At 51.2% G+C, this 115,343-nt stretch carries 105 protein-coding genes, 1 other RNA gene, 2 pseudogenes and 1 other annotated feature (1 of these 109 running past the window's edge); of the genes and pseudogenes, 62 read left to right on the forward strand and 46 right to left on the reverse strand.

Annotated elements, in window-relative coordinates; all coding sequences use genetic code 11:
* Nucleotides 1-314: 314 nt before the first annotated feature.
* On the forward strand, nucleotides 315-530 hold the full coding sequence (locus tag ACLD11_RS01345; RefSeq protein WP_411014434.1) for a hypothetical protein: 216 nt from the start codon (nucleotides 315-317) through the stop codon (nucleotides 528-530).
* Nucleotides 531-681: 151 nt separating this feature from the next.
* Here the strand turns inward: ACLD11_RS01345 and ACLD11_RS01350 are convergent, their stop codons facing one another.
* Both ACLD11_RS01350 and yeaG read right to left on the reverse strand, forming a co-directional pair.
* Nucleotides 682-1,968, reverse strand: coding sequence for a YeaH/YhbH family protein (locus ACLD11_RS01350; RefSeq protein WP_061372505.1), 1,287 nt, complete (start codon nucleotides 1,966-1,968; stop codon nucleotides 682-684).
* A gap of 122 nt (nucleotides 1,969-2,090) precedes the next feature.
* Nucleotides 2,091-4,025, reverse strand: a complete 1,935-nt coding sequence (yeaG, locus tag ACLD11_RS01355; protein ID WP_080160059.1) for a protein kinase YeaG — start codon at nucleotides 4,023-4,025, stop codon at nucleotides 2,091-2,093.
* Nucleotides 4,026-4,451: 426 nt separating this feature from the next.
* Between yeaG and ACLD11_RS01360 the strand changes: the two genes are divergently transcribed.
* The 3 genes from ACLD11_RS01360 to ACLD11_RS01370 all read left to right on the forward strand — a co-directional run bounded on the left by ACLD11_RS01360 (nucleotide 4,452) and on the right by ACLD11_RS01370 (nucleotide 7,638).
* Nucleotides 4,452-5,198 carry a MipA/OmpV family protein gene (locus ACLD11_RS01360; protein ID WP_411014435.1) on the forward strand — a complete coding sequence of 249 codons (747 nt, stop codon included), beginning with the start codon at nucleotides 4,452-4,454 and terminating at the stop codon, nucleotides 5,196-5,198.
* A 289-nt stretch (nucleotides 5,199-5,487) separates the two neighbouring features.
* Nucleotides 5,488-6,684, forward strand: coding sequence for an anaerobic sulfatase maturase (locus ACLD11_RS01365; protein WP_411014436.1), 1,197 nt, complete (start codon nucleotides 5,488-5,490; stop codon nucleotides 6,682-6,684).
* A gap of 96 nt (nucleotides 6,685-6,780) precedes the next feature.
* Entirely contained in the window at nucleotides 6,781-7,638 is an 858-nt protein-coding gene (locus ACLD11_RS01370; RefSeq protein ID WP_000843751.1) for an aldo/keto reductase, read from the forward strand.
* A 98-nt stretch (nucleotides 7,639-7,736) separates the two neighbouring features.
* Here the strand turns inward: ACLD11_RS01370 and ACLD11_RS01375 are convergent, their stop codons facing one another.
* Together ACLD11_RS01375 and gapA are read right to left on the reverse strand one after the other, a co-directional pair.
* Nucleotides 7,737-8,621 (reverse strand): D-hexose-6-phosphate mutarotase, encoded by an 885-nt coding sequence (locus ACLD11_RS01375; RefSeq protein WP_411014437.1) that lies wholly within the window; start codon nucleotides 8,619-8,621, stop codon nucleotides 7,737-7,739.
* Nucleotides 8,622-8,954: 333 nt separating this feature from the next.
* Nucleotides 8,955-9,950 carry a glyceraldehyde-3-phosphate dehydrogenase gene (gene gapA, locus ACLD11_RS01380; RefSeq protein WP_000153505.1) on the reverse strand — a complete coding sequence of 332 codons (996 nt, stop codon included), beginning with the start codon at nucleotides 9,948-9,950 and terminating at the stop codon, nucleotides 8,955-8,957.
* 341 nt (nucleotides 9,951-10,291) lie between these two features.
* On the opposite strand from gapA, the gene msrB reads away from it, so the two are divergent.
* A complete protein-coding gene (gene msrB, locus ACLD11_RS01385) occupies nucleotides 10,292-10,705 on the forward strand; it encodes a peptide-methionine (R)-S-oxide reductase MsrB (protein ID WP_411014438.1) in 414 nt (137 codons plus the stop codon).
* A 41-nt stretch (nucleotides 10,706-10,746) separates the two neighbouring features.
* Nucleotides 10,747-11,025, forward strand: coding sequence for a YeaC family protein (locus ACLD11_RS01390; protein ID WP_001046864.1), 279 nt, complete (start codon nucleotides 10,747-10,749; stop codon nucleotides 11,023-11,025).
* A gap of 248 nt (nucleotides 11,026-11,273) precedes the next feature.
* On the opposite strand, the pseudogene ACLD11_RS01395 reads toward ACLD11_RS01390, so the two are convergent.
* A pseudogene (locus tag ACLD11_RS01395) lies at nucleotides 11,274-11,777 on the reverse strand (glycosyl hydrolase family 18 protein); the annotation flags it as partial.
* 292 nt (nucleotides 11,778-12,069) lie between these two features.
* On the opposite strand from ACLD11_RS01395, the gene ACLD11_RS01400 reads away from it, so the two are divergent.
* The 8 genes from ACLD11_RS01400 to ACLD11_RS01435 all read left to right on the forward strand — a co-directional run bounded on the left by ACLD11_RS01400 (nucleotide 12,070) and on the right by ACLD11_RS01435 (nucleotide 20,790).
* Nucleotides 12,070-13,146, forward strand: coding sequence for a zinc-binding dehydrogenase (locus ACLD11_RS01400; protein WP_183059125.1), 1,077 nt, complete (start codon nucleotides 12,070-12,072; stop codon nucleotides 13,144-13,146).
* Between the two features lie 26 nt (nucleotides 13,147-13,172).
* Entirely contained in the window at nucleotides 13,173-14,552 is a 1,380-nt protein-coding gene (locus ACLD11_RS01405) for an MFS transporter (protein WP_411014439.1), read from the forward strand.
* A gap of 10 nt (nucleotides 14,553-14,562) precedes the next feature.
* Complete coding sequence (locus ACLD11_RS01410; RefSeq protein ID WP_411014440.1) at nucleotides 14,563-15,606, forward strand: NAD(P)-dependent alcohol dehydrogenase; 1,044 nt, start codon at nucleotides 14,563-14,565, stop codon at nucleotides 15,604-15,606.
* 21 nt (nucleotides 15,607-15,627) lie between these two features.
* Nucleotides 15,628-16,464: a ketose-bisphosphate aldolase gene (locus ACLD11_RS01415; protein WP_000878867.1), complete on the forward strand. Its 837-nt coding sequence runs from the start codon at nucleotides 15,628-15,630 to the stop codon at nucleotides 16,462-16,464.
* A 4-nt stretch (nucleotides 16,465-16,468) separates the two neighbouring features.
* Nucleotides 16,469-17,416 (forward strand): sugar kinase, encoded by a 948-nt coding sequence (locus tag ACLD11_RS01420; RefSeq protein ID WP_411014441.1) that lies wholly within the window; start codon nucleotides 16,469-16,471, stop codon nucleotides 17,414-17,416.
* Nucleotides 17,417-17,425: 9 nt separating this feature from the next.
* Nucleotides 17,426-18,409, forward strand: a complete 984-nt coding sequence (locus ACLD11_RS01425) for an aldo/keto reductase (RefSeq protein ID WP_411014442.1) — start codon at nucleotides 17,426-17,428, stop codon at nucleotides 18,407-18,409.
* Between the two features lie 129 nt (nucleotides 18,410-18,538).
* A complete protein-coding gene (locus ACLD11_RS01430; RefSeq protein ID WP_076726440.1) occupies nucleotides 18,539-19,297 on the forward strand; it encodes a DeoR/GlpR family DNA-binding transcription regulator in 759 nt (252 codons plus the stop codon).
* 134 nt (nucleotides 19,298-19,431) lie between these two features.
* A complete protein-coding gene (locus ACLD11_RS01435; protein WP_411014506.1) occupies nucleotides 19,432-20,790 on the forward strand; it encodes an MFS transporter in 1,359 nt (452 codons plus the stop codon).
* A gap of 103 nt (nucleotides 20,791-20,893) precedes the next feature.
* Here the strand turns inward: ACLD11_RS01435 and pncA are convergent, their stop codons facing one another.
* From pncA to sppA, 3 genes are all read right to left on the reverse strand, one after another.
* Nucleotides 20,894-21,550 carry a bifunctional nicotinamidase/pyrazinamidase gene (pncA, locus tag ACLD11_RS01440; RefSeq protein ID WP_076726441.1) on the reverse strand — a complete coding sequence of 219 codons (657 nt, stop codon included), beginning with the start codon at nucleotides 21,548-21,550 and terminating at the stop codon, nucleotides 20,894-20,896.
* A gap of 26 nt (nucleotides 21,551-21,576) precedes the next feature.
* On the reverse strand, nucleotides 21,577-22,593 hold the full coding sequence (gene ansA / locus ACLD11_RS01445; RefSeq protein WP_001170136.1) for an asparaginase: 1,017 nt from the start codon (nucleotides 22,591-22,593) through the stop codon (nucleotides 21,577-21,579).
* A gap of 95 nt (nucleotides 22,594-22,688) precedes the next feature.
* Nucleotides 22,689-24,545, reverse strand: a complete 1,857-nt coding sequence (gene sppA / locus ACLD11_RS01450; RefSeq protein WP_001259884.1) for a signal peptide peptidase SppA — start codon at nucleotides 24,543-24,545, stop codon at nucleotides 22,689-22,691.
* A gap of 173 nt (nucleotides 24,546-24,718) precedes the next feature.
* On the opposite strand from sppA, the gene ACLD11_RS01455 reads away from it, so the two are divergent.
* From ACLD11_RS01455 to topB, 3 genes are all read left to right on the forward strand, one after another.
* Nucleotides 24,719-25,270, forward strand: coding sequence for an NAD(P)H nitroreductase (locus ACLD11_RS01455; RefSeq protein ID WP_108638181.1), 552 nt, complete (start codon nucleotides 24,719-24,721; stop codon nucleotides 25,268-25,270).
* 117 nt (nucleotides 25,271-25,387) lie between these two features.
* On the forward strand, nucleotides 25,388-26,431 hold the full coding sequence (gene selD / locus ACLD11_RS01460) for a selenide, water dikinase SelD (protein WP_001294888.1): 1,044 nt from the start codon (nucleotides 25,388-25,390) through the stop codon (nucleotides 26,429-26,431).
* 4 nt (nucleotides 26,432-26,435) lie between these two features.
* Entirely contained in the window at nucleotides 26,436-28,385 is a 1,950-nt protein-coding gene (topB, locus tag ACLD11_RS01465; RefSeq protein WP_411014443.1) for a DNA topoisomerase III, read from the forward strand.
* Between the two features lie 29 nt (nucleotides 28,386-28,414).
* Here the strand turns inward: topB and gdhA are convergent, their stop codons facing one another.
* A complete protein-coding gene (gene gdhA, locus ACLD11_RS01470; protein ID WP_006558591.1) occupies nucleotides 28,415-29,758 on the reverse strand; it encodes an NADP-specific glutamate dehydrogenase in 1,344 nt (447 codons plus the stop codon).
* Between the two features lie 238 nt (nucleotides 29,759-29,996).
* Here gdhA and ACLD11_RS01475 point away from each other — a divergent pair, with 238 nt between their 5' ends.
* The gene (locus ACLD11_RS01475; RefSeq protein WP_001254683.1) at nucleotides 29,997-30,272 is read left to right on the forward strand and encodes a YnjH family protein; all 276 of its coding nucleotides are present in this window, start codon (nucleotides 29,997-29,999) and stop codon (nucleotides 30,270-30,272) included.
* Here ACLD11_RS01475 and ACLD11_RS01480 read toward each other — a convergent pair.
* Nucleotides 30,232-30,648 carry a pyrimidine (deoxy)nucleoside triphosphate diphosphatase gene (locus tag ACLD11_RS01480; protein ID WP_115286087.1) on the reverse strand — a complete coding sequence of 139 codons (417 nt, stop codon included), beginning with the start codon at nucleotides 30,646-30,648 and terminating at the stop codon, nucleotides 30,232-30,234. The two genes, ACLD11_RS01475 and ACLD11_RS01480, sit on opposite strands and share 41 nt — an antisense overlap.
* A gap of 72 nt (nucleotides 30,649-30,720) precedes the next feature.
* A complete protein-coding gene (gene xthA / locus ACLD11_RS01485; RefSeq protein WP_000673951.1) occupies nucleotides 30,721-31,527 on the reverse strand; it encodes an exodeoxyribonuclease III in 807 nt (268 codons plus the stop codon).
* A 445-nt stretch (nucleotides 31,528-31,972) separates the two neighbouring features.
* Here xthA and ACLD11_RS01490 point away from each other — a divergent pair, with 445 nt between their 5' ends.
* The 6 genes from ACLD11_RS01490 (at nucleotide 31,973) to spy (ending at nucleotide 38,821) form a co-directional block, all read left to right on the forward strand.
* The gene (locus ACLD11_RS01490) at nucleotides 31,973-33,199 is read left to right on the forward strand and encodes an aspartate aminotransferase family protein (protein WP_411014444.1); all 1,227 of its coding nucleotides are present in this window, start codon (nucleotides 31,973-31,975) and stop codon (nucleotides 33,197-33,199) included.
* Entirely contained in the window at nucleotides 33,190-34,224 is a 1,035-nt protein-coding gene (astA, locus tag ACLD11_RS01495; protein WP_001263889.1) for an arginine N-succinyltransferase, read from the forward strand. The genes ACLD11_RS01490 and astA overlap by 10 nt, the downstream gene beginning before the upstream one ends.
* On the forward strand, nucleotides 34,221-35,699 hold the full coding sequence (astD, locus tag ACLD11_RS01500) for a succinylglutamate-semialdehyde dehydrogenase (protein WP_411014445.1): 1,479 nt from the start codon (nucleotides 34,221-34,223) through the stop codon (nucleotides 35,697-35,699). Before astA ends, astD begins: the two co-directional genes overlap by 4 nt.
* Nucleotides 35,696-37,039: an N-succinylarginine dihydrolase gene (astB, locus tag ACLD11_RS01505; RefSeq protein WP_411014446.1), complete on the forward strand. Its 1,344-nt coding sequence runs from the start codon at nucleotides 35,696-35,698 to the stop codon at nucleotides 37,037-37,039. The genes astD and astB overlap by 4 nt, the downstream gene beginning before the upstream one ends.
* Entirely contained in the window at nucleotides 37,032-38,000 is a 969-nt protein-coding gene (gene astE / locus ACLD11_RS01510) for a succinylglutamate desuccinylase (protein WP_411014447.1), read from the forward strand. The genes astB and astE overlap by 8 nt, the downstream gene beginning before the upstream one ends.
* Nucleotides 38,001-38,335: 335 nt before the next feature.
* Nucleotides 38,336-38,821, forward strand: a complete 486-nt coding sequence (spy, locus tag ACLD11_RS01515) for an ATP-independent periplasmic protein-refolding chaperone Spy (RefSeq protein ID WP_001229001.1) — start codon at nucleotides 38,336-38,338, stop codon at nucleotides 38,819-38,821.
* A gap of 74 nt (nucleotides 38,822-38,895) precedes the next feature.
* On the opposite strand, the gene cho is transcribed toward spy, so the two are convergent.
* Together cho and nadE are read right to left on the reverse strand one after the other, a co-directional pair.
* The gene (cho, locus tag ACLD11_RS01520) at nucleotides 38,896-39,777 is read right to left on the reverse strand and encodes an excinuclease Cho (protein WP_411014448.1); all 882 of its coding nucleotides are present in this window, start codon (nucleotides 39,775-39,777) and stop codon (nucleotides 38,896-38,898) included.
* 120 nt (nucleotides 39,778-39,897) lie between these two features.
* On the reverse strand, nucleotides 39,898-40,725 hold the full coding sequence (nadE, locus tag ACLD11_RS01525) for an ammonia-dependent NAD(+) synthetase (RefSeq protein WP_411014449.1): 828 nt from the start codon (nucleotides 40,723-40,725) through the stop codon (nucleotides 39,898-39,900).
* Between the two features lie 218 nt (nucleotides 40,726-40,943).
* Between nadE and osmE the strand changes: the two genes are divergently transcribed.
* The 7 genes from osmE (at nucleotide 40,944) to chbG (ending at nucleotide 46,848) form a co-directional block, all read left to right on the forward strand.
* Nucleotides 40,944-41,285 (forward strand): osmotically-inducible lipoprotein OsmE, encoded by a 342-nt coding sequence (gene osmE / locus ACLD11_RS01530; protein WP_001039301.1) that lies wholly within the window; start codon nucleotides 40,944-40,946, stop codon nucleotides 41,283-41,285.
* Between the two features lie 300 nt (nucleotides 41,286-41,585).
* Nucleotides 41,586-41,906 (forward strand): PTS N,N'-diacetylchitobiose transporter subunit IIB, encoded by a 321-nt coding sequence (gene chbB / locus ACLD11_RS01535; protein WP_000412161.1) that lies wholly within the window; start codon nucleotides 41,586-41,588, stop codon nucleotides 41,904-41,906.
* 82 nt (nucleotides 41,907-41,988) lie between these two features.
* Nucleotides 41,989-43,347, forward strand: a complete 1,359-nt coding sequence (gene chbC, locus ACLD11_RS01540; RefSeq protein WP_000073067.1) for a PTS N,N'-diacetylchitobiose transporter subunit IIC — start codon at nucleotides 41,989-41,991, stop codon at nucleotides 43,345-43,347.
* Between the two features lie 50 nt (nucleotides 43,348-43,397).
* A complete protein-coding gene (gene chbA / locus ACLD11_RS01545; protein ID WP_079944263.1) occupies nucleotides 43,398-43,745 on the forward strand; it encodes a PTS N,N'-diacetylchitobiose transporter subunit IIA in 348 nt (115 codons plus the stop codon).
* A 10-nt stretch (nucleotides 43,746-43,755) separates the two neighbouring features.
* On the forward strand, nucleotides 43,756-44,598 hold the full coding sequence (gene chbR / locus ACLD11_RS01550; protein WP_079944262.1) for a transcriptional regulator ChbR: 843 nt from the start codon (nucleotides 43,756-43,758) through the stop codon (nucleotides 44,596-44,598).
* A 123-nt stretch (nucleotides 44,599-44,721) separates the two neighbouring features.
* Nucleotides 44,722-46,077 (forward strand): 6-phospho-beta-glucosidase, encoded by a 1,356-nt coding sequence (locus tag ACLD11_RS01555; protein WP_411014450.1) that lies wholly within the window; start codon nucleotides 44,722-44,724, stop codon nucleotides 46,075-46,077.
* A 12-nt stretch (nucleotides 46,078-46,089) separates the two neighbouring features.
* Nucleotides 46,090-46,848 (forward strand): chitin disaccharide deacetylase, encoded by a 759-nt coding sequence (gene chbG, locus ACLD11_RS01560; protein ID WP_000442730.1) that lies wholly within the window; start codon nucleotides 46,090-46,092, stop codon nucleotides 46,846-46,848.
* Nucleotides 46,849-46,891: 43 nt separating this feature from the next.
* Here chbG and katE read toward each other — a convergent pair whose 3' ends face one another.
* Complete coding sequence (gene katE, locus ACLD11_RS01565) at nucleotides 46,892-49,144, reverse strand: catalase HPII (RefSeq protein ID WP_172496876.1); 2,253 nt, start codon at nucleotides 49,142-49,144, stop codon at nucleotides 46,892-46,894.
* 364 nt (nucleotides 49,145-49,508) lie between these two features.
* On the opposite strand from katE, the gene cedA reads away from it, so the two are divergent.
* Nucleotides 49,509-49,751, forward strand: a complete 243-nt coding sequence (gene cedA / locus ACLD11_RS01570; RefSeq protein WP_411014451.1) for a cell division activator CedA — start codon at nucleotides 49,509-49,511, stop codon at nucleotides 49,749-49,751.
* 102 nt (nucleotides 49,752-49,853) lie between these two features.
* Here the strand turns inward: cedA and tcyP are convergent, their stop codons facing one another.
* The 3 genes from tcyP to hxpB form a co-directional block, all read right to left on the reverse strand.
* Nucleotides 49,854-51,245 carry a cystine/sulfocysteine:cation symporter gene (tcyP, locus tag ACLD11_RS01575; RefSeq protein ID WP_001010662.1) on the reverse strand — a complete coding sequence of 464 codons (1,392 nt, stop codon included), beginning with the start codon at nucleotides 51,243-51,245 and terminating at the stop codon, nucleotides 49,854-49,856.
* Nucleotides 51,246-51,381: 136 nt separating this feature from the next.
* Nucleotides 51,382-51,981 carry a metal-dependent hydrolase gene (locus ACLD11_RS01580; RefSeq protein WP_000505804.1) on the reverse strand — a complete coding sequence of 200 codons (600 nt, stop codon included), beginning with the start codon at nucleotides 51,979-51,981 and terminating at the stop codon, nucleotides 51,382-51,384.
* Between the two features lie 137 nt (nucleotides 51,982-52,118).
* Entirely contained in the window at nucleotides 52,119-52,787 is a 669-nt protein-coding gene (gene hxpB / locus ACLD11_RS01585; RefSeq protein ID WP_000106854.1) for a hexitol phosphatase HxpB, read from the reverse strand.
* Between the two features lie 148 nt (nucleotides 52,788-52,935).
* On the opposite strand from hxpB, the gene ACLD11_RS01590 reads away from it, so the two are divergent.
* Nucleotides 52,936-53,472, forward strand: a complete 537-nt coding sequence (locus tag ACLD11_RS01590) for a YniB family protein (protein ID WP_000222158.1) — start codon at nucleotides 52,936-52,938, stop codon at nucleotides 53,470-53,472.
* A 42-nt stretch (nucleotides 53,473-53,514) separates the two neighbouring features.
* Here ACLD11_RS01590 and ACLD11_RS01595 read toward each other — a convergent pair whose 3' ends face one another.
* From ACLD11_RS01595 to pfkB, 3 genes are all read right to left on the reverse strand, one after another.
* Nucleotides 53,515-54,375 carry a fructosamine kinase family protein gene (locus ACLD11_RS01595; protein ID WP_411014452.1) on the reverse strand — a complete coding sequence of 287 codons (861 nt, stop codon included), beginning with the start codon at nucleotides 54,373-54,375 and terminating at the stop codon, nucleotides 53,515-53,517.
* Between the two features lie 106 nt (nucleotides 54,376-54,481).
* Nucleotides 54,482-54,772, reverse strand: coding sequence for a type V toxin-antitoxin system endoribonuclease antitoxin GhoS (gene ghoS, locus ACLD11_RS01600; RefSeq protein ID WP_000146133.1), 291 nt, complete (start codon nucleotides 54,770-54,772; stop codon nucleotides 54,482-54,484).
* 99 nt (nucleotides 54,773-54,871) lie between these two features.
* On the reverse strand, nucleotides 54,872-55,801 hold the full coding sequence (pfkB, locus tag ACLD11_RS01605) for a 6-phosphofructokinase II (RefSeq protein WP_411014453.1): 930 nt from the start codon (nucleotides 55,799-55,801) through the stop codon (nucleotides 54,872-54,874).
* A gap of 288 nt (nucleotides 55,802-56,089) precedes the next feature.
* On the opposite strand from pfkB, the gene ACLD11_RS01610 reads away from it, so the two are divergent.
* On the forward strand, nucleotides 56,090-56,848 hold the full coding sequence (locus ACLD11_RS01610; protein ID WP_000770981.1) for a YdiY family protein: 759 nt from the start codon (nucleotides 56,090-56,092) through the stop codon (nucleotides 56,846-56,848).
* Between the two features lie 48 nt (nucleotides 56,849-56,896).
* On the opposite strand, the gene ACLD11_RS01615 is transcribed toward ACLD11_RS01610, so the two are convergent.
* On the reverse strand, nucleotides 56,897-57,856 hold the full coding sequence (locus tag ACLD11_RS01615; protein WP_183059107.1) for a lipid A deacylase LpxR family protein: 960 nt from the start codon (nucleotides 57,854-57,856) through the stop codon (nucleotides 56,897-56,899).
* A 290-nt stretch (nucleotides 57,857-58,146) separates the two neighbouring features.
* Here ACLD11_RS01615 and ACLD11_RS01620 point away from each other — a divergent pair.
* The 16 genes and pseudogenes from ACLD11_RS01620 (at nucleotide 58,147) to selO (ending at nucleotide 72,393) form a co-directional block, all read left to right on the forward strand.
* Nucleotides 58,147-58,469: pseudogene (locus ACLD11_RS01620) on the forward strand (hypothetical protein).
* On the forward strand, nucleotides 58,466-59,320 hold the full coding sequence (locus ACLD11_RS01625) for a DNA/RNA non-specific endonuclease (RefSeq protein ID WP_183059105.1): 855 nt from the start codon (nucleotides 58,466-58,468) through the stop codon (nucleotides 59,318-59,320). The pseudogene ACLD11_RS01620 and the gene ACLD11_RS01625 overlap by 4 nt, the downstream one beginning before the upstream one ends.
* Before the next feature lie 259 nt (nucleotides 59,321-59,579).
* On the forward strand, nucleotides 59,580-61,508 hold the full coding sequence (gene thrS, locus ACLD11_RS01630) for a threonine--tRNA ligase (RefSeq protein ID WP_183059104.1): 1,929 nt from the start codon (nucleotides 59,580-59,582) through the stop codon (nucleotides 61,506-61,508).
* 3 nt (nucleotides 61,509-61,511) lie between these two features.
* Nucleotides 61,512-62,054: a translation initiation factor IF-3 gene (gene infC, locus ACLD11_RS01635; protein WP_001574431.1), complete on the forward strand. Its 543-nt coding sequence runs from the start codon at nucleotides 61,512-61,514 to the stop codon at nucleotides 62,052-62,054.
* 95 nt (nucleotides 62,055-62,149) lie between these two features.
* On the forward strand, nucleotides 62,150-62,347 hold the full coding sequence (gene rpmI / locus ACLD11_RS01640; protein ID WP_001124225.1) for a 50S ribosomal protein L35: 198 nt from the start codon (nucleotides 62,150-62,152) through the stop codon (nucleotides 62,345-62,347).
* Between the two features lie 50 nt (nucleotides 62,348-62,397).
* On the forward strand, nucleotides 62,398-62,754 hold the full coding sequence (gene rplT / locus ACLD11_RS01645; protein ID WP_000124850.1) for a 50S ribosomal protein L20: 357 nt from the start codon (nucleotides 62,398-62,400) through the stop codon (nucleotides 62,752-62,754).
* 115 nt (nucleotides 62,755-62,869) lie between these two features.
* Nucleotides 62,870-62,993: a sequence feature (Phe leader region), on the forward strand.
* Entirely contained in the window at nucleotides 62,875-62,919 is a 45-nt protein-coding gene (pheM, locus tag ACLD11_RS01650; RefSeq protein WP_001386830.1) for a pheST operon leader peptide PheM, read from the forward strand. It overlaps the preceding feature by 45 nt.
* A 62-nt stretch (nucleotides 62,994-63,055) precedes the next feature.
* Nucleotides 63,056-64,039, forward strand: a complete 984-nt coding sequence (gene pheS / locus ACLD11_RS01655; protein ID WP_000018570.1) for a phenylalanine--tRNA ligase subunit alpha — start codon at nucleotides 63,056-63,058, stop codon at nucleotides 64,037-64,039.
* 15 nt (nucleotides 64,040-64,054) lie between these two features.
* On the forward strand, nucleotides 64,055-66,442 hold the full coding sequence (gene pheT / locus ACLD11_RS01660; RefSeq protein ID WP_183059103.1) for a phenylalanine--tRNA ligase subunit beta: 2,388 nt from the start codon (nucleotides 64,055-64,057) through the stop codon (nucleotides 66,440-66,442).
* Nucleotides 66,443-66,446: 4 nt separating this feature from the next.
* Nucleotides 66,447-66,746: an integration host factor subunit alpha gene (gene ihfA / locus ACLD11_RS01665; RefSeq protein ID WP_001229266.1), complete on the forward strand. Its 300-nt coding sequence runs from the start codon at nucleotides 66,447-66,449 to the stop codon at nucleotides 66,744-66,746.
* A 202-nt stretch (nucleotides 66,747-66,948) separates the two neighbouring features.
* A complete protein-coding gene (gene btuC, locus ACLD11_RS01670) occupies nucleotides 66,949-67,929 on the forward strand; it encodes a vitamin B12 ABC transporter permease BtuC (protein ID WP_411014454.1) in 981 nt (326 codons plus the stop codon).
* A 91-nt stretch (nucleotides 67,930-68,020) separates the two neighbouring features.
* Nucleotides 68,021-68,572 (forward strand): glutathione peroxidase, encoded by a 552-nt coding sequence (locus ACLD11_RS01675; RefSeq protein WP_411014455.1) that lies wholly within the window; start codon nucleotides 68,021-68,023, stop codon nucleotides 68,570-68,572.
* Nucleotides 68,572-69,321, forward strand: coding sequence for a vitamin B12 ABC transporter ATP-binding protein BtuD (btuD, locus tag ACLD11_RS01680; RefSeq protein WP_047643372.1), 750 nt, complete (start codon nucleotides 68,572-68,574; stop codon nucleotides 69,319-69,321). Before ACLD11_RS01675 ends, btuD begins: the two co-directional genes overlap by 1 nt.
* 76 nt (nucleotides 69,322-69,397) lie before the next feature.
* Complete coding sequence (locus ACLD11_RS01685; RefSeq protein ID WP_076726460.1) at nucleotides 69,398-69,862, forward strand: C40 family peptidase; 465 nt, start codon at nucleotides 69,398-69,400, stop codon at nucleotides 69,860-69,862.
* A gap of 313 nt (nucleotides 69,863-70,175) precedes the next feature.
* Nucleotides 70,176-70,889, forward strand: coding sequence for an anti-FlhDC factor YdiV (gene ydiV / locus ACLD11_RS01690; protein ID WP_000562006.1), 714 nt, complete (start codon nucleotides 70,176-70,178; stop codon nucleotides 70,887-70,889).
* A 61-nt stretch (nucleotides 70,890-70,950) separates the two neighbouring features.
* Nucleotides 70,951-72,393: a protein adenylyltransferase SelO gene (gene selO, locus ACLD11_RS01695; RefSeq protein WP_411014456.1), complete on the forward strand. Its 1,443-nt coding sequence runs from the start codon at nucleotides 70,951-70,953 to the stop codon at nucleotides 72,391-72,393.
* Between the two features lie 35 nt (nucleotides 72,394-72,428).
* Here the strand turns inward: selO and hemP are convergent, their stop codons facing one another.
* From hemP to ppsR, 3 genes are all read right to left on the reverse strand, one after another.
* On the reverse strand, nucleotides 72,429-72,620 hold the full coding sequence (hemP, locus tag ACLD11_RS01700; RefSeq protein ID WP_076726464.1) for a hemin uptake protein HemP: 192 nt from the start codon (nucleotides 72,618-72,620) through the stop codon (nucleotides 72,429-72,431).
* Between the two features lie 156 nt (nucleotides 72,621-72,776).
* Complete coding sequence (gene aroH, locus ACLD11_RS01705; RefSeq protein WP_411014457.1) at nucleotides 72,777-73,823, reverse strand: 3-deoxy-7-phosphoheptulonate synthase AroH; 1,047 nt, start codon at nucleotides 73,821-73,823, stop codon at nucleotides 72,777-72,779.
* A gap of 155 nt (nucleotides 73,824-73,978) precedes the next feature.
* Nucleotides 73,979-74,812: a posphoenolpyruvate synthetase regulatory kinase/phosphorylase PpsR gene (ppsR, locus tag ACLD11_RS01710; protein WP_183059099.1), complete on the reverse strand. Its 834-nt coding sequence runs from the start codon at nucleotides 74,810-74,812 to the stop codon at nucleotides 73,979-73,981.
* Nucleotides 74,813-75,273: 461 nt separating this feature from the next.
* Between ppsR and ppsA the strand changes: the two genes are divergently transcribed.
* Entirely contained in the window at nucleotides 75,274-77,652 is a 2,379-nt protein-coding gene (gene ppsA / locus ACLD11_RS01715; protein ID WP_411014458.1) for a phosphoenolpyruvate synthase, read from the forward strand.
* A gap of 67 nt (nucleotides 77,653-77,719) precedes the next feature.
* On the opposite strand, the gene fadK is transcribed toward ppsA, so the two are convergent.
* The 5 genes from fadK to ACLD11_RS01740 all read right to left on the reverse strand — a co-directional run bounded on the left by fadK (nucleotide 77,720) and on the right by ACLD11_RS01740 (nucleotide 82,805).
* Nucleotides 77,720-79,360 carry a medium-chain fatty-acid--CoA ligase gene (gene fadK, locus ACLD11_RS01720; protein ID WP_411014459.1) on the reverse strand — a complete coding sequence of 547 codons (1,641 nt, stop codon included), beginning with the start codon at nucleotides 79,358-79,360 and terminating at the stop codon, nucleotides 77,720-77,722.
* Nucleotides 79,361-79,450: 90 nt separating this feature from the next.
* Entirely contained in the window at nucleotides 79,451-79,744 is a 294-nt protein-coding gene (locus ACLD11_RS01725; protein ID WP_000093362.1) for a ferredoxin family protein, read from the reverse strand.
* Nucleotides 79,741-81,027, reverse strand: coding sequence for an FAD-dependent oxidoreductase (locus ACLD11_RS01730; protein WP_411011180.1), 1,287 nt, complete (start codon nucleotides 81,025-81,027; stop codon nucleotides 79,741-79,743). Before ACLD11_RS01730 ends, ACLD11_RS01725 begins: the two co-directional genes overlap by 4 nt.
* Nucleotides 81,028-81,083: 56 nt before the next feature.
* Entirely contained in the window at nucleotides 81,084-82,019 is a 936-nt protein-coding gene (locus ACLD11_RS01735; RefSeq protein WP_079788381.1) for an electron transfer flavoprotein subunit alpha, read from the reverse strand.
* A 21-nt stretch (nucleotides 82,020-82,040) separates the two neighbouring features.
* The gene (locus ACLD11_RS01740) at nucleotides 82,041-82,805 is read right to left on the reverse strand and encodes an electron transfer flavoprotein (protein ID WP_000692095.1); all 765 of its coding nucleotides are present in this window, start codon (nucleotides 82,803-82,805) and stop codon (nucleotides 82,041-82,043) included.
* 462 nt (nucleotides 82,806-83,267) lie between these two features.
* Here ACLD11_RS01740 and ACLD11_RS01745 point away from each other — a divergent pair, with 462 nt between their 5' ends.
* Complete coding sequence (locus ACLD11_RS01745; RefSeq protein ID WP_000284832.1) at nucleotides 83,268-84,158, forward strand: AraC family transcriptional regulator; 891 nt, start codon at nucleotides 83,268-83,270, stop codon at nucleotides 84,156-84,158.
* 75 nt (nucleotides 84,159-84,233) lie between these two features.
* On the opposite strand, the gene ACLD11_RS01750 is transcribed toward ACLD11_RS01745, so the two are convergent.
* From ACLD11_RS01750 to ydiK, 9 genes are all read right to left on the reverse strand, one after another.
* Nucleotides 84,234-85,385, reverse strand: coding sequence for an acyl-CoA dehydrogenase (locus ACLD11_RS01750; protein WP_411011181.1), 1,152 nt, complete (start codon nucleotides 85,383-85,385; stop codon nucleotides 84,234-84,236).
* Between the two features lie 13 nt (nucleotides 85,386-85,398).
* Nucleotides 85,399-86,994: an acyl CoA:acetate/3-ketoacid CoA transferase gene (locus tag ACLD11_RS01755; protein WP_411014460.1), complete on the reverse strand. Its 1,596-nt coding sequence runs from the start codon at nucleotides 86,992-86,994 to the stop codon at nucleotides 85,399-85,401.
* A 153-nt stretch (nucleotides 86,995-87,147) separates the two neighbouring features.
* Nucleotides 87,148-87,906, reverse strand: coding sequence for a type I 3-dehydroquinate dehydratase (aroD, locus tag ACLD11_RS01760; protein WP_411014461.1), 759 nt, complete (start codon nucleotides 87,904-87,906; stop codon nucleotides 87,148-87,150).
* 44 nt (nucleotides 87,907-87,950) lie between these two features.
* A complete protein-coding gene (gene ydiB, locus ACLD11_RS01765) occupies nucleotides 87,951-88,817 on the reverse strand; it encodes a quinate/shikimate dehydrogenase (protein ID WP_000383488.1) in 867 nt (288 codons plus the stop codon).
* 66 nt (nucleotides 88,818-88,883) lie between these two features.
* Nucleotides 88,884-90,119: an MFS transporter gene (locus tag ACLD11_RS01770; protein WP_411014462.1), complete on the reverse strand. Its 1,236-nt coding sequence runs from the start codon at nucleotides 90,117-90,119 to the stop codon at nucleotides 88,884-88,886.
* A gap of 364 nt (nucleotides 90,120-90,483) precedes the next feature.
* On the reverse strand, nucleotides 90,484-91,695 hold the full coding sequence (locus ACLD11_RS01775; protein WP_411011183.1) for an MFS transporter: 1,212 nt from the start codon (nucleotides 91,693-91,695) through the stop codon (nucleotides 90,484-90,486).
* 140 nt (nucleotides 91,696-91,835) lie between these two features.
* Nucleotides 91,836-92,195, reverse strand: coding sequence for a YdiL family protein (locus ACLD11_RS01780; protein ID WP_000980457.1), 360 nt, complete (start codon nucleotides 92,193-92,195; stop codon nucleotides 91,836-91,838).
* A 167-nt stretch (nucleotides 92,196-92,362) separates the two neighbouring features.
* Nucleotides 92,363-92,470, reverse strand: an RNA gene (rprA, locus tag ACLD11_RS01785) — antisense sRNA RprA.
* 181 nt (nucleotides 92,471-92,651) lie between these two features.
* On the reverse strand, nucleotides 92,652-93,770 hold the full coding sequence (gene ydiK / locus ACLD11_RS01790; RefSeq protein WP_000248615.1) for an AI-2E family transporter YdiK: 1,119 nt from the start codon (nucleotides 93,768-93,770) through the stop codon (nucleotides 92,652-92,654).
* Between the two features lie 264 nt (nucleotides 93,771-94,034).
* On the opposite strand from ydiK, the gene ACLD11_RS01795 reads away from it, so the two are divergent.
* The 3 genes from ACLD11_RS01795 to ACLD11_RS01805 all read left to right on the forward strand — a co-directional run bounded on the left by ACLD11_RS01795 (nucleotide 94,035) and on the right by ACLD11_RS01805 (nucleotide 97,785).
* Nucleotides 94,035-97,091 (forward strand): FAD-binding and (Fe-S)-binding domain-containing protein, encoded by a 3,057-nt coding sequence (locus tag ACLD11_RS01795; protein ID WP_411014463.1) that lies wholly within the window; start codon nucleotides 94,035-94,037, stop codon nucleotides 97,089-97,091.
* Nucleotides 97,088-97,498: a 1,4-dihydroxy-2-naphthoyl-CoA hydrolase gene (menI, locus tag ACLD11_RS01800; RefSeq protein ID WP_000637926.1), complete on the forward strand. Its 411-nt coding sequence runs from the start codon at nucleotides 97,088-97,090 to the stop codon at nucleotides 97,496-97,498. The genes ACLD11_RS01795 and menI overlap by 4 nt, the downstream gene beginning before the upstream one ends.
* A gap of 98 nt (nucleotides 97,499-97,596) precedes the next feature.
* Nucleotides 97,597-97,785 carry a YdiH family protein gene (locus tag ACLD11_RS01805; RefSeq protein WP_001537749.1) on the forward strand — a complete coding sequence of 63 codons (189 nt, stop codon included), beginning with the start codon at nucleotides 97,597-97,599 and terminating at the stop codon, nucleotides 97,783-97,785.
* Nucleotides 97,786-98,072: 287 nt separating this feature from the next.
* Here the strand turns inward: ACLD11_RS01805 and ACLD11_RS01810 are convergent, their stop codons facing one another.
* A complete protein-coding gene (locus ACLD11_RS01810) occupies nucleotides 98,073-99,419 on the reverse strand; it encodes an L-cystine transporter (protein WP_183059092.1) in 1,347 nt (448 codons plus the stop codon).
* 426 nt (nucleotides 99,420-99,845) lie between these two features.
* Here ACLD11_RS01810 and sufA point away from each other — a divergent pair, with 426 nt between their 5' ends.
* The 7 genes from sufA (at nucleotide 99,846) to ACLD11_RS01845 (ending at nucleotide 106,521) form a co-directional block, all read left to right on the forward strand.
* On the forward strand, nucleotides 99,846-100,214 hold the full coding sequence (gene sufA, locus ACLD11_RS01815; protein ID WP_000418969.1) for a Fe-S cluster assembly scaffold SufA: 369 nt from the start codon (nucleotides 99,846-99,848) through the stop codon (nucleotides 100,212-100,214).
* Between the two features lie 8 nt (nucleotides 100,215-100,222).
* Nucleotides 100,223-101,710 carry a Fe-S cluster assembly protein SufB gene (sufB, locus tag ACLD11_RS01820; protein ID WP_000089383.1) on the forward strand — a complete coding sequence of 496 codons (1,488 nt, stop codon included), beginning with the start codon at nucleotides 100,223-100,225 and terminating at the stop codon, nucleotides 101,708-101,710.
* Between the two features lie 16 nt (nucleotides 101,711-101,726).
* Entirely contained in the window at nucleotides 101,727-102,473 is a 747-nt protein-coding gene (gene sufC, locus ACLD11_RS01825; protein ID WP_000948902.1) for a Fe-S cluster assembly ATPase SufC, read from the forward strand.
* Complete coding sequence (sufD, locus tag ACLD11_RS01830; RefSeq protein ID WP_411014464.1) at nucleotides 102,448-103,719, forward strand: Fe-S cluster assembly protein SufD; 1,272 nt, start codon at nucleotides 102,448-102,450, stop codon at nucleotides 103,717-103,719. The genes sufC and sufD overlap by 26 nt, the downstream gene beginning before the upstream one ends.
* Nucleotides 103,716-104,936 (forward strand): cysteine desulfurase SufS, encoded by a 1,221-nt coding sequence (gene sufS, locus ACLD11_RS01835; protein ID WP_411014465.1) that lies wholly within the window; start codon nucleotides 103,716-103,718, stop codon nucleotides 104,934-104,936. The genes sufD and sufS overlap by 4 nt, the downstream gene beginning before the upstream one ends.
* 12 nt (nucleotides 104,937-104,948) lie before the next feature.
* Nucleotides 104,949-105,365, forward strand: coding sequence for a cysteine desulfuration protein SufE (gene sufE, locus ACLD11_RS01840; RefSeq protein ID WP_000729468.1), 417 nt, complete (start codon nucleotides 104,949-104,951; stop codon nucleotides 105,363-105,365).
* Between the two features lie 154 nt (nucleotides 105,366-105,519).
* Nucleotides 105,520-106,521, forward strand: a complete 1,002-nt coding sequence (locus ACLD11_RS01845) for a L,D-transpeptidase family protein (RefSeq protein WP_411014466.1) — start codon at nucleotides 105,520-105,522, stop codon at nucleotides 106,519-106,521.
* A gap of 66 nt (nucleotides 106,522-106,587) precedes the next feature.
* Here the strand turns inward: ACLD11_RS01845 and lpp are convergent, their stop codons facing one another.
* The 7 genes from lpp to ttrA form a co-directional block, all read right to left on the reverse strand.
* On the reverse strand, nucleotides 106,588-106,824 hold the full coding sequence (gene lpp / locus ACLD11_RS01850; protein ID WP_001082307.1) for a murein lipoprotein Lpp: 237 nt from the start codon (nucleotides 106,822-106,824) through the stop codon (nucleotides 106,588-106,590).
* A gap of 310 nt (nucleotides 106,825-107,134) precedes the next feature.
* Nucleotides 107,135-108,547, reverse strand: a complete 1,413-nt coding sequence (pykF, locus tag ACLD11_RS01855) for a pyruvate kinase PykF (protein WP_000751447.1) — start codon at nucleotides 108,545-108,547, stop codon at nucleotides 107,135-107,137.
* Nucleotides 108,548-108,948: 401 nt separating this feature from the next.
* Nucleotides 108,949-110,292 carry an APC family permease gene (locus tag ACLD11_RS01860; RefSeq protein ID WP_000756093.1) on the reverse strand — a complete coding sequence of 448 codons (1,344 nt, stop codon included), beginning with the start codon at nucleotides 110,290-110,292 and terminating at the stop codon, nucleotides 108,949-108,951.
* 21 nt (nucleotides 110,293-110,313) lie between these two features.
* Nucleotides 110,314-111,207, reverse strand: a complete 894-nt coding sequence (locus ACLD11_RS01865) for a proline iminopeptidase-family hydrolase (RefSeq protein WP_001000508.1) — start codon at nucleotides 111,205-111,207, stop codon at nucleotides 110,314-110,316.
* Nucleotides 111,208-111,265: 58 nt separating this feature from the next.
* Nucleotides 111,266-112,003 (reverse strand): glutamine amidotransferase, encoded by a 738-nt coding sequence (locus ACLD11_RS01870; protein WP_411014467.1) that lies wholly within the window; start codon nucleotides 112,001-112,003, stop codon nucleotides 111,266-111,268.
* A gap of 11 nt (nucleotides 112,004-112,014) precedes the next feature.
* Nucleotides 112,015-113,241, reverse strand: a complete 1,227-nt coding sequence (locus tag ACLD11_RS01875; protein ID WP_411011191.1) for a PfkB family carbohydrate kinase — start codon at nucleotides 113,239-113,241, stop codon at nucleotides 112,015-112,017.
* A gap of 322 nt (nucleotides 113,242-113,563) precedes the next feature.
* Nucleotides 113,564-115,343 carry the 3' portion of a tetrathionate reductase subunit TtrA gene (gene ttrA, locus ACLD11_RS01880; RefSeq protein ID WP_411014468.1) on the reverse strand. 1,283 nt of this gene lie beyond the right edge of the window, so the window shows 1,780 of its 3,063 coding nt (coding positions 1,284-3,063); its start codon lies off the right edge, out of view — the gene reads right to left on this strand; the stop codon is at nucleotides 113,564-113,566.

A 115,343-nucleotide genomic window follows, 5' to 3' on the forward strand; every position in this document is an offset into this window, starting at 1 on the left:
GCCCGTCAGGGCGAGGCCCATGGATGGGCCGAGTAATCCGTAGCCAACACATAAGCAACTTGATGTATGAAGAGTATAGACTGTTTAAAAATAAAACGTGTTGATGTTATGGAATAAAAATCATTCTCGGTTTAATTGCGGCAATAATTCGATGTGTTGATATTTTCAATGGTTATTAATGGTAGCGAAAGTAAATTTTCAGGTAACGAAGTTACGTTATTCCTTTTAAAAAGAGAAAAACCATTATTATTACCGTGAAAGGAGGAGCGAGTGGGAAGGATATTAGTTATTCTTTTATTCCTGTAGGAGGAATGATGAAAAAGTTGAAAGAAATGGCGGCTATTTTGCTTTTTACATTATTGGCGGCGGGGTTTTCCGCATCGGCTATGGCAGACGGCCAGGCGCCTGGAGGATTTCCAGCAGCTAAAATTAAGCCCGTTGGTGATCATGTACACTGGTGTACTATCGTTTCGCAAGGTGTTATGTATCTGCCGCCGTTTCCAGGCATGGGATGGCCGTGGTGTTCTTAATATTAACGCAAAGGCATAGCGCTAACGAATCAAGTTGTAACACAGGTCAGAGCAGCTTCATTCACGCTATACGCGAATAATGATGTCAGCCGCGAAGGGTGAACGTTAAGTTGCTAATAAACCCGCCCGACATATGAACGGGCGGGTTTATTTATACGTTTTGATTGGCGCTCTGTTTCTGAAACAATTCGCGGAATACCGGGTAAATATCCTCCTGATCGCGAATATGCTGCATGGCGAAGTTATCGAACGTTGCCTGCAGATGTTCATACTCGCGCCATAAGGTCTGGTGGGCGCGGCGGGTAATCTCGATATAGCTGTAATAGCGCACTACCGGCAGTAGCTTTTTCGCCAGAATCTCATAACACAGCGGTGAGTCGTCGGCCCAGTTATCACCGTCTGACGCTTGCGCCGCATAGATGTTCCACTGTCCCGGATCGTAGCGCTCTTTAACCACTTCATCCATGAGTTTAAGCGCGCTGGAAACAATCGTCCCCCCGGTCTCTTGTGAATAAAAGAACTCATGTTCATCCACTTCCTTCGCCTGGGTATGGTGGCGGATATAAACCACTTCGACGTTCTTATACGTTCGGCTTAAAAACAGATAGAGCAGAATGTAAAAACGCTTGGCCATATCTTTGGTTGCCTGGTCCATCGAACCCGAGACGTCCATCAGACAGAACATCACCGCCTGGCTGGAGGGCTCAGGCCGTTTTTCATAATTTTTATAGCGTAAATCAAAAGTGTCGATAAACGGCACCCGCTCGATTTTAGCCCGTAGTTCGGCAATCTCCCGACGTAACCGCTCCTCTTCAAGCAGTTGCGCTGGTTCGCTGTGGCTGATGGTCTCCAGTTCCGTTTCCAGCGCGTGCAGTTCGCGGCGTTTTCCTGCCGTCATTGCTGTACGGCGCGCCAGAGAGTTTTGTAGCGAACGTACCACGCTGATATTGGCCGGCACGCCGTTTGAGGTGAAACCGGCGCGGTGAGTTTTATACTCGTTAAGCTGGCGATGCTGGTTTTTTTTCAGATTAGGCAGCGCTAAATCTTCAAAGAGCAGATCCAGATACTCATCTTTTGAAATCTGAAAAACAAACTCATCCTGGCCTTCTCCGTCCTGGCTGGCCTGACCTTGACCGCTGCCGGAACCGCCGCCGCCACCGCCTTGCGGACGCTCAATGCGATCATTCTGGATAAAGTGATCGTTACCCGGATGGACGCGATGGCGCAGACCGCCGCGCCCCTGATGAAACATCGGTTCGCTAATATCATCGGTTGGAATAGAGACGGACTCTCCGCTGTCGACATCGGTCACAGAGCGTTTATTAATCGCTTCGGAAATCGACTGCTTAATTTGTGCTTTATAACGGCGCAAAAAGCGCTGGCGATTCACCGTGCTTTTATTTTTGCCGTTAAGACGTCGGTCTATGAACCAGGTCATATGCCCCCCGTACTGCCAACTGAGCGCCTGTTCTGTCAGTGCCGGATAGCGCTAACGCTTAGCCAGTCTACAGAACATTACTTTGTAGGCCCGGTAAGCGCAAGCGCCACCGGGCATTAACATCACGACGATTTACGCACGCGCAGGTACCACTCGCACAGCAAACGAACCTGCTTACGGGTATACCCTTTCTCCATCATCCGATCGACAAAGTCGTCATGCTTTTTCTGCTCGTCAGTCGATGTTTTGGCGTTAAAAGAAATGACCGGCAACAGCTCTTCAGTATTAGAGAACATTTTTTTCTCAATCACCGTGCGCAGCTTCTCGTAACTGGTCCAGTTTGGATTGCGGCCGCTATTGTTGGCTCTGGCGCGCAGGACAAAGTTGACGATCTCGTTACGGAAATCTTTCGGGTTACTGATACCCGCCGGCTTCTCAATTTTCTCCAGTTCTGAGTTCAGCGACTCGCGATCGAACAGTTGACCGGTATCCGGGTCGCGATACTCCTGATCCTGAATCCAGAAATCCGCATAAGTCACGTAACGATCAAAAATGTTTTGCCCGTACTCAGAATAAGATTCGAGATAGGCCGTCTGGATCTCCTTGCCGATAAATTCGGCGTATTTCGGGATCAGGTAGCCTTTCAGGAACTCCAGATAACGTTCAGCCTGCTCCTGCGGGAACTGCTCACGCTCGATTTGTTGTTCCAGAACGTAGAACAGATGTACCGGGTTTGCCGCCACTTCGGCATGGTCAAAGTTAAAGACGCGAGAGAGGATCTTAAAGGCGAATCGGGTGGAGAGACCATTCATCCCTTCGTCCACGCCCGCATAGTCGCGATACTCCTGGTACGATTTAGCTTTGGGGTCGGTATCTTTCAGGCTTTCACCGTCATAAACGCGCATTTTCGAGTAAATACTGGAATTTTCCGGCTCTTTCAGGCGGGAAAGAATCGAGAAGCGCGAAAGCGTTTCCAACGTGCCCGGCGCGCAGGGCGCATGAGTCAGCTCGCTATGATTAAGTAGTTTCTCGTAGATTTTGATCTCTTCGGAGATTCGCAGGCAATAAGGCACCTTCACAATATAGACACGGTCGAGGAACGCTTCGTTATTTTTATTGTTACGGAACGTCACCCATTCAGATTCGTTTGAGTGGGCAAGTATGATGCCATTAAAGGGCAGGGCGGAAATACCTTCTGTACCATTGTAGTTACCTTCCTGGGTTGCGGTCAGCAAGGGGTGCAGCACCTTAATAGGCGCTTTAAACATCTCGACGAACTCCATGATCCCCTGGTTAGCGCGGCACAGCGCGCCAGAGTAACCATACGCATCCGGATCGTTCTGGGCGTGATGTTCGAGTTTACGAATATCCACCTTGCCGACCAGCGCCGAAATATCCTGGTTGTTTTCATCGCCGGGTTCCGTTTTGGCGATGGCAATCTGCTCCAGAATGGAGGGCCAGACTTTCACCACGCGGAATTTAGTAATATCGCCGCCAAACTCATGCAGGCGTTTGGCCGCCCACGGGGACATAATCGTACCGAGATAGCGGCGCGGAATACCGTACTCTTTTTCCAGAATCTGCGCGTCTTCCTGCGGATTAAACAGGCATAACGGATGATCGTTGACCGGACTACGCTCGCCGTTGGCGCTTAAAACATAAATTGGCACGCGCTGCATTAGCGATTTCAGCCGTTCAGCGAGCGATGATTTGCCACCCCCCACAGGTCCCAGCAAATAGAGAATTTGCTTCTTCTCTTCCAGCCCTTGCGCCGCATGTTTCAGATAAGAGACAATCTGTTCAATCGCGTCTTCCATGCCGTAAAACTCTTCAAACGCAGGATAGCGAGCAATAACCCGGTTGGAGAAGAGTCGGGAAAGTCGGGGTTCCTGGGCAGTGTCGACCATATTAGGCTCGCCGATAGCCATTAATAGCCGCTCTGCCGCGTTGGCATAAGCACTGCGATCTTGCCGACAAATGGTAAGAAAATCCTGCAGTGTGAACTCTTCGTCCTTGGCAGCTTCGTAACGCTGGCGATAGTGATCGAATATATTCATGATATGCCATCCTTTCGTTTTTTCGCACATGTTAAGAGCCGTTCATATGAATAGTAGAGGCTCCCGGAAGAGGTAGACTGAACGCCGTCTCTGCTAAGGAAAAAAAAGCAACTCTCATGCCATTTTATTGGTCAGAAGATCAACGTGTCCGGTGATACACCTTCTTAACATTAAGCGTAGATGGCATTTGCAAAACTTGCCTGTACGCGTCAGTGGATTTCGATGACATATCAATAACTCATCAGGTAGAAAAGGCTGGTGGATATCAGAAAAAGCGTTCCCGGTCACATAACGATCATCAGCCGATCATCTGAAAATAATCTGTGATGGTGATATTAAACGGTTACATTGTGTAAAATAGTTGGGCTTACAGGTATTGGCGGTTACACTTTTGCCGCAGAACATTTGAATAAGGAATTATGGATTGTGACCAAACTTAAACTTCTGGCTCTTGGCGTGTTTATTGCAACGCCCGCCAGCGTCGCGCACGCTGAAAGCAACCTGACGTTGGGCGCAGGCGTTGGTGTGGTTGAACACCCTTATAAAGATTATGATAGTGATGTTTATCCGATACCGGTCATCGCTTATGAAAGCGAAAACTTCTGGTTCCGTGGTCTGGGCGGCGGGTACTACTTGTGGAATGACAATGCCGATAAGTTGTCAATCATAGCATACTGGTCCCCGATGTACTTCAAACCGGGCGACAGCGATGACCATCAGTTGCGTCGTCTGGACAGGCGTAAAAGTACTATGATGGCGGGCGTCTCTTACGCGCATCACACCCAATATGGGTTCTTGCGTACCTCACTGGCTGGGGATACGTTGGATAACAGTAACGGTATTGTCTGGGATCTGGCCTGGCTCTATCGGTATACCAATGGCGGGCTGACCGTAACGCCAGGTATCGGGGTTGAATGGAATAGCGAGAACCAGAACGATTACTATTACGGCGTATCACGTAAAGAATCTTCGCGTAGCGGCCTGCGCGGCTATAACCCGAACGATAGCTGGAACCCGTATCTTGAACTTAGCGCTAACTATAATTTCGCCGGTAACTGGAGCGTATATGGTACTGCGCGCTACACCCGCCTGTCGGATGAAATTACCGACAGCCCGATGGTGGATAAATCCTGGACCGGTATCCTTTCTACTGGCGTGACCTATAGATTCTGATTGATTGAATTTGCCGGAAAAACCACGACAAAGCCTGCGTTATGCAGGCTTTGTGCTGTCTGAAACGCGAACATGACGGCTTGCATAAATGCGCTGTTGACCGGGGATGGCGCAGCCTTACGTGATTTATACTTTGTTACATCAATTTAAAAAACTAGCCTTTTATATGAAAAATCCAGGTGATTACAACTGCGCTAACAATTAGCGTAATAATTGTTGCAATGCTGGCTGATATCGCCCTGTCACGTCCCGCTTATGCTATACCCATTCTTCACAGCGAGTAAGACGAATGAGCATAGTATTCAATACCGTAGCCAGGCCCGGCGGCAGTCTGTGTAACTTATCCTGCAAGTACTGTTTTTATCTTGATAAACCCCGGGGGCAGCGCGTCATGCCTGACGATGTGCTGGAGACGTATATCCGCCGGGTAATTGATGATACGCCATCCTCAGAGGTCTCGTTTTGCTGGCAGGGGGGAGAGCCGACGCTATGCGGTCTTTCTTTTTACCAAAAAGTGGTGCGCTTGCAGCAACGCTATGCCAACGGCAAAACTATCTACAACAGTCTGCAAACCAATGGCGTATTAATCAATGAAGAGTGGGCGGCATTCTTTGCGCAGTATCAGTTCCTGATGGGTATATCGATTGATGGGCCGCAAGTCGTTCATGATAATTACCGGAAAACGCCGTCAGGGCGGGCGTCTTTTTCCCGAGTCGTTAATGCTATCCGCCTTCTGCAGGCAAATGATGTCGAGTTCAACACGCTCACTGTCGTGAATGATGCGTCATGCCGTCATGGCAATGCTATTTATCATTTTTTGACGCAGGAACTGGAAAGTAAACACCTGCAATTTATTCCCATTGTTGAGCCGCTCGCGCAAAAAGCGCAGCGTTCTTTGACGTTATCTGACAATGAGGATTCGCCTTCGCTGATGCCCTTTTCCGTCACGCCTGAAGGGTGGGGCGCCTTTATGTGCGATGTTTTTGATCAATGGATACGTCACGATGTCGGACGCATATTCGTACAGCTTTTTGACAACTTACCTGGCGTCTGGATGGGGGAGCCCGCCACGCTTTGTACGATGCAGTCGACCTGCGGGCAAAGTTTGCTGGTGGAGCAGAATGGCGACGTGTTTAGCTGTGACCATTTTGTTTTTCCCGCCTATAAACTGGGCAATCTGCAGCAACACTCTTTAGAAGAAATGGCGGCCTCTCCTTTTCAGCAGCAGTTTGGCGCGGCTAAAGCAAACCTTTCCTCACGCTGCCAGAACTGTACGTGGCGCTTTGCCTGTCACGGCGGTTGTCCGAAACATCGAATTTGTATGGACGGCGGCGAACGGCAAAATTATCTCTGTAAAGGATATCTGGAGTTCTTTCAACATGTGACGCCCTATATGAATGTGATGCGTCAATTATTACTGAATCAGCGACCCGCCGCGCATATTACCCGCATCGTCGACATGATTGCGGATGACGTTCGTCAGTGACAAGAAAATCGCCCCCTTGCGCGGTATGATGCCGGACATTACCGTAGGGTCTAAGAGTCCTGTATTGTTTTACCGTCGAGTGACATTGAAAAGGAAATGAAATCAGTGAAAAACGTAACGTTTTGCGGGCAGGTGACGCTTCCTGCCATCGGACAGGGAACATGGTATATGGGCGAGCGCGCGGATCAACGTCAGCGCGAGGTTTCGGCGCTGCGCGCGGGGCTGGATTTGGGGTTACGCCTTATTGATACAGCGGAAATGTATGCCGACGGCGGGGCGGAAAAGGTCGTGGGCGAGGCGTTAGCAGGGCGACGCGATGAGGCATTTCTGGTGTCAAAAGTGTACCCGTGGAACGCTGGCGGCCAGAAGATAGTTGCCGCCTGTGAAGAAAGCCTGCGTCGTCTGAAAACAGATTATCTCGATCTCTATCTATTGCACTGGGCCGGAAGCTTTTCATTCGAAGAGACCGTTGAAGGTATGGAGCGGCTAATCGCGCAGGGGAAAATTCGCCGTTGGGGAGTCTCTAATCTTGATTATGACGATATGCAGGCGCTGTGGCGCATCCCTGGTGGACAGCAATGCGCGACAAATCAGGTGCTCTATCATCTGGCGTCACGCGGTATTGAGTATGATTTATTGCCGTGGTGTCAACAACAGCGAATGCCAGTGATGGCCTATAGCCCGTTGGCGCAGGCTGGCCGGTTACGTAGCGGTTTACTGAATCATCCGGTGGTGAATGAAATTGCGCAAGCGCATAACGCTACGGCGGCGCAAATCTTACTGACGTGGGTGATTGCGCATCCGGGCGTGATGGCGATCCCGAAAGCCGGAAGTACAGAACACGTGAAGCAAAATGCGGCGGCGCTTGAGATCGCCTTGTCAGCAAACGAACTTGCCTTACTGGACAACGCCTGGCCTGCGCCAAAAGGGAAAACCGCGTTGGATATGGTGTGACGCCGGATAAAATGCGTAAGCGCCGCCATCCGGCAAGTCATGCCTGATGGCGGCTGACGCCTTTCAGATCCTATAGCAACGCCGTTATCCATTCACTTTTAGCGTTTAGCGACGCAGATAGTCTGCGCCAGACGAGAGGGGTTTTCTTCTGTGGCTTGTTGCGGCGCAGTAGCGTAAACCGTTTCAACGCAGACAAACGTTTTATAGCCGTCATCCGGCATGTCGCCCATGCTGACGGACAACGCCGGGCCAGGGTTCCAGCCTACGACGTTAAGGTGATGGTGGTGGACCACATCAATCGTGCGGTTTAATGCCGCATCGTGGATCACGCTACATGCTTCAGGATTGAGGTAAACGCGATCGGTACGGTCCGGAAAGGTTTGTATACCGCCGGCCAGGACACCTTCTTTAGCGTCGTTAACTTTATCAATAAACCGATCGCCGAGTCCGCTGACCTTAACGTTGGCGATGTCGCCAACGTTAAAATAGCTGTGGAGCGCGGATGTGGTTGCAAACTCGCCATGCGCTTCCAGTTCAATTTCACAGGTTTTGCCCACTTTAAAACGTGCCAGCAGCGTGAAATCGTGCGGCCAGTATTTCCGGGTGGCTTCACTGCTTTGCAGCTCAAATGTCAGCATTACGCCATTATCATCTTCATTATGCGCTTTTAGCGCCCACGGTAGATTACGCGCAAAGCCGTGTGACGGCAGACCCTGTTGAGCCGCAGGTCCAAACCAGGGCCAGCAGATCGGTACGCCGCCGCGTAGCGCCACGCCGGTTTTGAAAGGCGTATTATTACTGAGCCACAATACCTCTTCCTCGCCAACGGGTTTCCAGGAGAGAAGGTGCGCGCCCTGTAATGCAAAAGAGGCTTTAACCTGCGGATGGTCAACGACGATCAGATCCAGGTCATCAAGCTGACGACGGGAAAGGACAGGGGTAAGCTGTTCGATAACCGGGAGGGCAAAAATTTTATTAATCATTACGCAATCCTCTTAACCCTAAATAATTCGAGTTGCATGACAAGGCGCTTGTGCCTTGACCAGTGCTTGCGCTGGCCCGTAGAGGCGAGGCCGCAGGCCGAGTAACGCGGCAAGTGACGACAAATTCATCGGGAACGAATTTGAACAACCGTAGGTAACCTTCGGCCAGGGACATGGACATCCCTGATTCATCCCGATAAGTTCGACTTCCGTCAGTGATTCGGGTGAGAAAGCATAGCCAACACACCTGCAACTTGAAGTATGACGGGTATATCTTTAAGCAAAAAAAAGAGCGACCTGAGTCGCTCTTACCAATGACTGTGTCATCTCAACTTATTTGGAGATGTGAGCAATCAGGTCCAGTACTTTGTTGGAGTAACCGGTTTCGTTATCGTACCAGGAGACCAGTTTCACGAAGTTGTCGTTCAGCGCGATGCCTGCTTTAGCATCGAACACGGAAGTGCATACTTCGCCGTTGAAATCGGTAGATACAACGTCGTCTTCGGTGTAACCCAGAACGCCTTTCATTTCGCCTTCGGCAGCAGCTTTAACAGCAGCTTTGATCTGCTCGTAGGTAGCCGCTTTTTCCAGACGAACGGTCAGGTCAACAACGGATACGTTCGGAGTAGGAACGCGGAACGCCATACCAGTCAGTTTGCCATTCAGTTCCGGCAGTACTTTACCTACCGCTTTAGCAGCGCCAGTAGAGGACGGGATGATGTTCTGAGATGCGCCGCGGCCGCCGCGCCAGTCTTTGTGAGACGGGCCGTCAACGGTTTTCTGGGTTGCGGTAGTCGCGTGAACAGTGGTCATCAGACCTTCGATGATGCCGAAGTTGTCGTTGATAACTTTAGCCAGCGGCGCCAGGCAGTTGGTGGTGCAGGAAGCGTTGGAAACGATGTCCTGGCCTTCGTATTTGTCAAAGTTAGCGCCTTTAACAAACATTGGGGTGTTGTCTTTAGACGGACCCGTCAGAACCACTTTTTTCGCGCCAGCGGTGATGTGTTTACGCGCGGTTTCGTCAGTCAGGAAGATACCGGTAGCTTCAGCCACTACGTCAACACCAACTTCGTCCCATTTCAGGTTAGCCGGATCGCGTTCAGCGGTAACACGGATTTTTTTACCGTTAACGATCAGATGACCGTCTTTCACTTCAACAGTACCGTCGAAACGGCCGTGAGTGGAGTCATATTTCAGCATGTATGCCATGTACTCTGCGTCTAACAGGTCGTTGATTGCAACGATCTCGATGTCAGAACGTTTCTGAGCAGCACGGAAAACAATGCGACCGATACGGCCAAAACCGTTGATACCTACTTTGATAGTCATATATTCCACCAGCTATTTGTTAGTGAATAAAAGGTTGCCTGTAAAATTACAAAAACCTTACGCAGCGTCAAGCGGAATCGTGTCAATCATTGCGACAAATCAATCCTCTGCACAACCTTTGCGCGGCTGATTCGCCTCACTCTTCCTTTCGGCTTGAAACCACATGGGGGCGCCGCCCCGAATTTTAAAGGGCAACCGAGATAATAATGTGACATCAGTCACGATTCGTGAGCCGCCATTTCGCAATGATCAAGTTTAGAACAAAAGTTGGTACTGAGGTGTTAATGTTTTGTTAGAATCGGTCAGGCAATGTGAGCACGTTTAAAGTGAGATGTGAGCAAATGGCTAACCAACCTTCAGCAGAAGAACTCAAGAAAAAATTGTCCGAAATGCAATTCTATGTGACGCAGGATCGTGGCACAGAACCGCCATTTACCGGACGCCTGCTACATAATAAACGCGATGGGGTTTATCACTGCCTGGTCTGTGATACGCCGCTTTTTCACTCCCACACCAAATACGATTCAGGCTGCGGCTGGCCTAGCTTTTACCAGCCTGTCAGCGAAGAGGCGATTCGTTACATAGACGATTTTTCTCATGGCATGCAGCGTGTCGAAATTCGTTGCGGTAACTGCGATGCGCATCTCGGACACGTTTTCCCGGATGGTCCGCAGCCAACCGGTGAGCGCTATTGCGTTAATTCGGCCTCGCTGGCCTTTTCTGACGAGAAAAACGGCGATCAAGTGAAAGGCTGAAAAAACGATTCAGCAAATTATTCCACAGGAGCGGACACATCATGAATCTTGATGAGATCATTAACAGCATGACGCCGGAAGTGTATCAACGTTTATCCACCGCCGTTGAGCTGGGTAAATGGCCGGATGGCGTGGCGTTGACGCCGGAACAGAAAGAAAACAGCCTGCAACTGGTGATGCTATGGCAGGCGCGGCACAATACCGAAGCGCAACATATGACGATCGATACTCACGGTCAGATGGTGATGAAAAGCAAGCAGCAGCTCAAAGCGGATTTCGGTATTACGTCAAAGCCGATTGCGACATTGAAAATGCAGTAACGGCAGCCGGATAAGAGGTAGTCGCCATCCAGCGGTTTCATTGCCAATGCGTTGTGCTTACCGGGCCTGCTCATTGCTGTCAGGCACAGGCCCGCCATATTTTTACCCATTAACGCTTAGAGCCTATCCCCCCAGGCGTTATTGGCGCAGCCAGTTTGGACACGGACAGCGCGCAAAAACCGGAGCGTACACGTAGTACGTGAGGATTTTGAGCACTGCCCAGGACCAAAATGGCAAGTAAAATAGCCCTAATGGGATAGGCTCTTAATGTCCAGCGAGTCCGCCAACTGTGTCGCTAACTGGTTATTGTCATCGGCGGCCTATTCCCAGAACATTGCGCCGGCCAGCTCGCGCTTTTTAATCTGGTCCGCTTTGATCGCCACGGGGTGCGGATTTTCATAAGAGAGGGCAAATAGTGCCTTCCCCAGGCAGACTTCACTGACAGCGGCGGCAGGCAAGGCGTTTGAGTCATACCGATTGGCGTTGAAATACTGTGTGCCATAGGGCCATGTCGTAAGTCATCAGATTGGTAAAGTCGAGCAACGGGGTTATAGCTTTCACGTCCAGCCAGCTTTCGGACTTTTCGCATTCGCGCCGACGGCGAGGGTGACCCGTTTTTGGGGCCCATTAGCTGACGAAGCGCTTTTAAATGCGACATTAACCGAATATTCCCAGTCAAGATCGATCCCATCAAAGCCATATTTGTCGACAATCTCCTGCGCCGATTTAATAAACACCGCACGGGCTTCTTTAACGATCCTCTTTGGCATTTAAAACAGAAACACGCCACAGAATGGAGTGGCGAAAAAATAACCGCAGCAGATTAGCATCTTCATCCATGGAAACCTGCGCAGGCGTTCACGCCGTCTTTCGCGATACGGCTTCCATCTTTTTGGTTTTATCGCCGTTTGTTTCGTTGAGTTTGTGATCTTGGTTGGCAAATACAGATCATTATCTGTGTTTTAAAGATTTATCGTTGACCTTAAAGATTTTATGGTTAAGTATGATGAGCATTGATGCACACCAAACACAAAGGAAGATGCAATGAAAGCACTGGCGAGATTTGGCAAGGCCTTTGGCGGCTACAAAATGATTGATGTCCCGGAGCCGGTATGCGGTCCGGAAGACGTGATTATCGAAATCAAAGCGGCGGCGATCTGCGGCGCGGATATGAAGCACTATAACGTTGACAGCGGGTCCGACGAATTTAACTCCGTTCGCGGTCATGAATTCGCCGGGCGTATCGCGCGGGTGGGCGAAAAAGTGAAAGACTGGAAAGTCGGCCAGCGCGTGGTTTCTGACAACAGCGGACACGTTTGCGGCGTTTGTCCTGCCTGTGAACAAGGTGATTTTCTGTGTTGTACAGAAAAAGTGAATCTGGGTCTGGATAACAACACCTGGGGCGGTGGATTCTCCAAATACTGCCTGGTTCCGGGAGAAATCCTGAAAATCCATCGCCATGCCCTGTGGGAGATCCCGGAAGGCGTGGATTACGAGGAAGCCGCAGTACTGGACCCTATCTGCAACGCCTATAAATCAATCGCCCAGCAATCCAAATTTTTACCCGGCCAGGACGTAGTAGTCATCGGCACCGGTCCGTTAGGCCTGTTTTCGGTCCAAATGGCCCGCATTATGGGGGCGGTAAATATCGTGGTGGTTGGCCTGGATGAGGATGTTCCTGTCCGTTTCCCTGTGGCCAAAGAACTCGGCGCGACGGCGTTTGTTAACGGCTCCACGGAAGATGTCGTCGCACGCTGCCGGGAGATTTGCGGCAAAGACAACCTCGGTCTGGTGATCGAATGCTCCGGTGCCAACATTGCGCTTAAACAGGCCATCGACATGTTGCGGCCAAATGGTGAAGTGGTTCGCGTCGGTATGGGATTTAAGCCGCTCGATTTCTCCATCAACGACATTACCGCGTGGAACAAAAGCATCATTGGGCATATGGCCTATGACTCTACATCCTGGCGCAATGCGATTCGCCTGCTTGCCAGCGGCGCTATCAAAGTAAAACCAATGATCACCCATCGTATCGGTCTTTCTCAGTGGCGCAAAGGCTTTGACGCAATGGTCGATAAGACAGCCATTAAAGTGATCATGACCTACGACTTTGATGAATAACCCTTCTGCTAAAGGAACGTTATCGCATGGAACAGATAACAAAACCGCACTGCGGCGCCCGGCTGGATCGCCTGCCGGATTGCCGCTGGCATTCATCAATGTTTGCCGTCGTCGCCTTTGGTCTGCTTGTTTGCTGGAGTAATGCCGTCGGCGGATTAATTCTTGCCCAGCTCAAGGAGTTAGGCTGGACCGATAATTCCACGACAGCCACCTTCTCCGCCATTACCACAGCGGGGATGTTTCTCGGCGCGCTGGTGGGCGGCATTATCGGCGATAAAACCGGGCGCAGGAACGCCTTTATTCTTTATGAGGCAATCCATATCGCCGCGATGGTGGTTGGCGCATTCTCACCGAATATGAGCTTTCTGATTGCCTGTCGTTTTGTGATGGGCGTGGGATTAGGGGCACTACTGGTCACGTTGTTCGCCGGATTTACCGAGTATATGCCCGGCAGAAATCGCGGCACCTGGTCGAGTCGTGTTTCGTTTATTGGCAACTGGTCATATCCATTGTGTTCCCTGATTGCAATGGGGCTGACGCCGCTAATTAGCGCGGAATGGAACTGGCGCGTGCAGTTACTGATCCCGGCTGTGCTGTCGCTGATTGCTACCGCGCTTGCCTGGCGATACTTCCCTGAATCTCCCCGCTGGCTGGAATCTCGCGGGCGTTATCAGGAAGCCGAAAAGGTTATGCAGGCCATTGAAGCAGGCATCGAACGTCAGACAGGAAAACCGCTGCCGCCGGTTGTTATTGAAAACAGCGGCAAGCCGCCGCGTTCCGTACCGTATTCAGCGTTGCTCACTGGCGTATTACTGAAACGCGTTATTTTGGGTTCCTGCGTGCTGATTGCCATGAACGTTGTGCAATACACGTTAATTAACTGGCTGCCCACCATCTTTATGACGCAGGGCATCAACCTCAAAGATTCGATCGTTTTAAATACCATGAGTATGTTCGGCGCACCGTTTGGCATATTTATCGCCATGCTGGTAATGGATAAAATTCCGCGCAAAACCATGGGTGTCGGTTTATTAATTCTGATTGCCGTGCTGGGATATATTTATTCGCTGCAAACCAGCATGTTGCTTATCACCTTAATCGGCTTTTTCCTGATTACCTTTGTCTATATGTATGTCTGTTATGCCTCGGCGGTCTATGTGCCGGAGATCTGGCCAACAGAAGCGAAACTTCGCGGTTCCGGCCTGGCGAACGCTGTCGGCAGAATCAGCGGTATCGCTGCCCCCTATGCGGTGGCGGTATTACTCAACGGTTATGGCGTGACGGGCGTTTTCGTCCTGCTGGGCGCTGTCTCGATTATCGTCGCCGTCGCAATAGCGACTATCGGAATTGAGACCAGGGGTGTTTCGGTCGAAAGTCTGGGCATTGATAAGGTCACGAGTAAATAAAGGAATAAAAATGAAAAATTCAAAAGCGATATTAAAAACGCCAGGCACCATGACAATTATGGCGGCTGATATTCCAGTACCAAAAGAAAACGAAGTATTGATCAAAGTTGAATATGTTGGTATTTGCGGTTCAGATGTTCACGGTTTTGAATCCGGGCCATTCATTCCGCCGAAGGATCCAAATCAGGAAATTGGTCTCGGTCATGAGTGTGCCGGAACGGTCATTGCGGTCGGCAATCGGGTAAGCAAATTTAAGCCAGGCGATCGGGTTAATATCGAGCCGGGCGTGCCGTGCGGCCACTGCCGCTATTGTCTGGAAGGAAAATACAATATTTGTCCGGATGTTGATTTTATGGCGACGCAGCCGAATTATCGCGGGGCCTTAACGCACTATCTGTGCCATCCGGAAAGTTTTACGTACAAGCTTCCGGACAATATGGACACTATGGAAGGTGCGCTGGTGGAACCCGCTGCTGTTGGAATGCATGCGGCAATGCTGGCGGATGTTAAACCGGGTAAGAAAATCGTCATTCTCGGCGCGGGCTGCATTGGTTTAATGACCCTGCAAGCGTGTAAGTGTCTGGGGGCGACCAATATCGCGGTAGTGGATGTACTGGAAAAACGGCTGGCAATGGCTGAACGACTGGGAGCGACAACCGTTATCAATGGGGCGAAAGACGATACTGTCACGCGCTGCCAGCAGTTCACCGACGATATGGGCGCCGATATTGTGTTTGAAACCGCCGGTTCCGCCGTCACAACTCAGCAAGCGCCGTATCTGGTCATGCGCGGCGGGAAGATCATGATTGTCGGCACTGTCGCAGGAGATTCAGCGATTAATTTCCTCAAAATTAACCGTGAAGCCTCCATCCAGACGGTATTCCGCTATGCCAACCGCTATCCGGTGACTATTGATGCCATCTCCTCCGGGCGTTTCGATGTGAAATCAATGGTGACGCATATTTACGATTACAAAGACGTACAACGTGCATTTGAAGAGTCGGTGAATAACAAACGCGACATTATTAAAGGCGTTATTAAAGTTTGCGATTAATAAAAAACGGGAGAAACAGCGATGTTGGCAGATATAAAATATTGGGAAAATGATGCACAAAATAAACATTACGCGATTGCGCACTTTAACGTGTGGAATGCGGAAATGTTGATGGGAGTGATTGATGCGGCGGAAGAGGCAAATTCGCCGGTTATTATCTCCTTTGGTACCGGATTTGTGGGCAATACTTCATTTGAAGACTTCTCTCATATGATGGTTTCCATGGCTAAAAAAGCCTCTGTGCCGGTAATTACCCACTGGGATCATGGACGTAGCATGGACATTATCCATAATGCCTGGGCGCACGGCATGAACTCGCTGATGCGTGACGCTTCATCCTTTGACTTTGAAGAAAATATTCGCCTGACCAAAGAAGCCGTTGATTTCTTTCATCCGCTGGGTATTCCGGTAGAGGCGGAGTTAGGGCACGTAGGGAACGAAACGGTGTATGAAGAGGCGTTGGCAGGGTATCACTATACCGACCCGGATCAGGCGGCGGAATTTGTAGCGCGTACCGGTTGTGACTCGCTGGCGGTCGCCATCGGCAACCAGCATGGCGTGTACACCTCTGAACCAAAACTGAATTTTGAGGTCGTGGAGCGCGTGCGCCAGGCAGTTTCCGTACCGCTAGTGTTACACGGCGCTTCCGGCATTAGCGACGCGGATATCAAAAAAGCCATTTCGCTGGGCATCTCGAAAATCAATATCCACACCGAACTGTGTCAGGCCGCGATGGTAGCGGTAAAAGAGAATCAGGATCAGCCGTTCCTGCATCTGGAACGCGAAGTACGCAAAGCGGTAAAAGCCCGCGCGCTGGAAAAAATCAAACTGTTTGGTTCAGATGGTAAAGCGGAATGATGATATGGACGAAATCGAAGTTCTTTGCATAGGGGCGGCCATTGTCGACATTCCTTTGCAACCGGTTAGTAAAAATATCTTTGATGTCGATTCGTATCCATTAGAACGAATTGCCATGACCACAGGGGGAGATGCGATTAATGAAGCCACGATTATTTCGCGTCTCGGGCATCGCACTGCGCTAATGAGTCGCGTTGGCGACGATGCGGCAGGATATTTTATTCTCGACCACTGTCGGAAGGAGAATATCGATATTCAGAGCCTGAAGCAGGATGCTGATATTGATACCTCAATTAATGTTGGGCTGGTGACTGATGATGGTGAGCGCACCTTTGTCACTAACCGTAACGGCAGCCTGTGGAAGCTAAATATTAACGATGTCGATTTTGACCGTTTTTCTCAGGTCAGGCTGTTATCACTGGCAAGTATCTTTAACAGCCCGCTGCTGGATGGCAAAGCATTAACGGCTATTTTTACGCAGGCGAAAGCGCATCAACTGGTTATCTGCGCTGACATGATCAAACCGCGGCTGAATGAAACTCTGGACGATATTCGCGAAGCGCTAAATTTTGTCGATTATCTGTTTCCTAATATTGATGAAGCCAAAAAACTGACCGGGAAAGAGACGCTGGATGATATTGCCGATTGTTTTTTGCAATGTGGCGTAAAAACGGTGGTGATTAAAACTGGCAAGAAAGGCTGCTTTATCAAACGTGCCGATATAAAAATGGAGGTGCCTGCGGTGTCAGGCATTACCGCCATCGACACTATTGGCGCTGGCGATAATTTTGCATCGGGATTTATCGCCGCGCTGCTGGAGGGAAAAACGCTGCGTGAATGCGCACGGTTCGCCAATGCGACGGCCGCGATATCGGTACTCAGCGTGGGCGCCACAACGGGCGTGAAAAACAGAATGCTAGTGGAACAACTCCTGAATGAATACGAAGGGTAATAGCGGCAGATGAAAATGATACCTTTAGGTAATACAGATATAGCGCTTTCCCGTATGGGACTCGGCACCTGGGCTATCGGCGGCGGCCCGGCATGGAATGGCAACCTCGATATGCAGGTCTGCATCGATACTATCGTTGAGGCGCACCGTTGCGGTATTAACCTGATTGATACGGCGCCGGGCTATAACTTTGGCAATAGCGAAGTGATTGTCGGCCAGGCGCTGAAGAAATTACCGCATGACGAGATGGTGGTGGAGACCAAATGCGGGATCGTCTGGGGGCGGGAAGGGAGTCTGTTCAATAAAGTCGGCGATCGCCAGCTTTATAAAAATCTTTCTCCGGACTCTATTCGTAAAGAAGTCGATGCCAGTCTCCAGCGACTAGGGATTGATTATATCGATATCTATATGACCCACTGGCAGTCGGTACCGCCGTTTTTTACGCCGATTGCAGAAACCGTTGGCGTGCTCAATGAGCTGAAAGCAGCGGGGAAAATCCGTTCTATCGGGGCGGCGAATGTAGATGTCAGCCATATCCGCGAATACCTTAAACATGGCGAGCTGGACATCATACAGGCGAAATACAGCATTCTTGACCGGGCGCTGGAAACGGAGCTGCTGCCGCTATGCCGCGAGCACGGCATCGTGGTACAGGTTTATTCGCCACTGGAGCAGGGATTGTTAACTGGCACCATTACCCGTGACTATGTTCCCGGCGGGGCGCGAGCGAATAAACTCTGGTTCCAGCGTGAGAATATGTTGCGGGTTATTGATATGCTGGAGCAGTGGCAGCCATTGTGCGACAAATACCATTGCGCCGTCCCGACGCTGGCGCTGGCGTGGATATTGCGACAAAGCGAACTGATTTCGATACTGAGCGGCGCCACGTCGCCGGAGCAGGTACGAGAGAATATCGCTGCGCTGTCCATCACCTTAACGGATGACGATGCGTTATTGATGAGACAAATGGCGGAAGCGCTGGACAATCCATAAGCAATACATTACACCTCTTTTTTGGCGAAATGCAGATAAAATCTGTTATTCAAACGGCTTATTTTGAAAGTAAACATAGTCTGTGAGATACTCAACGTTTATCATGACGTCGAAAACAGAGGTGTAATCGTGGCGGCGAAAGACAGGATTCAGGCGATCAAACAGATGGTCGCTAATGATAAAAAAGTAACAGTCTCTAACTTGAGTTCAATTTTTCAGGTAACCGAAGAGACAATTCGACGCGATCTGGAAAAACTCGAAGATGAAGGCTTTTTGACTCGAACTTATGGCGGTGCGGTATTAAATTCGGCAGTGCTGGCTGACAATATCCATTTTTATAAGCGTGCAAAATCGTTCTATGAAGAGAAGCAAATTATAGCCCGTAATACGCTTCCGTTTATTAAAAACAAAACAACGATGGCCGCCGATTCCAGCAGTACGGTAATGGAATTGCTAAAACTTCTGAAAGACCGAAATGATCTTACTTTGTTAACTAATTCAGCGGAAGCTTTCCATGAACTGGCGCAATCGGACATTAATCTTGTTTCTACGGGCGGCGAGTTAAATAAAAATACGCTATCGCTGCAGGGGCGTATCACTAAAGAAATAATCAGCCGTTATCATGTTGATATTATGGTGATGAGTTGTAAAGGGCTGGATATGGCGAGCGGGGCGCTTGATTCTAACGAGGCGGAGGCTGAAATCAAAAAAACGATGATTCGCCAGGCCACAGAGGTGGCGTTATTGGTGGACCAGTCAAAATTTGATCGTAAAGCGTTCGTGCGGTTGGTCGATTTTAGTCATATCCATTACCTGATAACGAATAAAACGCCAGGTGATGAATGGGTCGCATTTTGCGACAAAAATAATATCCAGCTTGTCTATTAATCGATAGATTACCCTTGCCTGGATTGTTTTCGCCTGGACTATGCCAAAAAAAACGGCAGATGATAGCAAGTGCGGCAAATACCCTTTGCCGCGAGACAATAATTTATTATTTTGCTGCGTTAGAGGCCATCCAGATGGAAGACAATGATCATATCGGTGCCAGACTAGACCGCTTACCTTTATCTCGGTTTCATTTTCGTATTTTTGGAATAATTAGTTTTGGCCTGCTATTAACGGGGTTTTTGAGTTACTCAGGGAATGTGGTTCTGGCCAAATTGATAAACAATGGCTGGTCGAATAATTATCTTAATGCCGCGTTCACATCGGCACTGATGCTTGGCTATTTTATTGGTTCGCTTACCGGCGGTTTTATTGGGGATTACCTGGGGCGTCGAAAAGCGTTTCGCATTAATTTGTTGCTTGTGGGTATCTCCGCAACGGCTGCCGCATTTGTTCCCGATATGTACTGGCTGATTTTCTTTCGTTGTCTGATGGGGACAGGCATGGGGGCATTGATTATGGTTGGATATGCTTCTTTTACCGAGTTTATCCCTCCCGTTGTACGAGGAAAATGGTCCGCGCGCCTCTCTTTTGTAGGGAACTGGTCACCGATGCTGTCTGCGGGAATTGGCGTAGTGGTCATTGCGTTTTTAAGCTGGCGGATGATGTTTCTTCTTGGTGGGATCGGGATGTTGCTGGCGTGGTCTCTTTCAGGAAAGTACTTTATCGAATCGCCCAGGTGGTTAGCAGGTAAAGGGCGGCAACGCGAGGCTGAACAGCAGCTTCTCATGATTGAATCGCAAATAGAAAAAGAAAAAAGTATTATTTTGCCGCCGCATCAGGAAAGCAATAAATCCATGGAGTCGCGCTTTGAAAACGGTACATTCTGGCTACTATTCAAAGGACAAATGCTGCGGCGCACGTTAGTGGCGATCACGGTATTGATTGCGATGAACATTTCGCTTTATACCATTACGGTATGGATCCCGACAATTTTTGTGAATTCAGGAATTGATGTTACAAAGTCCATTTTCATGACCGCCATCATTATGATTGGCGCGCCGGTGGGCATATTTATCGCCGCGCTCATTATTGATCATTTCCCCAGACGGTTATTTGGTTCGCTGTTGCTTATCGTTATTGCGGTAGTAGGATATTTTTACTCAATACAGACTGAGGAATGGGCCATTCTGGTTTATGGACTAGTCATGATTTCCTTTCTGTATATGTACGTCTGCTTTGCCTCAGCGGTTTACGTTCCCGAATTATGGCCTACGCACCTTAGACTACGTGGATCGGGTTTTGTGAATGCGGTAGGGCGGATTGTCGCTGTCTTTACCCCCTACGGCGTGGCGGTTTTATTGACCCGCTATGGATCTGTCACCGTTTTTGTTGTGCTGGGTATGCTGCTGGCGGCGTGCGCGCTGATATTATTTTGTTTTGGCATTGAAACGAGAAGAGTTTCGTTAGAAGCGCTCTCCAGCCTGCGTTGAGCTTTGCCAGGTAGCGATGCTGGCGTGACGTATCCGGCCTCAAAGATCTATGCAATGGTCTCATCGTTGCGTGATGTATTGACCGGATACGATACCTGCTCCGCTACCTGGCGACAGCCTGGCCCTGCGTCTCTTCCCAGTCTGCCAGCGTATACAGCGTCGCGCCTGCCTCCGCCATCTCCATAAACGCGTGTGCGCTATCCTGCGGGTGAATATTCACGCCGCGACAGCCATCGGTGATAACGTTAACGGCATAGCCCAACTCTAGCGCATCCAGCACCGTAAATTTTACGCAGTAATCGGTCGCCAACCCCATCACGATAAGCTCGGTAACGTCATGCTCGCGAAGCCAGGTATCAAGGGTAGTTTTCTGCCGATGTTCGTTGTCAAAAAACGCGCTGTAGCTATCAATCAGCGGGTTTTCACCCTTATAGATGCAGGCGTCAATCGCATGTTGGTTAAGCAGGGGATGTAACGCCGCGCCGTCGGTATGTTGAACGCAGTGATCCGGCCAGAGCGTTTGCGGCAGCCCGTCCAGCTTTCCCTGACTATAGGGTTCCGCCTGATGCTGGCTGGCGAAGCTGCCATGCTGCGCGGGATGCCAGTCCTGGCTGGCCAGCACCGGAATCTGCCGGGGCTGGCACCAGTCAATAAGAGCGTTGGCGATGTCGATGGTGCTGTCGCCTTCCGCTACAGCCAGCGCGCCGCCGGCGCAAAAGTCATTTTGCAAGTCTACCAGTAATAAGGCCCGGTTTGTCATTATCTTCTCCTTGTCGTCGGGATTTTTTAATCATCCGGCGTCAATTCACCACGCAAGTTTTGCGCCATCGCGCTACGAATCGCCTGAGTGTCCAGACCCTGGCTTAACAAATAATGCAGTTTGGTTAAGGTGGCTTCGACGGTCATATCGGCACCGCCAATCACGCCAGCGTGCGCCAGCGCATTACCGGTAGCGTACCCGCCCATATTGACTCGCCCTGACATGCATTGCGTCAGGTTAACCACCACGATGCCGCGCGAACTGGCCTCTTTCAGCTCCTGTAAAAACGCTTTATTTTGCGGCGCGTTGCCTACGCCATAAGAGCGCAGAATCAGCGCTTTTACCGGCTGACGCAGAAAGTTACGTACTACCTCGGCGGAAATCCCCGGATAAATCGTCACTACGCCTATCGGCTGCGGCGTAATAGGGTGAACGATTAATTCACCAGAACCGTAGGGCGCGGGAGGCGTATTTAAACGGCGAATGTGAATTCCTGCTTCCAGCAAGGGCGGCAGATTAGGAGAGGCAAAAGCGTCAAAACCATCCGCATGGGCTTTGGTCGTGCGATTGCCGCGGAACAGACGATTATTAAAAAACAGCGTTACTTCATTAACAGGATAGTTGGCGGCGACATAAAGCGCATTCAGCAAATTAATTTGCCCGTCGGAGCGCAGCTCAGCCAGCGGAATTTGTGACCCTGTCACAATAACCGGTTTACCCAGATTTTCCAGCATGAAAGAGAGCGCCGATGCGGTAAACGCCATCGTGTCGGTGCCGTGCAGAATAACAAAACCGTCATACTCATCGTAGTGCGCTTTGATATCTGCAGCGATATGCTGCCAGTCTTCCGGCGTCATATCTGATGAATCCATCAGCGGGGCATATTCATGGATGGTAAAATCCGGCATCTCCGGGCGGTGGAATTCTGGCATCAGCGCCAGCTGGCGCTGAAGGTGCCCGGACACCGGGATATACCCTTTATCTGAGCGCTGCATACCGATAGTACCGCCGGTATAGGCAACGTAAATTGATTTCTTTTGCATGATAATGTTCAGTCGTGTCGCGAAGGACGTATTAATGATTATCGGATGGCGGCTATGGGCAGACGCCGCCATCCGGTATGGCTATTGATGAAGCATTAGCGAACGTTCGCGCAAGTCAAACAGAACGCATAACGGTTTTGCGGATCGTTAAATGCCGCCAGTTTATCCCCCTCGGCCTTCACCGTGTTGGCGGCGGAAACGAGCGGCGCCGGGAGCATCGCCTGAATGGCCTCCGGCAGCATGGCGCGTACAGATCCGGTCATACTGTCCATGACCATATCAAGGACCGTCGGCTCGTCCTGATAGTAATCAAGATGCCACTGTTTCAGTTTCGCCAGCTCCGCCGCTTTGGCGACAGCGTCGTCAAAGTCGCCGAGACTGTCCACCAGACCATTGGCTTTCGCGTCTTCTCCGGTCCAGACATGGCCTTGTGCGATTTTATCAATTTGCTCCGGCGTACGCTTACGCGCGTCTGCCACCAGCGTGATAAAGCGTTTGTAGCCGTACTCAATACTGAGTTGCATCATCTGCTGCACTTCCGGTGACAGTGCTTTGGTCATCGAAATATCCGCCAGCGGCGAGGTGGAAACGCCGTCGCTGTGTACGCCAATCGACGACAGGCTGTTTTCTACCGTATTGATGACGCCGAAGATGCCAATTGAACCCGTCAGCGTGCTGGGGCTGGCCACGATATAGTTTGCCGGCGTAGAGATCCAGTAACCGCCGGAGGCCGCCATACCGCCCATTGAGACCACCACCGGTTTGCCAGCCGCTCTTGCCGCCGCCAGTTCGGCGCGGATAACTTCGGAGGCGTTGACGCTACCGCCTGGACTATTGACGCGCAGCACAATCGCTTTCACTTTAGGATCAAGGCGTGCGTCGCGGATCTGCGATGCCGTAGTGTCGCCGCCGACATTCCCTGGCGTTTCTTCGCCATCCATAATCGCGCCATTGGCGAAAATAACCGCAATAGTACCGCCGGTATCCGCAGGCGTTTTCAGCGAATAATCGTAATAGCTGATCGCGCGATAGTTATTTTCGGTTTTGCTCCAGCCAAACTGCTTCGTCAGCGCTTTTTCAACATCTGCGCTGGAGGCGAGGGCGTCCACCAGTTTATGGTCGAGCGCATATTTGGCGGTGTCGCCGCCCACGCTGGTTAACCCGTCGATAATAGCCTGCGCGCCGGGGAAGAGTTGTTGCGGCGAAATCTGGCGATTGGCAGAAACGGTATGCAGGTAGTTCTGCCACAGTTCGCCTATCCAGCGGCTGTCGGCCTCGCGGGCGGCGGGCGACATATCGTCGCGGATAAACGGCTCGACGGCGGATTTATAGGTGCCGACCCGGAAAACGTGGGTAGAGACTTTCAGTTTATCCAGCAGCGTTTTGTAGTACAGGCCATTCGTAGCGAAGCCGTGAAGATCTACCTGACCCTGTGGGGAAAGCCAAATTTTATTGGCGAAACTGGCGAGGTAATACTGACCCTGGCTGTAGTTTTCACCCACGGCGAAAACCGGTTTGCCGCTATCGCGGAATTCGCGCAGCGCTTTACCGATATAGCGCATTGACGGCTGATCGGCACCGGTGAAGTTTTTCAGATCCAGAACGATACCCGTGATGTTACGGTCATCTTTCGCCTGACGAATAGCGTTGACGATGTCAAACAGGGAGTTTTCCTGCAGACGGTCGGAGCTGGCGCCAAATAACTGGCGTCCCAGCGCGCCCAGACGGTGATTGGTGGAGGGTTTATCCACAATGACGCCGGAAATATCCAGCAGCAAAGCGCCGCGCGCCGTTTGCTCACTGTTGCTGCCGTTACCGATCTGCATCCAGATCCCAACGCCCACCAGAACCAAAAAAATAAAGAACAGGTTGAGTACCATTTCACGGACGAGGTTCAACACTCGCCACGTCCATTTAAAAAATCCGGCAATAAATCGCCACAGGGTTCGCATGTATTCTCCCTATCTGAGTAACAACGCTTGTACCTTGGTGAGGATAAAGCATTAAGATGTGGCTATCGTAATGACCCATCAGGCAGTTGTCAGCAGGAATCACTGCCTGCGCTGTAACAAAATCCGCTCCCGTGTTAATTTTGTGAATAAATATCATTGCTGGAGTTAATCAAATGGATGCACTAGAACTGCTGGTCAACCGTCGTAGCGCCTCTCGTCTCGCAGAACCGGCGCCTGTCGGAGAGCAATTACAGAACATTCTGCGGGCGGGAATGCGTGTTCCCGATCATAAATCTCTACAGCCGTGGCGTTTTTTTGTGATTGAAGGAGAGGGGCGCGACCGCTTCAGCGCCGTGCTTGAACAAGGCGCTGTCGCTGCCGGGGGCGATGAGAAAGCGATCGAAAAAGCGCGTAATGCACCGTTTCGCGCACCGCTGATCATTACCGTGGTGGCGAAATGCGAAGAAAACCATAAGGTTCCCGTGTGGGAACAGGAGATGTCTGCCGGATGCGCGGTGATGGCGATGCAAATGGCGGCGATTGCGCAAGGGTTTAATGGTATCTGGCGTAGCGGTGCATTAACGGAGAGCGCTATCGTGCGGGAAGCCTTTGAGTGCCGCCCGCAGGATAAAATTGTTGGTTTTCTCTATCTCGGCACGCCGCAGCTCAAAGCGTCAACGACGATCAGTACCCCCGACCCCACGCCGTTTATGCGTTATTTCTGACGCTGAGGGATAAAACTGTCTGGATTCTGAGCAAAGGCGCGGTAATTCAGACAGTGATACTTACCACATCAGGGAATGAGCGCTACCATAGCGCGAATGCAATGACAGGAGATGTCCATGAGCGAGCAAGCCATTCGTTTAACGCAATACAGCCACGGCGCTGGTTGCGGTTGTAAAATTTCCCCTAAAGTGCTGGAGACTATCCTGCATAGCGAGCAGGCGAAGTTCGTCGACCCGAATCTGCTGGTGGGTAATGAAACCCGCGATGATGCGGCGGTTTACGATCTGGGTAATGGCACCAGTATTATCAGCACCACCGACTTCTTTATGCCGATAGTCGACAACCCGTTTGATTTTGGCCGCATTGCGGCAACAAACGCCATCAGCGATATTTTTGCGATGGGCGGCAAACCGATTATGGCGATCGCGATCCTTGGCTGGCCGATTAATACCCTGTCGCCCGATATTGCGCGTGAAGTGACCGAGGGGGGGCGCTTTGCCTGCCGTCAGGCCGGTATCGCGCTGGCGGGCGGACACTCGATTGACGCCCCGGAGCCGATCTTTGGTCTCGCGGTCACAGGCGTGGTGCCGACCGAACGGGTGAAGAAAAACAGTACCGCGCAGGCGGGATGCAAACTCTTTCTGACCAAACCGTTGGGGATTGGCGTGTTGACCACCGCCGAGAAAAAATCGCTGCTTAAACCTGAACATCAGGGGCTGGCGACGGAAGTCATGTGTCGGATGAACATTGCTGGCGCGGCGTTTGCCAATATCGACGGCGTAAAAGCCATGACTGACGTTACCGGTTTTGGCCTGCTGGGGCACCTGAGCGAGATGTGCCAGGGCGCAGGCGTGCAGGCGCTGCTTTGCTATCAGGACATCCCTAAACTGCCGGGCGTGGAAGAGTATATTGCCCTGGGCGCCGTACCGGGCGGCACAGAGCGCAACTTCGCCAGCTATGGTCATCTGATGGGCGACATGTCGCGTGAAGTTCGTAGCCTGCTGTGCGATCCGCAAACGTCAGGCGGTCTGTTGTTGGCGGTAACGCCGGACGCCGAAGACGATGTTAAAGCCACTGCGGCGGAATTTGGTATCGATCTGACCGCGATTGGTGAACTGGTCGAGGCCCGCGGCGGTCGCGCTATGGTTGAGATTCGTTAACCTGATGCGGTTGTTTATTGCCGAAAAACCGAGTCTGGGGCGCGCCATTGCGGATGTGCTGCCAAAACCGCACCGTAAAGGCGATGGTTTTATTGAGTGCGGAAACGGGCAGGTCGTCACCTGGTGTATTGGTCATTTGCTGGAACAGGCGCAGCCGGATGCGTATGACAGCCGTTATGCGCGCTGGAATCTGGCTGACCTGCCTATCGTGCCGGAAAAATGGCAGCTTCAGCCTCGTCCTTCCGTCACCAAACAGCTCAATGTGATTAAGCGCTTTTTGCATCAAGCCGGTGAAATTATTCACGCCGGCGACCCGGATCGCGAAGGGCAGCTTCTGGTTGATGAAGTGCTGGATTATCTCCAGCTTCCTGCCGAAAAGCGCCAGCAGGTGCGGCGTTGTCTGATAAACGACCTTAACCCGCAGGCGGTCGAGCGTGCTATCGACAGGCTGCGAGCGAACAGCGACTTCGTGCCGCTGTGCGTCTCCGCGCTGGCGCGAGCGCGAGCGGACTGGCTGTATGGCATTAATATGACCCGCGCTTACACGATCCTGGGCCGGAATGCCGGCTATCAGGGCGTGTTATCCGTGGGACGCGTGCAGACGCCGGTACTGGGGCTGGTGGTGCGGCGAGACGAAGAGATTGAGAACTTCGTCGCCAAAGACTTCTTTGAAGTGAAGGCGCACATCGTTACGCCTGCCGACGAGCGTTTTACCGCTATCTGGCAGCCGAGCGAGGCGTGCGAACCTTATCAGGATGAAGAGGGGCGCTTGCTTCATCGTCCGCTGGCGGAGCATGTAGTGAACCGAATCAACGGTCAGCCCGCGCTGGTAACCAGTTATAATGATAAACGGGAATCAGAATCCGCGCCGCTGCCGTTTTCGCTCTCGACGCTACAGATTGAAGCCGCTAAACGCTTTGGCCTGAGCGCGCAAAACGTGCTTGATATTTGTCAGAAGCTATATGAAACCCACAAACTGATTACCTATCCGCGTTCCGACTGCCGTTATCTGCCGGAAGAACACTTTGCCGGACGGCAGGCGGTCATGAACGCGATTAGCGTCCACGTCCCGGATTTACTGCCGCAGCCTGTGGTTAATCCTGATACGCGCAATCGCTGCTGGGATGACAAAAAAGTGGATGCGCACCACGCGATTATCCCGACGGCGCGCAGTTCTTCTGTCCATCTGACGGAAAACGAAGCGAAAGTGTACACCCTGATTGCGCGTCAGTATCTGATGCAGTTCTGCCCGGACGCGGTGTTTCGTAAATGCGTTATTGAACTGGAAATCGCCAAAGGGAAATTTGTTGCCAAAGCGCGTTTTCTGGCGGAGGCCGGTTGGCGGACGTTACTGGGCAGTAAAGAGCGCGACGAGGAAAACGACGGTACGCCGCTGCCGGTTGTCGCCAAAGGTGATGAGTTGCTGTGTGAAAAGGGGGAAGTGGTCGAACGCCAAACCCAGCCGCCGCGTCATTTCACTGATGCGACATTGCTTTCCGCGATGACCGGAATTGCCCGCTTCGTGCAGGATAAAGATCTGAAAAAGATCCTGCGCGCGACCGATGGGCTGGGGACGGAAGCCACGCGCGCCGGGATTATCGAACTGCTGTTCAAACGTAGCTTTCTGACCAAAAAAGGGCGCTATATTCATTCTACCGATGCTGGCAAAGCGTTAATACATTCGCTACCGGAAATGGCGGCCCGTCCAGATATGACCGCGCACTGGGAATCTGTTTTGACGCAAATCAGCGAAAAGCAGTGCCGTTACCAGGATTTTATGCAACCGCTGGTCGGCACGTTATATCAGCTGATCGAGCAGGCTAAGCGCACGCCGGTGAAGCGCTTCAGAGGGATAGTCGCGCCAGGCGGCGGAGAAAAGAAAAAGAGCGCGCCGCGCAAGCGAGCGGGCAAGAAAAGCCCGCCTGCTGAGGAGACAGGCCGTCAGACCGAATAAGCGTAAAGCTATCTGGCCTGACGACGGGATTAAATGACGCCCTGCGCCAGCATGGCGTCGGCGACTTTCACGAAACCGGCGATGTTGGCGCCCTGAACGTAGTTGGTATGCTTATTATCGCCGCCGTACTCGACACAGGCGTGGTGGATGTCCAGCATAATGTGATGCAGACGGGCGTCCACTTTCTCGGCTTTCCAGCTCAACCGCGCGGCGTTCTGCGCCATTTCCAGCCCTGATGTCGCCACGCCGCCCGCGTTGGCGGCTTTACCCGGCGCAAACAGTACGCCCGCCTCAAGGAAGAGATCGGTCGCTTCAATCGTGGTTGGCATATTTGCCCCTTCCGCCACGGCTTTTACGCCATTGGCAATCAGTACACGCGCGGCGTCAACGTCCAGTTCGTTCTGCGTCGCGCATGGCAGGGCGATATCCACCGGTACGCTCCAGGGCTGCTGGCCTTCCAGATAGGTTAAGCCAAACTCACGGGCGTAGTCAGCGACGCGACCGTCACGGCTGGCTTTAATTTCACACAGACGCGCCAGCTTCTCTGGCGTGAAGCCACTTTCATCGACCACTGTCCCGCTCGAATCCGACGCGGTAACCACGCGCGCGCCAAAGGTCATCGCTTTCTCAATGGCGTATTGCGCGACGTTGCCGGAGCCGGACACGGCGACGCGCATCCCTTCGAAACCGAGACCATGACGTTTAAGCATCGCTTCGGTGAAGTAGACCAGGCCATAGCCCGTCGCCTCCGGGCGAATCAGGCTGCCGCCGAAGGAAAGCCCTTTGCCGGTGAAGACGCAGGCGCTGTTATTGGAAAGCTTGCGCATCATTCCCGCCATAAAGCCCACTTCGCGCCCGCCCACGCCGATATCCCCGGCAGGCACGTCGGTATCCGGCCCTAAATGGCGATACAGTTCAGTCATCAGCGCCTGGCAGAAACGCATCACTTCGCCTTCGCTTTTCCCTTTCGGATCGAAATCGCTGCCGCCTTTACCGCCGCCCATCGGCAACGTGGTGAGGGCATTTTTAAAGGTTTGCTCAAAGCCGAGGAACTTAAGGATGGAAAGGTTTACCGAAGGATGGAAGCGCATACCGCCTTTATAGGGGCCGATAGCAGAGTTGAACTGCACGCGCCAGGCGCGATTTACCTGCACCTGGTTTTTGTCGTCCAGCCACACTACGCGAAACTGGATTACGCGCTCTGGTTCAACCAAACGTTCCAGTAAAGACATGTGGCGGTAACGGGGGTTTTGTTCAAGAAACGGCCACAGGGTGGTCATGACTTCACGGACGGCTTGCGCGAACTCGGTTTGATGCGGGTCGCGCTTTTGTACATGGTTGAGGAATGATTCCAGAGAACATGTCTGATCCATAGATATAAAAACCTCTTATATATTAATGTGGTTGTATTTGCGTTTTATCAGAATATATATTTGCAGTTTTCGACTATACCATCAGCAATGTGACGGTAAGCAAGAAAAAAATGACGCTGCTAAGTAAATTCATAACGGGGCGAGGGTCATAACTAAAAGCGATGACAAAAGAGGATTAAAGTTTTCACGGCGGCTTACCGTTATACTGAGAATATACTTTGAAAAATAAGGAAATCCTATGCGCCGAAGCCTCGTGGTCGCCGTGATGGCGATAATGCCAATGGTCGGGCTGGCAAACCAGAACAGTCGTCCTGATATTCAGGTGAATGTCCCGCCGGAAGTTTTCAGCACGCGCGGTCAGTCGTCCCAGCCCTGCATTCAGTGCTGCGTTTACCAGGATCAGAATTACTCTGAAGGCGCGGTAATAAAAGTGGAAGGCGTCGTGCTCCAGTGCCAGCGTGACGAAAAAACCATCAGCACGAATCCGTTAGTCTGGCGTCGCGTAAAGCCATAAACGCCTGCAATAGCGGAATATCCGCCGGGGCGAGGGGGTACTCCAGCGCCTCTTCCGGCGTACACCAGGCTAATGCCTGATGTTCCAGCGCACGTATCAGACCGTTAAACGCAGGCACATGCCAGGCGTGCAAATGAATTCGTCGGCCAGACACGTCGCGTTGATGGCTGGCGATATAGACGCCGGGCGTGGCGTCAATCCCTAACTCTTCGCGTAGCTCGCGGACAAGCGCCTGCGGCTGGGTTTCGCCGGGTTCGACTTTACCGCCGGCAAACTCCCAAAAACCGGCTTGATCCGCATGACCTGGGCGCTGGGCCAGCAGAATTTTGCCGTCGCGTTCAATGATGGCGGCAACAACATCGAGTTTTTTTATCATTGTCGTTAAGATCGTTATTCCTGCCGGGAAGCGTCGCGCTATCCCGGCCTTACGGTTAATCAGAAAGCGAAATCAAACACGAAACGTCGCCCAGACCGGCGCATGGTCGGAGGGTTTTTCCATACTGCGAATGTCGTAGTCTATACCGGTTTCTGCGCAACGTTCCGCCAGCGGAGCGCTCGCCAGCAAGAGGTCGATACGCAGTCCGCGATTATCCACGAAACCTTTTGAGCGGTAATCAAACCACGAAAATTTATCCATCGTTTGCGGATTCGCCTCACGGAACGTGTCCACTAATCCCCACTTCAGTAACCGCGACATCCATTCACGCTCCTCCGGTAGGAAGGAGCATTTACCGGTACGCAGCCAGCGTTTGCGGTTCTCTTCGCCGATGCCAATATCCAGATCGGTTGGGCTGATATTCATGTCGCCCATAATTAATACCGGATTATCGCACTTGAGTTCCGTTTCAAGATAGTTCTGCAAGTTCTGGTAAAACTGCGCTTTCGCGGGGAACTTCAACGGATGATCCCGGCTTTCCCCCTGCGGGAAATAGCCGTTAATGACGGTGATATTACCCAGCGGCGAGGGGATTTCCGCCATGATAATGCGGCGTTGCGCCTCTTCGCCATCATCCGGGAAACCGCGTCTGACGGAAATGGGCGTGGCTTTTGTTAGCAGCGCGACGCCGTAATGGCCTTTTTGTCCATGATAGAAAACGTTATAGCCCAGCTTCGCGACCTCTTCGAGCGGGAACATTTCGTCGTGGACTTTTGTCTCCTGTAGACCGATCACATCGGGCTGGTGTTTTTCGACAATCGCTTCAAGCTGATGGGGACGGGCGCGCAGGCCGTTGATATTAAAAGAGACAAATTTCATAGTCACTGCCACTTTGCAAGATGAATCGTGTTGGGATGGTAGCAGAAATTTTACCGGGTGACTGCCACTCATCGTCAGATTCGGCCAATGGAAGCATATGGTGTTTTCTATAGTGCGAAAATGGTACGGTTTGCGTGCAGATGCGCCAGAACGGGGCGGTAATTTCCAGTAAATTTCGTATAAGATCACAATTCCAGAATTATATTTGGCAACTGAATAATATTTCGCTTTTTCCTCTTTTTAGCCACCGATTATGCGGGAATATTCACTTTTCATGCAGTAAAAGTGAATATCGCTACGCTGTAACCCATTGATTTACCGTCTATCACTTCTGTTTATGCAATTTTAACGCTGGCTGGCACGAATGCTGCAATCTACATTTACAGTGCAAACACTCATATTAATTAACATATAAATAACTTTATTTTTACCAAAAGAGGTCGCTATGTCTCTGTCAATTACGCGCGAAAACTTTGATGAATGGATGGTGCCGGTATATGTTCCCGCGCCTTTTATTCCTGTACGCGGAGAAGGCTCACGCCTGTGGGATCAGCAGGGGAAAGAGTACATTGATTTTGCTGGCGGGATCGCGGTCAACGCCTTGGGACATGCGCATCCGGCGCTGCGCGAGGCGTTAAATGAACAGGCGAATCGCTTCTGGCATACCGGGAACGGTTACACCAATGAACCGGCGCTGCGACTGGCGAAAAAACTGATCGACGCGACCTTCGCCGAACGCGTTTTCTTTTGTAATTCAGGCGCTGAAGCAAATGAAGCAGCATTAAAACTGGCGCGCAAATATGCCCACGATCGTATCGGCAATCATAAAAGCGGCATTGTGGCCTTTAAAAACGCGTTCCATGGTCGCACGCTCTTTACCGTCAGCGCTGGCGGTCAACCCACCTATTCACAGGACTTTGCGCCGCTGCCGCCGGATATTCGTCATGCAGCCTATAACGATCTGAACTCCGCCAGCGCGCTAATTGATGACAATACCTGCGCCGTGATCGTAGAGCCTGTGCAGGGCGAGGGCGGCGTGATCCCCGCCACAAAAGCTTTTTTGCAGGGGCTGCGTGAATTGTGCGACCGGCATCAGGCGTTACTGATTTTTGATGAGGTGCAGACGGGCGTCGGACGTACCGGCGAACTGTATGCATATATGCATTATGGCGTTACGCCCGATATCCTGACGACTGCTAAAGCGTTGGGCGGCGGCTTCCCGATCGGCGCGATGCTGACCACGCAAGACTATGCCAGCGTCATGACGCCAGGCACGCATGGCACCACCTACGGCGGTAATCCGCTGGCGACGGCAGTTGCCGGAAAAGTACTGGATATCATCAATACGCCGGAGATGCAAAACGGCGTCAGACAGCGCCACGATGCGTTTATTGAACGCCTAAATACCATTAATGTACGTTTTGGCATGTTCAGTGAAATTCGCGGGCTGGGGCTACTGCTTGGCTGTGTGCTACAGACGGAGTTTGCCGGAAAAGCCAAACTCATCGCCCAGGAAGCGGCAAAAGCAGGCGTGATGGTGCTCATCGCCGGCGGCGACGTGGTGCGTTTTGCGCCAGCGTTAAATGTGAGCGACGAGGAGATAGCTACCGGGCTTGATCGTTTTGCCCTCGCGTGCGAACGCCTTCAGACGGGAGGCGCATCATGCGGGTGATTCGTCCTGTCGAACATGCGGATATCGCCGCGCTGATGCAGCTTGCAGGCAAAACGGGCGGCGGCTTAACCTCGCTACCGGCAAATGAAGCGACGCTGGCGGCCCGCATTGAACGCGCGCTAAAAACCTGGTCCGGTGAGCTGCCAAAAGGCGAGCAAGGGTATGTATTCGTTCTCGAGGACAGTGAAACGGGTGAGGTTGGCGGGATCTGCGCCATTGAGGTCGCGGTCGGCCTTAACGACCCCTGGTATAACTATCGTGTCGGTACGCTGGTTCATGCCTCCAAAGAGCTGAATGTATATAACGCGTTGCCAACATTATTCCTGAGTAATGATCACACTGGCAGCAGTGAGCTTTGCACGCTGTTTCTCGATCCCGAATGGCGTAAAGAGGGTAACGGCTACCTGTTGTCAAAATCGCGCTTTATGTTTATGGCCGCGTTTCGCGATAAATTCAATGAGAAAGTGGTGGCGGAAATGCGAGGCGTCATTGACGAGCACGGCTATTCTCCCTTCTGGCAAAGTCTCGGCAAACGCTTTTTTTCTATGGATTTCAGCCGGGCGGATTTTTTATGCGGTACCGGGCAAAAAGCGTTTATCGCCGAGCTGATGCCCAAACATCCTATTTATACCCACTTTTTATCTGAAGAGGCACAGGCCGTGATTGGCGAAGTCCACCCGCAAACGGCGCCAGCCCGCGCGGTGCTGGAAAAGGAAGGTTTTCGCTATCGCCACTATATCGACATCTTCGACGGTGGGCCGACGCTGGAGTGTGATATTGACCGCGTGCGGGCCATTCGTAAAAGCCGACTGGTGGAAGTCGCGGAAGGGCAACCCGCGCCTGGCGACTATCCGGCATGTCTGGTCGCCAATGAAAACTATCACCACTTTCGGGCCGCGCTGGTGCGTGCCGATCCGCAGACTTCACGACTTGTACTTACCGCCGCGCAGTTGGATGCGCTGAAATGTCGCGCGGGCGACCACGTTCGACTGGTACGCCTTTGCGCTGAGGAGAAAACCGTATGACGCTATGGATAAACGGCGACTGGATAACCGGTCAGGGCGAACGCCGCCGCAAAACGAATCCGGTGAGCGCGGAGATACTTTGGCAGGGGAATGACGCTAATGCGGCACAGGTCGCCGAGACCTGTCAGGCGGCGCGCGCGGCGTTTCCTCGCTGGGCCAGACAGCCTTTTGCGGCACGACAGGCTATCGTAGAGAAATTTGCCGCCCTGCTGGAGGCGCATAAAGCCGAGCTCACGGAGGTCATCGCGCGTGAAACCGGTAAACCGCGCTGGGAGGCGGCGACGGAAGTGACGGCGATGATCAATAAGATTGCCATCTCGATTAAGGCTTACCACGCCAGAACAGGCGAACAAAAAAGCGAACTTGTCGATGGCGTCGTGACGTTGCGCCATCGTCCTCACGGTGTGCTGGCGGTATTCGGCCCTTATAACTTTCCCGGCCATTTACCGAATGGCCATATTGTGCCCGCGTTGCTGGCAGGCAATACGCTGATTTTCAAACCTAGCGAGCTAACGCCATGGACCGGGGAAACGGTAATAAAACTCTGGGAACGGGCGGGGCTACCGGCAGGCGTTCTTAATCTGGTGCAGGGCGGCCGGGAGACCGGACAAGCGCTGAGTTCGCTCGACGATCTCGACGGACTGCTGTTTACCGGCAGCGCCAGTACCGGATATCAGCTTCATCGCCAGCTATCCGGCCAGCCGGAAAAAATACTGGCCCTTGAAATGGGCGGAAACAATCCGCTCATTATTGAGGATGTGGCAAATATAGATGCGGCGGTACATCTGACGCTGCAATCGGCGTTTATTACCGCCGGACAGCGCTGTACCTGCGCGCGACGCCTTCTGGTAAAACAGGGTGCGCAGGGAGATGCATTTCTGGCGCGGCTGGTTGACGTCGCCGGACGTCTGCAGCCCGGCAGATGGGACGACGATCCGCAGCCGTTTATCGGCGGACTGATTTCAGCGCAGGCGGCACAGCATGTGATGGAGGCCTGGCGTCAACGAGAGGCATTAGGCGGTCGCACGCTACTGGCGCCGCGGAAGGTCAAAGAGGGAACCTCTCTGCTGACGCCTGGCATCATTGAGCTGACGGGCGTCGCGGATGTGCCGGATGAAGAGGTGTTTGGTCCGCTGCTGAACGTCTGGCGTTATGCGCATTTCGATGAGGCGATTCGTCTGGCGAATAATACCCGTTTTGGTCTGTCGTGTGGGCTGGTGTCGACGGATCGCGCGCAGTTCGAACAGCTCTTGCTGGAGGCGCGGGCAGGGATCGTTAACTGGAATAAACCGCTCACCGGGGCAGCGAGTACTGCGCCGTTTGGGGGTGTCGGCGCGTCTGGCAACCATCGGCCCAGCGCCTGGTATGCCGCCGATTATTGCGCCTGGCCGATGGCCAGTCTGGAATCTCCCGAACTAACGTTGCCTGCGACATTAAGCCCCGGCCTCGACTTTTCTCGCAGGGAGGCGGTATGACGGCGCATGAAGTTAATTTTGACGGGCTGGTGGGGCTTACGCACCATTATGCCGGGCTATCCTTCGGCAATGAGGCATCGACCCGCCACCGTTTTCAGGTGTCGAATCCTCGTCTGGCGGTAAAGCAGGGGCTGCTAAAGATGAAGGCTTTGGCGGATGCCGGCTTTCCCCAGGCGGTGATCCCGCCGCATGAGCGGCCTTTTATTCCGGCGTTGCGTCAGCTCGGCTTCACGGGTAGCGATGAGCAGATTCTGGATAAGGTTGTGCGTCAGGCGCCACGCTGGCTTTCCAGCGTGAGTTCCGCGTCGCCAATGTGGGTTGCGAATGCGGCGACGGTTTGCCCATCGGCAGACGCGTTGGACGGGAAAGTTCACCTGACGGTGGCGAATTTAAACAATAAATTTCATCGCGCTCTTGAGGCGCCTGTTACCGAAGCGCTGCTACGCGCCATATTTCGCGATGAAAGTCAGTTTTCAGTGCATAGCGCGTTACCGCAGGTCGCATTATTGGGAGATGAAGGCGCGGCGAATCATAACCGTCTTGGCGGCGAGTATGGTTCGGCAGGCGTGCAGCTTTTTGTCTATGGGCGCGAAGAGGAGAATGAAATACGACCCGCTCGTTATCCGGCGCGCCAGAGCCGCGAAGCCAGCGAGGCTGTGGCGCGTCTTAATCAGGTGAATCCGCAACAGGTTATCTTCGCTCAGCAAAACCCGGAGGTCATCGATCAAGGCGTATTCCATAATGATGTCATCGCCGTTTCGAATCGACAGGTATTGTTTTGTCACGAAGCGGCGTTTGCCCGGCAGGAAATGCTCATTAATCAGTTGCGTACGCGCGTTGACGGTTTTATGGCGATAGAGGTGCCCGCCGGCGAGGTTTCTGTATCAGATGCTGTGGCGACCTACCTGTTTAATAGTCAGTTGCTAAGCCGTGACGACGGCTCAATGCTGTTAGTGCTGCCGCGGGAATGTCAGGACCATGTCGGCGTCTGGCGTTATCTGAATAAGCTGGTGGCGGAGGATAACCCCATCAGCGCGATGCAGGTGTTTGATTTGCGAGAAAGTATGGCCAACGGCGGCGGCCCGGCCTGTCTGCGATTACGCGTGGTGTTAACAGAAGAAGAACGACGGGCGGTGAATCCAGCGGTAATGATGAATGACGCTCTGTTTACGGCCCTTAACGCGTGGGCGGATCGTTATTATCGCGATCGCCTGACCGCCGCCGATCTGGCCGATCCGTTATTATTGCGAGAAGGCCGGGAGGCGCTGGATGTGTTAACGCGTCTGTTGGATTTGGGGTCGGTTTATCCTTTCCAGCAAACGGGGGCGGCTGATGGATAACTTTCTGGCGTTGACGCTAAGCGGCACGACACCACGGGTGAGGCAGGGGAAGGGCGCGGGTTTTCGCTGGCGCTGGTTAGGCCATGGTCTGCTTGAACTCACGCCCGATGCGCCGGTCGACCGCGCGTTAATTCTTTCTGCGGGGATACACGGCAATGAAACCGCGCCGGTAGAGATGCTGGATAAGCTGCTGTCGGCGCTGTATTCAGGCAGCTTGACGTTAACGTGGCGAGTGCTGGTGGTACTCGGCAATCCGCAGGCGCTGGCGGCGGGAATACGCTACTGTCACAGCGATATGAACCGTATGTTTGGCGGGCGTTGGCAGTCCTTTGCCGAAAGCGATGAAACGCGGCGGGCGCGTGAGCTGGAGCTAAGTCTGGAGACCTTCTTTTCATCTGGCCAGGCGCGGGTACGCTGGCATCTGGATCTGCATACCGCCATTCGTGGCTCGCATCATTTGCGTTTTGGCGTATTGCCGCAGCGCGACCGCCCGTGGGAGGCGGATTTTCTGGCGTGGCTGGGCGCGGCAGGACTGGAGGCGTTGGTATTTCATCAGGCGCCCGGCGGTACGTTTACGCACTTTAGCTCTGAACATTTCGGCGCGCTTTCCTGTACGCTGGAGTTGGGAAAGGCGTTGCCGTTTGGGCAAAACGATCTGACGCAGTTCAATGTAACCTCGCAGGCGTTGTCGGCGCTGCTGAGCGGTGTCGAAACGTCAACCTCGTCTTCGCCGCCGCTACGCTATCGGGTGGTGTCGCAAATCACGCGTCACAGCGACAAGTTCGCGCTTTATATGGATGCGCAAACGCTGAATTTTACTGCCTTTACAAAGGGAACGTTGCTGGCCGAGGAGGGGGATAAGCGCGTGACGGTGACGCATGACGTTGAATATGTTCTCTTTCCTAATCCCTCTGTCGCCTGCGGATTGCGGGCTGGATTAATGCTGGAAAGACTGCCTTGATAAATGTCCCTGTAAGCTCACGTTAGGGTTACAGGGATGATTTGGGACACAGTTTCATGCTATTACGGATTATTCCTGGAGAATTGCTTTATTAATAAGCGTTGCTGCGTTATAGTTCTGCATAATTTCTGCTATAGCATGCTGTTGTATATTTCTCTTTCAACTCTACGCAATTTATTCTTTTTTTCTTCACAATTGGCGAAAAAGTGTTTTTTATACTTTCATTGTTTTACCATTGTTATGACTAATTGACGCTAAGACGGTTAAAGTTAATCACGACAACACGGCGCTGTTTTAAATATGCCGTAAAAATAACTGAAAGGAAGGATGGAAATATGCGTAAACTGACTGCTCTATTTGTTGCCTCTACCCTGGCGATGGGTGCTGCGAATCTGGCTCATGCCGCCGAGACTACCACCGCCGCGCCAGCGGATGCGAAGCCAATGATGCAGCATAAAGGTAAATTTGGCCCACATCACGATATGATGTTTAAAAACCTGAACCTGACAGACGCACAGAAGCAACAAATTCGCGACATTATGAAAGCGCAGCGCGAGCAAATGAAACGTCCGCCGCTGGAAGAGCGTCGCGCCATGCATGATATTATTGCCAGCGATACCTTCGATAAAGCCAAAGCCGAAGCGCAAATTACGAAAATGGAAGCGCAGCGCAAGGCCAATATGCTGGCGCATATGGAAACCCAGAATAAAATTTATAACGTTCTGACGCCGGAGCAGAAAAAGCAATATAACGCTAATTTTGAGAAGCGTCTGACAGAACGCCCGGCGCAAGAAGGTAAAATGCCTGCTGCGGCAGAATAACTTTCCGCATAATTTAAGACCGCCGGTCTTGTCGACAACACAATCGTTGAGGTGGACAGGATCGGCGGTTTTCTTTATGACTGGCGACAGTCGGTGTGCAGTTCAATGATCTCATATTGACCTGACATTAGTGGCTTACAGAGAATTTTATAGCCATCCTGATCAAAGCCCGCAGGGGTGCGCACCAGGGTGGCGGCCTCATCCAGCGAGGGTACCGCCCCCAGCCATAACCAGTTGTTGATAATGTGGAACTGGGTCATTTGTGGGCAGCTCTCTTTTAACGCGATAGCGCCTTTCCAGGGCCAGCAAACTACACGTAACCGTTCCAGCGAGGCCTGCAGACGAAGAAAATGCGCCTGCGGGGTTTCTTGCCCACAACACGCGCCAGCGCAGCGCTTCAGAGCGAAACGAAAACAGGCGCGCCCACGGCTTACCGATTCAAGCCCCAGCAGGCCATAACACAATTTTTGTTCATCGGCGAGATTCTGTAAGCTTTGCAGCGCTGCCCGACGGTTGGCGAAGAGCCCAAACAGGTTCGGCTCATGGGAAAAATCGACGCTGCGGGCGGAAACGACCTCAATCTTTTGTTCGCTCAACTGTAGAGAGCAAAGCTGGCGATTACGACGTAACCGCTTGTTAAACAGCGGCTGTTGTTCTTTGATCAGCCGCGCCTCCAGCAGCAACGCGCCCATTTCCCCAGCGGTGCAGATCCAGCTTATCCGCCGCGCCTGTCGCAGCATCGCGGCCTCGTCAGGCGTTCGCAGATGTGAGAGCACCCGGCTGCGGATATTTACGCTTTTACCGATATAAAGCGGCAGCGTATCGCTTTCGCTATGAAATATATAGACGCCCGGTAAGGCTGGCGCTTCGCTGAGGAAAGGACGTAAATGTTCTGGATATTCGTAAATGGCCGCCGCTTCAAACTCAAGGCGGGGGGCTGATTGACGCCGTACCACAGTGATCTCCGTTAACTGGTTATTCATCCAGTATAACAGCGGATGGGTGATTAAAAAAGAGGCTGGAAAGAGAGGAGGCCGGATAGACGAGCGATATCCGGCGCAACAGTAGAAGTACGCTTACTTTTTCCAAAAGTCGTCGAATACAGTAATCGGTAAACGGCGCTTATGTTCAGTTTTTACATACCAGCCTTCGATAGTTTTAGCGATGGCGGGGTCCAGCGTTTTGCCTTCCAGGTAATCGTCAATATTGTCATACGTTACGCCCAGCGCGGCTTCATCAGGCAGTGAAGGGCGGTCGTCTTCCAAATCGGCGGTGGGGACTTTTTTATACAGATGCTCAGGACATCCCAGCGCTGCGAGAAGCTGTTTGCCCTGGCGTTTGTTAAGGCGATGAAGTGGGTTAATATCGGTACCGCCATCGCCATATTTGGTGAAGAACCCGGTTATCGCTTCCGCCGCATGGTCGGTGCCCACCACGACGCCGTGAGTCATACCGGCGATGCTATATTGCGCTTTCATTCGCTCACGCGCTTTTTCATTGCCGCGAACAAAATCGCTCAGCTCAATTCCCGCTTCGCGCAGCGCCTGTTCGCTGGCGAGGACGGCGCCTTTAATATTGACGGTGAGTACTCTGTCCGGCCGAATAAAAGCAATGGCGTCCTGGCAATCCTGTTCATCGGCCTGCACGCCATAAGGCAGACGAACGGCGATAAACTGCAGCGCATTATCACCGGTCTCTTCCCGCAATTCGGCGATAGCCATCTGGCTGAGTTTCCCGGCCAGCGTCGAATCCTGCCCGCCGCTGATGCCTAACACCAGCGATTTCAAAAAGGGATAGGTTTTCAGGTACGCTTTAAGAAAATCCACGCTGCGGCGAATTTCTTCTTCAGGGTTGATATGCGGTTTCGCGCCAAGCGCCTGGATTATCTCTTGCTGCAGAGTCATTTAACCCCCTTCGACATTAAAAAAATGAATCTTTACCCTGTTAAAGCTACCCCTTCGCCGCTGAAACGACAAGGTTTGGCGGGCTAAGCGGTGTTTAAAACAACATGTCGCTGCGTTAGAGAATTTTCCGAAAGGCTTTTTGTGGCGAGGCGCGGCTTGAAAAATGTTCTGATGTATTCCAGGCTTACATAACACGCTGATAAACAAGAGGACGGAAAATGAACAAGAACGTAGCAGGAATTTTAAGCGCAGCGGCGGTAATGACTATGCTGGCAGGCTGTACGGCGTATGATCGTACAAAAGACCAATTTGTTGAGCCTGTCGTTAAAGATGTTAAAAAAGGAATGAGCAGGGCGCAAGTTGCGCAGATTGCGGGCAAACCGTCATCTGAAGTGAGCATGATTCATGCGCGCGGTACCTGTCAGACCTACATCCTGGGTCAACGTGATGGTAAAGCGGAAACCTACTTTGTTGCGCTGGATGATACCGGGCACGTGATTAACTCTGGCTATCAGACCTGTGCGGAGTACGACACTGACCCACAGGCGCCGAAGCAGTAACAACTGTACATTGCCTGAACATTCAAGGAAACCGGCCTGCGAGCCGGTTTTTTTGTGCCTGCAATAACCTTATTTATTATCGCGAATTATTTACCCGAAATGTGAGGGGGGTCATAACGCCAGGTCAATGAGAGACAATTTAGTGGGTCAAGGAAATACCATCCGGCGGTCCGATCCCGTATACTCATTTCAGCCACCTAAAAAAGTAAATCCGGTTACGCAAGTCGCCCAGAGTATGGATGCAGGTTGAGGCTTGCGGCGTATCTGGTTGACAGATAATCGCACATGAGGAAGGTTTTTATGGAAAAGAAACACATTTATCTGTTTTGTTCTGCGGGCATGTCAACGTCGTTACTGGTATCAAAAATGCGCGCTCAGGCTGAAAAATATGAAGTGCCGGTGATTATTGAAGCATTCCCTGAAACCCTGGCCGGTGAAAAAGGCCCGGCAGCGGACGTCGTGTTACTAGGCCCGCAAATTGCTTATATGCTCCCTGAAATTCAGCGTTTATTACCCGGTAAACCGGTAGAAGTCATTGATTCAATGTTGTACGGCAAGGTAGATGGTTTAGGCGTGCTTAAAGCTGCGGTAGCGGCAATTAAAAAAGCCGCCGCGAATTAATTATTTTTTAATTTTTCCCGTCAAAGAGTTATTTCATACACTAACCGCAATATTTTATTGCGGTATTTAAGGGTATTTTTCTATGAGTAACGTCATTGCTTCACTTGAAAAGGTACTCCTTCCTTTTGCTGTAAAAATAGGAAAGCAGCCACACGTTAATGCAATCAAGAACGGCTTTATTCGTTTAATGCCATTAACCCTTGCGGGGGCGATGTTTGTATTAATTAATAACGTTTTCCTGAGCTTTGGGGAGGGGTCGTTTTTTTATTCCATGGGCATTCGGCTTGATGCCTCAACCATTGAAACTCTTAATGGATTGAAAGGCATCGGCGGGAACGTCTATAACGGCACATTGGGCATTATGTCGCTCATGGCACCATTTTTTATCGGCATGGCGTTGGCGGAAGAGCGCAAGGTTGATGCGCTGGCCGCCGGACTGCTCTCCGTGGCGGCATTTATGACCGTAACGCCGTATAGTGTCGGCGAGGCCTATGCCGTAGGCGCTAACTGGCTGGGCGGCGCGAATATTATCTCCGGTATTATTATTGGCCTGGTGGTCGCGGAGATGTTTACATTTGTTGTCCGGCGCAACTGGGTGATTAAACTACCGGACAGCGTACCGGCTTCGGTGTCTCGTTCATTCTCAGCATTAATTCCCGGCTTTATTATTCTCTCTATTATGGGGATTATTGCCTGGGCGCTGTCTAATTACGGTTCTAACTTCCATCAGATCATTATGGACACTATCTCTACGCCGCTGGCATCGCTGGGTAGCGTGGTAGGGTGGGCATATGTCATTTTTGTACCGCTGCTGTGGTTCTTTGGTATTCATGGTTCGCTGGCACTGACCGCGCTGGACAGCGGCATCATGACGCCCTGGGCGCTGGAAAACATCTCTATTTACCAGCAGTATGGCTCCGTCGATGCGGCACTGGAAGCCGGTAAAACGTTCCATATCTGGGCGAAACCGATGCTGGATTCTTATATCTTCCTCGGTGGTAGCGGCGCAACGCTGGGTCTGATCATCGCTATCTTCCTGGCATCCCGTCGCGCGGACTATCGCCAGGTGGCAAAACTGGCGCTGCCGTCAGGTATCTTCCAGATTAACGAACCCATCCTGTTTGGCCTGCCGATTATTATGAACCCGGTGATGTTTATCCCCTTCATTCTGGTACAGCCGATTCTGGCGGCGATTACGCTGGTGGCTTACTATTTGGGTATTATTCCGCCGATTACCAATATTGCGCCGTGGACCATGCCAACCGGGCTGGGGGCGTTCTTTAACACCAACGGCAGTGTCGCCGCGTTGCTGGTTGCGCTATTTAACCTGGCGGTCGCTACCCTGATTTATCTCCCCTTCGTGGTGGTGGCTAACAAAGCGCAGAACGCCATCGAGCAGGAAGAAAGCGAAGAAGATATCGCTAACGCACTGAAATTCTAAACTCCGCGCCGGCATGGGATGCCATGCCGGGCTGAATCAGAGGAAAGACTATGTTTGATCTTGAAAATGTTGTAGATAACCAGACAGCGGCTGAGGAACTCGAAGAAGTCGTTATGGGGCTTATCATCAATTCTGGTCAGGCGCGCAGCCTGGCATATGGCGCGCTCAGAAAAGCGAAAGAAGGCGATTTTGAGGCGGCGAAAGCGATGATGGACCAGTCGCGCATGGCGCTCAATGAAGCGCATCTTGTGCAGACAAAACTCATCGAAGGCGATCAGGGCGAAGGCAAAATGAAAGTCAGTCTGGTCCTGGTTCACGCTCAGGATCATTTGATGACATCAATGCTGGCTCGTGAACTGATTGCTGAGTTAATTGAGCTCCATGAGAAACTGAAATAACAGGGGGCGGATGATGCAGCTACAGGTTAACGCAACGGAAATCAAAACGGTTTATGAGCAGCAGCTCTTCAATGGCAAAAATTTCCATGTGTTTATCTATAACAAGACGGAAAGCGTCACCGGGCTGCATCAGCACGACTACTATGAATTTACCCTGGTATTGACCGGACGTTATTACCAGGAGATCAACGGGAAGCGTGTGCTGCTGGAACGTGGAGATTTTGTTTTTATCCCGGTGGGGTCGAATCACCAAAGTTTCTATGAGTTTGGCGCAACGCGTATTCTGAACGTAGGAATTAGTAAACGTTTTTTTGAACAGCATTATCTTCCGTTACTGCCGTTTTGTTTTGTGGCATCGCAGGTATACAGGGCGAATAGCACCTTCCTTACCTATATTGAAACGGTGATTGCGTCGTTGAATTTTCGCGGCAATGGGCTCGACGAATTTATCGAAGTGGTGACATTTTATATTATAAACCGCTTACGTCATTACCGCGAAGAGCAGGTTTATGATGATATCCCACAATGGCTGAAAGCCACCGTGGAGATAATGCACGATAAATCGCAGTTTGGCGAACATGCGCTGGAAAATATGGTGCGCCTGTCGGCAAAATCCCAGGAGTATCTAACGCGCGCCACCCGACGTTATTACAGCAAAACGCCGATGCAAATCATTAATGAGATTCGCATTAATTTTGCCAAGAAACAGTTGGAAATGACCAATTATTCGGTTACGGATATTGCTTATGAAGCCGGGTATAGCAGTCCAAGTCTGTTTATTAAAACGTTTAAGAAGATGACCTCATTCACGCCGAATAGTTATCGGAAGCGATTGACGGAAATTAATGAGTAACGGTTTGCATTGCTCGATTAGTTACATTTCACGCTTGCCCCAATAGCAGGGGAACGTCACGCTATTTCTTACGAGCGGGCATAGCGTAATACATATCAGTGTCATACACTGAAGGGAGATATTATGAGCCAGAAATTAAAAGTCGTCACTATTGGTGGCGGGAGCAGCTACACCCCTGAATTACTTGAAGGCTTTATTAAACGCTACCATGAATTACCTGTCACCGAATTATGGTTGGTTGACGTTGAAGATGGGAAAGAGAAGCTGGGCATTATTTATGATCTCTGCCAGCGAATGATTGATAAAGCAGGCGTTCCGCTAAAATTGTATAAAACGCTGGATCGTCGGGAAGCGCTGAAAGACGCTAATTTTGTTACTACCCAGCTACGCGTTGGTCAACTCAAAGCCCGTGAACTGGACGAGCGTATCCCGCTTAGCCACGGCTATCTGGGGCAAGAAACCAACGGCGCTGGCGGTTTATTTAAAGGGTTGCGCACCATTCCGGTTATTTTTGACATCATTAAGGATGTTGAGGAATTATGTCCGAATGCGTGGGTCATTAACTTTACTAATCCGGCGGGGATGGTGACGGAAGCGGTTTATCGCCATACCAACTTTAAAAAATTCATCGGCGTATGTAATATTCCTGTCGGCATGAAAATGTTTATTCATGACGTGCTGGCGCTGAATGAGAATGACGATCTTTCCATTGACCTGTTTGGTCTAAACCATATGGTCTTTATTAAAGATGTGCTGGTGAATGGCACCTCACGGTTCGCAGAATTACTGGATGGCGTGGCGTCCGGTCAGTTGAAAGCGTCAACCGTAAAAAATATCTTTGATCTGCCGTTTAGTGAAGGATTGATTCGCTCGCTGAACATGCTGCCGTGCTCTTATTTGTTGTATTACTTCAAGCAAAAAGAGATGCTGGCGATTGAAATGGGCGAATATTACAAAGGCGGCGCGCGCGCTCAGGTCGTACAAAAAGTGGAGAAACAACTCTTCGACTTGTACAAAAATCCTGAGCTAAACGTGAAGCCGAAAGAGCTTGAGCAACGCGGAGGCGCTTATTATTCCGATGCCGCTTGTGAAGTCATTAACGCTATTTATAATGACAAGCAGACTGAGCATTACGTTAATATTCCACATCATGGGCATGTCGAGAATATCCCGGCGGACTGGGCGGTGGAAATAACCTGCATTCTGGGACGCAATGGCGCGACGCCGCACCCGCGTATCACCCGTTTTGACGAAAAAGTGCTGGGGCTTATCCACACTATTAAAGGATTTGAGGTCGCGGCCAGCAATGCGGCGCTGAGCGGAAACTTTAATGATGTGCTGCTGGCGCTTAACCTGAGTCCGCTGGTGCATTCCGACCGCGACGCAGAAGTCCTGGCGCGTGAACTCATTCTGGCGCATGAAAAATGGCTGCCTAATTTTGCCGCTTGCATCGAAGCGCTTAAAGGTAAGCACCACTGACAGAGGTAGGCTATGGAACGCGTGTTGATTGTGAATGCCGATGATTTTGGCCTGAGTAAAGGGCAAAATTACGGCATTGTTGAAGCATATCGCAACGGCGTTGTGACCTCCACGACGGCGCTGGTCAATGGCGAGGCTATTGACCATGCGGCGCAGCTTAGCCGCGAGCTGCCTGCGCTTGGGGTGGGAATGCATTTTGTTTTGACGTTAGGCAAACCGGTGTCAGAGATGCCGGGCCTGACGCGAGACGGCCTGTTGGGGAAATGGATCTGGCAAATGGCGGAGGAGGATACGCTTCCGCTGGATGAAATTGCGCATGAACTGGCGTGTCAGTATCAGCGTTTCATCGACGTATTTGGCCGCGAGCCAACGCATCTCGACAGTCACCATCATGTGCATATGTTCCCGCAAATTTTCCCCATCGTCGCCCGCTTTGCGGCACAGCGCGGGATTGCGTTACGTATTGACCGCCAGACGGTGTTGAATGCCGACGATCTGCCGTCGGATTTGCGCAGCACTCAAGGATTTAGTAGTGAATTTTACGGCGAGGAGATCACCGAAGCGTGCTTTTTACGCATTCTGGATGCCTCGGCGCATCGAGGAGAGGCCTCTCTGGAGGTGATGTGTCATCCGGCGTTTGTGGACAACATTATTCGCCAGAGCGCCTATTGTTACCCCCGCTTAACTGAACTGGAGGTGTTGACGTCTGCGTCACTCAAGGCAGCGATTGCGGAACGTGGATATCGTCCTGGCAGTTTTCTTGATATTTAGCTCCTGAGTTTGCGGCGCAAGAATGCGCCGCATTTTTTGCCGTTTATGCAGGAATCGCGTTAATTTTCCCCGCGCGCGACCAGACACGGTGTGCCGCCATCAGCGTCAGCAGAGTGTCCATAAAGTGGTGGTCAACGTTATCGGCCTCAACAAGTCCTTCTTCCCCCTGGCTATCAATGTTTAAAAGCGCCTTAAACCGTCGGGCGTCGCCTGCCAGTGCGATGGGCTTCAGATGTTTGTAGGCTTCCAGAAGGTAGTAACGGGCATCGCCGCAACTCTCGATATCGGCAATATTGCCGCACGGTACTATTACCGCATCGACCGTTAGCGACGGCGCGCCGGCAAAGGTTGCCGCAATAGTTAATGTTGAACCGTCATCAGCCGTTACTTCACCCATCCGTGAATAGAGCAGTTTTGCGTGGACGCCTTTGGCTTTTAAAGCCTGCAAAATGGTCAACAGTTCGGCGGCGTTAACCTTGTCGTTCAGCAGGATAGCGACCACGCGGCCTTTAACATCGCCGTCCGGCACCGCATACAGGCTGAGCGCCGGATCTTTTTTCAGACCGTTGACATCAGGAGGCGGGGCAATTTGCGTTTGCTCATGGGTGAGTGCAAAACCGAGATTATGCGCGACGCCCTGAGCCAGCGTGACATCAATATGCGCTAACTGATCGACCACCCGCTTCCGAATATACGCGCGGGCGACTTTACCCAGTTCAAAGCTGAACGCGTCAATAATATGCTGCTGCTCTATCGGCGTCTGACTGAGCCAGAACAGGCGAGGATGCGAGTAATATTCACCAAAAGAAGGGCTGCGTTCGCGGATTTTATTGCCATCCACACGTTCCTGGTATGATTCGAAGCCGCCGCGTTTTGGCGCTGGCGGCGTTTCGCGCGGCCAGTTGTCATTAATGGAGTTCGGTTCATAGTTCGCCGGATTGGTGTCGATATCCATCCGGTGCATACCGTCACGCTGGAAGTTATGGTAGGGGCAGGTAGGGCGGTTAATCGGAATTTCGTGGAAGTTTGGCCCGCCCAGACGGCTGATTTGCGTGTCGGTATAAGAGAACAGACGCCCCTGTAACAGCGGATCGTTGGTAAAATCAATACCGGGAACAATATGTCCTGGATGAAATGCCGCCTGTTCGTTTTCAGCGAAAAAGTTATCCGGGTTACGGTTTAACACCATTTTGCCAACGCGTTGTACTGGCACCAACTCTTCCGGAATCAGTTTGGTCGGATCGAGCAGATCAAAATCGAATTTAAATTCATCCTCTTCGGCAATGAGTTGTAGGCCCAGCTCGTATTCCGGGAAATCGCCCGCTTCGATGGCCTCCCACAGATCCCTGCGGTGAAAATCCGGATCGCGACCGGTCAGTTTTTGTGACTCATCCCACACCAGCGAGGCTTTACCTGCCAACGGTTTCCAGTGGAAACGGACAAAGGTCGCTTTCCCTTGTGCATTGATCAGACGGAAGGTGTGAATGCCGAACCCTTCCATCGTCCGATAACTGCGTGGAATACCGCGATCCGACATTGCCCACATGACGTTGTGCAGCGTCTCAGGCTGTAAGGAAACATAGTCCCAGAAGGTGTCGTGCGCGCTCTGTCCTTGCGGAATAGCCCAATGTGGTTCGGGCTTAACGGCGTGCACAAAATCCGGAAACTTATGCGCATCCTGGATAAAAAAGATCGGCGTGTTATTACCGACGAGATCGAAAATTCCCTCTTCGGTATAAAATTTGGTCGCAAAACCGCGGATATCACGTACGGTATCAGCAGACCCCGCGCCGCCCTGTACTGTCGAAAAGCGAACAAAGACCGGGGTAATTTTCTGTGGATCGCACAGAAACGCGGCTTTCGTGATGTCGCTCAGGTCTTTATATGGCTGGAAATAGCCGTGCGCTGCAGATCCGCGGGCGTGAACGATCCTCTCCGGGATACGCTCATGGTCAAAGTGGGTAATTTTCTCGCGCAGGATAAAATCTTCCAACAGCGTAGGGCCACGGCTGCCGGCGCGAAGAGAATTTTGATCGTCGGCGATGCGCACGCCCTGATTGGTGGTCAGCGCATAATTTTCGCTGCCTTTACGAAAGGCGTCGAGGGCGGTGAGCTTATCATTCGCGGTCTCGGGCGCTTTTAAGCTGCCGGGGGCCGTTGGTTGCGCGCCCGGCGGCGTCGGTTCTGGCGTGGGGCGATGTGAACCGTCTGACGGTGCCAGGGAGTCCAGGCCGGGCTGTGATTCACGGGTATCATGCACGGGGGACTGATGGGGGGATTTTTCATTATGCGACATTGAACTCGTCTCCTGCTTTCATCACTGAAATGGGCGTGGTAGTAGTCAAAATCACTCTAACTATAGAACATTTCAGCAATTATGCCGGGGGAGAGCGGAACGGCAGACAGGGTACAACGGGGAAATCGCACGCGCGGAACAGGACGTCGGGGGCGAAGATCGGCTAAAATAGTGTTTTTCTGATTTTTAGCCTTAGAGCCTATCCCAGTAGGCGTTATTGGCGCAGCCAGTTTGGACACGGACAGCGCGCAAAAACCGGAGCGTACACGTAGTACGTGAGGATTTTGAGCACTGCCCAGGACCAAAATGGCAAGTAAAATAGCCCTAATGGGATAGGCTCTTAGCCTCTTTTAGTGAAGCATTAATGATGAAACCTCTTCGCCAGCAAAATCGCCAGATTATTAGCTATATTCCGCGTGTTGAACCCGCGCCGCCGGAACATGCGATAAAAATGGATACGTTTCGCGACGTCTGGATACTGCGCGGTAAATATGTTGCCTTTGTTCTGACGGGGGAGTCATTTCAACGGTCGCCCGCCTTTAGCGTGCCAGAATCGGCGCAACGTTGGGCGAATCAGGTTCGCCAGGAAAACGAAGTCGCTGACTAAGAAAAAAACAAAACGCCGGTACTGGAGACCGGCGTTTTTAGTGACAGACATTTTGAGTTGCTGATCGTCGTGTCTCAGACGATGTGAACTCCCGATAATGTATTATCGATGCGCCAGTTCAGCGTCTTCTTCGCTATCGAGAATGGTTTTATCGGTCTGCTTCAGCCACTGGCTGGTCAGCGTACCCGCGGTCATTGAGCCGCTCACGTTCAGTGCGGTACGGCCCATATCAATCAACGGTTCGACGGAGATTAACAGCGCGACCAGCGTGACCGGTAAGCCCATGGCAGGCAGCACAATCAGCGCGGCGAAGGTCGCGCCGCCGCCAACGCCGGCAACACCCGCCGAACTTACGGTAACGATACCCACCAGCGTGGCTATCCATACGGGGTCTAAGGGGTTGATGCCGACCGTCGGCGCAACCATTACCGCTAACATTGCAGGATAAAGACCGGCACAACCGTTTTGGCCGATGGTCGCGCCAAAAGAGGCAGCAAAGCTGGCGATGGACTCCGGCACGCCCAGGCGGCGGGTTTGCGCTTCGACATTAAGTGGAATGGAGGCGGCGCTGGAGCGGCTGGTAAAGGCAAATGTCAGCACCGGCCACACCTTGCGGAAATATTTCAGCGGGCTAATCCCGTTCACGCCCAATAGTATGCCGTGAACCACAAACATTATCGCCAGACCAAGATATGACGCTACCACGAAGCTTCCAAGCTTAATGATGTCCTGCAAATTAGAGCCGGCAACCACTTTCGTCATCAGCGCCAGTACGCCGTAAGGCGTAAGTTGCATCACCAGACGCACCAGCTTCATCACCCAGCTTTGCAGGGTATCGATAGCAACAAGCACACGCTCGCCTTTTGGCGCATCATCTTTCAGCAGTTTAAGCGCGGCCACGCCCAGGAATGCGGCGAAAATCACCACGCTGATAATAGACGTAGGATTTGCGCCAGTCAGATCCGCAAACGGATTTTTCGGTACAAAAGACAGCACCAGTTGCGGCACGCTGAGATCGGCCACTTTGCCGACATAGCTCGTCTCAATGGCATTCAGACGCGCGGTTTCCGCGCCGCCCTGAACCAGACCTTCCGCCGTCAGTCCGAACAGATTGGTGACCAGCACGCCCACCAGCGCTGCGATAAGGGTAGTAAACAGCAGCGTGCCGATAGTCAGAAAACTGATTTTCCCCAATTGAGAGGCGTTATGCAGTCGTGCCACGGCGCTTAAAATAGAGGCGAATACCAGCGGCATCACAATCATTTGTAGCAATTGCACATAACCGTTGCCGACAATATTGAACCACTGAATGGAGTCTTTTAACACCTGACTGTCAGCGCCATAAATGGTGTGCAGGGCCAGACCAAAGACCACGCCCATCACAAGGCCGACAAGCACTTTTTTAGCCAGACTCCACTGTTTATGACGGGCCTGCGCCAGTACAAACAGCAGAATGACGAACACCGCAATGTTCGCAATTAATGGAAAATTCATCCCCGTTCTCCTGATTTTTTTATTATGAAGCGCTGTGTTTTAGCGATTCTGTTCGCGCAAGATTAGCAGAACTGTGAGCTGGCTCTTATATTCAAATGGAATGGTTTATACCAAAAATGACTTTGGCGTTGATTTACTAATCAATCTGGTGATTTATAAAACGATTGAACTGCATTTGCAGGATAGTGATCATCTGCGAAGACCAGCGTATGACGTTGTTTTCCGGCATGGACTGCGGCATCCACACCGCCCAGGCAAACAACGCCATACATAAAAATCGCTCCAGCTGATTGCCTTTGCGCGGCGCCAGAATAGGCAGGCGGAAACGCCAGCGGCACGGCCACAGTAAGGGAACGCCTGCGGGGGTGAGCATATCCGCGACGATATGGCTTAAATAGCCAAGTACCATGCCTTGCAGCGCATCCGCCGGGATAATCCACGTATCCGGTACCTTGAGATAAAAGGTCGCCAGTAGGGCAAAGACCGCCAGCAGACTATGGGTAAACCCCCGGTGACCGAACGCGCGGGCGATTGGTTTTGATACCCATTTCAGGCGCTGACCAAGAAAAGATTTGGGGTGGTCGATATCCGGCAGCAGACAGGTCAAAATAGCCGAAGGAATAATATGCCACCAGTCGCCGTGCGCAAGGACGGGCGTTAACTCGGCATTCTTGGCGAAAACCGCGCTGGCTATAGAAAAAAGAAGATGTCCTTCCGCCGTCATGATAAAACCCATTAAACTGTCAATTCATACAGTATAGGGTTTTTATACAGTAGGCGGAAGTGGTGACGTTGTAACTCTTTGTCTCTGTCAAAGCCGCTTGCCGTCTGGCTCAGCGGCTAATTGCCCGTTGACTTTGTTTCGGAAACATCTTAACCGAGTAGATGCGCCGCCGTCAGCTCTGTCAGTGAGTTAAGTTTGACATTCGCCAGCGCAAAGCGCGGATCATGCTGGTTTTCTTCTGCTGGCACCACAATGGCGCGCATTCGCGCCGCCTTTGCCGCGATTAAACCATTCACCGAATCTTCCAGCGCCACGCAGGTTAATGGATCAACGCCTAATTTGGCCGCACAATCCAGATAGACCTGCGGGTGCGGTTTGCTGTAGGGCAATTTTTCCGCAGAAGCCAGCGCGTCAAAACTGTCGCGCAGTTCAAACATGGTGAGCACTTTTTCCAGCATATGCAGCGGCGATGCCGAGGCAAGCCCCACTAATAGCCCCTGCGCTTTACACAGCGCCACGGCCTCGCGCACACCCGGCAAAAGAGGGCGCGTCTCTTCGATAAGCGTAATCGCGCGGGCAATAACACGGTTTGTCACTTCCTGGCGATCGGGGCCGCTCCACGGTTGCTGCGCAAACCAGAGATCGACAACCATATCAATGCGTAGCCCAAGCGTGTCTGGTAACTCATGGCGCCGAGTAATATCTACGCCTAAACTTGCCATCACGTCCAGTTCAGCGCGATCCCAGAGCGGTTCGGAATCGATCAGTAGTCCATCCATATCGAAAATTGCAGCAAGAATTTGACGTGGGGTTGACATCACAACCTCTCCTGTTGAGATTAAAAAATAACGAATTAAGCGTTCATTATGACCATGTTCTTAGTATATCGCCCTTAAAGATCAGGCGAAAACGGGAATCAACAGGTAGACTTAGGCCAAAACGACGCGTCTTTATCAAGGGGAACTCATGACGTATCAACAAGCTGGACGCATTGCAATCCTAAAAAGAGTTGTTGGGTGGGTTATTTTTATTCCGGCACTGCTTTCCACGCTCATCTCAGTCCTTAAATTTATGTATGCGCACAGTGAAAAGCAGGAGGGGATAAATGCGGTAATGCTGGATTTTACCCACGTAATGATAGACATGATGCGCGTGAATACGCCGTTTCTGAATGTTTTTTGGTACAACTCGCCGACGCCGAATTTTCAGGGAAGCCTGAATATCGGTTTCTGGCTCATTTTTATTCTGATTTTTGTCGGGCTGGCGATGCAGGATTCCGGCGCCAGAATGAGCCGCCAGTCACGTTTTTTACGTGAAGGCGTGGAAGATCAGTTGATCCTGGAAAAAGCAAAAGGCGCGGAAGGGCTAACGCGTGAGCAGATAGAGTCGCGTATCGTGGTGCCGCACCATACCATCTTTTTACAGTTTTTCCCGCTCTATATTTTGCCGGTCATTATTATCGTGCTCGGCTACTTTTTCTTTTCCTTGTTAGGCTTCATGTAAACTGAAAAATGCCGGATAGCCCGTATCCGGCATGGGCTGTACCTATACCGCAAGCAGCCGATCCATCGCTTTTTGCGCAGTGGCCAGGTGCTGACCGCCAAACAGCCTTGCCCGATTAAGCAGGGTGTAGAGCTGGTAAATCGGCTGCCTGTCGAGAAAATCCAGCGGTAGCGGCGAAACGGACTGATAGCCGTCATAAATCTGCGGTGGCTGATCGGTATGCAGCGGCAGCATTGCCAGATCGCATTCTCTGTCGCCCCAGTAGCAGGCTGGATCGAAGATATAGGGGCCGCCAGGGCCAAGTGCGCAGTTCGCCGACCATAGATCGCCATGCAAAAGAGAAGGCTGCGGTTGATGCGACGCCAGACGTTGCTGAACATGTTCAACAATGGCGTCAATATTACCAAAAGTAATGCCTTTTTCCGCGGCGAGTTCAAGCTGCCAGCCAATGCGCTGTTCGGCGAAAAAAGTCGACCAACGGCGTTGCCAGGTATTCGGCTGCGGCGTGGTGGAGAGCGCGTTGTCAAAATCGAGGCCGAATTGAGGTTGATCGCTCCATTGGTGCAGACGCGCCAGCTGTTGCCCAAGAATAAACGCATTATGGGCATCCAGCGGGCGGGGCGAGAGATAGTCCATGACTAAAAAGCTGTAATCCCGATCCGAACCTACCGCCCATACCTTAGGCACAACAACGGTTTTACTGCGGGAGAGCAGCTCCAGCTGATCGGCCTCAGCGGTAAAACCGCGAAGCATTTCTCGTTCATCGCACTTCACGAAAAAATCATGGCCTGCATAACGTAAATGCCATGCGGCATGAACTTCTCCGCCTGGCAGTTCATTACGCAGTTCGATTTCGCCTTCACCGACTTGCTCGCTTAAAAGACGACTGATAGCTTGCCACATAATGTCTCTCCCCACGTTGTCTGCCAGATCATAAGGTTAGCGCAAAAATGCGGTTAAAAAATACGAACTAACGCACATCGCGGACGCGCCGCGGCGGGAATGGCACTTATTGTGCGTTTTTACTCCACGCCTCCCAGGTCGCCACGGTAATGTCGACATCCTTATCTAACGCGCTTTTCGCAAGTCCGGCGACAAGCGCTTTGATTTCATCAGCGCTCTGAGCGCTAACAAAGCCAAATGTATTGGTGCCGAGCTCATGCACATTCCCTTCATCGTCCGTTAATGTCAGCAAAAAACCGCTACGCGTCAGATGGTTATTGAGTTCGTTAATCTCGGTCAGGGAATCTTCATGGAAGGTTACGGTAATAACATAACGGGTAATATCGCCACTGGCCATCGTTCACCTCGTTGGGAGCAACTGTATTTTTAACCGCGGCGAATGCGCCGTCCGTTAACCGATTTTCCGGTATCCCCCTCGCCGAGGGGGATACGATTATTACGCGGAAAGATAGGCGTATATTTTTTGGGTATCGTCATGAGAACACAGACGCGTACCTTGATTGAGCGTAGCGGCGCTGCCTGCCGCCACACCGAAGCGCACCATCTCTTCCAGCGACGCGTCTTGCGCCAGTTTTAACGTCATCGCGCCCACCATACTGTCGCCTGCGCCGACAGTACTTTGACTTTTCACCGGGGGAGGAACAACCTGGATGCAATTCTCACTGTCTATGCCCAGCGCCCCTTGCGGCCCCAGAGAGACCACTACCCGGCGAGCCTTGCCGCTTTGCACTAATTCCTGGGCCGCTTTACGCACATCATCAGGCTGCGTCAGATCGCGATTGACCAACGCGCTCAATTCTTTCAGGTTAGGTTTCACCAGTTCGATATCGCCAAGCGCCAGCGCGGCGGTGAGCGCGTCGCCAGAGCTATCAATAATGCAGCGAATGCCTTGCTTCTGCGCGGCGGAAATCAGTTGCGTAAGTTTCTCGACCTTAACGCCGGGCGGAAGGCTGCCGCTGATAACCAAAATTGCCCCGGATTCAATTTCCAGTACCTGTTCTTCAAGCTGGCGAAATTCGTCATCGTCCAGCGTGGCGCCGGGCATAACAAAACGATACTGTTCGCCGCTGGACTCGACGTGGACGTGCAGGTTCTGACGCGTCCAGTCCTTCGCATCGACGGTAGACACGGGGACATTTTCGTCAGCCAGTAGTGCGACCAGATGTTCGCCGGTAGCGCCGCCAGCCGGGAAAATTGCGGTCGCGGTGCCGCCAAGATGCGCAATGGCGCGAGCGACATTAATACCCCCGCCGCCGGGTTCGAATACCGGCGCGGAGCACCGCAGTTTACCTTCGGGATAAATTTGCGGCGTGATTGTTGCGCTATCGAGAGAGGGCGCAAGCGTCAACGTATAGATACGTACCATCGTTACCTCCTGTTAGGCTGATTTCAGTCTGGCACTTAATCCCCGGAAAGTGAAGGAATTAACAATATGATTTTCCGGATCTTTATTTAAAGAAGTACGATGTAAAGTTATATAAATAAATGAATGCTTCGGGAGGGTTCTTATTCAAAAAATGAAATAGTAATTGATTGCTATGTTATTCGGGGCTTCTTATAATTCGCTACCTTTCCAGGGGCGTTTGTCATTGATCCCTATGAAAGTTTCCGGGACCGTCGTGGTCTCTTTTTTAGTTGTACGGACTCTATATAAATGAAGCTTTTGAAGGCAGTACCCGCCGTAGTTATGCTGGCGGGTGGCGTGTTCGCGTCTCTGTATGCCGCCGCCGATGATTCCGTTTTTACTGTCATGGATGATCCCTCCACCGCGAAAAAACCTTTTGAAGGTAATCTGAATGCGGGTTACCTTGCTCAGTCAGGCAATACTAAAAGTTCTTCCTTAACGGCTGACACAGCGATGACCTGGTATGGACAACGTACCGCCTGGTCATTATGGGGCAATGCCAGCAATACCTCCTCTAATGATGAACGCTCTTCAGAAAAATATGCGGTAGGCGCGCGTAACCGTTTTAATATGACGGATTATGATTATACCTTTGGCCAGGCCAGTTGGCTGACAGACCGTTTCAACGGTTATCGTCAGCGCGACGTACTGACCGCCGGTTACGGGCGGCAGTTCCTTAATGGTCCAGTACACAGCTTCCGTTTTGAATTCGGTCCAGGGGTTCGCTATGACGAACATACGGACGATACCACTGAAACGCAGCCGTTGGGTTATGCTTCCGGCAGCTATGCCTGGCAGTTAACTGACAATGCTAAGTTTACACAGGGGGTGTCAGTATTTGGCGCAGAAGACACCACACTAAATTCGGAAACAGCCCTCAATGTCGCCATTAACGAACATTTTGGTCTAAAGGTGGGGTATAATTTAACGTGGAACTCGCAGCCGCCTGAATCAGCGCCTGAACATACCGATCGTCGCACTACGGTAACGCTTGGCTATAAGATGTAATATTGTACCGGGTTACGTTACGTAGCCCGGTTATTCCGTGGTGACGCCTCAGAAGAAGAAGGTGATGTCGCCGTTGATATAAGAATAGTCGTCTCCGGTGCGAAATTCCGACGTGACTTTGTTTAAGGAAAGAGAAAATGCGACGGGAGAATAGCCGACGGTAGCACCGACGCGATATTCATCCACGGTTTTATTAATATCCACCGTTTCCATTTTTGTTTGCAGCGTTTTCCCCTGTAACGTGTAGTTTTTATCAACTTCCCTGCGCTCAACGCCAGCAAATACCTTATAGATCAATCCCTCTTTTTGAGTGTGTATTAACCCTCGGCGGGACAGTAACCCAAACCCATTATCAGAGTTGAAGGTCTTATCATTTCCCAGCGCAACGGTTGCGCCGTACCCTAAATACTGGAAGAGATTGCCGCCGACAGCAGAGACTTCTGGATAGAAGCCCACATTGACGCCCAGAATATCAATAGCTGGCGTAAGGGAGACCATTCCTTTTGCCGTGTAACCATAACGGTTTTCAATTTGATCCTGCCAGGCAGGGTATTTTTCTGCGCCTATTATTCGATGCGCCCGATTCTGAACCTCCTGACCGCCTGCGTCAGGACCAATAACGCCAATATCGGTACCTAAACGATAACGTAACCAATTGGTGGCTAATGAATTCCACTCCAGTCCGGTATGAAGAAAGGCGCTGAACGCGCGGTCGCCTTTGACGGCTTCAGGCTTTCTCTTGTTGGCGCCTGATGGAGAATAAATATCTTGCGCGATATGAAAAGAGAGTTGACTGGCGTCAGTGAGATCGTGGCTGTAGCCTAAAAAGAGCCCGGCAGTATAATCACCCCGGTCTGCAGCCGGGTGCCCATAAAGGGCATTTAAGGATGGTTGAAATATACCTGCATCATCATTCGCCACTGAAATAGCAAGGCTACTGGCATTGGCCATTGTGGTCGTACTGAGTATGGCGGCAATCATCGTTGCGCAATAGCTGTATTTGTTCACTTTTTACCCCTGAATATGAAAGTGAATACTCTTATTTTTACAAAGTAATAAGCACAGCAGCATGATGCGCAGTGCTTATTAAACCTTTAAGAGCCTATCCCATTAGGGCTATTTTACTTGCCATTTTGGACCTGGGCAGTGCTCAAAATCCTCACGTACTACGTGTACGCTCCGGTTTTTGCGCGCTGTCCGTGTCCAAACTGGCTGCGCCAATAACGCCTGGTGGGATAGGCTCTAAATATAACTAAACTCCTGCCAGCAATGAGTCATTGAGAGGATACGTTGCCTTAATGTTGAAAAATGGTGTTGAAAAACATACGTCAGATATTATTGAATATCCATCTTTCATTCGCTATCTGAGTGCGAGAAATTATTGGCTTCACGATTATGCATATAATACGATGTTTTTTGGTATCAACATGAATATCATGTTGTGTTCTTTTGAGCTCATTTTCTTTGAGGGCTTCGATGTTTATCTGTTATTAATTTTTAAATTTTTACCGTGATAGTGTTGTCTTTAATGATGAGAGTATTTAACGATTGGTAGGGTAATATAACCAAATCATTACCATCCGAACTATTAGGGCGGTTATTATTAAGGAAGAAAAAATGAATAAAATCATTAATCTGCTAAAATTACTGCCCGTAGTATTATTAAGCGCATGTACTACATCGTATCCTCCCCAGGATACAACATCGGCACCCGAGTTACCCCATCGTAACGTACTCGTCCAGCAACCTGATAACTGTAGCGTTGGCTGTCCTCAAGGAGGAAGTCAACAAACAATTTATCGCCATGTCTATACGCTCAATAATAATAGCGCCACGAAATTTGCCAACTGGGTTGCCTATAGCGTGACAAAGACCAGCCAGGCAAGCGGTCGCCCGCGGAACTGGGCGCAGGACCCCGATTTACCGTCCTCGGATACGTTGGCCCCTTCGGCCTATAAAAATGCCCATACGCTATTAAAAGTCGACAGGGGACACCAGGCCCCGTTGGCAGGATTGGGCGGCGTTTCGGACTGGCCGTCGTTAAATTATTTATCGAATATTACGCCGCAGAAATCCGCCCTGAACCAGGGAGCATGGGCTGCACTGGAAAACCGGGTGCGCGAACTTGCCAAACAGGCTGATGTATCTGCAGTGCACGTAGTGACCGGCCCCCTTTTTGAGCGGCATATCGCCACATTGCCAGAAGATGCTGCGGTAGAAATTCCCAGCGGGTACTGGAAAGTTTTATTCACCGGAACGGCGCCGTCAAAAAGTGAAGGAAATTACGCTGCGTTTATTATGGATCAGAATACGCCCCGTTCGGCGAATTTTTGCGACTATCAGGTTACCGTGGAGGCTATCGAACATAATACGAAGCCAGTGCTGACGCTGTGGTCTGCCTTGCCTGAAGCGGTAGCCAGCGAGGTGAAAACAACAAAGGGGAGTCTGGCGCAGAAGTTAGGTTGTCGATGAGAAGCGCTATACGGCGCGTAGAAAGATAACGGAGAAATCCTGTCAAGGGTCTTGATTTGATACAGAGTGATGCAATCTCCCTTTTTTTAGTGTTACCATCATCATGCCGGACGAAAATAGCGATTTTCGTCTGTGTCGAAGGTTGTGCGCCAATTTAGCAATGGTTGGCTAGATGGATACACAACTCACTGTCAATAAATTCATTTTCTCTTTGTATGTGATCTTGCGTATGGGTCACCACTGCAAATAAGGATATAACATGCCTGTTATTACTCTTCCTGATGGCAGCCAACGCCATTATGACCACCCTGTAAGCCCGATGGATGTTGCTCTGGACATTGGTCCTGGCCTGGCGAAAGCCACCATTGCGGGCCGTGTGAATGGCGAGCTGGTTGATGCTTCCGATCTGATTGAAAATGATGCGACGCTTTCCATCATCACCGCAAAAGATGAAGAGGGTCTGGAGATCATTCGTCACTCTTGCGCGCATCTGTTAGGTCACGCTATCAAGCAACTTTGGCCGCACACGAAAATGGCGATCGGCCCGGTTGTCGACAACGGTTTTTACTATGACGTTGATCTTGACCGCACGCTAACTCAGGAAGATGTCGAAGCGCTCGAAAAGCGGATGCATGAGCTCGCCGAGAAAAATTACGACGTTATCAAGAAAAAGGTGAGCTGGCATGACGCGCGCGAAACCTTCGTGAAGCGCGGCGAGACTTACAAAGTCGCTATTCTTGATGAAAATATCGCCCATGATGATAAGCCAGGCTTGTACCATCATGAAGAATATGTCGACATGTGTCGTGGTCCGCACGTGCCGAATATGCGTTTCTGTCATCACTTTAAACTGATGAAAACTGCCGGCGCATACTGGCGCGGTGACAGCAATAATAAGATGCTGCAGCGTATTTACGGTACGGCATGGGCAGATAAAAAAGCCCTGAGCGCTTATCTGCAGCGCCTGGAAGAGGCCGCAAAACGCGACCACCGTAAAATTGGTAAGCAGCTCGACCTGTATCATATGCAGGAAGAAGCGCCGGGCATGGTGTTCTGGCATAACGACGGCTGGACTATCTTCCGCGAGCTGGAGGTCTTTGTTCGTTCTAAACTCAAAGAGTACCAGTATCAAGAAGTTAAAGGCCCGTTCATGATGGACCGTGTGCTGTGGGAAAAAACCGGGCACTGGGACAACTATAAAGATGCGATGTTCACCACGTCCTCAGAAAACCGCGAATATTGTATCAAGCCGATGAACTGCCCGGGCCACGTTCAGATCTTTAACCAGGGTCTGAAATCCTATCGTGATTTGCCGCTGCGTATGGCGGAATTCGGTAGCTGCCACCGTAACGAGCCATCAGGCGCGCTGCATGGTCTGATGCGTGTACGCGGCTTTACGCAGGATGATGCGCATATCTTCTGCACCGAAGAGCAGATCCGCGATGAAGTTAACGCTTGTATTCGTATGGTCTACGATATGTACAGCACCTTTGGCTTCGAGAAGATCGTCGTCAAGCTTTCCACTCGTCCTGACAAGCGTATCGGCAGCGATGAGATGTGGGATCGTGCTGAGGCGGATCTGGCGGTTGCGCTGGAAGAAAATAATATCCCGTTTGAGTATCAACTGGGTGAAGGCGCATTCTACGGTCCGAAAATTGAATTTACCTTATATGACTGCCTCGATCGTGCATGGCAGTGCGGTACAGTACAGCTGGACTTCTCCTTACCGTCTCGTCTGAGCGCCTCCTATGTAGGCGAAGACAACGAGCGTAAGGTACCGGTAATGATTCACCGTGCGATTCTTGGGTCGATGGAACGCTTCATCGGTATCCTGACCGAAGAGTTCGCTGGTTTCTTCCCGACATGGCTTGCGCCGGTTCAGGTAGTCGTGATGAATATTACCGATTCGCAGTCTGAATACGTTAACGAATTGACGCAGAAACTACAAAATGCGGGCATTCGTGTAAAAGCAGACTTGAGAAATGAGAAGATTGGCTTTAAAATCCGCGAGCACACTTTACGTCGTGTCCCTTATATGTTGGTCTGTGGTGATAAAGAGGTGGAAGCAGGCAAAGTTGCCGTTCGCACCCGCCGCGGTAAAGACCTGGGCAGTCTGGACGTAAATGACGTGATTGAGAAGCTGCAACAAGAGATTCGCAGCCGCAGTCTTCAACAACTGGAGGAATAAAGTATTAAAGGCGGAAAACGAGTTCAAACGGCGCGTCCGAATCGTATTAATAGCGAAATTCGCGCGCAAGAAGTTCGCTTAACAGGTCTGGAAGGCGAGCAGCTTGGTATTGTGAGTCTGAGAGAAGCTCTGGAAAAAGCTGAAGAAGCCGGAGTAGACTTAGTCGAAATCAGCCCTAACGCCGAGCCGCCGGTTTGTCGTATAATGGATTACGGCAAATTCCTCTATGAAAAGAGTAAGTCTTCTAAGGAACAGAAGAAAAAGCAAAAAGTTATCCAGGTGAAGGAAATTAAATTCCGTCCTGGGACAGATGAAGGCGACTATCAGGTAAAACTCCGCAGCCTGATTCGCTTTCTCGAAGAGGGCGATAAGGCCAAAATCACGCTGCGTTTCCGCGGCCGTGAGATGGCCCACCAGCAAATCGGTATGGAAGTGCTTAATCGCGTGAAAGACGATTTGCAAGAACTGGCAGTGGTCGAATCCTTCCCAACGAAGATCGAAGGCCGCCAGATGATCATGGTGCTTGCTCCTAAGAAGAAACAGTAAGGCCTTCAAGTAACAATTCTGTGAAGCCTTCGGGCTTCACAGGTTTTGTTCGCCTATGTTTCGTTTATTAACAATGCGAAGTGGAAGTTATTAAAATGCCAAAAATTAAGACCGTACGCGGTGCTGCTAAGCGCTTCAAAAAAACCGGTAAAGGTGGTTTTAAGCACAAGCACGCTAACCTGCGTCACATTCTGACCAAAAAAGCGACTAAACGTAAACGTCACCTGCGTCCGAAAGCCATGGTTTCTAAAGGCGATCTGGGCCTGGTTATCGCGTGCCTGCCGTACGCATAAGCCGTTAACGTTTTTAACTTTTTAATTAGAATAGATACAGGAGAGCACATATGGCTCGCGTAAAACGTGGTGTAATTGCACGCGCACGTCACAAGAAAATTTTGAAACAAGCCAAAGGCTACTACGGTGCGCGTTCTCGCGTATACCGCGTTGCCTTCCAGGCAGTTATCAAAGCTGGTCAGTATGCTTACCGTGACCGTCGTCAACGTAAGCGTCAGTTCCGTCAACTGTGGATTGCGCGTATCAACGCAGCAGCACGTCAGAACGGTATTTCTTACAGCAAATTCATCAACGGCCTGAAAAAAGCCTCTGTTGAAATCGACCGTAAGATCCTGGCTGATATCGCCGTATTCGACAAAGTCGCGTTCACCGCGCTGGTTGAAAAAGCGAAAGCAGCTCTGGCATAAGCCAGTGAAAAGAGGGAGCCTGGCTCCCTCTCTTTTATTTACTGTTCAGTGAGTTGACAATTGACCTGTAACCCTTTTCAATAAAGGATGTTCGGTTTTACCACATAAGGTAACGCAAGCATGAACGCTGCTATTTTCCGTTTCTTTTTTTACTTTAGCACCTGATCCCAGGAGGCTAGCGCGTGAAAAACGAAACGAAAAACAGCGCAAAAAAGCCTCCTGATGGAGGCTTTTTTTGTATCTGAAATCGAGAGATTACGTCCAATGAACCGGTGTCTTCACCGACACAATGAGGAAAACCATGTCACATCTCGCAGAGCTGGTTGCCAATGCAGCGGCCGCCATTAACCAGGCGTCAGATGTTGCCGCGTTAGACAATGTACGCGTCGAATATTTGGGCAAGAAAGGGCATTTAACCCTTCAGATGACGACCCTACGCGATCTGCCGCCGGAAGAGCGTCCAGCAGCCGGGGCAGTCATTAACGCCGCGAAAGAGCAGGTACAACAGGCTCTTAACGCGCGTAAAGCCGAGCTGGAAAGCGCAGCGCTTAACGCCCGTCTGGCCGCTGAAACCATCGATATCTCCCTGCCGGGGCGCCGTATTGAGAACGGCGGTCTGCATCCGGTCACGCGTACCATTGACCGTATTGAAAGTTTCTTCGGCGAGCTTGGTTTTACCGTGGCGACTGGCCCGGAAATCGAAGATGACTACCATAACTTCGATGCGTTAAACATTCCGGGTCATCATCCGGCCCGCGCCGATCATGATACCTTCTGGTTTGACGCGACCCGTCTGCTGCGGACCCAGACGTCTGGCGTCCAGATCCGGACGATGAAAGCGCAGCAACCGCCGATCCGTATTATTGCGCCGGGCCGTGTATACCGTAATGACTACGACCAGACGCATACTCCGATGTTCCATCAGATGGAAGGTCTGATTGTTGATACCAACATCAGCTTCACCAACCTCAAAGGTACGCTGCACGACTTCCTGCGCAATTTCTTTGAGGAGGATCTGCAGATTCGCTTCCGTCCTTCTTATTTTCCGTTTACCGAACCTTCTGCGGAAGTGGATGTGATGGGTAAAAACGGCAAATGGCTGGAAGTGCTGGGCTGCGGGATGGTGCATCCGAATGTGCTGCGTAATGTCGGTATCGATCCGGAAATCTATTCTGGCTTCGCTTTTGGTATGGGGATGGAACGTCTGACCATGTTGCGTTACGGCGTCACCGACCTGCGTTCATTCTTCGAAAACGATCTGCGTTTCCTCAAACAGTTTAAATAAAGGCAGGATAAAACAATGAAATTCAGCGAACTGTGGTTACGCGAGTGGGTTAACCCGGCAATTGATAGCGATGCGTTGGCTAACCAGATTACGATGGCTGGCCTGGAAGTAGACGGCGTTGAGCCGGTCGCGGGAAGCTTCAATGGCGTTGTGGTTGGGGAAGTGGTTGAGTGCGCCCAGCATCCGAACGCTGACAAATTGCGTGTAACGAAAGTCAACGTCGGCGGAGAACGCCTGTTGGATATCGTCTGCGGCGCGCCAAACTGTCGTCAGGGGCTGAAAGTAGCGGTGGCCACCATTGGCGCTATCCTGCCGGGCGATTTCAAAATTAAAGCGGCGAAACTGCGCGGCGAACCGTCTGAAGGGATGCTGTGCTCCTTCTCCGAACTGGGGATTTCCGACGATCACAGCGGCATTATCGAACTGCCGGCGGATGCGCCGCTGGGTACCGATATCCGTGAATACCTGAAGCTTGACGACAATACCATCGAAATTAGCGTCACGCCGAACCGTGCGGATTGCTTAGGTATCATCGGCGTTGCGCGTGATGTGGCGGTACTGAACAAAGCGCCGCTCCAGGAGCCTGAAATGGCACCGGTTACGGCAACCATCAGCGATACGCTGCCGATTACGGTAGAGGCCGCTGATGCGTGTCCACGCTATCTTGGCCGGGTGGTAAAAGGCATCAATGTTAACGCGCCGACGCCGCTGTGGATGAAAGAGAAACTGCGTCGCTGCGGTATTCGCTCCATCGATGCGGTGGTTGACGTCACGAACTATGTGCTGCTCGAACTGGGTCAGCCAATGCATGCTTTTGATAAAGATCGCATTGATGGCGGTATTGTCGTGCGGATGGCAAAAGAGGGTGAAACCGTTGTCCTGCTGGACGGTAGCGAAGCGACGTTAAATGCGGACACGCTGGTGATCGCCGATCACCATAAGGCGCTGGGGATAGCCGGTATTTTTGGCGGCGAACATTCCGGCGTGAACGGCGAAACGCAAAATGTGCTGCTGGAATGTGCGTACTTTAATCCGCTGTTTATCACCGGTCGCGCTCGCCGCCACGGTCTGCATACCGATGCGTCTCATCGCTACGAGCGCGGGGTGGACCCGGCGCTGCAATATAAAGCGATAGAGCGCGCCACTCGTCTGCTTCTTGATATCTGTGGCGGTGATGCGGGTCCGATAATTGATGTGAGCAACGAAGCAACGTTGCCGAAACCCGCCACCATTACGCTGCGTCGCAGTAAACTGGATCGCCTGATCGGGCATCATATTGCGGATGAGCAGGTCAGTGATATTCTGCGTCGTCTGGGCTGTGAAGTGACCGAAGGGCAGGACGAGTGGAAAGCCGTGGCGCCGACCTGGCGTTTCGATATGGAAATTGAAGAAGATCTGGTGGAAGAGGTGGCCCGCGTTTACGGCTATAACAATATTCCGGACGAGCCAATCCAGGCCGGTTTAATCATGGGGACGCACCGTGAAGCCGATCTGTCGTTGAAGCGGGTTAAAACCATGCTGAACGACAAAGGCTATCAGGAAGTGATTACCTATAGCTTTGTCGATCCTAAAGTACAACAGCTCATCCATCCAGGCGCAGAAGCGCTGCTGCTGCCAAACCCTATCTCCGTTGAGATGTCGGCGATGCGTCTGTCTCTGTGGAGCGGATTGTTGGCGACGGTGGTCTATAACCAAAACCGTCAGCAGAATCGCGTGCGTATTTTTGAAACCGGTTTACGTTTCGTTCCGGATACACAAGCCAATCTGGGTATTCGACAGGATCTGATGCTGGCTGGCGTGATTTGCGGCAACCGCTATGATGAGCACTGGAACCTGGCAAAAGAGACCGTTGATTTCTATGATTTGAAAGGCGATCTGGAAGCGGTATTGGATTTAACCGGCAAACTGGGTGATATCCAGTTTAAGGCGGAGATGAATCCGGCTCTGCATCCGGGACAGTCGGCAGCGATTTATCTGAAAGATGAACGTATTGGTTTTATTGGGGTTGTTCATCCTGAACTGGAACGTAAACTGGATCTGAATGGTCGTACGCTGGTGTTTGAACTGGAATGGAATAAGCTCGCAGACCGTATCGTGCCGCAGGCGCGGGAGATTTCACGCTTCCCGGCCAACCGTCGCGATATTGCGGTTGTTGTTGCAGAAAACGTTCCCGCAGCGGATATTTTATCCGAATGTAAGAAAGTTGGCGTAAATCAGGTAGTTGGCGTAAACTTATTTGACGTGTACCGCGGTAAGGGTGTTGCGGAGGGTTATAAGAGCCTCGCTATCAGCCTGATCCTTCAGGATACCAACCGTACACTCGAAGAAGAGGAGATTGCCGCTACCGTCGCCAAATGTGTAGAGGCATTAAAAGAGCGATTCCAGGCATCATTGAGGGATTGAACCTATGGCGCTTACAAAAGCTGAAATGTCAGAATATCTGTTTGATAAGCTTGGGCTTAGCAAGCGGGATGCCAAAGAACTGGTTGAACTGTTTTTCGAAGAGATCCGTCGTGCTCTGGAAAACGGTGAGCAGGTGAAACTCTCTGGTTTTGGTAACTTCGATCTGCGTGATAAAAATCAACGTCCGGGGCGTAACCCGAAAACGGGTGAAGATATTCCTATTACAGCACGGCGCGTGGTGACCTTCAGACCCGGGCAGAAGTTAAAGAGCCGGGTCGAAAACGCTTCGCCCAAAGAAGAGTAATCAGATCCAGGCATAACATCCATCAGGGTGTATTGCGGCAGATACGCTGCCATCCCGAAAGTAGATCAGCGGGATGACAGCGTATCTGTCAGCCTGAAAGATGACCCGTATAACTAAAAAGGCCGCATTGCGGCCTTTTTTCTTTCAAGTAAAGGATACCCACCGTAAAATCACGCTACCTCTTTTCAGCTGAATGGATAACATGCTGACTTTTGCCCGCCAACAACAGCGACGAAACGTTCGCTGGCTTCTGAGCCTGTCACTGCTGGTGCTACTGGCTACACTTCTGAGCTTATGCGCAGGCGAACAGTGGATTACCCCCGGTGACTGGTTAAGCGCCCGGGGGGAACTGTTTGTCTGGCAAATCCGCCTTCCCCGCACGCTTGCGGTATTGCTGGTTGGCGCTGCGCTGGCGCTATCTGGCACCGTGATGCAGGCGCTGTTTGAAAACCCACTTGCTGAACCGGGCCTGCTCGGCGTTTCGAATGGGGCCGGTGTTGGGCTTATTGCCGCCGTCTTACTGGGGCAGGGGCAACTGCCAGGATGGGCGCTGGGACTGTGCGCTATAGCTGGCGCGCTCACTATTACGTTAATCCTGCTGCGTTTTGCGCGCCGCCATCTCTCTACCAGCCGCTTGTTGTTGGCGGGCGTCGCGCTGGGCATTATCTGTAGCGCGCTGATGACGTGGGCTATCTATTTTTCCACCTCTTTCGATCTGCGGCAATTAATGTACTGGATGATGGGAGGATTCGGCGGCGTTGACTGGCAGCAGAGCTGGCTAATGATTGCGCTCATCCCGGTACTGATCTGGATATGTTGCCAGTCGCAATCGCTGAATATGCTGGCGCTAGGGGAAACCTCGGCGCGGCAGCTTGGCCTGCCGCTGTGGTTCTGGCGCAATTTGTTGGTCGTCGCCACCGGCTGGATGGTGGGCGTCAGCGTGGCGATGGCGGGGGCGATTGGTTTTATCGGTCTGGTTATTCCGCACATCCTGCGCTTATGTGGTTTAACCGATCACCGGGTTTTACTTCCCGGCTGCGCGCTGGCCGGGGCTATCGCCCTGCTATTGGCTGATGTGGTCGCCCGACTGGCGCTGGCGTCGGCTGAATTGCCTATCGGGGTGGTCACCGCCACATTGGGGGCGCCAGTGTTTATCTGGCTGCTGCTCAAATCCGCGCGTTAGCGCATTGGTAAACAACTGCTTTCATCATTCGCAGTCTATGATTAAAGGCTAACGATGAAACCCGCTATTCTACCGACATCAGGGAGACACCATGCAAAACTCGCTTCTTAATACTCACGTTACGACGATTGATGGAGAAGTCACCACTCTTGAGAAATACGCCGGAAAAGTGCTGCTCATTGTAAACGTCGCCTCCAGATGTGGTCTGACGCCGCAATATGAACAGCTGGAAAATATCCAGAAGGCGTGGGCAGATCAGGGGTTTATCGTGTTGGGTTTTCCCTGCAACCAGTTTATGGGGCAGGAGCCAGGCAGCGAAGAGGAGATTAAAACCTATTGCGCCAGCACCTGGGGCGTCACGTTCCCGATGTTCAGTAAAATTGATGTGAATGGCGACGCGCGCCATCCGCTGTATCAAAAACTGATTGCCGCTGCGCCAACGGCAGTCGCGCCGGAGAAGAGCGGCTTTTACGAACGGATGGTAAGCAAAGGGCGTACGCCACTCTATCCGGATGATGTTCTGTGGAATTTTGAAAAATTTTTGGTAGGCCGGGATGGTCAGGTGGTACAGCGTTTTTCGCCGGATATGACGCCTGAAGATCCTATTGTGATGGAAAGCATAAAAATCGCGTTGGCAAAATAATGTCTCAATTGATGCAATTAAAGGACGTCGCCGAGAGCACCCGCCTGGGGCCGCTTTCCGGCGAAGTAAGCGCAGGAGAGATCCTTCATCTTGTCGGGCCGAACGGCGCCGGGAAAAGCACGCTACTGGCGCGTATGGCGGGGTTAACCTCCGGCGAGGGGAGCATCAGGTTTGGCGGAGCGCCGCTGGAAGCATGGGCGACGGCAACGCTCGCCCAACACCGCGCTTATCTTGCGCAACAGCAAAATCCGCCGTTCGCCATGCCGGTCTGGCATTACCTGACATTGCATCAACCGGATAAAACGCGAACCGGGCAGCTTAACGAGGTGGCCGATATGCTTGGATTGGGCGACAAACTGGGGCGAAGCGTGAATCAGCTTTCCGGCGGCGAGTGGCAGCGTGTTCGCCTTGCTGCCGTTGTACTACAAATTCATCCTGACGCTAATCCGGTCGGTCAATTATTGCTGCTTGATGAGCCGATGAACAGTCTCGATGTTGCGCAACAAAACGCTTTGGATCGGGTATTACATCATTTGTGTCAGGCAGGAATCGCGATTGTGATGAGTAGCCACGACCTGAACCACACGCTGCGCCATGCGCATAAAGCCTGGTTACTAAAGCGCGGTAAACTCATCGCCTGTGGCTGCCGGGAAGAGGTGCTCACCCCCTCTTATCTGGCGCAAGCCTACGGTCTGCGCTTTCGACGACTCGACGTTGAGGGGCATCCAATGCTCATTTCGGCCACTTAAGTAAAATCGTTTCTTGAAAAGCAGGTAATTTCGACGCTAAATTAATACCAAAATAAAAACAGAGGATTGTTGCGGCATGCGTTTTTGGCTTCTTGTTATCACAGCATTGTTCCTGGCAGGATGCAGTACTCATCAGGCACCGGCGCCAAACGCCAGATTATCAGACTCCATTACCGTCATTGCGGGTCTGAACGATCAGTTGCAGTCCTGGCGCGGTACGCCATACCGTTACGGCGGCATGAGTCGCAGAGGCGTGGACTGTTCCGGCTTTGTGGTAGTCACTATGCGCGACAAGTTTGATTTGCAGTTGCCTCGTGATACGCGTGAACAATCAAAAATCGGCACCAGAATCGATAAAGATGAATTGCTGCCCGGAGATTTGGTTTTCTTTAAAACCGGTTCGGGCGAAAGTGGTTTACATGTTGGTATTTACGATACAAATAATGAGTTTATTCATGCCTCTACCAGTCGTGGCGTGATGCGTTCATCGCTGGATAATGTGTACTGGCGAAAAAACTTCTGGCAGGCACGGCGAATTTAACCTCGCAGACGATATAAATTTTATAGTCTATTTTTAACATACCGTCGGTTGAACTTATGACATCTGTTGTCATCATATATAATGATATAACCGTAGCATTTACAAACGTACTTTTATTAAAAACGGGCGTGCTCACGCCCTGTTAAAAGTACAACATTGGATATTGGTTTATAATCAGAGTAAGTTAAAAAAAGGAACCGGTTCACCGGTAAACAAGAAAAATGATGACGCTTCAATTAGTATCTGAAGTTACGTCTGTTTCCGTCCGTAGTGACTGGATGGCGAATAGCGTCCTAACCATGGGACTGGCGTAATGATTGCTTCACTTGATGAGCTTTACCATTCCGAACTCTTTTTCCTTCCCGTCATGGATGAAAACGCTCGGCTTGTTGGTTTAGAGATTATTGCAACGTTTGCCGCTGAAGACGGCGCCGTGCGGATGCCGACTGAGTTGGTAGCGCCTCGCCTTTCGGTGGAGGAACAATACTGTCTGTTTGTTGAAAAACTGGCGTTGTTAGAAACCTGTCAGCACTTTTTTATTCAGCATAAACTTATTGCATGGCTTAATTTACCGCCTGCAATTAGTGACTTATTATTATTAGATAGCGAACTTTTTTCCCGGGCAGCGCGCTTTCCGTTTCTTGAATTAGCTATAAATGAGAATTATCCTGGGTTAAACCAGGGCAAAAACAATGAAACGTTAGCTAATCTGGCAATGCATTTTCCATTAATGCTGGCAAATTTTGGGGCAGGCGAGGCATCGACTAAAGCTATTTTCGATGGGCTTTTCAAACGAGTCATGTTGGATAAAAATTTTATTCAGCAGCGAGCTGAAATGATCTCATTCGAACCATTCATGCACGCTATTGTTGCCCAGATCTCCTCCAGCTGCGAGTCGCTGATGATTGCCGGTATTGATACTGAGGCGATGTTTGCGCGCGCAGCGCCATTGGGGTTTAGCGCATTCCAGGGCGGACTATGGCCTTCGGTGCCGGTAAGCCAGCTCATTAAACTCGTTCAGCGATAACCTTTCTGTTTGCCGGTGTTTAACCGGTGATTAACCGTCTACACTGAAGACAGGAGGCCCTATGACCCTGTCTTTTACTGCCCGTTGGCGCGATGAATTGCCAGCAACGTATACCGCGCTTTTACCCACACCGTTAAAAAATGCGCGACTGATTTGGTATAACGACGAACTGGCGCAGCAGTTAGCCATTCCCGCGTCGTTATTTGACGCTACTAATGGCGCTGGCGTTTGGGGCGGCGAAACCTTATTACCCGGTATGTCGCCTGTCGCGCAGGTATATAGCGGGCATCAGTTCGGCGTCTGGGCGGGGCAACTCGGCGACGGACGCGGTATTTTGCTGGGCGAACAGCTCCTGGCGGATGGCTCGACCCTCGACTGGCATCTGAAAGGCGCCGGATTAACACCCTATTCGCGAATGGGGGATGGACGCGCCGTCCTGCGTTCAACCATACGAGAAAGCCTTGCCAGCGAAGCCATGCATTATCTGGGTATTCCCACTACGCGCGCGTTATCTATCGTAGCCAGCGATACGCCGGTTCAGAGAGAGACGCAGGAAACGGGCGCGATGTTAATGCGTCTGGCGCAAAGTCATATGCGTTTTGGTCATTTCGAACATTTCTATTACCGCCGTGAGCCGGAAAAAGTTCAGCAACTGGCTGATTTCGCTATTCGTCATTACTGGCCGCAATGGCAGGATGTCCCGGAAAAATATGCTTTGTGGTTTGAAGAGGTGGCGGCGCGTACCGGAAGACTCATCGCCGAGTGGCAAACCGTCGGTTTTTCGCACGGCGTTATGAATACGGATAACATGTCGATTCTGGGGCTGACCATCGACTATGGTCCCTTTGGTTTTCTCGATGACTACGATCCCGGCTTCATTGGTAACCATTCCGATCATCAGGGACGTTACCGCTTCGATAATCAACCGTCGGTGGCGCTGTGGAATTTACAACGTCTGGCGCAGACGTTAACCCCTTTTATTGAGATCGACGCGTTAAACAGAGCGCTGGATCGCTACCAGGACGCGTTGTTAACGCACTATGGGCAGCGAATGCGCCAGAAGCTGGGCTTCTTTACCGAGCAAAAAGACGATAACGCTTTACTGAATGAATTGTTTAGTCTGATGGCGCGCGAAGGGAGTGACTATACCCGTACATTTCGGATGTTAAGCCATACGGAGCAACAGAGCGCTTCCTCGCCGTTGCGGGATACGTTTATCGATCGCGCGGCGTTCGATGCCTGGTTCGATCGCTACCGGGCGCGATTGCGCACAGAGGCGGTTGATGACGCGCTGCGCCAGCAGCAGATGCAACGCGTGAATCCTGCGGTGGTGTTGCGCAACTGGCTGGCGCAACGCGCGATAGATGCGGCTGAACAGGGAGACATGGCGGAACTGCATCGGTTGCATGAAGTTTTACGTCAACCTTTTACCGAGCGAGATGATGACTATGCCAGCCGACCGCCGGAGTGGGGAAAGCGGCTGGAGGTCAGTTGTTCAAGTTAGCCTGATGCCAGCATCATCGTCTGCTGGCGGGAGCGCTATTTGGTTAACAGTAGCTTACCGGCCTGAGTTTTACGCAACAGATACTCCTGACCGTTGTGATCGATAATGATTTTGCCGTCCGGACCTAATAGCGCCTGACTGTTGACGCGCCGTTCAGCGGCAGGGAGAAGCGTTTCATTGTCCATTTCCTTAGGGTGAGGCAGCTCGGTGTTATCCATACGCGACATGTTATTTATTAATAATCAAACTCACAATGATTATTATTATCAATAATTAATGCGATAACAGCAAGTGCTAATTCTGTGGAGTGATATACGCGCGCGTAGAGAAAAGGGCGGGTAACGCATCGAAGAAACGCCCATCCCGGCAGGATGGGCGAGCTATTAAAAGCGGCTGTCTACCGCTGCGGCAAGTTTTTCCAACAGAACCTCCGTATCTTCCCAGTTCAGGCAGGGATCGGTAATGGACTGACCATAGATTAATGGTTGACCGCTGATAATTTTTTGCGTGCCTTCCCGTAAAAAACTCTCTGCCATAATCCCGGCAATCGCCGTGGAGCCATTAAGAATCTGTTGGCAAATATCATCACATACCTCCAACTGGCGGCGATGCTGTTTTTGACAGTTGCCGTGGCTGAAGTCGACGACCAGATGTTCCGGCAGATCAAATTCATGCAACGTGTCGCAGGCGGCGGCAATATCTTCAGCGTGGTAGTTCGGTTTTTTACCGCCGCGCATGATGATGTGCCCATACGGGTTGCCACTCGTCTGGTAGATGGTCATCTGTCCGTCTTTATCCGGCGAGAGAAACATATGGCTGGCGCGGGAGGCGCGAATAGCGTCAACGGCAATGCAGGTATTGCCATCCGTACCATTTTTAAAGCCGACCGGACAAGAGAGCGCAGAAGCCATTTCCCGATGGATTTGGCTTTCGGTGGTGCGCGCGCCAATCGCTCCCCAACTGATCAGATCGGCAATAAACTGGCCGGTGACCATATCAAGAAACTCTGTGGCGGTCGGTACTCCCAGTTCGTTCACCTGCAATAGCAAGCGACGCGCCAGTTCAAGCCCATAATTGACGCGGTAACTTCCATTCAAGTCAGGATCGGAAATCAGGCCTTTCCATCCCACGACGGTGCGCGGCTTTTCAAAATAGGTGCGCATGACGATTTCCAGACGCGCCTGATGCTTTTGGCGTTGTGCCTGGAGCAGCGTCGCGTATTCCATGGCAGCATTCAGATCGTGAATCGAACAGGGGCCAATGACGACCAGTAGCCGTGGATCTTCACCATTTAAAATCTTTTCTATCCGGCGTCGGGAGTCGGTAACGTGACTGGCGACGGAGGACGATACAGGATACCGCTGCGCGAGTTCGGTCGGTGTTACCAGGCTGTCGATACGCGCAGTACGGAGTTCGTCGGTTCTGTTCATTACAAGTCTCAGAAATTTGTTGCTTCAACGGCAGGACTACCGGGAAGTGATGGGCATCACGATAAACCAATCCCTGCTGATTTCAAGTGCGAGGCGTGTCACACCTCGCAGGCAGAACGGCATGATAACAAAAACCAACCCATTAAACTAGTTTACTAGTACATCCTGCGGTTAAGCCCCATAATATCGAGAATCTTGGTGGCTATCTCTTCAACGGAATAATTGGTGCTGTTCAGGCAGGGGATCTGATTCTTACGATACAGCGCTTCGACCTCCGCCACTTCCATGCGGCACTGACGCAACGAGGCATAGCGACTGTTTTCACGGCGTTCTTCGCGAATAGCCGCCAGGCGTTCAGGGTCAATTGTCAGGCCGAACAGTTTATGTTGTAGCGGTTTTAACGATGTGGGCAGCGTCAAATTATCCATATCATCGGCGATAAAAGGGTAGTTAGCCGCACGAATACCGAATTGCATCGCCAGATAGAGGCTGGTGGGCGTTTTTCCACAGCGCGAAACGCCAAGTAAAATGACCTGGGCCTGATCGAGGTTGCGCAATGAAATGCCATCATCATGCGCCAGGGTATAATCGATAGCGGCAATACGCGCGTCATACTTGTTCAGGTTACCCGGATTAAGCCCATGAGTACGATGAGCGATCGGCGTCGGATCCAGTTTCATCTCCTGCTGAAGCGGCGCCACCAGCGCCTGGACGATATCCTGGCAGAAACCTTCGCTCTGTAAGATGATGGCGCGAATTTCAGGTAAAACAATCGAGTAAAACACCAACGGGCGAACGCCGGTTTGCTGATAAATGGCGTCAATTTGGTCTTTGACGGCGCGGGCGCGACTTTCGTTTTCCACGAATGGCAGCGTGATGCTGCTGATCGTCACCGGAAACTGCGACATAACCGCGTGACCCAGGACCTCGGCGGTGATGGCGGTACCATCAGAAATATAGAAAACATGGCGATCAACAACACTATCCATTCTGTTCATCCTGAAGAGTAAACATAATTATCTGAAAGCATAAATTAAAAGTAACGGGAAACGTATAACTTGTCGCTTATTTTATAAAATGACAGACACTTTTTATAATTAATGAAAAGGATGTTTCATTTCCTGAAAACGCAGTTTATACCCTTCATACTTCAAGTTGCTTATGTGTTGGCTACGCTCGTTCACCCCAGTCACATAGTTATCTATGCTCCTGGGGACTCACTCCCTTGCCGCCTTTAAGCAACTCGAATTATTTTGGGTATATACCGGGGGTTATTAAGGGAATGCCGTGCTATGCGCGGGTTTGCGCAACTACGTAAACAATCTGAAAAAATGAAAAAATAAATTTGCTTGAACGATTCACCGTTTTTTTCGCGGGTTTAAGTATGCCAGGATAAATACGCAACTATGTGTTTCTTAAACTCGTTCATTTATCACAAAAGGATTGTTCGATGTCCAACAATGGCTCGTCACCGCTGGTGCTTTGGTATAACCAACTCGGCATGAATGATGTAGACAGAGTTGGGGGCAAAAATGCCTCCCTGGGTGAAATGATTACTAACCTTTCCGGCATGGGCGTATCCGTTCCGAATGGTTTTGCAACCACTGCCGATGCGTTTAACCAGTTTTTGGATCAAAGCGGCGTAAACCAGCGCATTTATGAGCTGCTGGATAAGACAGATATTGATGATGTCTCCCAGTTGGCGAAAGCGGGCGCGCAGATCCGCCAGTGGATTATCGACACTCCTTTCCAGCCGGCGCTGGAAAACGCCATCCGCGATGCCTATGCGCAGCTTTCGTCGGATGATGAAAATGCCTCTTTTGCCGTGCGTTCCTCTGCCACGGCGGAAGATATGCCAGATGCTTCGTTTGCGGGTCAACAGGAAACGTTTCTTAACGTTCAGGGCTTCGATGCGGTACTGGTGGCAGTGAAACACGTATTTGCTTCTCTGTTTAACGATCGCGCCATCTCTTATCGCGTTCACCAGGGATATGATCATCGCGGCGTAGCGCTTTCCGCTGGCGTGCAGCGGATGGTTCGCTCCGATCTCGCCTCGTCAGGGGTGATGTTCTCTATCGATACCGAATCCGGCTTTGACCAGGTGGTCTTTATCACCTCGGCATGGGGACTGGGCGAAATGGTAGTGCAGGGCGCGGTTAATCCGGATGAGTTTTATGTCCATAAGCCAACCCTGGCGGCAGGCCGTCCGGCCATCGTACGCCGCACCATGGGGTCGAAAAAAATCCGCATGGTTTATGCCGCCACTCAGGAACACGGCAAGCAAGTGAAGATTGAGGATGTACCGCAGGAACAGCGCGACATTTTCTCGCTTACCAACGAAGAAGTGCAGGAACTGGCGAAACAAGCGGTGCAGATTGAGCAGCACTATGGTCGTCCGATGGATATCGAATGGGCGAAAGACGGTCATACCGGTAAGCTCTTTATTGTGCAGGCACGTCCGGAAACCGTGCGCTCTCGTGGCCAGGTGATGGAGCGTTATACGCTACATGCGCAGGGGAAAATTATTGCCGAAGGTCGCGCCATTGGGCATCGTATCGGCGCAGGTACGGTAAAAGTTATTCACGATATCGGCGAAATGAACCGTATTGAGCCTGGCGATGTGCTTGTCACCGATATGACCGACCCGGACTGGGAACCGATCATGAAAAAAGCGGCGGCGATTGTCACTAACCGTGGCGGGCGCACCTGTCACGCGGCGATTATCGCCCGCGAATTGGGTATTCCGGCGGTAGTCGGCTGCGGCGACGCCACCGAACGCATGAAAGATGGCGAAAAAGTGACCGTCTCCTGTGCGGAAGGTGATACCGGTTATGTGTATGCCGACATGCTGGATTTCAGCGTAAAAAGCTCCAGCGTAGATGCCATGCCAGAGCTACCGCTGAAGGTCATGATGAACGTCGGCAACCCGGACAGGGCATTTGACTTTGCCTGCCTGCCGAATGAAGGCGTAGGTCTGGCGCGACTGGAATTCATCATTAACCGTATGATTGGCGTTCACCCGCGCGCGCTGCTGGAGTTTGACGACCAGGATGCCGCGCTGCAAAACGACATTCGTGAGATGATGAAAGGGTTTGACTCGCCGCGTGAATTTTACGTTGGTCGGCTGACGGAAGGGATCGCGACGTTAGGTGCCGCCTTCTACCCGAAACGCGTCATCGTTCGCCTGTCTGACTTTAAGTCCAACGAATACGCCAACCTGGTCGGCGGCGAACGCTATGAGCCGCATGAAGAAAACCCGATGCTGGGCTTCCGCGGCGCGGGCCGTTACGTCGCAGAAAGTTTCCGCGATTGTTTTGCGCTGGAATGCGAAGCGGTGAAACGCGTGCGCAACGATATGGGCCTTACCAACGTCGAAATCATGATCCCGTTCGTGCGGACGGTTGATCAGGCGAAAGCGGTCATCGAAGAGCTGGCGCGCCAGGGGCTTAAACGCGGCGAGAACGGGCTGAAGATCATCATGATGTGCGAGATCCCGTCCAATGCCTTGCTGGCTGAACAGTTCCTCGAGTATTTTGATGGCTTCTCGATTGGTTCTAACGACATGACGCAGCTGGCGCTGGGGCTGGATCGTGATTCCGGCGTGGTGTCTGAACTGTTTGACGAGCGTAACGACGCGGTGAAAGCGCTGCTGTCGATGGCGATCCGCGCGGCGAAAAAACAGGGCAAATATGTTGGAATTTGCGGTCAGGGTCCGTCCGACCATGAAGACTTTGCTGCCTGGCTGATGGAAGAGGGGATCGACAGTCTGTCGCTGAACCCGGACACCGTGGTTCAGACCTGGCTGAGTCTGGCTGAACTGAACAAGTAACATCATGCCTTATCCGGCCTATTCAACGTAGGCCGGATAAGATGCGTTAGTATCGCCATCCGGCGCTTTATCCTGTAACACTCTCCATGCTCAAACGTTTAATAATATCCTGACGAAGCTGGTATTTTTGTACCTTGCCGGACGCCGTGCGTGGTAATTTTTCTACAACCACAATGTGCTCCGGGTATTTGTATTTTGCCACCCGCTTGCGGCTAAAAAAGGCGACGACAGATTCCAGCGACAGCGAATGGTGTGGGGGGTTGAGTACCACGTAAGCGCACGATCTTTCACCTAACCGTTCGTCTGGCATCGCGACAACGCAAGCATCATGAATGCGTGGATGCTGCAATAAAATATCCTCCACCTCGCGACTGCTGATATTTTCACCTCCACGTATAATAATATCCTTTTTGCGCCCGGTAATTTTGATATAACCGTCTTCATCCATGCGGCAGAGGTCGCCGCTGTAATACCAGCCCTCATTATCCAGTGCGCGGGCGGTAAGTTCCGGTTCGTCCAGGTATCCCATAAAAACGTTCGGCCCGCGCGAGGCTTCTTCGCCTTCGTGGCCTGCTGGAAGCGTATTGCGATCTTCATCCACGATTTTAATTTCTACACCGGTGGCGGCATAACCATCGGTGTTCATCATGCGTGAAGTCGAATCACCCAGATTAACCATCGAGTGTGGAGAACTTTCTGTAGAACCGTAAATACTCAATAATTTGATACCGCGCCGCTGGCAGTCGCGGGCAACCTTCCGGGGAATAGTCGTGCCGCCACATAAGAAGAATCGCAGTGAGGAGAGGTCAGCAGGCTGTTGCTCAACGGCACAAAGCAGATCGTAAATAAACGGCGTCGCGCCTGACATACAGGTACAGCGTTGCTGCGCTAATAAGGTAAGGCAGGCTTCTGGGGTAAAGATGTCCAGCAATACGCTACGCGCACCGATTAAAAAGGGCGCGGTGACGCCGTGTAAAAATCCGGTGGCGTGGCCCAGTGGCGCAGGCATCAGGAACACATCTTGCCAGGTTAAATTTAACCGCGCGCAATACGCCCGTTCGCTGGCAAGAATATTATTGTGGGTCAACATCACCCCTTTCGGCATTCCTTCTGTGCCGGAGGTAAACAGCACTGCCGCCAGTTCATCACCGTGAATGTTAATGTCTGACTGCAACGGTTCGCTGCGGTCGATGATTTGACTAAGCGCAAGCGCTGTGGTGGCAGGCGCCAGTTTATCCACGCCGACAATATGCGTCAGATGGCGCAGTTGATTTTGTAGCGGAAGGATAAGATCGACCGGACGATTTTGTTTGAACACGGTGGGGGCGAAGAATATTTTAGCCTGACATTTGTTCAGCACCCAAACCAGCTCTGCTTCTCGCCAGGCGGGAAGTAGCGGGACAGATACCGCGCCCGTTTTCAGGCAGGCCAGGTAAATGAGGGTAAACTCACACCAGCCCGGAAGCTGAAAGGCCACGCGATCGCCCGGTTGAATCCCCTGAGACAGTAACCAGTTTGCCAGGCGGCTTGCCGCGCAGTCGAGCGCGGCGTAGGTCCAGGACGCGCCATGATTATCGACCACGGCGATTTTATCGGGTACGGCGCGTGCGGTTTGCCGCCAGTAGTCGCCCAGTGAAGCATCGCCCCAGTAGCCGGACTCGCGATAGGTTTTCCGCCGCGCGGCGTCAAACGTTAATGTAACACTCATTGACTTGTTCTCTATTAATACAAATGACGTAATCTCCGGGGGGCAAGCCGAATAAGACGCCGTAGCGTCGTTATCCGGTGTTTCAGAGCGTCAGCCGTAGCGAAACTCAACGCCGAACGTTCCCGCCGGGTATTCCCATTTTTCGAGAAGAGTATTGCCGCAGAGAACCCTGCAGGTTCCGCATTCCAGGCAGCCTGCGGAGTCAAAATGAATATTTCCCGCATCGTCCAGCTTATAGAGTCCGGCAGGACAGGCTTTTATTAATTTATTAAACTCCTGCATGTCAGGCGAGGATCGCAAAATGATATGTGGGTGTCCTTCATCTACGTAAAATTTATTTACGCCCAATTTGACGTCAACATTCACCTTATTGTCCGAACTCATAATGCCGTAGCCCCTTTTATGCCGTCTTTTAATAGATTCACCAGTCCAATTTTTTTCGCATGTGACAGGATAGTTTTACGCAACGGTGGGATTGGACCGCCATCAACGGTGAACAGATCACCCACAATGTTTGCCGCCATTCGCGGGTACTCGGTAAAAAGCCGTGGGTTTTCCATTAATCCGGGGAGTTTGCGGAAATGCCGCATATCGCGTAACACGCCGTTTTTCTCCAGCGCGCGTTTGTAACCGGCAAGACTCGCGGCGGAAAAATCTTGCCGCGCTTTAGCGTCAATGGCGGTTTGAGCGGCCGCTTGCGCGGACGCGATGGCTAAATCCATGCCGCGGACGGTATAGCCGAGATTCAGACAAAGACCGGCGGCGTCGCCGACAATCATCACGCCGTCATTTGCCAGCTCCGGCATCATTGCTATGCCGCCTTCGGGCACCATATGAGCGGAGTATTCGAGCAGCGTTCCCCCCTGAATCAAAGGGCGTATTACCGGATGCTGTTTAAAATCTTCCAGCATTTGCGGTACGCTTTTGGTCGCGTGAGCAATGTCGCCCAGTCCACATACCAGCCCCAGAGAAACCGAATCGCGGTTGGTATAAAGAAACCCGCCGCCCATGAGCCCGTTGGAGGGCGCGCCAGCGAATAACCAGGCGGCACCTTCATGGGACGCCAGATTAAAGCGCTCTTCAATAAGTGCCGGAGAGAGCCCAATCAACTCTTTTACGCCGACGGCATAGTGATGCGCAGAAGAGACAGGCACCATGTCCAGTGAACGGCCCAGCATGGAATTCACGCCGTCCGCGAGAATCACAATATTCGCATCCAGAATATCATCCCCGGCCTGAACGCCAGTGACGCGATTGCCTTCACGTACCAGAGCGTCGACCCGTACACCTGGGATAAACTGCGCGCCAGCCTGTTCCGCCTGCGCCATTAACCACGGGTCCAGTTTGTTGCGCAGTACGGTATATGACGTAAGGGGCGGAGTAGGGGGCGCGCGGTGAAAATCAAGTGTGACGGCGCTTTCTTCGGTTAAAAAGGAGATTTTTTCACGGGTAACGACGCGTTCGATGGGGGCGGACGTTGCGAATCCCGGCATAATACTCTCGATACTGTGAGCGTAGAGCCGGCCACCGGTCATATTTTTGCTGCCCGCGCTGTTTCCGCGTTCAATAACCAGTACATCCAGTCCCGCTTTTGCCATCACATACGCGGCGACCGTTCCTGCTACGCCTGCGCCCACCACAATAGCGTCAAATTTATCATCCGACATGCTTTATGCTCCTTTCCCGCCGTATCGACGACGGGAGATGTGCGTTGAAAAAGGAATTAGCGGCTTAACTGGTCGATGAGGGCAGGAACAACCTTATAGATATCGCCCACCAGACCATAATCGGCATAATTGAAAATGGGCGCGTTTTTATCTTTGTTAATTGCGACAATAATTTTTGCGCCGTTTCCACCCACCATATGTTGAATTTGGCCGGAAATGCCCAGCGTCAGATAGAGATCGGATTTCAACAGAACGCCGGATACGCCAATATAACGCTCGCGTTCCATCCAGTTTTCACCTTCCGCAATGGGGCGGGAACAGCCCACTTCTGCGCCGAGGACGGTCGCCAGTTTATGCACCATATCCAGATCGCTTTGCGCCGCCAGGCCTCGTCCTACGCCGATGACCCGTTTGGCTTTGCTCAAATCGACGCTGCTTAACGATTTCGCGCGCCGCTGCTGGCACAATACCTCGTGGCGTGGGGCAATATATGCCAGCGTGGTCTGCGGGCAAGTATGACCGGGGAGAGGGGCGGCGGGTTCCAGCACGCCGGGTGCCAGCGTAATAATCGCCTGCGGACTGTTTAATTTCTCTTTGCCGAAAGCAAGTCCGCCGTACATGCGATGCTCTGCGTGTAGCGTCCCGTCGAGGAGGTCAATAGACGTCGCGTCGTTCACCATCACGGCGTCAAGCTGGATGCTCAGCCGGGCGCCCAGCGCTTTACAGCGCTTGGTCGCCGCCATGAGCAGCAGCCCATTTTGGTCGCCTAATAACGAGGCCAGCGTTTCGGCATAGTTTTCCACGCGCTGCAAATCCGTATGCGATTCAAGAACGACTATCTCATCAGCGCCAAGCGCTTTCACGTAGTCGATCTCCGTGTTTCCTTGCACGATGGCGTAAACTTTTTCTCCCCACTGCCGCGCGCCGGTCATTAATTCGGCATAACGCTCTACGTTATCGCTAAATACCCATACGTTAGCTAAATGATTCATGATAATTTTTCTCCGTTGGGTTTAGTTCAGGGATTTTTTCAAATGGTCGGCCAATGCGGTAATGGCTTCCGGCGAATCGTTATCGAGAATGATATGCTTGCGTTCTGTCTGCGGCGGTACCGAGATGGCGACCAGTTCCGCCAGTGGCGTGGTTGGGGTCCAGTGGATATCGCTCGCCAGCCACGACGTAACGGCTTTTTTCCCGGCGCCGAGAATGGCTTTCATTGACGGGATGCGTGGAACGTTAATATCTGAGGTCACGCAAAGCACCGCGGGCAGCGTGAGCTCGATAATTTCAACGTCTTCTTCCAGTGTGCGTTCAACGATGATTTTGTCGCCGTCGCGTTGAATATGGCTTACTGCGTTGATGACGGGGAGTTTCAGGAGTTCGCCAGTCAGCAGGCCCACCTGTTGGGCATAAATATCGCCGGAGCCCTCTCCAAAGAGCAGCAGGTCAAAGCCGATTTTCTCCGCCGCGGATGCTAGCGCCAGCGCGGTTTCTTTGGGCAGGGCGTGCTCCAGTTGCGCATCCTGAACCATAAAAAGCGCATCCGGCCCGCGGGATAACACATCTTTGCGGACTTTTGAATTTTGCAACAGAGAGCCACCGACGGTGAGCGCGGCGATCTCGTCGCCATCGCCAGCTAACTGCGCGGCGGCCTCAATTGCATTTAAATCAAACTGGCTGATTTTGGCCTCGGCACGATCAAAATTGAGCGAATGCTCCGGGGTCACGGTAATGTCCTGTTCTTCAGGCACCAACTTAAAGCAGGTTATTATTTTCATTGCATCTCCAGTGAGTCGCGTGCGGATAAGTAACGTAAATCTGACTGAAAATAGTCTGCGGCAGTCTGAAGAGGTTTACGATGGGTCAATCTGTTTTCCTTGCCAACAATCTTGCACAAAAAATCTGCAAACAGAGAATCGTTAGCAAACATCTGAAAAGGGTGTCATAAAAATATAAATACGGTAGTGAGAATAATAAGTGCGAAACATATCATCATTTTTTAACATGAAATGTGCAATGTTGTTTCTGTGAGGTTAAAAGAAAACATCAAAGATATGTCGGCTATGTATTTTTGTCTGATAATACGCTATCGACAAGTAATATGAGCTGTCTGCAAAAGAACATAATATCTTGCATTTGGAACGAATAATCTTGTTTTGCTGGTAATCTCCACGGTTGTACAACACTGACGCTCGCTTTATTTTATCCTGGTTATCTTTTTAAACCTGACAGAGGTTATTATGTATCAGCGCTGTTTTGACTCCGCCGCGGAGACGATTTTTGAACAGGACAAGACCCCTCGATTTTCACGTTTCGTCATTAGCGATGATCCAAACTGGGAGTCTGGCCATCATATGCATGATAATGAAACAGAGCTTATTTACGTCAAAAAAGGGATAGCCAGGTTAATTATTGATTCTTCACTCTACGTCGCGCATGCGGACGATATTGTCGTCGTTGAGCGGGGGCGGCTACACGCGGTAGCATCCGACAGCAATTCGCCGGCTACCACCTATACCTGTGCGCTGTATGGGTTTTGTTTTCCAGGTTGGGAAGAAAACCAACTATTGCAGAGTCATTCCTGCCCGGTAGTTTCCGTGGTCCAGGGGAAAGAGGTTATTAAAAGTATCTTTAATGAATTAAGCGTGTTACTTCCGCAGGGAAAAAATGTATTGGCTTCCTCTGTATACGATGCATTTGCTTACACTCTGACTGCACTTTACTATGAAAATTTTAAAAACGCCTATCGTTCTGAACAAGGCTACATTAAAAAAGATGTATTAATTAAGGATGTACTTGTTTATCTCAATAATAATTATCGTGAAAAAATCACGCTTGACCAGCTATCAAAAAAATTTCGCGCCAGCGTCAGTTATATATGCCATGAATTTGCCAAAGAATATCATATATCCCCTATCAACTATGTTATTCAACGACGTATGACCGAGGCCAAGTTTGCGCTGACAAACACCGAGTCGCCACTGGCAGAAATTTCATGGCGGGTAGGATATGAAAATGTGGACCATTTTGCCAAATTGTTTATGCGGCATGTAGGATGTTCTCCCAACGATTATCGTAAGCAATTTAAAAATAGTCTGGTTGAGCAGGCGTATTTGCTGCCAAATACCTGACGGCGAAATTTATCTGATTTATTCGGCCTGATGCCGTAAAGCAGTCAGGCCGAATAAGACGTTCCGGTACGATCCTTACTTGTTCTGATAGTCTTTCAGAATCTGGCGTCCTGCCACATAGATCATAATTTCATCCGTGCCGCCACCGATACGTTCGCAGCGAACATCGCGCCAGAAGCGGGAGACACGGGCTTCGTCAGTATAGCCAAGCCCACCCATAATCTGAATCGCATCGTCAATCACTTCCATCGCTGTGCGTGCGCAGTGCAGCTTAGCCAGCGCGGCGCTGGTACGCAGTGACTCTTCCCGATCGGCCTGCCAGGCGACTTTCAACACCATATTGCGCATGTTTTCGATTTTGATGGCCATTAACGCCAGCTTTTCCTGGATCATCTGGTTATGGCCGATGGGTTTACCAAAGGCGATACGCTGGTTGGCGTAACGGGCGGCATCTTCAAACGCGCATTCGGCGAAACCTGTACTGCGCGCCGCATTAATCAAACGCTCCATTTCAAAATTGTACATGACATTGAGGAAACCCATGCCTTCTTCACCGACCCGGTCGCTTTCGTCCACCTCGACATTATCGAGATAAACTTCGCATGTACTCAACATGTGCCAGCCAATTTTATGCAGCGGATTAATCTTTATGCCCGGTTTATTTGAGTCCACCCACCAAAGCGTGAACGCTTTTTTAGGATCTTTTGGCTCCGTATCGCGCGCCAGAACCAGCATGTAAGGATATTCTTTTGCACCGGTGATAAACGTTTTCTGACCGTTAAGATAAACCTTGCCGTTTTTACGCGTCCAGGTTGTTGTGGCGCTATTATTATCAGATCCCGCGCCAGGTTCTGTTAAGGCTAGCGCATATGCAGGATCGCCGGTGGCCAGAGTACTTTCCGCTGTTTTACGCAGTTGTTCTGCGGAACCAAAACGGCGCATACTGTGAATGCATTGGCCGTTGGTAATCAAAAAGGCCGGAGCGCCGCATTTTGAGATTTCCATCAGCGCCAGCATTTGCGTTACATAGTCAGCCGGAATGCCGCCAAATTCTTCCGGAACGCCCAGCATCGAAATACCGTTTTCCGCCAGCGCCTGCATAAATTCTCTGGGATAGGTGCCCGTTTGATCGCAGGTACGGAAATACTCTTCCGGAAAATTGCTGGTGATTAACTCGCGAATACTGGCCAGTAATAGTTCTTGTTCTTCAGTTAATGAAAAATCCATATTTGTACTCCTTTTAATGTGTTGCGTCAGGAAGCGTGAATCCCATAGTGCCATCGGTAAATAATCTTGTGTCCATCAGTTTTAAATCTGGTGAGATAACCGGTGAAAAATCCATCTTGTCAAGAATATCCCGTTGCAGATCGACGCCAGGCGCAATTTCAATTAAATGCAGGCCATCTTGTTTGAGAGTGAAAACCGCACGTTCAGTGATGTAACGCACGTCTAACCCTCGCTCAAGCGCAATTTTTCCACTGAACGTAATTTCTGGCAGTTCGCTGACGAATTTTTTCACGCGACCTTCCTGCAGAATATTTAATTTGCCATCGGTAATTTCAGTTTTTAAACTTCCGGCCGTCAGAGTTCCGCAGAAAATAATTTTTTGCGACGTTGCGCTAATATCGATAAACCCGCCGGTGCCCATAATTTTGCCGTTGAATTTATGTACACCGACATTACCGTGTTGATCCACTTCGGCAAAACTTAAATAGCAGACATCGAGCCCGCCGCCGTGATAAAAATCAAATTGTGAGGTCATATCGAGGATCGCGCGGGTATTGACATTGGCGCCGAAGGCCACGCCCTGAGAGGTAATACCGCCCACCGGGCCGGTTTCCACGGTCAGCACGAAGTCATCGGCGCAGCCTTCCTCGCGAGCGACCAGACCAATACCGTCGGCAATGCCTACGCCCACATTGCCTACCGCGCCTTTACGCATTTCAAACAGCGCGCGTCGGGCTACCAGTTTGCGCTGATTAAGGGGCAGGGTAAGCTGGGTACTATCATCAAGAGTAAAATCCCCGGAGATAAATCGGTTCACCGGCGCGCCGCCATACAGTTGCGTCTGGTCGGCATCGACGACCACAATATCCACCAGATAGCCGGGAATACGCACGGATTTTGGATGCAGCGTGGCTTTTTTTACCATTTTCTGCACCTGCATCATTACAATACCGCCATTATTGTGAACGGCCTGGGCGATCACCAGCGCATCAAGATACATCACCTCATCTTCAAATGATGCATAGCCTTCGCTGTCGCAGGTAGTGGCGCGGATAAAAGCCACATTAGGCGCTATCGCTTTATAATAGAGATATTCTTTATTATCGATCTCTACCAGCTTAATGAGATCTTCTTTAGTCACGTCGTTTAATTTTCCGCCCTGTTGGCGAGGGTCGACAAAGGTACCAATGCCAATATCGCTCAGAATACCAGGCTGGTGTGCGGCGCTGGCGCGCAGCGTCTGGGTTAATACGCCTTGCGGGTAGTTATAGGCGGCGATTTTATTTTGTTCAGCCAGTTCAGAAATACGGGGAGACTGCCCCCAATGTCCGCATAGCGCCCATTTTACCAGCCCCTCCTGCGCCAGCGGGCTGATGCCGCGATCGGCGCGGTCACCTAATCCGGTAGGGCTAATAATAGATAAATCTCGTGGTGACTGGGTTTTTTGATATTTATCTGCCAGTGCGGTAATTAATGTTGTCGCTTCGAGAATGCCGCCGCCTGCGCCCAGAATACATAAAGTGGCCTCGTCTGGAATATAATTTACTGCTTCTTGTGCAGAGAGCACGGGAACGCGGCCATTAATGCGTGATGGCTTATTGATTTTCATATTTACTCCACTATTATCCCTGAAAGCAATATCGATATAACCGTGTTAAGGTAATAAAGACAGCGGCTTTCAATGAATATGGAACATATTCATGTCAGATAACTATTTATTTTATTGTGGCAGAAAGAGAATATTCCGCCACACGATAAAGTATTACGCCTGGTGCAATATGGTTAATACGGTACGCAGATCGGCTACCGATATTTGTCCCGGCGCAGATGCTTTTTTCACCGCGCCAAACGTTGCTGCAGAACCGAACACTTCGCCGGCAAGACGAGATATTACCCCGGTTTTCGACATCGACATGGTAATAATCGGACGATCCGCATAGCGCTCCTGCATTTCTACAGTGGCGGTAAGTAAGGTCAGGACATCGGCTTTAGTCTGCGGCATGACGGCGATCTTCGGAATATCGGCGCCCAGTTCCTGCATTTTACGCAGACGCTGAACAATCTCTTTCGCAGCGGGCGTTTTATGAAAATCATGGTTAGACATGATCACCGCAACGTTGTGTTGATGAGCATAGCCGACGGTGGCTTTCACCTCATCGTCGCCGGTAAAAAGCTCAAGATCGATCATATCGACCAGACCGCTGTCAACTGCTGCACGATTCAGAGCGATATACTGTCCGGTGGTTAGCGCCTGTTCGCCGCCTTCTTTCGCGCTGCGGAAGGTAAATAGCAAGGGCTTATCGGTAATAATCTCCCGGATGGCACTGGCGGCCTCAAGTACGCTTTCCGTCGTCGTCACGTTGGCAAAATGGTCAACGCGCCACTCCAGAATATCGAAATCCGCTTCACGGTAGGCGAGTGCTTCCGATTTCACATCGGTAATGGTTTTTCCCATTAGCGACACAATGATCTTTGGCGCGCCTTCGCCAACCACGAGATCTCTTACAGTTACGGTTTTCATTTGGTACCCTTCATTGTCATTCGTCGCAATTATAATTTTACCGGTCAGGCTGTGAATCCCATCACCTGCTTCACATAGTCCAATGGAAATGCTTTTCCTGTCCACAGTTCAAACTGTTCGGCTCCTTGCCATAACAACATGCCGTAACCATCAATTGTTTTGCAACCAGCTTGTTGCGCCTGTTGCAATAACTTTGTCATATGCGGATTATAAACACATTCGGTGACCAGCAATTCAGGGCGGAGCAGGGAAACATCGCCGATCAGGGATTCGTTCTCCAATGGTTTCATGCCAACTTTGGTGCCGTTCGTCAGAATATCTGCGCTGGCAAGCGCTTCAGTAAAAGCGTGCTGATCGGCAAGATCGGTGACGGTAACGACGCAATCGGTGTTTTCATTCACCCGCTTCGCAAAGGCAACCGCTTTTTCGAAAAAGTCATCTTTACGGTTAAACAGTTTAATTTCCTTAATGCCTTCAATGGCTGCCTGGGCGCCAATGGCGGTAGCCGCGCCTCCCGCGCCGAGCAGCACCATGGTTTTTCCTCGAATATCGAAACCGCTTTCTTTAATTGCCCGAATATGGCCCGTACCATCCGTATTGTAGCCGCGTAGATAGCCGTCATCGTTAACAATGGTGTTGATAGCGCCAACCAGTTTTGCTGCTGGTGTTAATTCATCGACATACTCACATGCGAGCTGTTTGTTTGGCATGGAGACGCCCGTACCGCGCATTTTTAATGCTTTCAGTCCTTCAATGGCGCTGGCAAACGTCGTGTTATCAACTTCGAAAGCCATATAGGTATAGGGTAGCCCCGCTTTTTCTAACGCTTTGTTTTGCATTTCGGGCGATAAGCTATGACGAATAGGATACGCCATAAGACCAATTAATTCATATTTTGCGGTAACATCCATTTCATACTCCTTCATAAGTGGACAGTGCAGAGCAGGGCGCATGCCTGTTGCGCATAGTTAACATTTTTACTGGAAATAATGTTCGCCAAATCGGACATCGTTTTGCGGGATCTTAAATACGCGATAATAGCGAACAAATACAATAATAGCGGTGATAAATGTCAGTAGTGCAAAGGCAAAATCTAACAAAATGATATATTGCAGGCCAATAGTAGAGAGATAACCGGTGATCAGTGGAATAATAAAGTTAGCTACTCCCCCCATCATCATATATATACTGGTGACTTTAGCTTTACTCTTAGGGAAAAATTCCGACATTACCGATACGCCTAATTGTAAAATACCTCCAGCAGCGGAAAAACCAATCACGAAGGCGCCAGCATTACAGATCAGTGGAGAGGGATACAGGTAAATTGCCGCAGCGGTGAGTGTCGCCAGCCCGGCATTGAAAACATTGGCCCAGATGGGGCGAACCATTTTTTTCAGCAATGCGGCAAAAATAAACACGCAAACCAACGATCCCATACTGTAATAAGAGATGGTTTTCAGCGCGTCGGATTCCGCCATTCCGGCGAAGGCCATCGCATATTTAGGCATCCAGACCACAATCACATAGAAGGTTGAGAACGCGGCGACGCCAAATAAAACGGAAGCTACGCCTTCCAGCCAGACGAGGGGAGTACTGTTCATCTGGGGTAATTCTTTCGCAATACTGGCATCGACAAGTTGGCTGGGAAAGCGGCTTTTCAACAGCATCAACGTGATGAGGACGAAAAGGATACCGGGGATTACCACCGCGTAGCCGTACCAGATATGGTTGACTAACAAGGCGCTGACAATAAGGGGATAAATCATTTGCCCAAAAGAGACCATCGCTTTAACCAGAATAACTGCCGAGCCCGATGCTTTGGGAAAACACTCCATTAATGCAGGGTATCCGCCGGTATCCAGCGCGGAGTTCGCCACGCCGACACACACCGCTAATATGAAAGCGATCATCAGGTTAGGACTGGCGGGAATACCAAAGAAAAACAGCATATATAGTACGGCGCCAAGCAGTATTATTGCCCGACGGCCAAATTTATCGGACAGCACGCCAAAGAATAAAATACTGACCAGACGGCCAAGACCAATGCCAGAGATTAAATAGGCGATACCGGCACTATCCGTGGAGAATTTCTGTGCAAGGGAGGTCATGTTCTGGGCTAGTGTAATAACACTCATGCCGTGGAGAAAGTAACTAAAATAAATGCAGATAACAGCCAGCAAATATGGCATGTTGCGAGCCTTGTTCTGAGACATTTGTTCACAGCTCCTTGCTGATGGTTTGATTCAATGTTCTGCTTATTACTGCTATTACTACATGCAGCGATTTTTCAGTAACACTATAAGTCGGTACTGTCGTTATATGTACATAACATGGCGTTTAAAATGCCAGGTTTATTGCATTGATAGCATTTCATTTGTTAGCCAGGAAATATAAAGATTGCTGCAGAGTTGTTGTTTAACACCTATAACTCGTGATGCTCATCGCAATTTTTCTGATAAGTGTGAAGATAATGAATAATAATTAACACGAAAATTACATTTTTTGTTTCCCGGTGATAATGGCTAACGTTTTATTTTGCATAGCAAGGCAATAATATTGCAACTGGCATGCTAACATTTATTGTGCAGTTGACGCTGCTTCAGCGTGATGTTGTGATTCAGCCCGACTTCGGTAACCGATGAACAGTGCGAGGAGAAATCCCGCAGCGGCGATACCGGCATCAAACCACATAATATGTGCAATGCTCAGTTCTGAAATCCGCGCCGTGATCAACGGAATAGTGAACGTCGCGATACTGCCGGCGCTGTAATAAATGCCGGTCGCTTTACCTTTCTCCTGTGGAAAACGGGCCGCCATCAGCGTCAGGCCGATTTGTACTACGCCGCCGGCGGAAGAGAATCCAATGACGAATGCGAAGATCATAACAACATAGACCTGAGGATGCAGACAGACCGTCAGAAGCGCAATAAAAGAGATAAAGGTATAAAACATCAATAACGTGGTAGAGCGAATTGTTTTTCTGACCAGCGGGGCGGTAATAAAAACGCACAGTAGCGAGCCGCAGGTATAAATACTTAACAATTTGATGGATTGGGTATACGACATTCCTGCGACGAATTGTCCATACTGCGCCAGCCACTGGCTGATAAGATAAAAGGTTGCCATCGAGATGTAGCCATAAAGGGTATAGCTGATAAGATCGATGAGGGAGCAATGATGTACGCCTGCGACAGGCGTTTGCGAGATTTTAGGCTTTACTATTCGACCAGGATAGGGTGGAAAAGGGCAGCGTAATAAAAACAGAGCATTAATAAGCATGATCGCCCCGGCAAGCAGAAAGGACCAGCCAAACCACATATTAGCCCAGACTAATAAACTGATAATAATGGGCAACAAGAATTGCCCGCCAGAGACAAATGCTTTGATCAGAATATTTGCCGTACTGGGGGAGCGAGGGAAGGCTTCCATCAAACTGGGATAGGTACCCGCATCCAAAAAACTGTTGGCCATACCCGCTAAAAAGCCACAGGCATAAGCGACAAAGATCGTCTGAGCATAAAGAATGCCAATGAAAAAAATCAGGTAACAGGCGGTCCCCAGAATGATAAAAGGACGGCGACCAAAGCGATCGGAAAGCATACCGGCGATTAACAAAACGCTTAACCGGCCAATACCAAGCGAAGAGATCACAATAGATACGCCAGCGGCACTGGTATGCCATTGCTGTTCAAGCGATGACATGTTCAGGCTCATCAGGATAACCCCCATGCCATGTACAAAGTAATTAAAATACAACCCTACAGCGGTAGGGAAATAACGATTTTTCATATTATCTGACTCAGAGATGCCGCCTGAACGTTACAGTGGTATACACAGGCAGGAAGCATATTGGATAGGGTGACAAGTCAATGTCGTGATTGTGTGGTTTTCTATCCGGTATCAATACGATGCGGCGATAAATTTTACGTCTAACACAGCCGCTCCAGATCATGTGCGAAAAGTTCGGCAGCAACAGATTGATAAATTTTCCACTCGATAAAATCACCCTCTGTATAAATGGACTGAAAAGAAGATAAATCAGGGAAGTAACGCATTGTATTATTACCGATGCGGTTATTTATTTTGTCCACAATGGCGTTAATTCGTCGCTGTCTCTTGGCTTTCATTTCCTTTAGCCTGGCAATGATTTCTGGAGAGATGGGAGTGTCGCCAGCTTCCCATCGTTGCCAGGTTGTCGAATTATTATCCTGGGTGATATAGATTGTGCATTCTTCAATCGTCATATCAAAAATACGCCGTAGTGCTTGTAGTTCTAACGCGTTCATCATTTTTTAGGCTTTTATATGAAAAAAGTGATGCTATAAATAGCACCACCGACACCGTTTCGACTTGAACAGAATCACACTATTTTGTGCAATATTATTTGTTCGTTGCAGATATCGCAGTGTTGAAGGAAAACGGGAGCTGGCTTATGTAACAATGCGGCGAAAAAAGTTAAAAAAAAAGCCCATCGTAGGAGACGGGCAAAGACTACACACAGCAATTCGTTGTTTCACTCAGGGGATTTCCATGCTTATAAATCAATGTGTTGATTTATAACCGTGAGCTAATAGTAGGCATGAGCACTTTTTGCGTCGATCAGATTCGTCTCAATAGTTTAAAAACTGTAACGAATTTGCGACAGAAATGAGATGCGGCGGGGAACAGACGGGCGAATCAAAATGGGGAGTGCGTTGAATTGATAAACGTCGCTAAAGCATCGGGCGGCAATGCCGCCCACGGAATTATGACTGCTTGTTGGCTTCCTCGATGTCATCCAGCTCTTCAAGGATCTCCTCTGGTTCATTCGTCGGCGCCGGAACTTCATGTACCCATGCGGAGAACAAACGCCAGGTCACGGCCAGAAGTACCGGTCCAATAAACAGACCAATCATACCGAATGCAATCAGGCCGCCGATTACCCCGGAAAGGATCAGAAGCAGCGGTAAATCGGCGCCCATGCGGATGAGTACCGGGCGAATCACGTTATCCAGCGTGCCGACGACGGCGCTCCAAACCAGCAGCACGGTGCCCCAGGTGGTGTCGCCTGTCCAGTAAAGCCAGATAATGGCTGGAATCAATACCGGCAACGGCCCCAACTGAACCAGACACGAAAGGATCATCACTACCGTCAATAGGGTAGCGTAAGGCACGCCGGAAATCGCCAGCCCGACGCCGCCAAGTACCGCCTGTACCAGCGCGGTGACCACCACGCCAAGCGCCACGGCGCGGATCGCCTGGGCAGCCAGCAGAACCGCCGCATCGCCGCGTTTAGCCGCGAGACGACAGGCAAAATGGCGTATTCCCATCGCCACTTGTTCGCCGCGCCAGTAAAGCAGGGCGCTAAACAACAGCATCAGGGCGCAGTGCATCATAAAGCGTCCGATATGCGCCGCCTGACCGACAAACCAGGTCGTGGTTGTGCCGATATAAGGTCGCACTTTCGCCATAATAGCGCTACCGCCCATATCCAGCAGGCTATGCCATCCGGCATACAGTTTGGCACCAACTAACGGAATATTATTTAACCATGCCAGATCGGGTAGCGTCATATCGCCGCCAGTCACTGCATGGATGAGCGGGCCGCTACCGTCGACAATGCTGTTCACCAGCAAGGCGACGGGAATAACGAAGAGCAGCACTAACAGCAGCGTCATGACCAGTACGGCAAGCGAGCGGCGACCCCACAATATTTTTTGTAATTTCAGCAAAACGGGCCAGGTCGCGATAACTATCGTACCTGCCCATGCAAACCCCAAAATAAAAGGCTGTACTATCCACAAACAGGCCACAATCATGATGGCTAAAAACAGCACCGATAGCAGCACTTGCGCAATATCCCTGGGCTGACGAACATTTACCATAAATACTTTTCACCTTTGTCTTTGCGCCAGAACGTTGGCGCGACGTGAACATGCAAACCACACCCTATAATGATGAGCAATTTCAGCGGTTTTTAACAGACCGATTCTGCATGTAATTCTGTTGGGCGCACAGGAAAAAAATGTGATACAACAAATAACGCAACACGCAAACGATTAAGCATCCCTTCCTGTGCGTAGACCGCACGCGCTCGCCGGGTTGGGCGCCACCGTTCACAACATAGACCGCAGGAAAGGGTCAATATAATGATTCCACAAATTTCTCAGGCACCCGGCGTCGTTCAGCTGGTGCTCAATTTTTTGCAGGCGCTGGAGCAGCAAGGGTTTACGGGCGATACGGCAACCAGCTATGCCGACCGTCTGACAATGTCGACCGATAACAGTATCTACCAGCTTCTTCCCGATGCTGTTGTGTTTCCTCGTTCTACGGCGGATGTCGCGCTTCTTGCCCGTCTGGCGGCGGAGCCGCGCTTTACGTCGCTGATATTTACCCCGCGAGGCGGCGGTACTGGCACGAATGGCCAGGCGCTAAACCAGGGCATTATTGTTGATATGTCCCGCTATATGAACCGCATTATTGAAATTAATCCTGAAGAGGGGTGGGTGCGGGTAGAGGCGGGAGTGATAAAAGATCAGCTTAATCAAGCGCTAAAGCCGTATGGCTATTTTTTTGCGCCGGAACTTTCCACCAGTAATCGCGCCACGCTTGGCGGTATGATTAATACCGATGCCTCTGGTCAGGGTTCGCTGGTCTATGGGAAAACGTCAGATCACGTCTTAGGCATACGGGCCGTATTGTTGGGGGGCGATATCCTTGACACGCAATCGATGCCCGTAGAGCTTGCCCGGACGCTGGGTGAAAACACAACGACGCCAGGCCGCATCTATCAGACCGTCTATCAGTCCAGCCTGGAAAACCGTCAACTTATCCTCGATAGCTTTCCAAAGCTCAATCGCTTCCTGACAGGCTACGATTTACGCCACGTTTTTAACGATGACATGACCCGCTTCGATCTCACCCGCATCTTAACGGGGTCGGAAGGGACGCTGGCGTTTATTACTGAAGCCCGGCTGGATATTACCCCGATACCCAAAGTCCGCCGTCTGGTGAATGTAAAATACGACTCCTTTGATTCCGCGCTGCGTAACGCCCCTTTTATGGTTGACGCGCGCGCCTTATCCGTCGAGACAGTCGATTCCAAAGTCCTTAACCTCGCGCGGGAAGATATTGTCTGGCACTCCGTTAGCGAATTGATTACCGATGTGCCGGATAAAGAGATGCTTGGCCTGAATATCGTGGAATTCGCGGGTGACGATGAAGCGCTTATTGACGGCCAGGTCGAGGCGCTGTGCCACCGGCTGGATGGCCTGATGGCGCGAGCGGAAGCGGGCGTGATCGGCTGGCAACTTTGTACCGATTTGACGGGTATTGAGCGTATTTACGCGATGCGTAAAAAAGCGGTAGGGCTGCTGGGTAATGCGAAAGGCGCTGCCAAACCGATTCCTTTTGCGGAAGATACCTGCGTGCCGCCTGAACATCTGGCCGATTACATCGCCGAATTTCGCGCCCTGCTGGATGGTCATGGCTTAAGTTACGGCATGTTCGGTCACGTGGATGCCGGGGTGCTGCATGTGCGTCCGGCGCTGGATATGTGCGATCCGCAGCAGGAACTGCTGATGAAACAGATCTCCGATGAGGTCGTCGCGCTGACCGCCAGATATGGCGGGCTGTTGTGGGGCGAGCATGGAAAAGGCTTCCGTGCGGAATACAGCCCGGCCTTTTTCGGCGAAGTCCTGTATGGCGAGCTGCGCAAAATAAAAGCGGCTTTTGATCCGCATAATCGACTTAACCCGGGTAAAATCTGTCCGCCGCAGGGGATAGAGGCGCCGATGATGAAGGTGGATGCGGTAAAACGCGGCACCTGGGATCGGCAAATCCCGCTGGCGGTACGGCAGACCTGGCGCGGCGCTATGGAGTGTAATGGTAACGGCCTGTGCTTTAATTTCGATGCGAAAAGCCCGATGTGCCCGTCGATGAAAATTAGCCTTAACCGGATCCACTCGCCGAAAGGGCGGGCGACGCTGGTGCGGGAATGGCTCCGACTATTGGCCGATCGCGGCGTCGATCCGTTGAAACTGGAAAAGGAGTTGCCAGAAAAACGCGCCAGCTTACGCACGCTGATTGCCCGCACCCGGAATAGTTGGCACAAACGCAAAGGCGAGTATGACTTTTCCCATGAAGTTAAAGAGGCCATGTCCGGCTGTCTGGCATGTAAAGCCTGTACGACCCAGTGTCCGATTAAAATCGATGTTCCGGAGTTTCGTTCACGTTTCTTACAGCTTTACCATACGCGTTATCTGCGTCCGGTACGCGATCATCTGGTGGCGACGGTCGAGACCTACGCGCCGCTGATGGCGCGTGCGCCAAAGACCTTTAACTTTTTTATTAACCAACCGGTGGTTCGTAATCTGGCGAAAAAACATATCGGTATGGTGGATTTACCTCTGCTTTCTGCCCCTTCATTGCAACAGCAACTGGTGGGCCATCCGTCTGCCAATATGACGCTTGAGCAACTGGAGCGCATGAGCGCCGAGCAAAAAGCGAAAACGGTACTGGTGGTTCAGGACCCGTTTACCAGCTACTACGACGCTCGGGTCGTGGCGGACTTTATCCGCCTGGCGGAAAAACTGGGCAGGAGGCCGGTATTGTTACCGTTCTCGCCGAATGGTAAGGCGCAGCATATTAAAGGTTTTCTTAATCGCTTTGCGAAAACGGCGAAAAAAACCTCTGAGTTCCTTAATCGGATCGCCGCGTTGGGGATGCCGATGGTGGGCGTCGATCCGGCGCTGGTTCTGTGTTATCGCGACGAATACAAACTGGCGCTGGGCGAACAGCGCGGCGATTTTCATGTGTTGCTGGTGAATGAATGGCTGGCGCAGGAAATAAATGCAAGACTGTCCGTCGAGGTGAGCGGCGAACCGTGGTACTTTTTTGGTCATTGTACGGAAGTCACGGCTTTACCCGGCACGCCTGCTCAGTGGGCCGCCATCTTTGCCCATTTTGGCGCGAAGCTGGAAAATGTCAGCGTAGGCTGCTGTGGTATGGCGGGCACTTATGGACATGAAGTAACCAATCATAAAAATTCGCTGGGAATTTATGAGCTATCCTGGCATCAGGCGATGCAACGTCTACCGCGAAACCGTTGCCTGGCAACCGGCTATTCCTGCCGAAGCCAGGTCAAACGCATTGAAGGTACGGGCGTGCGTCACCCGTTGCAGGCATTATTGGAGATTATAGGTTGATCTGGAAACGTGAAGTGACCCTCGATGCGCTTAATGCGATGGGGGAAGGGAATATGGTTGGCCTGCTTGATATCCGCTTTGAGCATATTGGGGACGATACGCTGGAAGCGACAATGCCCGTCGATCATCGCACCAAACAGCCGTTCGGCTTGCTGCATGGCGGCGCGTCTGTGGTGCTGGCGGAAAGTATCGGCTCGGTCGCAGGCTATCTGTGTACGCAGGGGGAGCAAAAGGTGGTGGGGCTGGAGGTGAATGCCAACCATGTACGGTCGGCGCGTCAGGGGCGCGTACGAGGCGTCTGTAAAGCGTTGCATACCGGGGCTCGCCATCAGGTCTGGCAGATAGAGATCTTTGATGAACAGGGACGTCTGTGCTGTTCTTCGCGTCTTACTACGGCGATTGTGTGACGTTGTCACCATAAAAATGTGATGCATATTGCTTTTGGTCAAAATGTGCGCAGAAAAAGGTGATATACTGTGCATGTTTACACATAAGCGAGGATGATATGTCTACTGATTTAGACCCAACCCAACTGGCGATTGAATTTTTACGCCGTGATAAAACCGAACTTTCTCCCGCGCAGTATTTGAAGCGTTTAAAACAGCTGGAGTTAGAGTTTGCCGATCTCCTCACCCTCTCTGCAACCGAACTGAAAGAAGAGATCTATTTCGCCTGGCGGTTGGGCGTGCATTAATAAAGTCTGTGTAGGCCGGATAAGGCGTTAGCCGCCATCCGGCTATGTTACCAGGCAATCTCACCAGACACTGTCCCCCGGTAATAGATAATCCCCTTGATTTTGTTTAAAAAAAATACAGATCGCCATTTGTGCTAAAAAGGCGCGCGCTCTTTATGAGATTATTCTTATGCCCCTTCAAGAGCTAAGCCATTAAGAGTGCCGGAGATAAGCGCCGGATGGGGCCGGAACCCTTAAGCCTGTATTGAACAGACTTAAGGGTTTTTCTTTTCCGGGCGCGTAAAAAACTAAGGTCTGTCAATAACCGCCGGCATGTCGTCAGCCGTATGATTATTCAAAATACGGTTGGCCAGCACACCTGACATCATCGATCCGTTAACGTTCAGTGCCGTGCGGGCCATATCAACGATAGGTTCGATGGCAATAAAAATACCGACCAGCGCAACGGGAAAATTCAACGTCGACAGGACAATCAGCGCCGCGAACGTACCACCGCCGCCGACGCCGGCCACGCCAATAGACCCTAGCGCAATGGCAGGCAACATCGCGGCCAGAAAATGCAGCGAGAGCGGATCAATGCCGATGGTGGGCGCAATCATCGCTACCATAATAGCCGGATAAATCCCGGCGCAGCCATTTTGCCCCATACTGGAGCCAAACGAGGCGGAAATATTGGCAATGGTGCTTTGTACGCCAAATTTTTCCTGGGCGGAAATGGCCAGCGGAATAGAGGCTGCGCTGCTGCGGGAAACAAACGCAAAGGTTAAGACGGGCCAGACCATTCTGAAATAACGCGCTGGATTATTACCGCTGAGGACCAGCAAGATGGCATGCACGATAAACATCATGAAAATCGCGATATAACAGGCGCCGATAAAACCAAGTAAGCTGGCGAATTGTTCAAGGTGGTATGATGAAAAGACGGTAGTCATTAATGCCATGACGCCATAGGGTGTTAATGCAATAACGATACGTACCATCTTCATGACCCAGATCTGAATAGCGTTAATGCCTGCGCTTAATTTCTGACCTTCTGCCGGTGCCTCCTTTTTGACTTTTAACAGGGCGATCCCCGCTATTAGCGTGAAGATAACGATGCCGATGACGGAAACACTTCTGGCTCCCGTAAGATCAAGAAAAATATTAGTCGGGATCAGCGATGTCACTAACTGGGGAATCGACACCGCGGCAGTCTTATTGACTTCTTCCGTAGTTAACATTGACGGCATGTGCATAAAAGCGCTGGCGTCAAGCCCCAGTATATGAGCGGTCAGTAATCCGATAAAACCGGCAGCCATCACCAGGCATAACATGCATCCGACGATCGTCAGCGACATTTTTCCGATGCCGGCGCTATTTTCCAGTTTATTGATGGCGGAAAGAATAGAAATAAAAATTAGCGGTATAGCGACCAGTTTTAACAGGTGGACGTAACCATTGCCGACGATGCTGTACCATTCGATAATGGTTTTAGTGTGATTTGCTGAAATAAAATGCAGGGATAAACCAATAACAGCTCCTAAAAAGATAGCGATAAAAACGCTTTTCGACAGGGAATCGCTTTTTTGATTAATTCTTAAGATGACCCACGAGAAAACCAAAAAAAGTGCGATATACGCGAGCGTAACAACCATATTTTAAGCCTCTTGCCTCATTCAGCACCTGAAATGCCGGAAAGAGTTTACATAAACCTATAGCTCAAACTGAGTTATAGAACCGCAGCGGATTATAAAGAGCGCAACGCCAGGTATCCATACAAAAAATGGGGTTCTGACCTCGCCACCCGGCAATGTCGACAGCCTATTAATTAAATAGTCATTTTCTATACATCTTTTCGTTTTTGACCTGCCAGAACGGTTAATATCTTATAAATCATTACTTATCAAAAAGTTAAGCGATTTTTTGTCTGTCGTATGACCTGACGGACAGGGTCTATGCTTAATAAAAGGCGCTCAATATAACCATTTGTTGGAAAGCCCCTGCGGTTAAGGGGTTGAAGTGATAATCATTATCACTAACATGCTGTTATATCCTGGTGATTTAGAACGCGAGGTAACTCTATGGAATTGCATTCAGACACGTTTAACCCGGAGGACTTCCCCTGGCAAGGGCTGACGCTAACGCCAGCGGCGGCAGCGCACATACGTGAACTGGCAGCAAAGCAGCCGGGCATGTTGGGCGTGCGGTTAAGCGTAAAACAGACGGGATGTGCCGGATTCGGCTATGTTCTGGATACCGTTCGGGAGCCGGATAAAGACGATCTGGTTTTTGAAGCCGAAGGCGCAAAGCTTTTCGCACCGTTACAGGCGATGCCTTTTATTGACGGAACAGAAGTGGATTACGTACAGGAAGGGCTGAACCAGTTATTTAAATTTCATAACCCCAAAGCCCAGAATGAATGCGGCTGCGGCGAAAGTTTTGGGGTATAGGCGGTACTATGTCTCGTAATACTGAAGCAACGGAAGAGGTCGGCATCTGGACAGGCGGACGCCTTAATTACAAAGAAGGATTTTTCACGCAATTACCCACTGATGAACTGGCAAAAGGCATCAGCGAAGAGGTGGTGCGCGCGATTTCCGCAAAGCGTAACGAACCTGAGTGGATGCTGGAATTTCGTCTCAATGCTTATAGAGCCTGGCTGGACATGGATGAACCGCACTGGCTGAAGGCGCACTACGATAAACTGAACTATCAGGACTACAGCTATTACTCTGCGCCATCATGCGGAAACTGCGACGATAGCTGCGTTTCCCAGCCGGGAGCCGTACAGCAAACGGGCGCGAATACCTTTTTGAGTAAAGAGGTTGAAGACGCCTTCGAGCAACTTGGCGTTCCGGTTCGCGAAGGGAAAGAGGTCGCCGTCGATGCGATTTTTGACTCGGTCTCCGTAGCGACCACATACCGTGAAAAACTGGCGGAACAGGGCATTATTTTCTGTTCTTTTGGCGAAGCGATACACGATCACCCTGACCTGGTCAGGAAATATCTTGGCACCGTCGTGCCGGGGAACGATAACTTTTTTGCCGCGCTGAATGCGGCAGTCGCTTCCGATGGGACATTTATCTATGTTCCCAAAGGCGTGCGTTGCCCAATGGAGTTATCCACCTATTTTCGCATTAACGCTGAGAAAACCGGTCAGTTTGAGCGCACGATTCTGGTGGCGGATGAAGGCAGCTATGTGAGTTATATCGAAGGCTGCTCCGCGCCCGTACGCGACAGTTATCAGCTACACGCCGCGGTAGTGGAAGTCATCATCCATAAAGATGCTGAAGTAAAATATTCCACCGTACAAAACTGGTTCCCGGGCGACAACAACACGGGCGGCATTTTGAACTTTGTGACCAAGCGGGCGTTGTGCGAAGGGGAAAACAGCAAGATGTCGTGGACCCAGTCGGAAACCGGTTCGGCGATTACCTGGAAATACCCGAGCTGCATTCTGCGCGGTGATAATTCTATCGGCGAGTTCTATTCCGTTGCGCTGACCAGTGGACATCAGCAGGCTGACACCGGCACCAAAATGATCCATATCGGTAAAAACACGCGCTCAACCATTATCTCAAAAGGCATTTCCGCCGGCCACAGCCAGAACAGCTACCGTGGGCTGGTAAAAATTATGCCGACGGCGACCAACGCCCGAAATTTCACCCAATGCGACTCCATGTTGATTGGCGCGGACTGCGGCGCACATACGTTCCCGTATGTTGAATGCCGCAATAACAGCGCGCAGCTGGAGCACGAGGCGACAACATCACGCATCGGTGAAGATCAGCTTTTCTATTGTTTGCAACGCGGTATCAGCGAAGAAGACGCTATTTCGATGATCGTCAACGGTTTCTGTAAAGACGTTTTCTCGGAACTGCCGCTGGAGTTCGCCGTTGAAGCGCAAAAACTGCTGGCGATTAGCCTTGAGCACAGCGTCGGTTAATGATGAAGGAAAACCCATGTTAAGCATTAAAGATTTACAGGTCAGTGTGGAAGAAAAAGCGATTTTGCGTGGCCTGAATCTGGAGATTCGCCCCGGCGAAGTTCACGCCATTATGGGGCCGAACGGTTCCGGGAAAAGCACGCTCTCCGCCACCCTGGCGGGACGTGAAGATTACGAGGTCACCGGCGGCTCGGTTACGTTCAAAGGTAAAGATCTGCTTGAACTGTCGCCGGAGGAACGGGCGGGCGAAGGGATTTTTATGGCCTTCCAGTACCCGGTAGAAATCCCCGGCGTCAGTAACCAGTTTTTCCTGCAAACCGCGCTGAATGCCGTGCGCGCCTACCGCGGGCAGGCGTCGTTGGATCGCTTTGATTTTCAGGATCTGATGGAAGAAAAGATCGCATTGCTGAAAATGCCGGAAGATTTACTGACCCGTTCGGTAAACGTCGGTTTTTCCGGCGGGGAGAAAAAGCGCAATGATATTTTGCAAATGGCGGTGCTGGAGCCGGAACTGTGCATCCTTGATGAGTCGGACTCCGGACTGGATATCGATGCGTTGAAAATTGTGGCGGAAGGCGTCAACGCGTTACGCGACGATAAACGCGCTTTTATTATCGTGACCCACTATCAGCGCATACTGGACTATATCAAGCCCGATTACGTCCATGTCCTCTATCAGGGGCGAATTGTCCGATCCGGCGATTTTACTCTGGTCAAACAACTGGAGGAGCAGGGTTATGGCTGGCTTACCGAACAGCAGTAAAGCGCTACAGCAATGGCAGCATCTCTTTGAAGAAAAAGGAGAAAGTCGAACTGAGCAGGCAAGACAACATTTACAACAGATGTTGCGTCTGGGATTGCCGACACGTAAACATGAAGACTGGAAATACACGCCGCTGGAGGGCTTAACCCATAGCCAGTTTATTCAGCAGTGTACGACTATCAGCACCGCACAGCGTGATGCGCTGGCGCTGCAAATCGATGCCGTGCGGCTGGTGTTTGTCGACGGACGGTTTATGCCAGAGCTCAGTGATAGCACGCAAAACAGCGGATTTGACGTTAGCGTCAGGGATGAGCGCCAGACGCTTGCCGCGCCGGTACATCCCGAGGTTTTTCTGCATCTGACGGAAAGCCTGGCGCAATGTGTCACGTATATACAGGTACGGCGAAATCAGCGTCCGACCAGGCCGCTACTGTTAATGCATATCACGCAGGGTGTGGATGGCGACGAGCTGAATACTGCGCATTATCGCCACCATCTGGCGCTGGCGGAAGGCGCGGAAGCGACGGTTATTGAGCATTATGTCAGCCTTACAGCGGCAAAACATTTTACCGGCGCGCGTCTGACGATGAACGTTGCAGACAATGCGCAACTGCGTCATATCAAACTGGCGTTTGAAAATGCGTCCAGCTATCACTTTGCGCATAACGATCTTCTGCTGGCGACAGACGCCTCGGCGTTTAGCCACAGTTTTCTGCTGGGCGCCGCAGTACTACGTCACCACAGCAGCTCACAACTGAATGGTGAAAACGCGACGCTTCGACTGAATAGTCTGGCGATGCCGGTGAAAAATGAAGTCTGCGATACGCGGACATGGCTGGAACATAACAAAGGCTACTGTAACAGCCGCCAGTTGCACAAGACCATCGTCAGCGACAAAGGACGCGCGGTCTTTAATGGCCTGATTAACGTGGCGCAACACGCCATTAAAACCGACGGCCAGATGACCAATAATAACCTGTTGTTGGGGAAACTGGCTGAAGTCGATACCAAACCGCAATTAGAGATCTATGCCGATGACGTGAAGTGCAGCCACGGCGCGACGATCGGGCGTATTGACGATGAGCAGATGTTTTATCTGCAATCACGCGGCATCAGACAGCAGGAGGCGCGGCACATGATTCTTTACGCGTTTGCCGCAGAGTTAACGGAAGCTATCCATGATAGCGCCCTTAAACAGCAGGTGCTGGCGCGAATCGGCCAGCGACTGCCCGGAGGCCTGGTATGACATTTCCTGTAGAAAAAGTACGGGCGGATTTTCCCATACTGCAGCGTGAAGTTAACGGCCTGCCGCTGGCTTACCTGGACAGCGCAGCCAGCGCTCAAAAACCTAATCAGGTGATTGATGCTGAATCTGCCTTCTACTGTCACGGCTATGCTGCGGTACATCGAGGTATCCATACGTTAAGCGCACAGGCGACCGAAAGCATGGAGAATGTGCGTAAGCAGGCGTCGCGGTTTATTAACGCCCGCTCCGCAGAAGAACTGGTGTTCGTGCGCGGTACGACGGAGGGCATTAACCTTGTCGCCAACAGTTGGGGAACGGAAAATATTCGCGCCGGGGATAACATTATCATCAGCGAGATGGAGCATCATGCCAATATCGTTCCCTGGCAGATGCTGTGCGAGCGCAAAGGCGCTGAACTGCGCGTGATCCCGTTGCATCATGACGGTACGCTGCGGCTGGAGACCTTAGCAGCGCTGTTCGATGACCGGACCCGACTGCTGGCCATTACCCATGTTTCCAATGTGCTGGGGACGGAAAACCCGCTGCCGGACATGATTGCGCTGGCGCGCCAGCATGGGGCGAAAGTGCTGGTGGATGGCGCCCAGGCCGTGATGCACCATGCTGTTGACGTCCAGGCGCTGGACTGCGATTTTTACGTTTTCTCCGGCCATAAAATTTACGGGCCGACCGGCATCGGCATTCTGTATGTTAAAGAGGCGTTGCTGCAAGAAATGCCGCCGTGGGAAGGGGGCGGGTCGATGATTTCGACCGTCAGCCTGACGCAGGGAACGACATGGGCGAAAGCGCCCTGGCGTTTTGAGGCGGGAACGCCGAATACTGGCGGCATCATCGGTCTGGGCGCGGCAATTGACTATGTGACGTCGCTGGGACTGGATAAGATTGGCGATTATGAGCAGATGCTGATGCGCTATGCGCTGGAGCAACTGGCGCAGGTGCCTGATATCACGCTATATGGCCCGGCGCAGCGGTTGGGCGTCATCGCGTTTAATCTGGGTAAACACCATGCTTACGACGTTGGCAGCTTTCTTGATAATTACGGTATCGCGGTACGAACGGGGCATCACTGCGCGATGCCGCTCATGGCCTGGTATGGCGTGCCAGCAATGTGCCGGGCTTCGCTGGCGATGTATAACACCCATGAAGAAGTGGACCGACTGGTGGCAGGATTAACGCGTATCCACCGCTTATTGGGATAACAGTGAGGTTTTATGGCTGCGCTACCGGATAAAGAAAAATTGCTGCGTAACTTTACGCGTTGCGCTAATTGGGAAGAGAAATATTTATATATTATTGAGTTGGGGCAGCGCCTGGCGGAGTTAAATCCGCAGGATCGTAATCCGCAAAATACGATTCATGGCTGTCAGAGCCAGGTGTGGATCGTGATGCGGCGAAACGCCAACGGCATTATCGAATTGCAGGGCGACAGCGACGCGGCGATCGTTAAAGGCCTTATGGCGGTGGTATTTATTTTGTACCACCAAATGACGGCGCAGGATATTGTGCATTTTGATGTCCGGCCATGGTTCGAAAAAATGGCGCTTGCGCAGCACCTCACGCCTTCTCGTTCTCAGGGGCTGGAAGCAATGATTCGCGCAATTCGCGCTAAGGCCGCCACTCTTAGCTAAACTGTACAGACAGCGTTCTACCTGATGTCAAATCCTTTGTCGGACGGCGACGTCGCTTTATCCAGAGTGGACAGAGCGTATATTTTGTTGTTCTGATAAGCGAAGCGCTATCAGCCGTCGCAGAGGACATCACCAGGAATACAGGAGGTTTGGTATGAAACGTGCGTCTTTCATTACGCTAACTATTATCGGCGCGTATAGCGCGTTACAGGCAGCCTGGGCGGTTGATTATCCATTACCGCCCGAAGGCAGCCGTCTTATTGGTCAGAATCAAACCTATACCGTACAGGAAGGTGATAAAAACCTGCAGGCTATCGCCCGGCGTTTTGATACGGCGGCGATGCTCATTCTTGAAGCGAACAATACGATTGCGCCGGTGCCTAAGCCCGGTACGCTAATTACCATTCCCTCGCAGATGCTATTGCCGGATGCGCCCAGGGAAGGCGTTATCGTCAACCTCGCGGAGCTACGGTTGTATTATTACCCGCCGGGAGAAAACCGCGTTCAGGTGTATCCCATCGGCATCGGTTTGCAGGGACTGGAAACTCCCGTCATGGACACCCGGATAGGGCAAAAGATCCCCAACCCGACGTGGACGCCGACGGCGGGCATACGCCAACGTTCGCTTGAGCGGGGGATCACGCTGCCGTCGGTGATCCCTGCCGGGCCAAATAACCCGCTGGGACGCTATGCGCTGCGTCTGGCGCACGGTAATGGGGAATATCTCATTCATGGTACCAGCGCGCCGGATAGCGTGGGTCTGCGCGTGAGTTCCGGTTGCATTCGCATGAACGCGCCGGACATCAAAGCGTTATTTGCGCAGGTCAGAACGGGGACGCCGGTAAAAGTGATTAACCAGCCGGTGAAATTCTCTGTCGAGCCGAATGGCATTCGTTATGTAGAGGTACACAGGCCGCTATCGCCGGAAGAAGAGCAAAACGTGCAGACGATGCCCTACGTGTTGCCTGCGGAATTTACCGCGTTCAGAAACGCGCAAGGGGTGGATAGTCGCCTGGTCGATAAGGCGCTATACCGGCGAGCCGGGTATCCTGTCAGCGTGAGCGCCGGGCAGACGCCAGCGGTAAATACGACCGCAGTCGAATCCGCTCAGAACGGTTTTGTCGGGGAAGAGGGGCAAACGCGCGCGACGCAGTAGCCTTCGCGCAAACGACGGACAAAAAAATGGCGCACAATGTGCGCCATTTTTATTACGCAGGTACTATTACTTACGGTATTTAGTAGCCTGGTTGTCCAGACGCTGGTTAGCGCGAGCTGCGTCGTCTTTAGCAGCCTGAACGTCGGAACGCATTGCGTTCACGTCGTTGCTCAGCTGGTCAACTTTAGCGTTCAGAGTCTGAACGTCAGAAGACAGCTGATCGATTTTAGCGTTGCTGGAGCAACCAGCCAGCAGAGTAGAACCCAGGATTACCGCGCCCAGTACCAGTTTAGTACGATTCATTATTAATACCCTCTAGATTGAGTTAATCTCCATGTAGCGTTACAAGTATTACACAAACTTTTTTATGTTGAGAATATTTTTTTGATGGGAATGCACTTATTTTTGATCGTTCGCTCAAAGAAGCATCGAAATGCATGAAAGTCCCTAAAAAACCGAAAGAAAACAGGGGGCTTCCATCGGATTCTTCTTAGATAATCCGCAATTAGATAGTAAAATCCGATTTGATTTTTTTATTAATAGTGGCTATCGATTAAATAAAAAAAGCGCCGGAAGGGCGCTTTTTTAAACAAATTAATTCACACAACAATTATTACAGTACGTGAACAGAGGCGGTGTTAGTGGTGCCGCTTGGAACCAGCGCGCCGGAGACCATCACGACGACGTCGCCTTTCTGGGCGAGGCCGCTTTGCAGGGCGACATCTTTGCCCAGACGGTAGAAATCATCAGTAGAATTGATTTCTTTCACCAGTTGCGATACCACGCCTTTGCTCAGTACTAACTGACGGGCGGTCACTTCATTGGTGGTCAATGCCAGGATGGTGGCGTCCGGGAAGTATTTACGCACGGCGCGAGCGGATTTACCGCCCTGGGTCGCTACCACGATCAGCGGCGCTTCCAGTTTTTCGGCGGTTTCTACCGCGCCGCGGCATACTGCTTCCGTAATGCGCAGTTTACGGCTGTCGTTGTTGTAGTCCAGACGGCTGTTCATGACGCGGTCGGTACGTTCGCAGATGGTCGCCATGATAGAAACGGCTTCCAGCGGGTATTTCCCTTTTGCGGATTCGCCGGACAGCATAACCGCATCCGTACCGTCGAGGATGGCGTTCGCAACGTCGCCTGCTTCTGCACGGGTCGGACGCGGGTTTTTGATCATAGAATCCAGCATCTGAGTCGCGGTGATCACGACTTTACGTGCGCGGATACATTTTTCGATCATCATTTTCTGCGCAAAGATTACTTCTTCAACCGGGATTTCTACGCCCAGGTCGCCACGCGCAACCATGATGCCGTCGGAAGCTTCGAGAATTTCATCGAAGTTGTTCAGGCCTTCCTGGTTTTCGATCTTAGAGATAATCTGGATGTTTTCGCCGCCGTGGGCTTTCAGATGTTCGCGAATTTCGACAACGTCAGAACGTTTACGGATAAAGGACGCCGCAACAAAGTCAACGCCCTGCTCGCAACCGAAGATCAGGTCCTGTTTGTCTTTTTCAGCCAGCGCCGGCAGAGCAATAGAAACGCCCGGCAGGTTAACGCCTTTGTTCTCGCCCAGGTCGCCGTTGTTCAGCACCTTACAAATGACTTTATTGCCTTCGATGGCGGTCACTTCCATACCGATCAGACCATCGTCAACCAGGACGGTATTGCCAACGCTCAGGTCGCTGGTGAAGCCTTCATAGGTGACGGCAACGATTTCATTATTACCGACCACGGATTTGTCGGTGGTAAAAGTAAAGGTTTGGCCCGCTTTCAGCGAAACGTCGTTACCGCCTTCCAGTTTAATGGTGCGGATTTCTGGTCCTTTAGTATCAAGCAGAATAGCGGCTTTTTTACCAGTTTTGCTCATCACGTTGCGCAAGTTCTGGATACGCTGACCGTGTTCTGCATAATCGCCATGAGAGAAGTTCAGACGCATCACGTTCATGCCCGCGTCCAGCATTTTGCTTAACATCTCTTCGGATTCGGTTTTCGGACCGATAGTACAAACAATTTTCGTCTTTTTCATGACAGTCTTAGTCTTTAAGTTGAGGAGGATATGGAAATCTGGCTTCGGGCGCGCACGGCCCGGAAGCTAAGCCTGTGTTGCTAAAGTGATGATGCCTCGCTCTAAGGATAGGTGACATCGAAAGAGCGTGCAGAGGAATGTGTGCTCGCGTTTCAGCCCAACGGGAAGGGGATAATTTTAGTCGTTGAGTTTTACAGTCCAATGCGCTGAAACCATTCAAGAGACAATTGGCGCGCATTATACGCTGAAATTTACAAAAAAGGAAAATGAAAACCCTGTTTCAAAAGACATCTGTGCAGATCCACAACGGTTTGTTATTACGCTGTTTACGATGTCGCTGGCGATGACGCCGCCCGAACAGGGGCGGCGTTGCGCAACAGTGGGTGTTGTTGCGCATAATGTCAATCGAGCAACTTTTTGCCTTCCAGGTCGATGGCGATGTTTTGGTTGTGTGCTTTTCGATAGCACAGAATCGCTATCCCGATCGCCGCCCAGCTAATTCCGAGTATCAGAGCGTGAATGTTCATGTTTAAACAGACGTAGCCGATGACGATCATCCCCATGATCGGCGAAATGACATGGGCGAAAATGCGCCGCTGGGCTTTCATCCGGAAATTGAACAGGATAAACACACACAGGTTTACGACAAAAAAAGCGAAAAGCGCGCCAAAGTTCACCAGCGTGGAGATAGATTCAATCTTGCCGGAAAACAGGTAGCTGAGCAGCAGGGTGACGCCGCCGGTAAACAGAATGGCATAATCCGGCGTTTTACGCGTGGTATGGACGTGAGCGAGGAAGGCGGGCAACATTCGGTCGCGCCCCATTGAAAATAGCACTCTGGACACCGCCGTTTGCGCGGTAATAATGTTGCCGACGGCGCACACAAACGCCACAATGATGGAAAATGCCACTTTGAGCCAGATACCGCCAACGTTGCCGGCAATGGTGAAAAATGCTTCATTCGTCGCATTACCTTCCGCGAAGCGGTCGACGTTACCGGTGGCGAACGCCGCAAACGCTACAACGATAATAAACAATACCGTCGCCAAAACTAACGCCAACAGCGTTGCTTTACTGACGGCGCGTCCCCCGCCTTCGCTTTCTTCACTTAATGTACTGATAGCATCAAAGCCGAGAAAATTCAGCGCAGCCACCGAAATCGCCGTCGCGATGAGCCCAGGAGTGAACCACTGTGAATCGAAAAAAGGCCGGAAGGAAAGCGTTATCTGACTACTGTCCAGCATCATCAGACGGACAATGAGTAGCACGAAAATCGCCAGAATACCGAGTTGAATAAAGACCAGTAACTTATCAAATTTCGCCGTTTGCTGTATCCCGAGATAGTTGACTCCGGTGCCAATAGCCACATAAATCAACGGCCAGACCCAGACCGGGATTTGCGGTAAAATAGCGTGGACCGCGACGCCGCCCAGCACCGCTACGAGCGTAGGGAACAAAAGATAATCCAGCAGTAATATCCATCCGGTCAGAAACCCTACGGCGGGATTAATGCATACGCCAGCATACGCATAGGCCGAACCCGACGAGGAGATATGCTGCGATAAGGTAGAGTAGCTGTACGCGGTAAAAAACATCGCGATAGCGCCAATAATATAAACCAGCGCAACCATACCGTGCGAAAGATTATAAACGACGCCATAAAGAGAGACTGGTGCGATAGGCACCATAAACACCAGACCATAAAGCACTAAATCGGTAAGAGACAATTTTTTGACTTTTTTCATGATAAATACCTTAATGGCTTTTTATGCCAGATCGCGTAAAAACGCGCTTACCGCTGCGAGGCAGGGCGCGATATTTTCTTCATGCGGGTTATGGCTGCTGCCGGGAATAGTGACCGCGCGGCAGTCTGAAATGTGAGAGAGAAGCGGCGAGACGACGCGCTCGGTTGCCTGATCGTTTTCGCCGCGTAGTACCAGAACAGGACAGCGTATCTGGCACAAATGGGGCGTAATATCCCAGTCGGCAAGTTTGCCATTTGCCGCCAGTTCATTGGTTCCCCATAAAATGTGATAACCCGTAGGGTCGGCGGCGAACTGCGCATTAGATCGCTGAACATGAACGGCTTCTTCCGCGAGGGTATAAACGTGTCTGGCATAATAAGCGACCAGCTGTTCCGGTGGGTTTTGATAAATGACGGCGGGCATAATGACGTTTTTGATATCGTCATCGGACATTGGCGTCAGAGCGTTAAAGAGCCGTATGGCTTCCTGTTGCCACAGGGCGATACTGGCCGGCGAACTGGCCAGTATCGTCCCGCGAAGCCCGGCAGGCTGTAAGCAGGCGTGCTCTGCGGCAAGCATTCCGCCCCAGGAATGTCCCAGTATCGAATACCCGTGTCCAATACCCAGGTGATGAATTAATTGGGTTAATTGACGGAGATAACGCGCAATAGTCCAGAAAGACGCGTCGGCATGAGGAAAATGCGTTGAACGACCGCAACCATATTGATCGTAAAATATTACCATGCGCCCGTCATCAGCCAGACGGCGATAATTTAATAAATAATCAAAGCCGCCAGAAGGGCCGCCATGAAGGATAATGAGCGGCGTGAGTAATGATTTTCTGTCGCCATAAATCCGATAGCTTGTCAATATGTTTTCAGAAAACATTTCGCCATAGAGATAAGTATCATTCATATTCTTAATGACTCAGTGTGTGGCAGGGCAGGCGAAATTTATATTCGCCTTGGTAATATTATTTTTTTATTGTGTGTAAAACATTACACCAGAAGGTGGCGTAATGTTCCCATTGCAGAAACTGCGGACTTCCCCAGTGCGGCGAACAATCACTGGCAAAGCAACATACTTTCCCTTTATGGTAAGTACCCATAACTAACAGTGGATCGCCATTAATTTCAGCAAGGACCTGACTATTTTCTTTGGCGATAAGCTTGTTATAGCCCAATAGCGGCGGCCATTCGCTAAATGGCTGGGTAATAACATGCTCTACCGCAGTATTTACTGCTTTACATCCTTGCGGTAGTTCTACGCGGTCATCTACATCCAGCATCTCAACCGGCAATACCTCCGCCAGAACCGTATTTTTATAATTGGCTTTTGCTTCTATTCCCGTAAAGGATAAATACCCGCCGATCATCAACAGACCGCCGCCCTCAGCAACATAATCCGCGATAAGTTGTAATGCATCAGGAATAATATCCATATTATAAAACGTTCTGTTTTGTAGCAGGAACGTATTGCTACCGATATCACTGATGACGATCGCATCATAGCAGGCTAATGCTTCGGCGGTTTGTGGAAAACGAGTTTGCACAATATGGGCAGGCATGTAGTCCACATCAATATTACCCTGGCGTAAGCAGGATAATAAATAGTCTGCGCCTTCTTCATATTTGCTCGATGTAAAGCTATCAAAACCTTTAGAGTGAATCATATGAATGTGCCAGGATTCGCCAATAAATAAAATTTTCATTATGTCACCTGTTAATTAATGTTAATGACTTTATTAGATTGGGTACGCATTCGATGTAAAACCTGCAAGTGCTGAGGCATACTCGACGCACCGACTTGTTCCACCGCCAGAGAAGCGAAAGCGGAGGCATATTGAATGGCTGCGACCATATCTGCTTGTCGCGCCAGCGCGGCGGCTAAGGCGCCATTAAAAGCGTCACCGGCCCCAGCGGCATCTTTTACCACGGCGCTCCACGCAGGAATATACAACGTGCGGGCGTGCTCACAGAGCAGAGAACCACGGGCGCCAAGGGTAATGATGACTTTTTTCACCCCGGATTGCAGAATAATATTTCCGGCTTTTTTCGCATCATTAATATCAGTAATAGTTACGCCGGATAAAAAAGAGGCTTCAGTTTCATTCGGCGTGATGATGTCAATATCAGATAGTAAATGCGTCACCTGTTTCGTATAGGGGGCAGGATTCAGCATGATCATTTTATTTTCTTGTTTGCCCAGGCGAATAAATTCAGTCAACGCTTCAATGTTCGTTTCGAGCTGCATTAACATAACGTCAGACTCGGCGATATAACGGTGTTGCTCGTTAATCTCTTGCGTGGTGAGCATCATATTGGCGCCAGGGTAGATGGCGATAATATTATCGCCATCCACGGCGGAGACATAGATTAATGCGCTACCGGTGGGCGCTTTATCTGTTTGATACGCGCTGTATGAGGCGATGCCTGATTGAATAATATGATTCATAGCAAATGCGCTGAACTGATCTTTGCCCACTTTAAAAATAAAATGTGCCGCAGCGCCGGCATTGTTTGCCGCTAAAGCCTGGTTGGCTCCTTTACCGCCAGGATAGAATCCAAATTGACTGGCCAGAATGGATTCTCCGCTTTGTGGAAACCACGGCACGGTTGCTGAAACATCAATATTAAATGAGCCTAAAACACACACCTTGCCTGCTTTTTTTGTGCTTTCCCGGCGCAGTTTTGCATCCTGATGGATTGGTGTGGCGATAGTGCTGGAGATATCAATCTTATTTTCAGTGATAAGCTTACTCAGCGCGTCACGGTTTAAAATCCCTCCGCCATAGCAACGCTGAAGCATACCTGATTTCTGGAAATAGCGTAGATCGGAACGAATAGTCTCCTGGCTAACCTTATAAAGGTCTGAAAGTTTACTGACGCTAACACTATTATCCTTTATCAGTAAATTAATGATGGCATGACGTCTTTCTTCTTTAAACATATTGCCTCCGGGTAGTGAGTTGAATTGTATTTATAGCAATGTTGTCATGCGGTGAATTCAATCACAGATTATGCGGTCAACCGGAAGTAACCTCAAATGAATGTCAATAATCAGAAGCGCAGTCAATGTGTTAAATATTAATTGCTTACAGAAGGGGGAAATAGTTTTGTGAGTGTTGTCATATATTTTCTATGTAATATGACGGGGTGAACGTAAAATAGTTGGGCTTGCACGATTCAGTGAGTATATGCAGCCGGACAGCGTTCGCTTATCAGTCGCTACCCTCGACGAAATAAGACGATATCGCTCTCCGGCCCTGGGGTTATATACGCTCGATTTTTGCCGGCAGCCCCTGACGTACCGCCGCGCCAGAAACCCAGTCGAGCCAGGTGTTGGTAATGGTTCTTGTCGGATCGGCAAAGCCCAGATCGTTAAGATTTATGCCTGCCCTGATTTGTGGATCATACGGCATAGGCACGCCATCCAGAGAGTGCTGCGTTGCGCCCATCTCGCGGTGGCCATATCCGTGTTCGATGGCGATGACGCCTGGCATCACGCCATTTAACAAACTGATTTGCGCCACGACCTGACCGCCCGGCGTAATGATCCGTACCCGATCGCCATGTTGCAGTCCATAACGCTCGCCGTCTTGCGGATTCAGCGCCACCAGGTTTGCTGGCTTCACATGGTGTAAGCGCGGGATGACGGCTGTTGAGCTGGACATGGTATTTGATTTAAATGAAATCAGTTTCAGCGGCCATTGCCCAATGGGAAACTGGTCGTCAATCGCACGACCATCTGACAAACGCGCCGGATACCAGACCGGGCAACCGCTGAAACGCTCCCCGGTGATGGCGTGACGGTGGGCGGCGACATCTGCATTCCAGATCTGTAAGGGTTTTTTCCACGCGTTACCTAACCGTTGCTCCGTATAGCCGCTATCCTCGGGCGCAAACCGGCCGCCACGCGAGTAGATAAACGCCACACGACCAACCTCATCAGCTTTAAGCGTGTGCTGAATTGCTGGCAGAATGCGGCTGACGCCGGTAAGCGAAATATCTTCCTGATTTGCCGGCGCGACCGGTGTCTTGCCCATAAAGGCGATATTAGCGGCTACGCGCAGATAGAAGTCTTCCGCCCGGTTCAGTGGAAAAGCATTGCCCTGCGGATCGGTTATCGCCCGGTCGCCGAAGCCGGGCAGATGGAGCCGTTTTGCTACCGCAATACAAAATGCTTCCATTGAGACAGGTTGCCCGTCCGCCGTTCGGTGAGTGGCGGGGGCGACAACCGGCCAGCGGGCGGTAGTGGCTTTACTGGCTACGCCGCCCCAGGGCGCCGTAAATCCCCAGCTCTCAAAATTGTGCGTATCCGGCACAATGTAATCCGCCAGCGCCGTCGTTTCATTCATAAAGGCGTCAATCGCGATAAAGAGCGGCAGTCGGCGAGGGTCTTTTAGCTTTTCTTCCGCCACGGCGCGTAGACCGGGAACACCGTAAAACGGGTTGCTCATATTGGAAATCCAGGCTTTAAGCGGATAAGGATAGCCTTCGAGCGCGGAGGTCAACAGTTCGGTAAGCTGGCCTGCCACAAAGGGATACCACGGCGCTTTGGCTGGATAAGGTGATTGCCCGTCGGCAATTTTGTCGCGGTATTCTTCCGATGCTTCATAAGCGGTTTTGCTACGGGCAATACTTAACCCGGACGGTTTCACTTTTCCGGCAAAACTGTTCATGTTGTAGCGGGGGCCGTCGCTAACGCCGTTGAATTTGCCGCCGCCGACAAAGACGCCGCCGGACAAGCTGAGGTTGCCGATCAGCGCGTTAAGCATCATGACCGACCAGGCGTTATAAAACCCATTGCCGGCCATCATGCCGCCGTGACTGATGACTGCGGCTTTACGTCCGTGAGCGGTAAAGGTTTCCGCCAGCGCGATAATTTGCGCTTCCGGCACGCCGCACTGTTCGCTGTATTGCGCCAACGAGAGCTTTTCTGCCGCCTCTTTCAGGCGTTGCAACCCGCTCTTCACCGTGACCCGTTGGCCGTCGGCGAGCGTAACGTACTGCGTCACGAAAAGCCGTGCCTGTCGGCAAGTGGAGGCATCG

Origin of the sequence: Salmonella sp. 741265116_PST, assembly GCF_046567715.1 — a bacterium.
Classification (GTDB): domain Bacteria; phylum Pseudomonadota; class Gammaproteobacteria; order Enterobacterales; family Enterobacteriaceae; genus Salmonella; species Salmonella enterica.

Bases quoted from the DNA above. Each gene is read 5' to 3' on its own strand.
- ACLD11_RS01345 (WP_411014434.1), top strand. From the start codon at position 315: ATGAAAAAGTTGAAAGAAATGGCGGCTATTTTGCTTTTTACATTATTG.
- ACLD11_RS01350 (WP_061372505.1), bottom strand. From the start codon at position 1,968: ATGACCTGGTTCATAGACCGACGTCTTAACGGCAAAAATAAAAGCACG.
- yeaG (WP_080160059.1), bottom strand. From the start codon at position 4,025: ATGAATATATTCGATCACTATCGCCAGCGTTACGAAGCTGCCAAGGAC.
- ACLD11_RS01365 (WP_411014436.1), top strand. From the start codon at position 5,488: ATGAGCATAGTATTCAATACCGTAGCCAGGCCCGGCGGCAGTCTGTGT.
- ACLD11_RS01370 (WP_000843751.1), top strand. From the start codon at position 6,781: ATGAAATCAGTGAAAAACGTAACGTTTTGCGGGCAGGTGACGCTTCCT.
- ACLD11_RS01375 (WP_411014437.1), bottom strand. From the start codon at position 8,621: ATGATTAATAAAATTTTTGCCCTCCCGGTTATCGAACAGCTTACCCCT.
- gapA (WP_000153505.1), bottom strand. From the start codon at position 9,950: ATGACTATCAAAGTAGGTATCAACGGTTTTGGCCGTATCGGTCGCATT.
- msrB (WP_411014438.1), top strand. From the start codon at position 10,292: ATGGCTAACCAACCTTCAGCAGAAGAACTCAAGAAAAAATTGTCCGAA.
- ACLD11_RS01390 (WP_001046864.1), top strand. From the start codon at position 10,747: ATGAATCTTGATGAGATCATTAACAGCATGACGCCGGAAGTGTATCAA.
- ACLD11_RS01400 (WP_183059125.1), top strand. From the start codon at position 12,070: ATGAAAGCACTGGCGAGATTTGGCAAGGCCTTTGGCGGCTACAAAATG.
- ACLD11_RS01405 (WP_411014439.1), top strand. From the start codon at position 13,173: ATGGAACAGATAACAAAACCGCACTGCGGCGCCCGGCTGGATCGCCTG.
- ACLD11_RS01410 (WP_411014440.1), top strand. From the start codon at position 14,563: ATGAAAAATTCAAAAGCGATATTAAAAACGCCAGGCACCATGACAATT.
- ACLD11_RS01415 (WP_000878867.1), top strand. From the start codon at position 15,628: ATGTTGGCAGATATAAAATATTGGGAAAATGATGCACAAAATAAACAT.
- ACLD11_RS01420 (WP_411014441.1), top strand. From the start codon at position 16,469: ATGGACGAAATCGAAGTTCTTTGCATAGGGGCGGCCATTGTCGACATT.
- ACLD11_RS01425 (WP_411014442.1), top strand. From the start codon at position 17,426: ATGAAAATGATACCTTTAGGTAATACAGATATAGCGCTTTCCCGTATG.
- ACLD11_RS01435 (WP_411014506.1), top strand. From the start codon at position 19,432: ATGGAAGACAATGATCATATCGGTGCCAGACTAGACCGCTTACCTTTA.
- pncA (WP_076726441.1), bottom strand. From the start codon at position 21,550: ATGACAAACCGGGCCTTATTACTGGTAGACTTGCAAAATGACTTTTGC.
- ansA (WP_001170136.1), bottom strand. From the start codon at position 22,593: ATGCAAAAGAAATCAATTTACGTTGCCTATACCGGCGGTACTATCGGT.
- sppA (WP_001259884.1), bottom strand. From the start codon at position 24,545: ATGCGAACCCTGTGGCGATTTATTGCCGGATTTTTTAAATGGACGTGG.
- ACLD11_RS01455 (WP_108638181.1), top strand. From the start codon at position 24,719: ATGGATGCACTAGAACTGCTGGTCAACCGTCGTAGCGCCTCTCGTCTC.
- selD (WP_001294888.1), top strand. From the start codon at position 25,388: ATGAGCGAGCAAGCCATTCGTTTAACGCAATACAGCCACGGCGCTGGT.
- topB (WP_411014443.1), top strand. From the start codon at position 26,436: ATGCGGTTGTTTATTGCCGAAAAACCGAGTCTGGGGCGCGCCATTGCG.
- gdhA (WP_006558591.1), bottom strand. From the start codon at position 29,758: ATGGATCAGACATGTTCTCTGGAATCATTCCTCAACCATGTACAAAAG.
- ACLD11_RS01475 (WP_001254683.1), top strand. From the start codon at position 29,997: ATGCGCCGAAGCCTCGTGGTCGCCGTGATGGCGATAATGCCAATGGTC.
- ACLD11_RS01480 (WP_115286087.1), bottom strand. From the start codon at position 30,648: ATGATAAAAAAACTCGATGTTGTTGCCGCCATCATTGAACGCGACGGC.
- xthA (WP_000673951.1), bottom strand. From the start codon at position 31,527: ATGAAATTTGTCTCTTTTAATATCAACGGCCTGCGCGCCCGTCCCCAT.
- ACLD11_RS01490 (WP_411014444.1), top strand. From the start codon at position 31,973: ATGTCTCTGTCAATTACGCGCGAAAACTTTGATGAATGGATGGTGCCG.
- astA (WP_001263889.1), top strand. From the start codon at position 33,190: ATGCGGGTGATTCGTCCTGTCGAACATGCGGATATCGCCGCGCTGATG.
- astD (WP_411014445.1), top strand. From the start codon at position 34,221: ATGACGCTATGGATAAACGGCGACTGGATAACCGGTCAGGGCGAACGC.
- astB (WP_411014446.1), top strand. From the start codon at position 35,696: ATGACGGCGCATGAAGTTAATTTTGACGGGCTGGTGGGGCTTACGCAC.
- astE (WP_411014447.1), top strand. From the start codon at position 37,032: ATGGATAACTTTCTGGCGTTGACGCTAAGCGGCACGACACCACGGGTG.
- spy (WP_001229001.1), top strand. From the start codon at position 38,336: ATGCGTAAACTGACTGCTCTATTTGTTGCCTCTACCCTGGCGATGGGT.
- nadE (WP_411014449.1), bottom strand. From the start codon at position 40,725: ATGACTCTGCAGCAAGAGATAATCCAGGCGCTTGGCGCGAAACCGCAT.
- osmE (WP_001039301.1), top strand. From the start codon at position 40,944: ATGAACAAGAACGTAGCAGGAATTTTAAGCGCAGCGGCGGTAATGACT.
- chbB (WP_000412161.1), top strand. From the start codon at position 41,586: ATGGAAAAGAAACACATTTATCTGTTTTGTTCTGCGGGCATGTCAACG.
- chbC (WP_000073067.1), top strand. From the start codon at position 41,989: ATGAGTAACGTCATTGCTTCACTTGAAAAGGTACTCCTTCCTTTTGCT.
- chbA (WP_079944263.1), top strand. From the start codon at position 43,398: ATGTTTGATCTTGAAAATGTTGTAGATAACCAGACAGCGGCTGAGGAA.
- chbR (WP_079944262.1), top strand. From the start codon at position 43,756: ATGATGCAGCTACAGGTTAACGCAACGGAAATCAAAACGGTTTATGAG.
- ACLD11_RS01555 (WP_411014450.1), top strand. From the start codon at position 44,722: ATGAGCCAGAAATTAAAAGTCGTCACTATTGGTGGCGGGAGCAGCTAC.
- chbG (WP_000442730.1), top strand. From the start codon at position 46,090: ATGGAACGCGTGTTGATTGTGAATGCCGATGATTTTGGCCTGAGTAAA.
- katE (WP_172496876.1), bottom strand. From the start codon at position 49,144: ATGTCGCATAATGAAAAATCCCCCCATCAGTCCCCCGTGCATGATACC.
- cedA (WP_411014451.1), top strand. From the start codon at position 49,509: ATGATGAAACCTCTTCGCCAGCAAAATCGCCAGATTATTAGCTATATT.
- tcyP (WP_001010662.1), bottom strand. From the start codon at position 51,245: ATGAATTTTCCATTAATTGCGAACATTGCGGTGTTCGTCATTCTGCTG.
- ACLD11_RS01580 (WP_000505804.1), bottom strand. From the start codon at position 51,981: ATGGGTTTTATCATGACGGCGGAAGGACATCTTCTTTTTTCTATAGCC.
- hxpB (WP_000106854.1), bottom strand. From the start codon at position 52,787: ATGTCAACCCCACGTCAAATTCTTGCTGCAATTTTCGATATGGATGGA.
- ACLD11_RS01590 (WP_000222158.1), top strand. From the start codon at position 52,936: ATGACGTATCAACAAGCTGGACGCATTGCAATCCTAAAAAGAGTTGTT.
- ACLD11_RS01595 (WP_411014452.1), bottom strand. From the start codon at position 54,375: ATGTGGCAAGCTATCAGTCGTCTTTTAAGCGAGCAAGTCGGTGAAGGC.
- ghoS (WP_000146133.1), bottom strand. From the start codon at position 54,772: ATGGCCAGTGGCGATATTACCCGTTATGTTATTACCGTAACCTTCCAT.
- pfkB (WP_411014453.1), bottom strand. From the start codon at position 55,801: ATGGTACGTATCTATACGTTGACGCTTGCGCCCTCTCTCGATAGCGCA.
- ACLD11_RS01610 (WP_000770981.1), top strand. From the start codon at position 56,090: ATGAAGCTTTTGAAGGCAGTACCCGCCGTAGTTATGCTGGCGGGTGGC.
- ACLD11_RS01625 (WP_183059105.1), top strand. From the start codon at position 58,466: ATGAATAAAATCATTAATCTGCTAAAATTACTGCCCGTAGTATTATTA.
- thrS (WP_183059104.1), top strand. From the start codon at position 59,580: ATGCCTGTTATTACTCTTCCTGATGGCAGCCAACGCCATTATGACCAC.
- rpmI (WP_001124225.1), top strand. From the start codon at position 62,150: ATGCCAAAAATTAAGACCGTACGCGGTGCTGCTAAGCGCTTCAAAAAA.
- rplT (WP_000124850.1), top strand. From the start codon at position 62,398: ATGGCTCGCGTAAAACGTGGTGTAATTGCACGCGCACGTCACAAGAAA.
- pheS (WP_000018570.1), top strand. From the start codon at position 63,056: ATGTCACATCTCGCAGAGCTGGTTGCCAATGCAGCGGCCGCCATTAAC.
- pheT (WP_183059103.1), top strand. From the start codon at position 64,055: ATGAAATTCAGCGAACTGTGGTTACGCGAGTGGGTTAACCCGGCAATT.
- ihfA (WP_001229266.1), top strand. From the start codon at position 66,447: ATGGCGCTTACAAAAGCTGAAATGTCAGAATATCTGTTTGATAAGCTT.
- btuC (WP_411014454.1), top strand. From the start codon at position 66,949: ATGCTGACTTTTGCCCGCCAACAACAGCGACGAAACGTTCGCTGGCTT.
- ACLD11_RS01675 (WP_411014455.1), top strand. From the start codon at position 68,021: ATGCAAAACTCGCTTCTTAATACTCACGTTACGACGATTGATGGAGAA.
- btuD (WP_047643372.1), top strand. From the start codon at position 68,572: ATGTCTCAATTGATGCAATTAAAGGACGTCGCCGAGAGCACCCGCCTG.
- ACLD11_RS01685 (WP_076726460.1), top strand. From the start codon at position 69,398: ATGCGTTTTTGGCTTCTTGTTATCACAGCATTGTTCCTGGCAGGATGC.
- ydiV (WP_000562006.1), top strand. From the start codon at position 70,176: ATGATTGCTTCACTTGATGAGCTTTACCATTCCGAACTCTTTTTCCTT.
- selO (WP_411014456.1), top strand. From the start codon at position 70,951: ATGACCCTGTCTTTTACTGCCCGTTGGCGCGATGAATTGCCAGCAACG.
- hemP (WP_076726464.1), bottom strand. From the start codon at position 72,620: ATGTCGCGTATGGATAACACCGAGCTGCCTCACCCTAAGGAAATGGAC.
- aroH (WP_411014457.1), bottom strand. From the start codon at position 73,823: ATGAACAGAACCGACGAACTCCGTACTGCGCGTATCGACAGCCTGGTA.
- ppsR (WP_183059099.1), bottom strand. From the start codon at position 74,812: ATGGATAGTGTTGTTGATCGCCATGTTTTCTATATTTCTGATGGTACC.
- ppsA (WP_411014458.1), top strand. From the start codon at position 75,274: ATGTCCAACAATGGCTCGTCACCGCTGGTGCTTTGGTATAACCAACTC.
- fadK (WP_411014459.1), bottom strand. From the start codon at position 79,360: ATGAGTGTTACATTAACGTTTGACGCCGCGCGGCGGAAAACCTATCGC.
- ACLD11_RS01725 (WP_000093362.1), bottom strand. From the start codon at position 79,744: ATGAGTTCGGACAATAAGGTGAATGTTGACGTCAAATTGGGCGTAAAT.
- ACLD11_RS01730 (WP_411011180.1), bottom strand. From the start codon at position 81,027: ATGTCGGATGATAAATTTGACGCTATTGTGGTGGGCGCAGGCGTAGCA.
- ACLD11_RS01735 (WP_079788381.1), bottom strand. From the start codon at position 82,019: ATGAATCATTTAGCTAACGTATGGGTATTTAGCGATAACGTAGAGCGT.
- ACLD11_RS01740 (WP_000692095.1), bottom strand. From the start codon at position 82,805: ATGAAAATAATAACCTGCTTTAAGTTGGTGCCTGAAGAACAGGACATT.
- ACLD11_RS01745 (WP_000284832.1), top strand. From the start codon at position 83,268: ATGTATCAGCGCTGTTTTGACTCCGCCGCGGAGACGATTTTTGAACAG.
- ACLD11_RS01750 (WP_411011181.1), bottom strand. From the start codon at position 85,385: ATGGATTTTTCATTAACTGAAGAACAAGAACTATTACTGGCCAGTATT.
- ACLD11_RS01755 (WP_411014460.1), bottom strand. From the start codon at position 86,994: ATGAAAATCAATAAGCCATCACGCATTAATGGCCGCGTTCCCGTGCTC.
- aroD (WP_411014461.1), bottom strand. From the start codon at position 87,906: ATGAAAACCGTAACTGTAAGAGATCTCGTGGTTGGCGAAGGCGCGCCA.
- ydiB (WP_000383488.1), bottom strand. From the start codon at position 88,817: ATGGATGTTACCGCAAAATATGAATTAATTGGTCTTATGGCGTATCCT.
- ACLD11_RS01770 (WP_411014462.1), bottom strand. From the start codon at position 90,119: ATGTCTCAGAACAAGGCTCGCAACATGCCATATTTGCTGGCTGTTATC.
- ACLD11_RS01775 (WP_411011183.1), bottom strand. From the start codon at position 91,695: ATGAAAAATCGTTATTTCCCTACCGCTGTAGGGTTGTATTTTAATTAC.
- ACLD11_RS01780 (WP_000980457.1), bottom strand. From the start codon at position 92,195: ATGATGAACGCGTTAGAACTACAAGCACTACGGCGTATTTTTGATATG.
- ydiK (WP_000248615.1), bottom strand. From the start codon at position 93,770: ATGGTAAATGTTCGTCAGCCCAGGGATATTGCGCAAGTGCTGCTATCG.
- ACLD11_RS01795 (WP_411014463.1), top strand. From the start codon at position 94,035: ATGATTCCACAAATTTCTCAGGCACCCGGCGTCGTTCAGCTGGTGCTC.
- ACLD11_RS01805 (WP_001537749.1), top strand. From the start codon at position 97,597: ATGTCTACTGATTTAGACCCAACCCAACTGGCGATTGAATTTTTACGC.
- ACLD11_RS01810 (WP_183059092.1), bottom strand. From the start codon at position 99,419: ATGGTTGTTACGCTCGCGTATATCGCACTTTTTTTGGTTTTCTCGTGG.
- sufA (WP_000418969.1), top strand. From the start codon at position 99,846: ATGGAATTGCATTCAGACACGTTTAACCCGGAGGACTTCCCCTGGCAA.
- sufB (WP_000089383.1), top strand. From the start codon at position 100,223: ATGTCTCGTAATACTGAAGCAACGGAAGAGGTCGGCATCTGGACAGGC.
- sufC (WP_000948902.1), top strand. From the start codon at position 101,727: ATGTTAAGCATTAAAGATTTACAGGTCAGTGTGGAAGAAAAAGCGATT.
- sufD (WP_411014464.1), top strand. From the start codon at position 102,448: ATGGCTGGCTTACCGAACAGCAGTAAAGCGCTACAGCAATGGCAGCAT.
- sufS (WP_411014465.1), top strand. From the start codon at position 103,716: ATGACATTTCCTGTAGAAAAAGTACGGGCGGATTTTCCCATACTGCAG.
- sufE (WP_000729468.1), top strand. From the start codon at position 104,949: ATGGCTGCGCTACCGGATAAAGAAAAATTGCTGCGTAACTTTACGCGT.
- ACLD11_RS01845 (WP_411014466.1), top strand. From the start codon at position 105,520: ATGAAACGTGCGTCTTTCATTACGCTAACTATTATCGGCGCGTATAGC.
- lpp (WP_001082307.1), bottom strand. From the start codon at position 106,824: ATGAATCGTACTAAACTGGTACTGGGCGCGGTAATCCTGGGTTCTACT.
- pykF (WP_000751447.1), bottom strand. From the start codon at position 108,547: ATGAAAAAGACGAAAATTGTTTGTACTATCGGTCCGAAAACCGAATCC.
- ACLD11_RS01860 (WP_000756093.1), bottom strand. From the start codon at position 110,292: ATGAAAAAAGTCAAAAAATTGTCTCTTACCGATTTAGTGCTTTATGGT.
- ACLD11_RS01865 (WP_001000508.1), bottom strand. From the start codon at position 111,207: ATGAATGATACTTATCTCTATGGCGAAATGTTTTCTGAAAACATATTG.
- ACLD11_RS01870 (WP_411014467.1), bottom strand. From the start codon at position 112,003: ATGAAAATTTTATTTATTGGCGAATCCTGGCACATTCATATGATTCAC.
- ACLD11_RS01875 (WP_411011191.1), bottom strand. From the start codon at position 113,241: ATGTTTAAAGAAGAAAGACGTCATGCCATCATTAATTTACTGATAAAG.